The 115,343-nt window shown below is 54.7% G+C and carries 98 protein-coding genes, 3 pseudogenes and 1 riboswitch (2 of these 102 only partly in view); of the genes and pseudogenes, 65 read left to right on the top strand and 36 right to left on the bottom strand.

Going from position 1 to position 115,343, the window contains the following annotated elements:
* Positions 1–277 carry the 3' portion of a winged helix-turn-helix transcriptional regulator gene (locus tag ACP26L_RS27905; RefSeq protein WP_426448341.1) on the top strand. It extends 74 nt beyond the left edge of the window, so only the last 277 of its 351 coding nucleotides appear in the window; its start codon lies beyond the left edge, outside the window; the stop codon is at positions 275–277.
* Positions 278–2,261: 1,984 nt separating this feature from the next.
* Here ACP26L_RS27905 and ACP26L_RS27900 read toward each other — a convergent pair.
* The 3 genes from ACP26L_RS27900 to ACP26L_RS27890 form a co-directional block, all read right to left on the bottom strand.
* Positions 2,262–2,696 carry a PCYCGC motif-containing (lipo)protein gene (locus tag ACP26L_RS27900; RefSeq protein ID WP_426448339.1) on the bottom strand — a complete coding sequence of 145 codons (435 nt, stop codon included), beginning with the start codon at positions 2,694–2,696 and terminating at the stop codon, positions 2,262–2,264.
* 67 nt (positions 2,697–2,763) lie between these two features.
* On the bottom strand, positions 2,764–3,846 hold the full coding sequence (locus ACP26L_RS27895) for a copper resistance D family protein (RefSeq protein ID WP_426448337.1): 1,083 nt from the start codon (positions 3,844–3,846) through the stop codon (positions 2,764–2,766).
* Positions 3,843–4,382, bottom strand: a complete 540-nt coding sequence (locus tag ACP26L_RS27890) for a copper resistance CopC family protein (RefSeq protein ID WP_426448336.1) — start codon at positions 4,380–4,382, stop codon at positions 3,843–3,845. Before ACP26L_RS27890 ends, ACP26L_RS27895 begins: the two co-directional genes overlap by 4 nt.
* A 115-nt stretch (positions 4,383–4,497) precedes the next feature.
* Between ACP26L_RS27890 and ACP26L_RS27885 the strand changes: the two genes are divergently transcribed.
* The 3 genes from ACP26L_RS27885 (at position 4,498) to ACP26L_RS27875 (ending at position 8,084) form a co-directional block, all read left to right on the top strand.
* Positions 4,498–4,842: an ArsR/SmtB family transcription factor gene (locus ACP26L_RS27885; protein ID WP_426448334.1), complete on the top strand. Its 345-nt coding sequence runs from the start codon at positions 4,498–4,500 to the stop codon at positions 4,840–4,842.
* A gap of 52 nt (positions 4,843–4,894) precedes the next feature.
* Entirely contained in the window at positions 4,895–7,417 is a 2,523-nt protein-coding gene (locus tag ACP26L_RS27880; RefSeq protein ID WP_426448332.1) for a heavy metal translocating P-type ATPase, read from the top strand.
* 61 nt (positions 7,418–7,478) lie between these two features.
* Positions 7,479–8,084, top strand: coding sequence for a methyltransferase family protein (locus ACP26L_RS27875; RefSeq protein WP_426448330.1), 606 nt, complete (start codon positions 7,479–7,481; stop codon positions 8,082–8,084).
* A 222-nt stretch (positions 8,085–8,306) separates the two neighbouring features.
* Here ACP26L_RS27875 and ACP26L_RS27870 read toward each other — a convergent pair whose 3' ends face one another.
* Positions 8,307–8,795, bottom strand: a complete 489-nt coding sequence (locus ACP26L_RS27870; protein WP_426448328.1) for a GNAT family N-acetyltransferase — start codon at positions 8,793–8,795, stop codon at positions 8,307–8,309.
* A 200-nt stretch (positions 8,796–8,995) separates the two neighbouring features.
* On the opposite strand from ACP26L_RS27870, the gene ACP26L_RS27865 reads away from it, so the two are divergent.
* The 6 genes from ACP26L_RS27865 (at position 8,996) to ACP26L_RS27840 (ending at position 12,319) form a co-directional block, all read left to right on the top strand.
* Positions 8,996–9,928 (top strand): LysR family transcriptional regulator, encoded by a 933-nt coding sequence (locus ACP26L_RS27865; RefSeq protein ID WP_426448326.1) that lies wholly within the window; start codon positions 8,996–8,998, stop codon positions 9,926–9,928.
* Between the two features lie 133 nt (positions 9,929–10,061).
* Positions 10,062–10,361, top strand: a complete 300-nt coding sequence (locus ACP26L_RS27860) for a hypothetical protein (protein WP_426448324.1) — start codon at positions 10,062–10,064, stop codon at positions 10,359–10,361.
* A gap of 122 nt (positions 10,362–10,483) precedes the next feature.
* The gene (locus ACP26L_RS27855; RefSeq protein ID WP_426448322.1) at positions 10,484–11,011 is read left to right on the top strand and encodes a hypothetical protein; all 528 of its coding nucleotides are present in this window, start codon (positions 10,484–10,486) and stop codon (positions 11,009–11,011) included.
* Positions 11,012–11,076: 65 nt separating this feature from the next.
* Positions 11,077–11,301, top strand: a complete 225-nt coding sequence (locus ACP26L_RS27850) for a hypothetical protein (RefSeq protein ID WP_426448321.1) — start codon at positions 11,077–11,079, stop codon at positions 11,299–11,301.
* Between the two features lie 56 nt (positions 11,302–11,357).
* Complete coding sequence (locus tag ACP26L_RS27845) at positions 11,358–11,753, top strand: hypothetical protein (protein WP_426448319.1); 396 nt, start codon at positions 11,358–11,360, stop codon at positions 11,751–11,753.
* A gap of 146 nt (positions 11,754–11,899) precedes the next feature.
* Positions 11,900–12,319, top strand: coding sequence for a hypothetical protein (locus tag ACP26L_RS27840; protein ID WP_426448317.1), 420 nt, complete (start codon positions 11,900–11,902; stop codon positions 12,317–12,319).
* A gap of 98 nt (positions 12,320–12,417) precedes the next feature.
* On the opposite strand, the gene ACP26L_RS27835 is transcribed toward ACP26L_RS27840, so the two are convergent.
* Complete coding sequence (locus ACP26L_RS27835; protein ID WP_426448316.1) at positions 12,418–12,837, bottom strand: hypothetical protein; 420 nt, start codon at positions 12,835–12,837, stop codon at positions 12,418–12,420.
* A gap of 381 nt (positions 12,838–13,218) precedes the next feature.
* Here ACP26L_RS27835 and ACP26L_RS27830 point away from each other — a divergent pair, with 381 nt between their 5' ends.
* The 3 genes from ACP26L_RS27830 (at position 13,219) to ACP26L_RS27820 (ending at position 15,781) form a co-directional block, all read left to right on the top strand.
* Entirely contained in the window at positions 13,219–14,181 is a 963-nt protein-coding gene (locus ACP26L_RS27830) for a helix-turn-helix transcriptional regulator (RefSeq protein WP_426448314.1), read from the top strand.
* 75 nt (positions 14,182–14,256) lie between these two features.
* Positions 14,257–14,889: a type 1 glutamine amidotransferase family protein gene (locus ACP26L_RS27825; RefSeq protein WP_013914528.1), complete on the top strand. Its 633-nt coding sequence runs from the start codon at positions 14,257–14,259 to the stop codon at positions 14,887–14,889.
* A 448-nt stretch (positions 14,890–15,337) separates the two neighbouring features.
* Positions 15,338–15,781 (top strand): DUF4937 domain-containing protein, encoded by a 444-nt coding sequence (locus tag ACP26L_RS27820; RefSeq protein ID WP_426455115.1) that lies wholly within the window; start codon positions 15,338–15,340, stop codon positions 15,779–15,781.
* Between the two features lie 512 nt (positions 15,782–16,293).
* Here ACP26L_RS27820 and ACP26L_RS27815 read toward each other — a convergent pair.
* Complete coding sequence (locus ACP26L_RS27815) at positions 16,294–17,559, bottom strand: IS110 family transposase (RefSeq protein WP_426448311.1); 1,266 nt, start codon at positions 17,557–17,559, stop codon at positions 16,294–16,296.
* Between the two features lie 363 nt (positions 17,560–17,922).
* On the opposite strand from ACP26L_RS27815, the gene ACP26L_RS27810 reads away from it, so the two are divergent.
* The 3 genes and pseudogenes from ACP26L_RS27810 to ACP26L_RS27800 all read left to right on the top strand — a co-directional run.
* Positions 17,923–19,194, top strand: coding sequence for a phytoene desaturase family protein (locus tag ACP26L_RS27810; RefSeq protein WP_426448309.1), 1,272 nt, complete (start codon positions 17,923–17,925; stop codon positions 19,192–19,194).
* Positions 19,195–19,234: 40 nt separating this feature from the next.
* Positions 19,235–19,813, top strand: coding sequence for a TetR/AcrR family transcriptional regulator (locus tag ACP26L_RS27805; protein ID WP_426448307.1), 579 nt, complete (start codon positions 19,235–19,237; stop codon positions 19,811–19,813).
* 196 nt (positions 19,814–20,009) lie between these two features.
* Positions 20,010–20,426 (top strand): annotated as a pseudogene (locus ACP26L_RS27800) (helix-turn-helix transcriptional regulator); the annotation flags it as partial.
* Between the two features lie 144 nt (positions 20,427–20,570).
* Here ACP26L_RS27800 and ACP26L_RS27795 read toward each other — a convergent pair.
* Positions 20,571–21,488 carry a LysR family transcriptional regulator gene (locus ACP26L_RS27795; protein WP_426448305.1) on the bottom strand — a complete coding sequence of 306 codons (918 nt, stop codon included), beginning with the start codon at positions 21,486–21,488 and terminating at the stop codon, positions 20,571–20,573.
* A 100-nt stretch (positions 21,489–21,588) separates the two neighbouring features.
* On the opposite strand from ACP26L_RS27795, the gene ACP26L_RS27790 reads away from it, so the two are divergent.
* The 6 genes from ACP26L_RS27790 (at position 21,589) to ACP26L_RS27765 (ending at position 27,445) form a co-directional block, all read left to right on the top strand.
* The gene (locus ACP26L_RS27790; protein ID WP_426448303.1) at positions 21,589–22,461 is read left to right on the top strand and encodes an NAD(P)-dependent oxidoreductase; all 873 of its coding nucleotides are present in this window, start codon (positions 21,589–21,591) and stop codon (positions 22,459–22,461) included.
* A gap of 629 nt (positions 22,462–23,090) precedes the next feature.
* The gene (locus tag ACP26L_RS27785) at positions 23,091–23,939 is read left to right on the top strand and encodes an alpha/beta fold hydrolase (protein WP_426448301.1); all 849 of its coding nucleotides are present in this window, start codon (positions 23,091–23,093) and stop codon (positions 23,937–23,939) included.
* A gap of 521 nt (positions 23,940–24,460) precedes the next feature.
* Entirely contained in the window at positions 24,461–25,852 is a 1,392-nt protein-coding gene (gene ltrA, locus ACP26L_RS27780; RefSeq protein WP_426445489.1) for a group II intron reverse transcriptase/maturase, read from the top strand.
* A gap of 185 nt (positions 25,853–26,037) precedes the next feature.
* Positions 26,038–26,484, top strand: a complete 447-nt coding sequence (locus ACP26L_RS27775) for a hypothetical protein (protein ID WP_426448299.1) — start codon at positions 26,038–26,040, stop codon at positions 26,482–26,484.
* 1 nt (position 26,485) lies between these two features.
* Positions 26,486–26,710: a helix-turn-helix transcriptional regulator gene (locus ACP26L_RS27770; RefSeq protein WP_426448297.1), complete on the top strand. Its 225-nt coding sequence runs from the start codon at positions 26,486–26,488 to the stop codon at positions 26,708–26,710.
* Positions 26,711–26,737: 27 nt separating this feature from the next.
* On the top strand, positions 26,738–27,445 hold the full coding sequence (locus ACP26L_RS27765; protein WP_426448295.1) for a DUF4386 domain-containing protein: 708 nt from the start codon (positions 26,738–26,740) through the stop codon (positions 27,443–27,445).
* A 129-nt stretch (positions 27,446–27,574) separates the two neighbouring features.
* Here ACP26L_RS27765 and ACP26L_RS27760 read toward each other — a convergent pair whose 3' ends face one another.
* Complete coding sequence (locus ACP26L_RS27760) at positions 27,575–29,020, bottom strand: MFS transporter (protein WP_426448293.1); 1,446 nt, start codon at positions 29,018–29,020, stop codon at positions 27,575–27,577.
* Between the two features lie 225 nt (positions 29,021–29,245).
* Between ACP26L_RS27760 and ACP26L_RS27755 the strand changes: the two genes are divergently transcribed.
* Complete coding sequence (locus ACP26L_RS27755; RefSeq protein ID WP_426448291.1) at positions 29,246–29,602, top strand: winged helix-turn-helix transcriptional regulator; 357 nt, start codon at positions 29,246–29,248, stop codon at positions 29,600–29,602.
* A 106-nt stretch (positions 29,603–29,708) separates the two neighbouring features.
* Here the strand turns inward: ACP26L_RS27755 and ACP26L_RS27750 are convergent, their stop codons facing one another.
* Positions 29,709–30,284, bottom strand: coding sequence for an NAD(P)H oxidoreductase (locus ACP26L_RS27750; RefSeq protein WP_426448290.1), 576 nt, complete (start codon positions 30,282–30,284; stop codon positions 29,709–29,711).
* Positions 30,285–30,449: 165 nt separating this feature from the next.
* Entirely contained in the window at positions 30,450–31,160 is a 711-nt protein-coding gene (locus ACP26L_RS27745; RefSeq protein WP_426448288.1) for a DUF899 domain-containing protein, read from the bottom strand.
* A 234-nt stretch (positions 31,161–31,394) separates the two neighbouring features.
* Between ACP26L_RS27745 and ACP26L_RS27740 the strand changes: the two genes are divergently transcribed.
* The 13 genes from ACP26L_RS27740 to ACP26L_RS27680 all read left to right on the top strand — a co-directional run bounded on the left by ACP26L_RS27740 (position 31,395) and on the right by ACP26L_RS27680 (position 47,593).
* Positions 31,395–32,618, top strand: a complete 1,224-nt coding sequence (locus ACP26L_RS27740) for an ornithine--oxo-acid transaminase (RefSeq protein WP_426448286.1) — start codon at positions 31,395–31,397, stop codon at positions 32,616–32,618.
* A 256-nt stretch (positions 32,619–32,874) separates the two neighbouring features.
* Complete coding sequence (locus ACP26L_RS27735; protein ID WP_426448284.1) at positions 32,875–34,326, top strand: amino acid permease; 1,452 nt, start codon at positions 32,875–32,877, stop codon at positions 34,324–34,326.
* Positions 34,327–34,497: 171 nt separating this feature from the next.
* Positions 34,498–34,758 (top strand): hypothetical protein, encoded by a 261-nt coding sequence (locus ACP26L_RS27730; RefSeq protein ID WP_426448282.1) that lies wholly within the window; start codon positions 34,498–34,500, stop codon positions 34,756–34,758.
* Between the two features lie 13 nt (positions 34,759–34,771).
* Positions 34,772–35,656, top strand: coding sequence for a LysR family transcriptional regulator (locus ACP26L_RS27725; protein WP_426448280.1), 885 nt, complete (start codon positions 34,772–34,774; stop codon positions 35,654–35,656).
* Positions 35,657–35,974: 318 nt separating this feature from the next.
* A complete protein-coding gene (gene rocF / locus ACP26L_RS27720) occupies positions 35,975–36,892 on the top strand; it encodes an arginase (RefSeq protein WP_426448278.1) in 918 nt (305 codons plus the stop codon).
* Between the two features lie 29 nt (positions 36,893–36,921).
* Entirely contained in the window at positions 36,922–37,848 is a 927-nt protein-coding gene (locus ACP26L_RS27715) for an arginase (protein WP_426448276.1), read from the top strand.
* Between the two features lie 365 nt (positions 37,849–38,213).
* The gene (locus tag ACP26L_RS27710; protein WP_013919898.1) at positions 38,214–38,414 is read left to right on the top strand and encodes a copper ion binding protein; all 201 of its coding nucleotides are present in this window, start codon (positions 38,214–38,216) and stop codon (positions 38,412–38,414) included.
* 114 nt (positions 38,415–38,528) lie between these two features.
* Complete coding sequence (locus ACP26L_RS27705) at positions 38,529–40,958, top strand: heavy metal translocating P-type ATPase (protein WP_426448275.1); 2,430 nt, start codon at positions 38,529–38,531, stop codon at positions 40,956–40,958.
* Positions 40,959–41,011: 53 nt separating this feature from the next.
* Positions 41,012–41,884 carry a hypothetical protein gene (locus tag ACP26L_RS27700; protein ID WP_426448273.1) on the top strand — a complete coding sequence of 291 codons (873 nt, stop codon included), beginning with the start codon at positions 41,012–41,014 and terminating at the stop codon, positions 41,882–41,884.
* Between the two features lie 205 nt (positions 41,885–42,089).
* The gene (gene wrbA / locus ACP26L_RS27695) at positions 42,090–42,713 is read left to right on the top strand and encodes an NAD(P)H:quinone oxidoreductase (RefSeq protein ID WP_426448271.1); all 624 of its coding nucleotides are present in this window, start codon (positions 42,090–42,092) and stop codon (positions 42,711–42,713) included.
* Positions 42,714–42,744: 31 nt separating this feature from the next.
* Positions 42,745–43,308: an FAD-dependent oxidoreductase gene (locus ACP26L_RS27690; RefSeq protein ID WP_426448269.1), complete on the top strand. Its 564-nt coding sequence runs from the start codon at positions 42,745–42,747 to the stop codon at positions 43,306–43,308.
* A 207-nt stretch (positions 43,309–43,515) separates the two neighbouring features.
* The gene (gene dapA, locus ACP26L_RS27685) at positions 43,516–44,397 is read left to right on the top strand and encodes a 4-hydroxy-tetrahydrodipicolinate synthase (RefSeq protein ID WP_426448267.1); all 882 of its coding nucleotides are present in this window, start codon (positions 43,516–43,518) and stop codon (positions 44,395–44,397) included.
* Positions 44,398–44,482: 85 nt separating this feature from the next.
* Complete coding sequence (locus tag ACP26L_RS27680; protein ID WP_426448266.1) at positions 44,483–47,593, top strand: efflux RND transporter permease subunit; 3,111 nt, start codon at positions 44,483–44,485, stop codon at positions 47,591–47,593.
* 330 nt (positions 47,594–47,923) lie between these two features.
* Here the strand turns inward: ACP26L_RS27680 and yhfH are convergent, their stop codons facing one another.
* Positions 47,924–48,115 (bottom strand): protein YhfH, encoded by a 192-nt coding sequence (yhfH, locus tag ACP26L_RS27675; RefSeq protein WP_426448264.1) that lies wholly within the window; start codon positions 48,113–48,115, stop codon positions 47,924–47,926.
* Positions 48,116–48,446: 331 nt separating this feature from the next.
* Here yhfH and ACP26L_RS27670 point away from each other — a divergent pair, with 331 nt between their 5' ends.
* On the top strand, positions 48,447–49,370 hold the full coding sequence (locus ACP26L_RS27670; protein ID WP_426448262.1) for a pectinesterase family protein: 924 nt from the start codon (positions 48,447–48,449) through the stop codon (positions 49,368–49,370).
* Positions 49,371–50,155: 785 nt separating this feature from the next.
* Here ACP26L_RS27670 and ACP26L_RS27665 read toward each other — a convergent pair.
* The gene (locus ACP26L_RS27665) at positions 50,156–51,361 is read right to left on the bottom strand and encodes an acyl-CoA dehydrogenase family protein (RefSeq protein ID WP_426448260.1); all 1,206 of its coding nucleotides are present in this window, start codon (positions 51,359–51,361) and stop codon (positions 50,156–50,158) included.
* A 267-nt stretch (positions 51,362–51,628) separates the two neighbouring features.
* On the opposite strand from ACP26L_RS27665, the gene ACP26L_RS27660 reads away from it, so the two are divergent.
* The 5 genes from ACP26L_RS27660 to ACP26L_RS27640 all read left to right on the top strand — a co-directional run bounded on the left by ACP26L_RS27660 (position 51,629) and on the right by ACP26L_RS27640 (position 58,708).
* Positions 51,629–54,160, top strand: a complete 2,532-nt coding sequence (locus tag ACP26L_RS27660) for a transglycosylase domain-containing protein (protein WP_426448258.1) — start codon at positions 51,629–51,631, stop codon at positions 54,158–54,160.
* Positions 54,161–54,587: 427 nt separating this feature from the next.
* Positions 54,588–54,729, top strand: a riboswitch (cyclic di-AMP (ydaO/yuaA leader).
* Positions 54,730–55,620, top strand: a complete 891-nt coding sequence (locus tag ACP26L_RS27655) for an NlpC/P60 family protein (RefSeq protein WP_426448257.1) — start codon at positions 54,730–54,732, stop codon at positions 55,618–55,620.
* 219 nt (positions 55,621–55,839) lie between these two features.
* A complete protein-coding gene (locus ACP26L_RS27650) occupies positions 55,840–56,865 on the top strand; it encodes an ROK family protein (protein WP_426448255.1) in 1,026 nt (341 codons plus the stop codon).
* A 63-nt stretch (positions 56,866–56,928) separates the two neighbouring features.
* The gene (locus ACP26L_RS27645; RefSeq protein WP_426448253.1) at positions 56,929–57,630 is read left to right on the top strand and encodes a gamma-glutamyl-gamma-aminobutyrate hydrolase family protein; all 702 of its coding nucleotides are present in this window, start codon (positions 56,929–56,931) and stop codon (positions 57,628–57,630) included.
* Positions 57,631–57,739: 109 nt separating this feature from the next.
* Positions 57,740–58,708, top strand: a complete 969-nt coding sequence (locus tag ACP26L_RS27640) for an alpha/beta hydrolase (RefSeq protein ID WP_426448251.1) — start codon at positions 57,740–57,742, stop codon at positions 58,706–58,708.
* Positions 58,709–58,842: 134 nt separating this feature from the next.
* Here ACP26L_RS27640 and ACP26L_RS27635 read toward each other — a convergent pair whose 3' ends face one another.
* The 3 genes from ACP26L_RS27635 to ACP26L_RS27625 form a co-directional block, all read right to left on the bottom strand.
* Positions 58,843–59,589 carry an amino acid ABC transporter ATP-binding protein gene (locus tag ACP26L_RS27635; RefSeq protein ID WP_426448249.1) on the bottom strand — a complete coding sequence of 249 codons (747 nt, stop codon included), beginning with the start codon at positions 59,587–59,589 and terminating at the stop codon, positions 58,843–58,845.
* A gap of 14 nt (positions 59,590–59,603) precedes the next feature.
* Positions 59,604–60,263 carry an amino acid ABC transporter permease gene (locus tag ACP26L_RS27630; RefSeq protein WP_426448248.1) on the bottom strand — a complete coding sequence of 220 codons (660 nt, stop codon included), beginning with the start codon at positions 60,261–60,263 and terminating at the stop codon, positions 59,604–59,606.
* An 84-nt stretch (positions 60,264–60,347) separates the two neighbouring features.
* Positions 60,348–61,127: an amino acid ABC transporter substrate-binding protein gene (locus tag ACP26L_RS27625; protein ID WP_426448246.1), complete on the bottom strand. Its 780-nt coding sequence runs from the start codon at positions 61,125–61,127 to the stop codon at positions 60,348–60,350.
* A 404-nt stretch (positions 61,128–61,531) separates the two neighbouring features.
* Here ACP26L_RS27625 and ACP26L_RS27620 point away from each other — a divergent pair, with 404 nt between their 5' ends.
* The gene (locus tag ACP26L_RS27620; RefSeq protein ID WP_426448245.1) at positions 61,532–61,723 is read left to right on the top strand and encodes a hypothetical protein; all 192 of its coding nucleotides are present in this window, start codon (positions 61,532–61,534) and stop codon (positions 61,721–61,723) included.
* 186 nt (positions 61,724–61,909) lie between these two features.
* Here the strand turns inward: ACP26L_RS27620 and ACP26L_RS27615 are convergent, their stop codons facing one another.
* Together ACP26L_RS27615 and ACP26L_RS27610 are read right to left on the bottom strand one after the other, a co-directional pair.
* Entirely contained in the window at positions 61,910–65,749 is a 3,840-nt protein-coding gene (locus ACP26L_RS27615) for a family 43 glycosylhydrolase (RefSeq protein ID WP_426448244.1), read from the bottom strand.
* Positions 65,736–68,528: a family 43 glycosylhydrolase gene (locus ACP26L_RS27610; protein WP_426448242.1), complete on the bottom strand. Its 2,793-nt coding sequence runs from the start codon at positions 68,526–68,528 to the stop codon at positions 65,736–65,738. The genes ACP26L_RS27615 and ACP26L_RS27610 overlap by 14 nt, the downstream gene beginning before the upstream one ends.
* 394 nt (positions 68,529–68,922) lie before the next feature.
* On the opposite strand from ACP26L_RS27610, the gene ACP26L_RS27605 reads away from it, so the two are divergent.
* From ACP26L_RS27605 to ACP26L_RS27575, 7 genes are all read left to right on the top strand, one after another.
* The gene (locus ACP26L_RS27605; RefSeq protein ID WP_426448240.1) at positions 68,923–69,993 is read left to right on the top strand and encodes a GGDEF domain-containing protein; all 1,071 of its coding nucleotides are present in this window, start codon (positions 68,923–68,925) and stop codon (positions 69,991–69,993) included.
* 186 nt (positions 69,994–70,179) lie between these two features.
* Positions 70,180–71,895 carry an ABC transporter ATP-binding protein gene (locus tag ACP26L_RS27600; protein ID WP_426448238.1) on the top strand — a complete coding sequence of 572 codons (1,716 nt, stop codon included), beginning with the start codon at positions 70,180–70,182 and terminating at the stop codon, positions 71,893–71,895.
* A 231-nt stretch (positions 71,896–72,126) separates the two neighbouring features.
* The gene (locus ACP26L_RS27595; protein WP_426448236.1) at positions 72,127–73,383 is read left to right on the top strand and encodes a DUF5068 domain-containing protein; all 1,257 of its coding nucleotides are present in this window, start codon (positions 72,127–72,129) and stop codon (positions 73,381–73,383) included.
* A 111-nt stretch (positions 73,384–73,494) separates the two neighbouring features.
* The gene (locus ACP26L_RS27590; protein ID WP_426448234.1) at positions 73,495–74,454 is read left to right on the top strand and encodes a D-2-hydroxyacid dehydrogenase family protein; all 960 of its coding nucleotides are present in this window, start codon (positions 73,495–73,497) and stop codon (positions 74,452–74,454) included.
* Positions 74,455–74,683: 229 nt separating this feature from the next.
* On the top strand, positions 74,684–75,601 hold the full coding sequence (locus tag ACP26L_RS27585) for a hypothetical protein (protein WP_426448233.1): 918 nt from the start codon (positions 74,684–74,686) through the stop codon (positions 75,599–75,601).
* A 43-nt stretch (positions 75,602–75,644) separates the two neighbouring features.
* Positions 75,645–76,046, top strand: coding sequence for an immunity 22 family protein (locus ACP26L_RS27580; RefSeq protein ID WP_426448231.1), 402 nt, complete (start codon positions 75,645–75,647; stop codon positions 76,044–76,046).
* A 28-nt stretch (positions 76,047–76,074) separates the two neighbouring features.
* Complete coding sequence (locus tag ACP26L_RS27575; protein ID WP_426448229.1) at positions 76,075–76,965, top strand: aminoglycoside 6-adenylyltransferase; 891 nt, start codon at positions 76,075–76,077, stop codon at positions 76,963–76,965.
* Between the two features lie 152 nt (positions 76,966–77,117).
* On the opposite strand, the gene ACP26L_RS27570 is transcribed toward ACP26L_RS27575, so the two are convergent.
* The 16 genes and pseudogenes from ACP26L_RS27570 to ACP26L_RS27495 all read right to left on the bottom strand — a co-directional run bounded on the left by ACP26L_RS27570 (position 77,118) and on the right by ACP26L_RS27495 (position 86,759).
* Complete coding sequence (locus ACP26L_RS27570) at positions 77,118–77,306, bottom strand: YqaE/Pmp3 family membrane protein (RefSeq protein ID WP_426448228.1); 189 nt, start codon at positions 77,304–77,306, stop codon at positions 77,118–77,120.
* Between the two features lie 98 nt (positions 77,307–77,404).
* Positions 77,405–77,905 (bottom strand): regulatory YrvL family protein, encoded by a 501-nt coding sequence (locus ACP26L_RS27565; RefSeq protein WP_426448226.1) that lies wholly within the window; start codon positions 77,903–77,905, stop codon positions 77,405–77,407.
* Positions 77,906–78,068: 163 nt separating this feature from the next.
* Positions 78,069–78,689, bottom strand: a complete 621-nt coding sequence (locus ACP26L_RS27560; protein ID WP_426448224.1) for a flavin reductase family protein — start codon at positions 78,687–78,689, stop codon at positions 78,069–78,071.
* A gap of 247 nt (positions 78,690–78,936) precedes the next feature.
* Entirely contained in the window at positions 78,937–79,383 is a 447-nt protein-coding gene (locus ACP26L_RS27555; protein ID WP_426448222.1) for a GNAT family N-acetyltransferase, read from the bottom strand.
* Positions 79,384–79,515: 132 nt separating this feature from the next.
* Positions 79,516–80,403: an AraC family transcriptional regulator gene (locus ACP26L_RS27550; RefSeq protein WP_426448220.1), complete on the bottom strand. Its 888-nt coding sequence runs from the start codon at positions 80,401–80,403 to the stop codon at positions 79,516–79,518.
* Positions 80,404–80,600: 197 nt separating this feature from the next.
* Complete coding sequence (locus ACP26L_RS27545) at positions 80,601–80,957, bottom strand: YmaF family protein (RefSeq protein ID WP_426448218.1); 357 nt, start codon at positions 80,955–80,957, stop codon at positions 80,601–80,603.
* Positions 80,958–81,126: 169 nt separating this feature from the next.
* A complete protein-coding gene (locus ACP26L_RS27540) occupies positions 81,127–81,555 on the bottom strand; it encodes a DoxX family protein (RefSeq protein WP_426448216.1) in 429 nt (142 codons plus the stop codon).
* Positions 81,556–81,572: 17 nt separating this feature from the next.
* Positions 81,573–81,998: an SRPBCC family protein gene (locus tag ACP26L_RS27535; protein WP_426448214.1), complete on the bottom strand. Its 426-nt coding sequence runs from the start codon at positions 81,996–81,998 to the stop codon at positions 81,573–81,575.
* Positions 81,999–82,059: 61 nt separating this feature from the next.
* Positions 82,060–83,016 (bottom strand): sigma-70 family RNA polymerase sigma factor, encoded by a 957-nt coding sequence (locus ACP26L_RS27530; protein WP_426448212.1) that lies wholly within the window; start codon positions 83,014–83,016, stop codon positions 82,060–82,062.
* Between the two features lie 125 nt (positions 83,017–83,141).
* Positions 83,142–83,559, bottom strand: a pseudogene (locus tag ACP26L_RS27525) (VOC family protein).
* Positions 83,560–83,753: 194 nt separating this feature from the next.
* On the bottom strand, positions 83,754–83,981 hold the full coding sequence (locus ACP26L_RS27520; RefSeq protein ID WP_426448210.1) for a hypothetical protein: 228 nt from the start codon (positions 83,979–83,981) through the stop codon (positions 83,754–83,756).
* Between the two features lie 266 nt (positions 83,982–84,247).
* On the bottom strand, positions 84,248–84,715 hold the full coding sequence (locus tag ACP26L_RS27515) for a hypothetical protein (protein ID WP_426448209.1): 468 nt from the start codon (positions 84,713–84,715) through the stop codon (positions 84,248–84,250).
* Between the two features lie 303 nt (positions 84,716–85,018).
* Positions 85,019–85,333, bottom strand: coding sequence for a DMT family transporter (locus ACP26L_RS27510; protein ID WP_426448207.1), 315 nt, complete (start codon positions 85,331–85,333; stop codon positions 85,019–85,021).
* A complete protein-coding gene (locus ACP26L_RS27505) occupies positions 85,333–85,674 on the bottom strand; it encodes a DMT family transporter (RefSeq protein ID WP_426448206.1) in 342 nt (113 codons plus the stop codon). Before ACP26L_RS27505 ends, ACP26L_RS27510 begins: the two co-directional genes overlap by 1 nt.
* A gap of 13 nt (positions 85,675–85,687) precedes the next feature.
* Positions 85,688–86,272: a TetR/AcrR family transcriptional regulator gene (locus ACP26L_RS27500; RefSeq protein ID WP_426448205.1), complete on the bottom strand. Its 585-nt coding sequence runs from the start codon at positions 86,270–86,272 to the stop codon at positions 85,688–85,690.
* A 238-nt stretch (positions 86,273–86,510) separates the two neighbouring features.
* On the bottom strand, positions 86,511–86,759 hold the full coding sequence (locus ACP26L_RS27495; protein ID WP_426448203.1) for a hypothetical protein: 249 nt from the start codon (positions 86,757–86,759) through the stop codon (positions 86,511–86,513).
* Positions 86,760–87,094: 335 nt separating this feature from the next.
* Between ACP26L_RS27495 and ACP26L_RS27490 the strand changes: the two genes are divergently transcribed.
* Positions 87,095–87,796 (top strand): rhamnogalacturonan acetylesterase, encoded by a 702-nt coding sequence (locus tag ACP26L_RS27490; protein ID WP_426448202.1) that lies wholly within the window; start codon positions 87,095–87,097, stop codon positions 87,794–87,796.
* A gap of 137 nt (positions 87,797–87,933) precedes the next feature.
* Here ACP26L_RS27490 and ACP26L_RS27485 read toward each other — a convergent pair whose 3' ends face one another.
* On the bottom strand, positions 87,934–89,106 hold the full coding sequence (locus ACP26L_RS27485) for a MalY/PatB family protein (RefSeq protein WP_426448200.1): 1,173 nt from the start codon (positions 89,104–89,106) through the stop codon (positions 87,934–87,936).
* A 200-nt stretch (positions 89,107–89,306) separates the two neighbouring features.
* Here ACP26L_RS27485 and ACP26L_RS27480 point away from each other — a divergent pair, with 200 nt between their 5' ends.
* The 3 genes from ACP26L_RS27480 (at position 89,307) to ACP26L_RS27470 (ending at position 93,467) form a co-directional block, all read left to right on the top strand.
* Positions 89,307–90,809 carry an alpha-N-arabinofuranosidase gene (locus tag ACP26L_RS27480; RefSeq protein WP_426448198.1) on the top strand — a complete coding sequence of 501 codons (1,503 nt, stop codon included), beginning with the start codon at positions 89,307–89,309 and terminating at the stop codon, positions 90,807–90,809.
* Positions 90,806–91,093 carry a DUF6171 family protein gene (locus tag ACP26L_RS27475; RefSeq protein ID WP_426448196.1) on the top strand — a complete coding sequence of 96 codons (288 nt, stop codon included), beginning with the start codon at positions 90,806–90,808 and terminating at the stop codon, positions 91,091–91,093. Before ACP26L_RS27480 ends, ACP26L_RS27475 begins: the two co-directional genes overlap by 4 nt.
* A gap of 754 nt (positions 91,094–91,847) precedes the next feature.
* The gene (locus tag ACP26L_RS27470; protein ID WP_426448194.1) at positions 91,848–93,467 is read left to right on the top strand and encodes a response regulator transcription factor; all 1,620 of its coding nucleotides are present in this window, start codon (positions 91,848–91,850) and stop codon (positions 93,465–93,467) included.
* Between the two features lie 1,589 nt (positions 93,468–95,056).
* On the opposite strand, the gene ACP26L_RS27465 is transcribed toward ACP26L_RS27470, so the two are convergent.
* Positions 95,057–98,308, bottom strand: a complete 3,252-nt coding sequence (locus ACP26L_RS27465; RefSeq protein WP_426448193.1) for a glycoside hydrolase family 48 protein — start codon at positions 98,306–98,308, stop codon at positions 95,057–95,059.
* A 287-nt stretch (positions 98,309–98,595) separates the two neighbouring features.
* Between ACP26L_RS27465 and ACP26L_RS27460 the strand changes: the two genes are divergently transcribed.
* From ACP26L_RS27460 to ACP26L_RS27445, 4 genes and pseudogenes are all read left to right on the top strand, one after another.
* A complete protein-coding gene (locus ACP26L_RS27460) occupies positions 98,596–100,125 on the top strand; it encodes a DHA2 family efflux MFS transporter permease subunit (RefSeq protein WP_426448191.1) in 1,530 nt (509 codons plus the stop codon).
* A gap of 62 nt (positions 100,126–100,187) precedes the next feature.
* Positions 100,188–100,730: a TetR family transcriptional regulator gene (locus ACP26L_RS27455; RefSeq protein WP_426455113.1), complete on the top strand. Its 543-nt coding sequence runs from the start codon at positions 100,188–100,190 to the stop codon at positions 100,728–100,730.
* A 323-nt stretch (positions 100,731–101,053) separates the two neighbouring features.
* Positions 101,054–101,626: an antiterminator LoaP gene (loaP, locus tag ACP26L_RS27450; RefSeq protein ID WP_426448189.1), complete on the top strand. Its 573-nt coding sequence runs from the start codon at positions 101,054–101,056 to the stop codon at positions 101,624–101,626.
* 251 nt (positions 101,627–101,877) lie between these two features.
* Positions 101,878–102,990 (top strand): annotated as a pseudogene (locus ACP26L_RS27445) (polyketide synthase); the annotation flags it as partial.
* A 47-nt stretch (positions 102,991–103,037) separates the two neighbouring features.
* On the opposite strand, the gene ACP26L_RS27440 reads toward ACP26L_RS27445, so the two are convergent.
* Positions 103,038–103,214 (bottom strand): hypothetical protein, encoded by a 177-nt coding sequence (locus ACP26L_RS27440; protein WP_426455244.1) that lies wholly within the window; start codon positions 103,212–103,214, stop codon positions 103,038–103,040.
* Between ACP26L_RS27440 and ACP26L_RS27435 the strand changes: the two genes are divergently transcribed.
* The 7 genes from ACP26L_RS27435 to ACP26L_RS27405 all read left to right on the top strand — a co-directional run.
* Positions 103,147–105,327, top strand: coding sequence for a condensation domain-containing protein (locus tag ACP26L_RS27435; protein WP_426455111.1), 2,181 nt, complete (start codon positions 103,147–103,149; stop codon positions 105,325–105,327). The two genes, ACP26L_RS27440 and ACP26L_RS27435, sit on opposite strands and share 68 nt — an antisense overlap.
* Before the next feature lie 46 nt (positions 105,328–105,373).
* Positions 105,374–109,165, top strand: coding sequence for an amino acid adenylation domain-containing protein (locus tag ACP26L_RS27430; RefSeq protein ID WP_426448187.1), 3,792 nt, complete (start codon positions 105,374–105,376; stop codon positions 109,163–109,165).
* A gap of 99 nt (positions 109,166–109,264) precedes the next feature.
* Positions 109,265–109,999: an aspartate/glutamate racemase family protein gene (locus ACP26L_RS27425; RefSeq protein ID WP_426448185.1), complete on the top strand. Its 735-nt coding sequence runs from the start codon at positions 109,265–109,267 to the stop codon at positions 109,997–109,999.
* 57 nt (positions 110,000–110,056) lie between these two features.
* Positions 110,057–111,106, top strand: a complete 1,050-nt coding sequence (locus ACP26L_RS27420) for a methyltransferase (protein WP_426448184.1) — start codon at positions 110,057–110,059, stop codon at positions 111,104–111,106.
* A 211-nt stretch (positions 111,107–111,317) separates the two neighbouring features.
* Positions 111,318–112,295, top strand: a complete 978-nt coding sequence (locus ACP26L_RS27415) for an acyltransferase domain-containing protein (protein ID WP_426448182.1) — start codon at positions 111,318–111,320, stop codon at positions 112,293–112,295.
* Positions 112,296–112,312: 17 nt separating this feature from the next.
* Complete coding sequence (gene fabD / locus ACP26L_RS27410; protein WP_426448180.1) at positions 112,313–114,667, top strand: ACP S-malonyltransferase; 2,355 nt, start codon at positions 112,313–112,315, stop codon at positions 114,665–114,667.
* A gap of 23 nt (positions 114,668–114,690) precedes the next feature.
* On the top strand, positions 114,691–115,343 hold the start of the coding sequence (locus ACP26L_RS27405; protein ID WP_426448178.1) for a type I polyketide synthase. It continues 2,314 nt past the right edge of the window; 653 of the gene's 2,967 nt are visible here — the first part of the coding sequence; its start codon is at positions 114,691–114,693; its stop codon lies beyond the right edge, outside the window.

The raw sequence follows: 115,343 nt of genomic DNA, 5'->3' as shown, positions 1-115,343 counted from the left end.
AAGAATCATATACGAATTGTCCCAGCAAACCAGACGGTTCGGTGAACTTCAGCGCTTGATTCCACAAGTCTCTAGGCATGTGCTGACCACCCAGCTCCGGGAGTTGGAAGAATGCGGGATCGTTCTACGTACCGTTTATGCCGTCATTCCTTCGAAGGTGGAGTACAATCTGACGGAGTTCGGGAGGGGGTTGCAACCCCTTATGGAGCAGTTGGTCAAGGTGGGAGAACATTACATTGCACAGCATACAGGGGAATCTAGGAAGACGGACACGTAATCAACTATGATAACTGGAGGAAAAGAGCATATACTTCAAGCGTTAGTCCAAAGCCATCCAGGAGCTTGCCACCGCGGCGGCTATAAGCTTCCCTGGTGCTATATGCTATGATTTGAAATAAGTATGAATCTTGGGGGGGTGATAGTATGATGAGGATTAAATTTATGTATAAACAATTCTTAAGGGAGCCTCTTTGGTTTAAGTTACTTACCTCTTCAACGCTGCTGGTTGCCATAGTATTTAGCAATTCATACTTTTCGCATAATGGATATTACCAGAGCGCCGCGAAGTTTGCTGTTGCAATTTTCTTCACTTTATATGGCATCAAGTTCCGAAGAAACACTCGTGTCTCGGTTATCTTTTTTACATTAACCATTCTATGTATATACCTGTCTTGGAGCAATTTTGACCAAGCCCACACGTCTTAACGGGAGACATAGCTTCACATAATACAACGGCTGCAATCGGCTGCCGAGTTACACGTGTCATGGGGTGAACATTTTGAAGTATTTTACTCCTAAAAAGGTGGGTGTACTCACACATTTTGAACTTCTTATCGACGCATACTTGGGACTTCAAAAGATCCAATATATAACATTAAAGTATATTGAAAATTCTTGGACTTGGCTAGAGTTTGTTAGAAGGGATAATGAACTAATCGTTAGTAAGTTGAGCATTGATCTCCGAGGATATTATCAATGAGACGATATTATGGAATGACTTTGAAACAGAATTAACTACCAAAGCAAAGGAAGTTCTAACTAAAATAAGATCGATCAATTGTCATATTCTTGAGGCAAAGTGTTTTGACCAGATTCATCTTTTTACCATGACTCGTTAAGCTGCGGGGGGAAGTTAGTTCCTTCAAGCAAATCAGGACAAACCTGCCGGCACGATCGGCAGCTTTTCACGCTCAGTTTCTATGATGTAGATTGAGATGGGATATGTCACAGTTCCAAGTTACGCAAACGTTGAGGACAGAAAAACTTTTATCATCAAAGGTATTCTGCTGGAGAGACAAATAAGTAAGGGAATGCATATTCATGGAATCTCTTAAGTGATTAACAACGTAAGCGTAATAATCCAGCATGAGAATGAAGCCTGGGTGTTATTTCAAACTAATTTCAGGGCTAGTAAGGAAGGAGGTTTGTATGGGATTAGACTTCTTGGTATATGACGTTAGCTATCGGCTCCTTTCAGTGTATGAAATGAATGAGGAGTTACATAAAGATATATTTTCATCCGGTCAACGATGGGCGAGTTACTCATATCTCAGAAATCTACACGACTATTACTGTACTAATGTGGAGTTTAGTGGGAAAACACTTGATGGTTTGATTAATGATTTGAATAACTATAAGCCATTGTTATCCGAAAAACACCATATAGCTGTTCAGTTGTTGTTGGATGCTGTATCGGATAAAAAGGTTCATAAAGTCCGGATTAATGGTGATTAGCATTAAGCTACCGGAAGACTATAGTGCAATAATCAGGAGCGGACCGCGCGGCAGCTGCTCCCTTCTTCATTGAAGTAACGGGCAGGATAGTGGAGAAATATGTTAAAATTGGGTCTAAGTTGACAACGGCCGGGGTGGGGATATCGTGGAATTTATATTTATTTATCTGCCAGCATTTTTATTTATGGTGTGCTTTCTAAACGCAATACGTGCTTTCATAAACAAAGATACTGGACTAGGTTGGATATTAACCTTCGTTACTTCAGGGATTTTTGGTTTTTTGTTTTGGCTTTGTATTAGAAGTAATGGAGGCTAGCCAATCGAAGGACAGAGACAGATCGCCGTGTGGCAGCTGCCCTCTGGGTATTAAAGCATATGAGAACGTTAGTTCAGATCCAACCAGGAGCAGTTTGCCACCGCGGCTGCTGCTCCTTTGTTCGTTAAAGTAACGGGGGCAGGTTAACGTAGTCTACCCTCGGAAAAATATGTACACAAAAAAGGCACCTCAAGAGGGGTGCCTTTTTGTGTTACAGGGGCATAGGAGTTTCCGTTGGCTTGGCGTAGCCCTTGCTGTATTGGGAATCAATGATATTCCGAATCTCTTTGATCAACTTCCCATCCTTACTCAATTGGGCGGTGGTGACTGCAATCTCCATACAAACTCCGCACCTTGTTCCGTGATCATCCCAGACTACACTTCCATCATCATTTACTTCTTTGACAAAACAATTTTTATTACTTTGATGTCCGGCCTCATCACCACATCCACAGTAACATGGAATCCATTGGAGTTTATCGAGGGTTTGTCCGGCGATCTTATAGATCAATTGAGTTTGTTCGGGCTGAGTTTTCAAAAATGTAGGAAGTACATCCACCGATGCTGTTTTCTCCTGCAAATCTCCATGATGGGCCCCCGCGTGTGCCGCGGGTTCAGGACTGCTTTTACTTCCACAGGCAGCCATACTGACAACAGCAAATAATGAAAACGAAAGGATACAATGCTTTGAATTTCATGTCTTCATGAGCCTCCTAACGAATAGAGAACATAACTGAAAAATAGGTTGAAACCGTAAAAAGCAAACTGTAGATAAGTGTAAAACTGCTTTTACCTTTGGAGCGAACAATCAAAAGCAGCAATATCATCGAACAAGCAGCCAAGATTATACCGGTAACGTGCATTCCAAGGGAAATGGTCATATCAGGCGAGAACTGACCGGGATATATGGAAGTAAATAACGACGATGGGGGAGCCTCCTTCAGGAATAAACGTACATCATGTGGTGGATCCTGCTGTCCCATAATCGCAGTTATTATAAAGGTGCCGAACGCTATCATACTCTCCGCCTTCAGCCAGGGGATGGGATTAAAGCTGTTGTTTCCCTTCATCCTCCGCGGCAGAACAAAGCCATTAACAAAAGCCAGGGCTAACAATGGAATGATGAGGATATGTTTGATCAGTAGAGCTTGTCCATACGGAACCATCCAGGAATTCATATACTCCGGTGCCAGATACGCAGAAAGGATAAACCCGGCTGCAATGGCTGCACCCACACAAGCTATTGAAAGTGGGCTGAACCATTTTAAAAATCTCGGCCAATTTGAAGTGCTGCTTGAGAACCAGGCCGTAACCATCAAGAGCCCAATCCATACAATCACAGTTAAAAAGTGAACGGTATGTGTAAGAAACCCAGGCCACTCATATAAGGACTTGGTATGACTTCCCCAGCCAAACCAACCAATAAGAATTAGCATGAGCAGCAGCCCTACGTAAGGCGTGGCTTTATCTTCCCTGAATACGGGAAGTCCAAGAATCATAAGGAGGGCCGCCGAGAATCCAAGCACCCAAAGCCAAGCAGTACCAACACTCACGTCGAAAAGTACATCGTAAAAGATGGTCCAAAAATCCGTTTGGAATGCTTCTTGGTAGAACAAGGTGATCTTATATACAGGAACAAACGAAAGGATGGGTATCCCTAATACGGCAGCTAGGAGGACAGGCCAAGGTACGGTTATCGTGGGCCTTTGCGTTTCAGGGATAACCTTCATCATAAGGGTACCTACGATAACGGCATAACACAAATACAAAAGGGCTTCAGTTATATAAGCAATCATGAATTTCTCCTCTTCATGAGGACAGCACCCAGAATGATGAGGAACAGTACGCCAACCACGGCAGCTATGCCTGAAGGACTGACCGACTCTTGGGGGGCTTGTTTGGATTGCGCAGCATCTGGAGCTGCAGCAGCAGCTGCTGGAGTTTCCTTAGGTGCTGGCTGCCCATGAGTTGTTGTCTCCGGAATCTTTGCATCCACACGGAAGGAATAACTCTTCTCAACGATATGGCCGTCCTCGCCGAGGATCTTCCAATTGACCGTATAGGTACCTTTGGTGAGCGGTTCCTTTAATATCCCTTTTAACGTTGCTCCGGATACCGTCACCTTATCGATCGGCACTTTGTCACTGCCATTAACGGTCACATCAAAGGTGCTCAGCGGCTGGAGTTCTGTATTAAATTTCATTGTTATTTCCGTAACCGGATTTTGAAGTGTTTCATCTGTGGAAGGAGAGGAACTTTCCAACCCAGTATGAGCCAATACACTTTGAGGAAAGACAAGCAGAAGCAATAAAATCACAAGTAACTTTTTCAACGTCGCACTCCCTGTTCGTAAAATATTCATTCGCCTAATTGACCATCATATTAATCAATGCTAATATGATAAAACAAAAACGTATTAAAATCAATGAATATGAGGAGAAGTCATTATGGAGCACCTTGAAGTAACAGCAAAATTCATCCGCGGTTTTGCCGATAAGACGAGACTTCAAATTCTTCATTCGCTTATACAAGAGGAAAAAACCGTGTCACAAATTGTTGAAGAGATAGGTGTTACCCAATCCAGGGCATCTCAGCATCTCGCCTGTCTTCGGGATTGTGGGATTGTGGAGGGGAGGCAGGAGGGGAAGTTTGTCTTCTACTCCATCAAAAGCGAAGACATCATCAGCCTTCTTCACATGTTCGAAGCAGCTTTGAAGCCGGTTGAATCCCTGGTTGCTTGCTGCGAGACAGTCGAGAAACTAACGTGTACATCAACAGAAAGTAAGGACTGAGCTCCGGCAGATCATCAGCGAAAACTTGATTAAAGGAAAGTGGTGAGTTCCTATGAAAGACAATGAGACGTCCAAGGAGAATGATAAAGCGCCGAGGTCACTACCGGTTTTTAAAAAAACGTTAGACTTCACGGTTACTACTTCCTCACAGCCAAAGGTTTCTGATCCTTGCTGCTCTAGCAACGGTGAAGGGACAGCATCTTGCTGTGATGATACCCATAGTTCCCTTATCACTGAAGAACATACCGCTGAGCGGGCAGCTGAAGGGATCAGTAAAACTTATCGTGTCCATGGGATGGACTGTCCTGCTTGTGCTGTCACCATTGAGAAAAGTCTGAGCAGGCTCGATCATGTTCTCCGTGCCAAAGTGAACTACAGCACCACACAGATGCAGGTTGCTGCAGCGGATCCGGCTGTATTTGAACAAATTCCCCACGAACTTCAAAAGCTTGGATATCAGGCTGAAGCGATGGAAACGAACGGGAGCATCCGTAATTATCGAATCGAAGGCATGGACTGCAGCTCAAGTGCCCTGACTATTGAGAATCATCTTAAGGAAAAGCCGTATGTGAAGTCCGTAAGTATTAATTTCTCTAGCGCAACCATGAAAATCGAGCATGCGAATGAGGTATCGGAGATCGTCAGTGAGGTCAATAAGCTCGGCTACAAAGCCTCTTTGGTTTCAAAGCGCCGCGGCCAAGTTGAAGCACTTCCTGCAAAAGGAGTCTCATCGCTGACCATCCTCTCCGGTGCACTGCTTGCTCTAGGGTACTTGGGATCTTTAACGGGAGTTACAGGCTGGCTTATCACTGTCCTGTACGCAGTTTCGATGGCCATCGCAGGCTATAAACCGGCAAAAAGTGCTTTCTATGCCATAAAAAGCAAGTCATTAGATATGAATGTGCTCATGACCGCAGCTGCACTTGGTGCGGCCTTCATAGGCGAATGGCTTGAAGGAGCCACTGTCGTATGGTTGTTTGCCGTTGGGAACATGCTGCAAACAAGGTCCATCGATAAAACAAGAAATACACTTAGAAGCCTGATGGACCTGACTCCCGAAGATGCTTGGTTGAAGACCAATTCCGGCATGACCCGAAAACCAGTTGAAGATATTTCCGTGGGTGATCGGATCGTAGTTAAACCGGGGGAGAAAATTCCCTTGGACGGCGAAGTGATTGAGGGGCTGTCGATGGTCAACCAGGCTCCCATTACAGGTGAATCCGTTCCTGTAGATAAGGAGCCCGGTAGTATGGTGTATGCCGGCTCGTTCAACGAAAATGGTTCCCTTGAGATTAGAGTAACGAAGCTAGCCGAGGATTCGGCCGTGGCGAGAATCATCCATATGGTGGAGGAAGCCCAAGATAAAAAAGCACCGACACAAACATTTGTGGATCAGTTTGCCCGGATTTACACGCCGGTTGTGTTTATACTGGCTCTGATCATCATGATACTGCCTCCGTTATTTGCCGGTGGGTCCTGGTCTGATTGGTTTTATAAAGGGCTAGAGCTGCTCGTCGTTGCTTGCCCTTGTGCGCTGGTGATTTCCACCCCGGTTGCTATTGTTTCGGCTATCGGCAACGCTGCAAAACAAGGCGTTTTGATTAAGGGCGGTTCCTCGCTCGAGATGGCCGGAAAGATCGATGCTGTTGCATTTGATAAGACAGGAACCTTAACCGAAGGTAAACCAAAGGTCTCTTTTGTAAAGGGGTTCGGCATTCCAGAGGATGAGCTGATCTCAATAGCCAGAACAATTGAGGAACATTCCAAACATCCGATTGCCGGTGCGATTATTGAATTTGCAGATGAACAACAAATAGGCTCGCACGCTGGTGAATCCTATCAAGCGATTGTAGGAAAAGGGGCACGGGCATCCATCAAAGGGAAGAATTATTTCGCGGGGAATGCAAGGCTTTTTCAAGAAGATTTGCATTTGTCATTGGATTCTCTTGATAGAACCCTGCTGGAACTACAAGGATCAGGCAATACCATCGTAATTGTTGGTACCGATCAAAACCTTCTAGGAGTTATTGCAGTTTCTGATACCATTCGACCGGTTTCCAGGGATGCGATTAAAAAATTGAAAGCATTGGGAATCCGGCAAACGGTGATGCTTACCGGCGATAATAAGGGAACGGCAGCTAAAATCTCGGAACAAGCTGGCGTGGGTCGAACCTTTGCGGAACTGCTTCCTGAGAATAAGGTGGAAGGGATACGCCAATTACAGCAGGAAGGCTATAAAATAGCCATGGTGGGAGACGGAATTAATGATGCTCCTGCACTGGCAGCTGCTCATGTAGGTATTGCCATGGGGGGAGCCGGTACAGATACGGCAATGGAAACAGCAGATATTGTGTTAATGGCTGATAATCTGGAGAGACTCCCTTACACGGTTAAGTTAAGCAGGCAGGCCTTAACAATCATTAAGCAAAATATCTGGTTCTCTCTGATTATAAAGGCGATAGCCTTGCTGCTTATCTTCCCTGGTTGGCTTACGCTATGGATCGCTGTTCTCAGTGATACGGGCGCAGCTATCCTTGTCATATTAAACAGCATGCGACTCCTGCTTATGAAGTGATGTAACGAGCTCCCTACATGAGGGGGCTCGATTAAACTTTATCAGGGAAGGGGCAGAAAGAATGGCCATTAATATTATCTCACTCATCGTATTCTTTATATTTTTATCCGCCTATCTTTTGAAACTGGTACTTATGAATAAACGAGCTGGGATAAAAGCACTGGTATTAGCGAAGGGAAACAAAGGGAGAGCTGTAGACAGCTCTGAATTCTGGGTTAAGACATCAACTTTTTTATGGGGTGCAGTGTGGATTTTGGAATCCCTATTTAGTGAGTGGTTTGCCGAATATGTACCGTACCTTTTTCAGAACAAAACCGTTAGTTATACCGGTTTGCTTGTGATTACAATGGGTCTTGTTTTCTTCATATTATCGATGATTACAATGAAAAACTCTTGGAGAGTCGGGATAGACCAACATACAAAAACACAGCTTATTACTGACGGACTTTATAAATACAGCAGGAACCCGGCATTCGTAGGATTCAATCTCATGTTCATCGGATTACTTTTTACATATCCAAACTTAGTCACTTTGATTGTCTGCTTAATGAATCTGATTTCGATTCACCGACTTATCCTTCAGGAAGAAAAGCATTTGGAGAATATGTTTCAACGACAATACACTGAGTATAAAAACAAGACACCGAGATATTTTCTTGTATTTTAATCGCCCATCGGTGGCTCCTGGTCGTTCAACAAACTGGAGACGTTAGCGAATAACCAGGGAGCAGTTCGCCACGCGGCAGCTGCTCCCTTCTTCATTGAAGTAATGGGCAGGTTACTTGAATAACCCCTCCTTAGTTTACTCCTTAAAATTAAAGGCAAAATCCTCACCCTAATGAATGAAGGGTTGAGGATTTTCTACCGTTTTTACACCAATTGTCCGATCTTAATTCTTAGATAAGTCTAATTGGAAAATAAGTGAATCTCTATCAGGGTAATCATATTTAATCGGCAAATTCTCTTTTACAATCTCCTTAAATCCTACCTTTTTGTAAAAACCATGTGACCGAGTAGCTTTAGACGGAGTGTCCAAAATTACCTTAGAAAACCCCTGTTTTTTCGCAAAATCAAGCAAAGCTTCGTAAAGCCTAGTTCCTATCCCAAACTCTTTACCACGGTAATCTTTATAAACGAAAAATTTCTTTAAAACGACAACCTCGTTCGTTTTCTTTTGCAAACCGATAGAGCCTACAACTTCACCGTTATCGTTTAACGCTACCCAAAAATTCCCTCCATCGTTTATATAGTTTGATTGAATATCCAAAATGTCTGGTTGTTCTTCTACACTAATCCCTACGCCATATTCAACGTTCTGAATGTGCAGTATTAAATTAATGACTTCTTCTTTATATTTATCATCATAAATCTTAATCATTTATTAACTCCTCCTCCAAGTGTGTTTATAAAGGTTGCTGTTTAACGATATCAAATTCAAGTGCATCCGCATCCAATATCGTCTTTCATCAGTATCCTCTTTTTTCTGATTCCTTCTTAACCTTAACTCGCAACATATTATTAGTAAAATTGAATTTTATGAAGTTATCCATTGATTTTTTTGATACTATGAGGATATATATGAAAATTAAAGTAGGTGAAGGAATGGAAATACGTCATTTTGTTACGTTTAAAAAGGTCATTGAATTCGGTAGCTTTACACAAGCGGCAGAGCATTTAGGATATACTCAATCGACAGTTACTTCCCATATTCAGGCACTTGAGCAACAAATAGGTGCACCTTTGTTTGAAAGAATGGGGCGTAAGGTAATGCTTACTGATGTTGGAAAAAAGATGGTGCCGTACACACAAGAAATTTTAGACACCTATAGCAAGATTGAAAGCATTGCAAGTGAAGAAAAGGATGTTCGTGGAGAGTTAAAAATAGCTGCTCCTGAGTCATTAACTGTATATCGCTTAGAACCAATATTACGTGAATATAGAAAGAAGTTTCCTCATGTAAGCATCAGTCTAAGTAACGCTACCTGTGGAGATAACAAAAAGGCACTATTAAATGGTAGTGCAGATATTGCATTTTTCATGATGCCACAGTTACAGGATTTGGATTTAATCACCCATTCGTTATTGGACGAACCAATAGTCCTTGTTGGAAGTCCTGATTGTTCTCTGGGTATTTTAGATAAAAGCTGCGAAAATCAAAAGATAAGCGAGTGTTTCATTACCAATGAGAAAGAATGCAGTTATCGAACCATGTTTGAAGAATATCTTCGAGACAGGGGAATTGTACCTTCATACACAATGGAACTTTGGAGTATTGAAGCGATGAAACGTTGTGTAATGAGTGGGCTTGGTATTGCTTGTTTACCATTAATAACTGTAAAAGATGAAATCAAGGAGGGGAGGTTAAAGATTATTTCCTGCGAAGGTGGTTTTAAACAAATTTTCTCCCAAGTTGCTTATCATAAAAATAAGTGGATTTCCCCAGCTCTATCCATGTTTATCGATATTACTATGAAACATGCAAAAGATTGGTCATGTGAGATTACTCGTTAAGCTATCTGGGAAAGTTAGCGCAATAACCAGGAAGCAGATCGCCGCGCGGCAGCTGCTCCCTTCTTCAGCAGCCGGCCAAAATTCCATTGAAGTAATGGGCAGGATACCATAGTAGACAGGCGGTGAGCTGTCATTGGATGAGAAACAGGTTTTACTTCTTGAGAATCTAAAGTTAATTAAAGAAACTTGTGTTGCAATATCACTTTCTAAGCTTGATAAGTCTTCAGGAATAGACACAGAACTACAAGAAAAGATTGAAACGTCTCATGAAGAACTGGCAGAAGAGGTAATCTACCGTATATTGGAGTTAATTGATGGTTATAGTGACCTGGCTTTCGAGGTCGATTTGATCGTAAAGGAAACCAAATCTTCACTTCGAGATGGCATTGAATTGCACGATAAGTTTATAGACTTCTTAGCAATGAATGCATAAATAAATTCAACTAACGGGGAACGTTAGTTGTACAACCAGAGAGCAAACCGGCGGTAGCTGACCCCGAGTTTAAGTGCTAATAATTCATACAATCTGTTAAGAATATTAGGGAGCAGACTTGAATGGACAACACTATCGAATCAATAAGTGAAATTGGAATACGCATCTGTCTTGATTTAAGACCATACTCAATAATCGATAAAAAGAAATTCAATGAGCTTTACGAGAAATTAGATGAGTTAAACACAAAAATTAATATTACAACTCCTTCACTCATTCCAAAAGAATTAATAAAAATGCTTTTGTATATTAGTGATGGAATTATTGTTCAATGTAACTTTTCAGAAAAGAAGGATCATTTAATTAATGAATGGATCATTCTAAATAGCCGCTTATCGAAGATATTCAATGTCCGGAATGATAAGACAGTGGAAGTCAATATTGAGCAAGAACTAGACTCACACACAAATCATGTAAAAATACATACGGCTGGCATAATATTTAAACAGTTACATCAATTGATTTACAATTCTGATTTAATATTAACGCCAAGTAGATATAAAGAGGTTGGTTCATTATATGATACAAAGGATGAAAATCTCATGGCATACTGGAGATTCTTAAGTATTATTGAAAGTAAGTTGAATTGAACTAAACGGGAGACATTGGTTGATTGCCTCATTCATAAAAACAAATATCGAGAAGAGGTCATTATTTGCATACCAACGAAAGACTGCCGATCATCAATTTAAGGTTGAACGTGAATCAAGAAGACGAAGGCCTGGTAATTGTAAGTATTATGGGGAGTAATCTTCTCCTTACTGTATCTGAATGCAAGGCCGGAGATGCAGAAGTATCAATGAATATACGCGAAGCAAGAGCTCTTTTAAATGCCCTTTCTGAAGCAATCGGGAAATTGGATGTAGAACGAGTTGACTGAACTATCGGAGGACGTTAGTTGATCGATACTGCGAATTCAAAATAGGTGCTGAGGATATGAAGAAAAAGACAAGGGAAATCAATATTGAAGAGAAAAAATACGTTTATGTAATTAACCAAAAGTATCAACAAGGTGTAAGCGAAATTTCTCTTTCTATATCGCTAAAGGGACTTAAAAACATGACATGTACATTCAACTTTTGTACATGGGATGACCCAATTTCGGGAAGCCCGCTATTAGTTGGTGTTCACTTAAAGAACGTGTTATCGGGTGATACTGAGAGTTTTAATTTACATTACCCAAGAACGGTTAAGCGGTTTATTTTGTATGGTTTGGGAAATGGGTGGAATGAAAAAAGCAGAATTGAGTTCAATGATGGGCTAGAGATACTAAGTAATATGGGATATGAGGTTTTATGGCTTAAGCCTGGACGCGATTCATGCGTCAATTAGTCGAGGGCATCATTCAACTAACTGGGAACGATAGCTGAATAAGACACCGCGGCAGCTAAGATGATCGGTCGCCTTTTTTCTATTAAAGTAACGGGCGGATTTCCGTAAGAAAAATATTTATTACAAAGGATGGCTGACTTTCGTTGTTGAATACAGGGGTCACTCTTATAAAGGTTTGGGAAGATGAACATTTTTTTGAAGTAAGTCTTGAAGTTCGTTCGATCTATTGTGTTTCAGAAATAAGATTCTACACAGACAATATTGAGTTAGATGAATTAAGACGGGGCTTGTCATTGATTTCGTCACTGTCAGAAAATGAGTACGTTTGGTCATCTGGTGAGGATAAAGAAAATACAACCCATTATGTACATACAAGATGGTATGTACAAGATAAACGAGGGCATATCGGGATTGAATTTATACTTGATAATAAAGACAGCCCACCTGATAAAATGCGCTCACACTCATGCGTAGTTACTGAGTTGAATCAACTTGATGATTTTATAAACCAACTCCAGCAATTTATTAAAGGGAAAAATAGCGTAGTAAAGGGGCTATTAAGCTAACGGGGAACGATAGCATCATCATAAACACAAAAGGAGGTTGCCGTATCATTCCGGCAGCCTCTTATCCCTAACGGATTAACCAACAGTCCTCTCTTAATCTAAAGCTTTTTACAGTCGGTAACTACTAAACCTTTTCCATAAATATGGCGGAAAGTCACTAAGAACTTTCTTACTTCTATTCGATCTTTATCCTTTACTGCCACCAAGATATCCAACTCATCAATACCACGCTCATCTTTCCTTATATCCCTAACTTGAAAGGGATCAATTACATAGTATATGTCTTGGCTTGCAATTAGATATTTCTTCTCAAGGAGAGCATCTAATATCCTTCCTTGAAGATCGGCAGTCAGTATTCGCTCAAGTTTCTCTTCCCGATTGTCTGGGTCAGACCCAATTGCGATCCATTGTATATCCTGCCATTTTCCGGGTATTTGTGAAGGCTGGGCTATTGCAATAGCTAAAGGGGCCGTTAGTAAAACAGCGGTTATAAGCATTACCCTAATTACTTTTAACATCCTAACTCCTCCGACAAATAAAAGATACCTGTAACATTCCCCCACCTGACTATTGTTAATACAGTGACATAAGGATATAAGCTTTCCGCACGTTTTACGCTAACTGGGAACGATAGCGGAATAACCAGGGAGCAGATCGCCGCGCGGCAGCTGCTCCCTTCTTCATTGAAGTAACGGGCAGGATACTTCCAATTAGTTGTATGATTAGGAGACGTAATCGAGCTATCTAATCACAGGGAAAGGAACAGCAACCAGACATATTCACAAATGTGTCTAGGGCCTCATTGTATAGAAAGCTATCGGAAGGAACAGTTGATGAGTTATCTACCAAAAATCGGAAATGTATAATAGAAAATAAACTTCATATAGAGGTGGAATTATATGCCTAAAATTGACAATATGTTAGCAATTCTATGGATGCTTCGTTCAGGTGAAAAAATTACTGCAAAACAAATTTCAGAAAAGTTAGAGATGAATATAAGGACTGTGTATCGTTATATTGATACAATTTCAACAAGTGGCGTACCTATAATTTCAGAACCGGGACATAACGGTGGATACACTTTATTGAACAATTTTATTGAGGCTCCTCTTTTTTTTGATTTTGAGGAGCAAACTTCACTATTTCACGCTGCTGTTTTTGCAGAAGAAGCCGGATATTATGGAGGTGAAGCACTAAATAGGGCCATTTCCAAACTAAGTAAATACTCAAATCAAGAGCAGGAAACAAAGATAAACCAACATTTAACTAGTCTTGAAGTAATAAGTCGATTAAGTTCATTCTCTATGGAACCTTTTTTGAAGGAGTTGGAGCAGGCCGTAGCTGACGGGTACTCAGTAAAAATTCTTCACCATAAAAGTGGCGAAAAGCAATTAAATTATAGATTGGTCGATCCGTACAGAATTATCTATTGGAATAATAAGTGGTATGTGATTGGATTTTGTCATCTTAGGAATGATATCCGTAGTTTTAGAGTAGATCGAATTGAAAGTCTAATGCTAACCGAAAATAAGTTTAACCGGCCAGAAAATTTTTCAGCACGTGTCTTTTTTATGAAAAATCTGCTTCCAACTATAGAAGATAAGGAAGGGATTATTTCTTTGGTTATTAATGGGGATAAAAGTGTATTAGCTGATATTTGCCAACATTGGTTTTTAGGACATTATTTACAAGAGTGGACTTCAAATCAAGCAGTATTTCTTCTTGAGAAAGATATGATACATACATATGTACCTTATTTACTTTTAACGTACGGTAAATCTATTCGAGTTATTGAGCCAATCAGCCTTAAGAAAAGAATGATTGAAGTTTTGTCGGAATTAATTAAATTTCATCAAATTTGATTACTTCCCTGACGCTAGGTGTCAGGGAAGTAATGCTATAGTTGGCTATATCAATTGTGATTGGAGTGTTATTGGATGCAAACAAAAAAAGTTTTTTTATATGTATTTAATACAATGTCGGACTGGGAATATGGATATTTAATTGCTGAACTAAACTCAGGAAGATACTTCAAAAAAGATTTAGTACCTTTAAAAGTAATTACAGTAGGGGCTAATAAAGAAATGATTACTACTATGGGAGGACTGAACATAAAACCAGATATTTCCCTTGATGAATGTACTCTTGAGAGTAAAGATCTTTTAATTTTACCAGGAGGGACTACTTGGAATGAAGAAATTCATCAACCTATCTTGGAAAGAATTGGCCAAGCCTTAAAGTTTGGCACTATTGTTGCTGCAATTTGTGGAGCAACTGAGGCCCTTGCGAATATGGGATACTTAGATACTAGAAAGCACACAAGTAATAATTTAGAATACACTAAAATGGTATGTCCTAACTATAAAGGAGAAAAGTTCTATGAGGGGGGAACTGCGGTGTCTGATGCGAATTTAGTTACTGCATCAGGAATAGCTCCTCTGGAATTTGCGATGGAAGTACTGAAAAAATTAGATGTATTTGCACCAGATACATTACATTCATGGTATAACCTAAATAAGACTCATAAACCCGAATACTTCTTCCAGCTAATGAATTCAATAAATAGCTGAGCTAAAAAATCAACTTAGCAGTTCTATATTAGTTCAAATAAAAATAATGAAGTAACTGAAAAGCTCACTTTCTCTATTTTGTTTTGCAGAGAAGTTGGGCTTTTTAATTTGGAATTTCCTTATTGTTGTAAATCCACATTTTCCTGTCGTTATCCCTACCTGAGCATAAGTTTTTCATTGGTACGTTATTTGTTCCTCAGTTAAGTTCTAACGTAGATTACTCACACTGCATCATTGACTTCTTTATTATGTGGTTAAAAGAGAGTTAAGCTAACGGAGAACGATAGCGGAATAACCAGGGAGCAGATCGCCGCGCGCGGCAGATGCTCCCTTCTTCATTGAAGTAACGGGCAGGATACTTCCAATATGTGGTATTATTCCTTTAGGCAATTAATGCGGCACGAAAAGGTTAATACGCCAACAAGCCAATATTTTTCAACATGTGTAAATATCCTGTTACTGCTATGTAATACATAAACAAGGAGGAATAGATACGCTTATTAAGTGCATCAAATGCCGCGTACCTGAAAATGTAAAGCCGCTGTTCCATCAGGCACAGCAACAATGGAACAGGTTGTCGAACGAACAAGGATTCTATCTTCAGGTCGGCGGTTGGAATCTCTCTGACTCATCAGAAGCAATTATTATCGGAATGTGGGTGTCACCCAAAGAATATTACAGACTCATGGATGAATTCCACGACACTGTTTTAACGAATAGCGAGCAGCAAAGGTATTACGAAGAAATAGATGTAAAGCTATGGAATACAGCATGTGTTGAGAAGCTGACTAGCATAGGAGATACAATCGAGCTTTTCGCTACCCGGCCTGAATGCTCAAATGTCAGTGAGTGCACACTTATAGAACTTGAGGCAGTCGGCACTTCAAAGTAGCTAGTGTTCAAGGAAGGTGCATACGGAAGTATCAACAATAAAGCTGAATGGGCAGTTTCATTGCTAGATGATTGGACTGTAAAGGGCAAGCCAATCACAACATGACGGTAGCTGGGCCAGAACGACCGGTTATCATCATTACGCTCCCTCGAAATGATTCAAAAATCTCACTCAAGCTCATGAATTCGCAGGATTACACCTTAGCTAATTGTTCAACAGAATGATACGTGTGGAGCCGGTAGCCTGGAAAGGTCTTAAAAGGGCATGCAGGAACAAAGGTGAAGTAGGTGTCACCCAAATCATTCCATATCCTGCACGTCTCCATGCTGCCCCCAGCGATTTTCACTCCCACGTCTCAATGGGTCAAAGCCCTTTCATTCCTTCGTCACATCTAGCCAAGGGGTAGGAGGTCGGTTTTTCTATCGGAACGGGTCCGAGCCCTTTTGCGCAATGCCTCCCGATACTCCGTGCTTCTTAATCCTGCGAATACATCAACCGGTGAGAAGTGCGATTTAAGCCGCCTGTGGAAATACTTTGGCGGAGCTGTAGGCTTCGCTGCTTTTAGCCAGGCCAACAAGCATTCTTGCTACCTTGCCGCACAATTTCATAATGGATTTCATTTTCTTCAGCTTCTTTTCTCGGACATTGTGTTGGTGCAGGGCCTTCACATCCGGATTGGTCATCACCATACACATCGTCATGAGATAAAGGAAGCGCCGAAGCCGAGGGCGGCCACGTTTACTGAGTACCATTTTCCCTTTCCATTTCCCTGAACTGGCTTCCGCCAGGTTCAGACCTGCATGACGGAGAAGGACATTACCATGAGCAAATCCACTTAGATCGCCGGCTTCACCGAGTACGCCGGCTAAACTGGTTGCATTCACTCCCCGAATCGCAAGCAGCTTATTGGCATAGGGAATTCGTCCAAGTACGAGTCTGAGCTCATTTTCAATTAACTCAAGCTGGCGAGTTGCCAAGTCGTATTCTTCAAGCAGCTGACACAGGTGGAGCTTGTAAGCGTGCAGGGCTTGCACAGCACCAACGCTGCGCTTTGCCAAGGCAATTAGCTGCTCAGCCCGTCGTAAACCTGCATGACGCTTCACATACTGCTTCCAACCGGCAATTACTTGTTCAGGAGTTAGCTTACTAATCTCCTTCGGTAGAGCAAACAGCCTCAAAGTGGCGATGGCACTGATGCAGGTAAGGACTTTGAAGACCTGCCGAAGCTCAGGAAATACGATATCCACCCAGCGATGCAGCTGGTTCACGGCACTGTTCAGTCTTTTCGTGACCGTATCCCGGTTGGCCATGAGGATCCGCAGTTCTTCGTATGCCTCTGAGTTAAACCGTACAGGCGAATAGTAGCCGTTTTTAACCATGTCGGCGATGGCAAGAGCATCCTTGCGGTCGCTTTTGGATGGTGTATTGTCGCGATTTTCCTTGTTCTTTTTGACAAGATGGGGATTGACGAGAACGGCTTCAATACCTTTAGCTTGAAGCCACCGGGCCAGACTCAACCAGTAATGACCTGTTGGTTCCATGCCGATAATGACCTTGTTCAGCTTGTAGGACGTAAGCAGATCTTGAATCCAGCGGCCGAAGAGACGAAAACCTTCGTCGTGATTACCAAAGTCGATTGGAGCTCCAAGTGCAATGCCCCGGTAGCTGACTGCACGAGCTACATGGGTTTCTTGGGCAATATCTACGCCAACAACAAGGTGGGTAGAGGTAATGTTTTCAATGAGTTGATTTTGTTTGTCTTGAGATTTAAACTTCATAGTAGAGCGTCCTCCTGGATGATGGGTTTGAGGCAATGACCTCGTGTGCAACCTCATCGTACCGAGGCGCTTGTTTTTTTGCAAAGACCAAATTATTCGTTTTACAGGAATTCTATCGGGAGACGATACCTCAAAAACAACCAGGACGAAGCTGCCGGCACATGACCGGCAGCTTCATTACGTTAAGGGACAGATTACGCCGTCAGGATCACGCTCGCTCTACCGATGCTGCTTCTGCAGACCAACGCAGGATGAAAAAATCCCAAATCGTTCACGATTACGACACAATTAACATTGCGAAAGGGGGGATTCTAACGATAAAATTATACTAAAAAGTTAGTCTAATTCCAGGAGGCTGAGGGTATGAAAAAAGTGGGTATCGTAGGAGCGGGTCTAGGCGGCTTGGTAACGGCGGCTTTATTAGCGAAACGAGGAAACCGGGTTGTTGTTATGGAACGTTCGCCGATTCCGGGCGGCAGAAGCCATGTCGTTTCAAAGAATGGTTTTACCATGAGTTATGGCGCCCATGCGGTCTTAGCTCCCAAACAGGAACCCATGCGTTCCATCGTTCGTGAGCTGGAACTGCCGATGGAGTATAGGAAGGCAAGCTTGTCCAAATTCAAGCTCTTTATGGAGGGCAAAGTCATCTCAAGTCCACTTGGCTTCGGTGCGCTGACCTCCCCCGCGATTTCGGGTTTATTCAATCATTTGACGTGTTTGAAGCAATTTTACCAGATGGTAAAGCAAGCACCGGTTTTCCCGCAAACCCTGTCCGTAGGCCAATGGATCCGTGACAACGTGAGCAACCCCGAGATTGCCAAAGTTCTTTCCGCTTATGCGGCTTTATCGGTCTACGACGGCGCACTGGACTTGTATTCGATGAATCGTTTCGTTGAATTAACTGCCCGTGAGTATGAAAAAAATGAGCCTTTAAGCTATATGGGGTACGACGTCCTTCTGGGAGAGCTGCAAAAAGCGATTACGAACAATGGAGGCAGTATTTTATTCGGAAAACCGGTCTCGGATCTTATCGTTGAAGGCGACCAAGTGAAAGGCGTCGTATGCGCGGGTGAAGACGTGGAATTCGATGAAGTGGTGCTGAACGTTCCGCCGAAAGAGCTAGGCAAGCTTCTAAGTTATCCATCCCTTGCAGATGAGTTCGGCGGGTATGTCAATCAAACGGCTCATTATGTGTTCGTCTATGACCTTATGCTTTCCAAGAGGCTTCGCGGGGATATCGGCAATTTGCTGGATCTGGATGGAGGCTTCTACATCAATGATTACGGCATAAACAATCCTTCGGCTGCACCCGCCGGCGGACAATTGATCAATGGACTGAAGTTTTTGACCGAAGGGGAGCAGCTGGACGACAGTCACGCGAAGGGGTCTCAAGCGGCATTTGAAGCTTTGCTCCATAAGGTATACCCGGGATGGGAAAAGTACGTGGTTAACAAACGGATTATTAACAGGGCTATGGTGGGCGGAATCGCCAGAAGAACGAATGCCAAGCTGCTGCCGCTGCAAAGCCGCACGGTACGGGGATTATACCTGGTTGGAGATTCTACAGAAGGATCAGGGGCTCTTGGCATGCCTTGCTATGATAGCGCGCGGAAAGTAGCGGATATGTTATCCTAAAGGTAGTAGGAATGATGCTCTTCAACGGAGGAACCACTGCATGAGTCAGGGAAAAGAAAAAATTTTGCAAACCGCACTGCAGGAATTTGCGGAGAAAGGGTACGATGGGGCCAGAATCGATACTATTGCAAAAATGGCCGATGTGAACAAAGCTTTGATTTATTACCACTTTAAAAGTAAAGAAGAGTTATTCACGGCGGTTATTAACGACTTATTCGAAAAGGCGCTTTCCGCTCCCATTGAGCCTACAGGTAAATCCATTCAGGAAAACTTGATTCAAGTCATGGAACATTTCATTGATTTTCTTCATTACAACCCGTATTTCGTGAAGATTATGGACCAAAGCGTCGCACAAGATCGAGACATATTTCATCAGCTTCATCACCAGAATTACTTTTTCGAGACGGTGATGGGGTTGTACCAGCTCGGCGTCCAGACCGGCGAATGCAGGAAGGTCGATCATCCTGAAGATTTCGTTGTAAGCTTGCTGGGTGCGGTATATTTTTATTTCTCTCATCACAAGGCGATTCGGAAGTTTTACGGGGATATCTCCGAAGAGGAAGTCATCTCGCTCCGTAAAAAAACGATGAAGGATATGATCTCGAGGCTGTTAGTTTAGCCGATCCGGGGAGCAGCTGCCGACACATGATCGGCAGTTTTTTTATGGCTGCGCAGCGTTAGCCTCCTGGTGTCATTAAAGTAATGAACCAGAATATTATCCATCTCCCTGTCAAGAAGACGCAACTTATTTGTGCACAAATCGTTGCGATGCGATCGTGATGGCATTTTATACTAGGGTCGAGAGGAGGAATCCGATGGATTGGCTTGAACGGATGAACCGGGCGATGGACTATATCGAATCAAACTTGGCTGGGGAGATTGAACTGAGTGAAATTGCGCGTAGAGCATGTTGTTCGTCTCATCAGTTCCAAAGGATGTTCTCATTCATCACCAATGTAACACTGGCGGAGTATATCCGGCGCCGAAAGCTCACCCTGGCCGCACTCGAATTGCAGAATAGCGCGGCTAGAGTGATCGACATCGCGATGAAATACGGCTACGAGTCCCCGATTTCATTGGCGCGAGCTTTTCAATCGCTTCATGGGGTGACGCCGGCCATAGCTCGCCAAGACGGAATTGCGCTTAAAGCCTATCCGTGCCTATCCTTCCTGATTACGATCAAAGGTGTTGAGGCGATGAATTATCGTATGGAAACGAAGGAATCCTTCGAGGGATGTTAAGAAAATTCAACCCTCCAGGAATGAGCTCCTCAGACAGTTATCACCACGGAGTTGAGGTGACGTCTTTCCAACGGATGCTGTTCATCTCAGGTCAAGTGCCGCGAAGTGATGTTTTATTGCTCCTTACGCCCATTTCTACACCAGTGATTCTCGAATCAACTTGGAAAATGCCGTGAACGCTCTACTGGCATACCTGTCTTTGCGGCGCACAAGACTGGTCTGGGAATATCTGAATTTCTCGGGAATCGAGTAAATACCAAAATCAGTATACTCTCCAGTCAAGACGGAGGCAGGAAGCAAGGTGGCGGCAAGACCGGACCGCACGCAGCTCACAATGGTTTCCAGTGAGCTAATCTCAATCATGTTGACGAGAGAGATCCCCTCACTCCGCAGCCATCCCTCCAAAATCTGTCTGAACGGACACCCATTGGGTGAAACGGCCCATCTTGTATTCGCCAAGTCCGGAAACTCATCGTTAGGCTGCCGAGTGATTAATTTTATTTCTTCACTTTGAATCTCATCGGCGATCAAATGAGGGGACTTCACGTCGCCAAAGACGAATGCGCCATCCAATTGATGATTTAACACCTTGGTGAGGAGATCCGGCGAGTTGCCGGTCCATATCGAGAGCGATACATCAGGATACAGACCTTGATACTCCGCCAAGGAGTTCATGAAGTTAAGACAGGTCACCGTATCCACAACCCCGATCGCCAGCGGGCCGCTTGGATAAGAGGTCTCCTGCACCATCTTCACGGCTTCCGCGGACAAGTTCGTAATGGTATGCGCATATTCGCTGAATATAACTCCTTTATCGGTCAGCGTAACACCCTTCGGATGCCTTTGAAATAACAATACCCCCAGCTCATCTTCCAGCTTGCGTATCCGTGCCGTCACATTCGACTGAACATAACCGAGCCGCTTGGCTGCATTTGAAATATTCCCTTCCTCCATGATGGTCAAAAACACTTTTAAATCGGACAATTCCAAACCGCATTTCACCCCGCTCCAGCTGATATCAAAATAACTGATACATCCATAATTACCAATCATTATACTTTAAGCCCACTCCAAATTACAATGGACCTATCCGGTGGACGTTCGAATCCGGCGGAATAGAAAAAACGTTGTACTTAGAAAGAGGAGGGATCCTATGGATGATGTGTCGGTTATCGGTTTAGGACCAATGGGCGCAGTGCTGGCTCGGACGCTGCTTCAGAAAGGGTTACGCGTTACCGCCTGGAATCGGACCAGCGAAAAAGCCAACCAGCTCGTACAGGAGGGCGCGGTACTCGCCCCCACCATCGCTGCCGCCGTAAGCGCCAGCCCGATTGTCATCGTATGCGTCGCCAACTACGAAATATCACATGCCCTGTTTGGAACCGCAGAGGCGGCTGCAGCCCTGGCAGGCCGGGTTTTGGTGCAGCTTAGCACAGGAACTCCTCAAGATGCGAGAAACAGCGAGACATGGGCACGGGAGCAAGGCGCTGATTATTTGGATGGCGCCATCATGGCGACACCTGCCCAAATCGGGATGCCTGACACTCCCATTTTCGCCTCGGGGTCAGAGGCTGCGTTCCGGCGGAGTGAGCCCATTCTTACCATACTTGCCGGGAACCTGATGTATATGGGTGATTCGGTGGGGGCGGCGTCTGCGTGGGATCTGGCCGCGCTCTCCACGATGTTCGGTGCGATGTTCGGCTTCTTTCACGGCGCTCGCATTATTGAAACAGAGGGTCACTCTGTAGATGCTTTCGGCTCCTTGATCGCCGACATCTCACCGGTCTTCGGTCAAATGATCAAACATGAGGGGACCGTCATTCAAACCGGGAGCTATGACCAGGCCCAAAGTACGATCAAAACTTGTAGGGGATCCGCTGAGTTATGGTTGAAACAAGCACGCGAAGCCGGGATTAACTCCGAGTTTCCAACGTTTGCAATGGGACTCTATACTAAAGCGAAAGCGGCGGGATATGAGAACGAGGAGCTCGCTGCGATCATGAAAGTACTGCGGCAGAGCCCTTAACAACGGTCCCGACTCCTATGCCATTTTGTTAACCTGAGTGAAGTTCAGAGCCATCCAGGAGCAGTTTGCCGCCGTGCAGCTGCTCCTTCCTTCTCCACTTAAATTGATATGGATACGCTATGTAGTTGCCATAACGGCACGGATCATAGTCGGCTTGATAACACGTCAGAATTGGCGAATTCATAAACCCGCGATTGCCCGCAGTTAACATCGGAACATACCTTGGGTGGCTTATTCTAGGAGAGTACATTGGAGTAACGTTCTGGCTTGGATCCAAATTGACACCACAGGTAATGGATGGTAGGATGTGGATATCTCGTTTGGGCGGAGGGTTGCGTGTGGCAAACTAATTTTTCGATCATCGATTGCACAGGCAGTAAAAGAATAGCGCTTATTTGGCCATTTTGTGTGCATAGTAATCGAAGAATGGTATGACTCACGTACCCAATGGAATGATGCTCATTTGCAATCCGTCGATGGATCGATTTCGATCGATTTGCATGTCTCTTTATTTGGGCATGTGTATTCAGGATATTGTGCTTGCGCTCATTCCTTCTTCTATCGATTACGATGAACACAGGCTGCAGGCCTGTGTTTTTTATTTTATTTGCCGAGGGAGGAATCTTGAATTGAGTGAGCAGCTGTTTACAATCGATGGAATTGAGCTCTGCGCTGAAAGCTTTGGAAACCCCGGTCATCCGGCCATCCTGCTGATCATGGGGGCGCAGGCATCTATGGTATGGTGGGAGGACGAATTCTGCCGCCGTCTGGCCGCGGAGGGCCGGTTTGTGATCCGTTATGATCATCGGGATGTCGGACGATCGGTCACTTATGCACTCGGCCATCCGGCCTACACATTCGAAGATATGGCCGACGACGCCATTCGCATTCTGGACCGATTCGGAATCGCGAAGGCCCATGTCGCAGGAATTTCAATGGGCGGTATCATAACGCAAATCCTGGCATTAAGGCATCCGGACAGAGTGCTTACCGTCTCCTTCCTCTCCACCTCGAACTTCGCGCCCGAACTCCCGCCGATGGAAGACAAGGTGATGGCGTACTTCTCCGAAACGGCGGCGACCGATTGGACGAATGAAGAGGCGGTCGTCGCGTTTACGGTAGGGAAATGGAAGATGCTCGCGGGTTCCAAGCATGCGTTCAACGAGAAAAGGATCTACGATCTGGCGGTGGCGGAGGTTAGGAGAAGCCGCGATATGGCGAGTATGAACAATCACGCTATGGTGACGGGCGGGGAATCCTATTTGACACGTACCGGTGACATCGATGTCCCCGCCTTGGTTATTCATGGCACGGAGGATCCCATCATTCCCTATGAACATGGAGTCGCGCTAGCAGGCGCCATTCCCGGAGCCGTGCTGGTCACTTTGGAGGGGACGGGTCACGAATTGCATGTTGACGATTGGAATACCATCATCGGCGCGATCTCCGGCCATACGCAGGGGAGAGAAGAGCACTAATCTGCTCTATGATCTTACTAGAGCCGCACAAGGATCCAGATTGGATCTAGGCCTGCCCTAAGAGGGATAGAAAAATGAAGGAGCGGATGCCCATGGCATTGAGCTCCTTTTCTTGTACGCCCAGCATGGGCGCCATCTCTAGGGTGAGAGTCCCGAACGGGGGCTGGCGAGCGCCTACCGTTAGCCAAGGGCAAGGGTGTCGGCCGTGAGGCGGAATCTGAAGGAAGCCGGAGGCAAATGCACGGGCCAAGGTACACGAACCTAATTTGAGGCAGTGTCAGTCGGATGAGTCTCCAAGACAAGACGAAATCCAAAGCCGCCAAGGGCTGATGCTGTAAACTTAGGTGGTCGCGGGCAGACAGATGGCGTTCTTATCTGGGGAGGCCTGCGGATACGCGAAGTGACTTCGTAACCGCGGCTGAGAAGCCGCGCTGAATCCGCAGGAGTCAGCAGAGGCCATAGTACGCGAGTACGGGACGCCGGAAAGCGGAAGGGCTGAACCGAAAGGAGAGAGGAAACCGGTGCGTTCGCGTGAAGAGCAGAGACAGCAGAATATTCCGCAAGGGAGCTCGCGGCAGAGAGAAGCGGTGAAGCCGCCAGGGTATGCCGGAGCGCCGAGTTCTTCGCCGGCACAAGCCGACCTTTTCTCTCGCAAAGGCCAGAGCAGGCTGCTGGAGAAGATGCTCGAAGGGCACAACCTTCGGCTCGCCTACAAGCGAGTGGTACAGAACGGAGGAGCGCCCGGAGTGGATGGTGTAACGGTAGCCGAGCTACAAGCTTACCTGAAAACCCACTGGGAACAGGTGAAAGCCAACCTCCTGACGGGAAGCTACAGACCCGCGCCAGTCAAACGGGTGGAAATCCCCAAACCCGGAGGCGGTGTACGGCTGCTTGGCATCCCGACCGTAATGGACCGTTTTCTCCAGCAGGCGCTTCTGCAAGTGATGAATCCGATTTTTGATGCACATTTCTCGGGGTACAGCTACGGTTTCCGCCCGGGAAGACGGGCGCATGACGCCGTAAAGCAGGCACAAAGTTATATCCAAAGCGGCCTCAGATGGGTCGTGGATATGGATCTGGAGAAATTCTTTGACCGGGTGAACCATGACATGCTCATGGCGAGAGTAGCACGGAAGGTGGAGGACAAGCGTGTCCTGAAGCTCATCCGCTCCTATTTGAACGCCGGAGTCATGTCGCATGGAGCGTTGGAGCGCACACCGGAAGGCACGCCGCAGGGCGGTCCGCTCAGTCCGCTTCTGGCGAACATCCTGCTGGACGATCTGGACAAGGAACTGACAAGACGGGGACTGCGGTTTGTCCGCTATGCGGACGACTGCAACATCTTTGTCTCCAGCAAGCGAGCCGGGGAGCGCGTGATGGAATCGGTGATTCGCTTTGTGGAAGGAAAGCTGAAACTGAAAGTGAACCGGGATAAAAGTGCAGTGGACCGGCCATGGAACCGCAAATTCCTAGGCTTTAGTTTCCTGTCGAACAAACAGGCGACGATTCGGCTGGCTCCTAAGACAATTTCGCGATTCAAAGAGAAAGTCCGGGAACTGACGAACCGAACCAAGCCTGTACCGATGGAGGAACGCATCCGGCGCCTGAACCAGTACATGCTGGGCTGGCTAGGTTATTTTCGCCTAGCCTCGGCGAAGACGCACTGCCAAGCCTTTGACAAGTGGATTCGGAGAAGACTCCGCATGTGTCTATGGAAACAGTGGAAACGGGTGAAGACACGCATTCGCGAACTACGTGCGCTCGGCGTTCCGAACTGGGCTGCCTATATGTTGGCAAACTCCCGCCGAGGTCCGTGGGAAATGTCCCGTAGCACAAACAATGCCCTCCCGACTTCCTACTGGGAAGCGAAAGGGCTTAAAAGTTTGCTTTCTCGTTACTCGGAACTTTGTTAACCTTTTGGAACCGCCGTATGCGGACCCGCATGTACGGTGGTGTGAGAGGACGGAGGCTAGCCGCCTCCTCCTACTCGATTTGCATTTTTATGTATACTATACTTGACATTGTGATTGGTTTAAATTACATTATGTATATATTACCAGTCACGATGTAAAGGTGAATACACAGGGGGTGTCATTCCTTGACTTACCAGGAGAAGAAAAGCATCGTATCATTGATCAGCGCTGTTCTCATTTTCGTTTGTTACTGTTTGTACATGTATCCGCAATTCCCCGAAGGGGGGCTGGAGTCGGCCGCAACGTTTCGCTACTGGGGTTCCTTCGTCCTCGTCCTGACGTTGGTTTCCATCGTCGCGCACATCATGATCAGCATCGTGTTTAACATCGCCTTCAGAATAACGACCAAAGAAAAGGAACCGTCCTTCGAGGATGAGCTGGATAAGCTGATTAGCTTGAAAGCGACCCGGAATTCATTCTTTGTGTTTGTGACAGGCTTTCTGTTTGCCATGGGATCACTGGTCCTCGCCCAGCCGTCGCAGCTGATGTTCATCGTCCTGATCGCTTCAGGCTTCCTGTCGGATGTGACCGGCTCCATTACCAAGCTTTATCATTACCGGAGAGGAGTATAAGATGGGCAAGAATCTTGTCGGCAATCATATTCGCAGATTACGGTTCAACCATGACGAAATGACCCAGCAGCAGTTGGCTGACAAGGTAGGGGTAACCAGGCAAACGATCGTGGCGCTCGAAAAGGGAAACTACTCCCCTTCGCTGGAGCTGGCTTTTCGGATTGCTATTGCCTTCAACCTGCCGCTCGAAGAGGTGTTTTTTTATGGGGATGGTTCCAATTCGTAAAAACTTTATACAGAGGGAGACCAACAAATGAACTCCAACCAAAGAGCCGCAAAGCTGGTGGGCGTCCTGTTTATCCTTGCAGCCGTTACGGCGGTCATAGGACTTGTGTTGTACAATCCGATCCTGCAAGGTCCCGATTACCTCATTCAAGGCTCGAGACACGAGGGCCAGGTGATCCTTGGAGCGGTGATGGAGTTAATTCTTGTCGTATCGGCGGTGGGTACGGCAACCACCATGTTCCCCATCCTAAGAAAGCATAATGAAACGATAGCGCTCTGGCATGTCTGCTTCCGGTTTCTTGAAGCGGTTGTCATTACGGTAGGGATCATCAGCGTGCTGTCCCTATTGACCTTAAGCCGGGAGTTTGCAGCAGCGGGAGCGCCTGATGCCGTCTCTTTTCAAGCCTCAGGTACAGTACTGAAAGCGATACATGACTGGACCTTCTTGCTGGGCCCGAACTTCATGCTGGGGATCAATACGATGATGTACAGTTATATTTTTTATAAATCCAGGCTCGTCCCGAGGTTTATCCCTATCCTGGGCATGACCGGGGCGGCTCTTATCTTTAGCTGCTCCCTGCTGGTCATGTTCGGTGTCATTGAGCAGCTGTCGGTGTGGGGCGCTGTTCTTGCGCTGCCTGTAGCAGCAAATGAAATGATTCTGGCGGTATGGCTTCTGGTTCGAGGCTTCAATGGATCGGCCCCGGCCCCCTCCGTGCGGCTAACGGATGGATAGAGATGAAACCAGTCCTTCCCGGCCGCAGCAGGCAGAGGGAAGGGCTGGTGCAGCAATGCGTTGGCGTTCGGAATAAAAGCAGCGGTCACCGAAATGCCGGTGACCGCTGTTTCCGATTAAGCCCCAAGGTTACATACGCTCTGTCTGAGGGGCAGGAGGGGAAAGGTCGGCTGCACTGCGCCTGCGGAGGCCGATGGAAGTAATCGCTGCACCTAGCAGGGCGGCGGTCACCGGAACCCAGAGTGCTGTACGGAAGCCGTCCAGCGCTGCCTGGGGCGATCCGTCGGTTCCGGCCGCGGCCAGGTCGATGACGGCGGTCACTACCGAGAGACCGAGCGCTGCGCCGAACTGCATCGACGTGCTGAGCAGTCCGCCGGCCAGCCCTTGCTCTTCTTCCGCGATCCCGTCTGTAGCGGCGATGGTGAGCGGTCCATAGGTCAGCGCAAACGCGATGCCGGTAAGAATCATGGTCGGAAACATGGCGGCGTAGCTCCAGTCGAGATCAACCGGCAGGAACAGGGCATAGGACACGGCAGCAAGGCTTAAACCTCCGCAGATGACCCTTACGCTGCCAAAACGGTTCACAAGCCGCGGGGTGAGCGTTGGTGCCAGGATGGCGTCCACGCCTACAGCTAGCAGCGCCAGCCCGGTCTCGAGCGCCGACCAGCCGCGAAGCTCCTGCAGGTACAGGACGGCGATGAACTGAAAGCCGAAGAAGGAGCCGGTTAGCAGGATCGCTCCAAGATTGGCGCGAAGCAGCGCGCCCGAGCGGAGGATGCCGAGTCTCATCAGAGGGGAGGCCGACCGCCGCTCGATCACGACGAAAGCAGCCAGAAACAGGAGTCCGGCGGCAAGCGTGCCGAGGGTCCATATCCATTCGGCCTCAGTCACATGGACCACGGCGGATACCAGGAGCAGCATCGCTCCGGTGATGCTGACCGCTCCACCGAAATCGAAGCCGTGAGGCGAGCGTTCCGGGCGGTCCGAGCGGGGGATCAGACGGATGGCGGCAAGGAGAATAACCAAGGCCAGGATGACCGGGGCGTAGAACACCCAGCGCCAGTCGAGCCCTGTTAACAAGCCTCCAACGACAAGACCCAGCGAGAATCCTGCAGCGGCCGTCCCGGCGTAGACCAAGAGTGCCTTATTGCGCTGCGGCCCCTCGGGGAAGCTCGTTGTGATGATCGACAGACCGGCAGGTGTCATGAATGCGGCTGCCACGCCCGTCACGAACCGGGCGGCAATGAGCATCCACCCCTCGGATGCGAATCCGCCTATGCCCGAGAAAACGAGGAAGATGCTGAGCCAGGTGAGGAACATCCGCCGCCGCCCCAGCAGATCTGCGGCCCGCCCGCCCAGCAGCATGAAGCCGCCGTATCCGAGTACGTAGGCGCTCACCACCCAGCTCAGCGCGCCGGTGGACATCCCAAGCTCCATGCGGATGGACGGGAGGGCTACCCCCATCATGGATACGTCGATCCCTTCAAGGAAGATGGCTCCACACAGCACGATAAGCAGCCCCCATGACATGGTACCGTTCCTATTGCCCTGCAGATCCGTGTCCGTTGCTTTCATTTCGATACTCCTCTCCCCGACCGGCATGCATCGGGCCCAAGCCCCTTGCACATGACTCAGCAGCCTTTTTACATATCCGGTCACATGTAATGTTGGTACAGGGAAATTATGTATCGTATAATAAGAAATGGGAAGAACGCACTTTATTGTGCCATTCACACCAATAAGTGATATAGGTACCGAAAAGTACCTTAGATCACATTGATCTAGTGGAGGTGACGATCCATGGAGCCGCAGCGGAAACGAAGGTACATCATCCCGGCGGAGGCCACGATCGAAGTGATCGGGGGGAAGTGGAAGACCTTGATTTTGTGCCACTTGTCCTACGGCCCCAAACGAACGAGCGAGCTGAAGAAAGCTATGCCGGAAATCACGCAGAAAATGTTAACCCAGCAGCTGAGGGAGCTCGAGGAGGACGGAATCATCTTCAGAACGGTCTATAATCAGGTGCCGCCCAAAGTGGTCTATGAAATGACCGCAACCGGTAAGTCGCTGCAGTCCATATTGGATCTCATGTGTGAATGGGGAGAGAAGTATATTCAGGGACAATTTGACCGAAGCGAAACAGCTCATACCGAATGAATTCATCACAAATGAGCCGGCCCCCATTCAGGGACCGAGCTCATTTGTTTGTTCCAACTGGAACAATTTATATCTCACAGATGGAGCTGATCGCGCTGCCTGCCCCTTACTCCTGCCCAAAATTCAACCCCAGGGTATAGGCCTGCTGAAGCAGCTTCTCGGCGTGTCCGGGCCGCTGATCCAATGTTTCGTATAGAAATTCGACCTTGGAATTCCTAATTCCCGCATAGTTAGCCAGCCCTACATTGAGGAAATGAGAGATCATTTGGTCGTACTGGCGTTTGGCCAGATCTCCGGGAGAAGCGGCTGCGAGACTCAGCCAGAGAACATGCTGGTGGGGAAGCCGGCTGGAGCCGTAGGCGAAGCCGTTGTTCCATACGCGGTCAATATACCCCTTCAGCATGGCGGGCATGGAGTACCACCACAGCGGAAAAATGTAAGCCAGCGCATCGTGCTTCTTCATTCGCTCGATCTCCGTCTCCACCTCGGGCGAGTACCGCTTCACGGCGCCCGTCCAGTCGGGCTCATCGGCTTCCCATAGGACCGGATCAAAGCCGCTGCGGTGCAAATCGAGCACCTCTGTCTCATGTCCTGCGTCTGTAAGGCCCTGAACGAACCGCTCTGCTGCTGCGAAAGTCAAGGAGTTCACTCGGGGATGCGAGACAACCGTCAATACTTTCAAAGGTCACACCTTCCTTCTCCAAAGTAAGTGCTTCAGGTTCCATTATGGTAGAAGAACGGCGATTTAACCATTACGCACTTTTTGGTTCTATAGGTACCGGAAGGTGCCTGGAAAGCTTGCTTTTGCGCGCCGGGCGGGTACTACGGTTAACGCAGGGTCATCCTCCTAGTGACAGCAGGAATCGGAACCTTGGGCAGGACCGTACCGGTCGTGGTAGCGCCACCAAATATAGGGCCGGGTCTGCGGCCATCCTCCAGGGGAATCCTCCCACTCTTCCTGCCTGCCGAACGGTGTCAGGTCGAGAAGATTGAAATTGGCGTTCAGTCTGTCCGTTCCGCGGGCTGTGGTATAGTAGGTACGGAAGACGCTGTCCCCATCGCGGAGAAAAACGCTGAGACCGGGGATTTCACCTTGAGCGGTCGTCGCTCCGAAATCATCATTAAAATAGCTGTCGAACGAGGAGAACCACGGGATCGTCCAGCCCATGCGCTTCTGGAACGGCTCGATTCTCTCCAGGGGCGCGCGGGACACGAGGACCAGCGAAGTATCGCGGGCGTGCAAATGAGCGGTATGGCCAAGGTTGTCGACCAGCATCGAGCATCCGACACAGCCCTCCTGCCAGCTTGGATCGAACATAAAGTGGTACATGATGAGCTGCCGCCGTCCGTCGAACAGTTCAAGCAGGCTCGCCGGACCGTTCTTCCCCGCAAACCTGTAATCCTTGTCGATCCGGACCATCGGCAGCCTGCGGCGCTCTGCGGCAAGGGCGTCGAGCGCGCGGGTAGACTCCTTTTCCTTCTCCAGCAATTCTTGGCGGGCGGCGAGCCATTCTTCTTGGGACACGATGTTCGGAAGTGCTGCACTGCTCTGAGTCAAATGAATTCTCCTCCTCATGTGTGCTTCTTCGGATACACCAAAAGAATAGCATCCACTGTGCAGGCCCGTTTCTTCCCGATTGCTAATCGCGCCGAGGATCGCCCCGTCCTCCAAGATCGGATAGGTGATTTTGATGGCCGGAGATCTTTTGGCACGATTCTTGCTATATAGATAAGCGAAGGCATTATCACATGCGAATCCTTACAAATCCATCCGGTCCAGGAGGTCATTCCCATGAAGCAGACCCAACATATTATTGAACAAACCGAGAAATACGGCGCGCACAATTACCGTCCGCTGCCGATCGTCATCTCCCACGCCGAAGGGGTGTGGGTTCACGATCCCGAAGGGAACGCCTATATGGATATGCTCAGCGCCTATTCGGCGCTGAACCATGGGCACCGGCACCCGAAGATTATCGCGGCGCTGAAGGAGCAGGCGGACAAGGTGACGCTCACCTCGCGCGCCTTCTACAACGACCAGCTAGGCGTGTTCTATGAGAAGCTGTCCCGCCTGACGGGGAAGGACATGATCCTGCCGATGAACACCGGGGCGGAGGCCGTTGAGACTGCACTTAAGGCGGTGCGCCGCTGGGCGTATGACGTCAAGGGCGTACCCGCAGACCAGGCGGAGATCATCGTCTGCGGAGGGAACTTCCACGGGCGTACGGTGACGATCACCTCATTCTCCTCCGATCCGGAGTACCGGCGGGGCTTCGGGCCGTTCACGCCGGGCTTCAAGCTCGTGCCGTACGGCGACCTGGAAGCGCTGCGTGCGGCAATCACCCCGAATACGGCGGCTTTCCTGGTGGAGCCGATCCAGGGCGAGGCGGGCATCATCATTCCGCAGGAGGGGTTCCTGCGGTTCGCCCGGGAGCTATGCCGGGCGAACCGGGTGCTCTTCGTCGCCGACGAGATTCAGACGGGCTTCGGGCGTACGGGCCGGCTCTTCGCCTGCGGCTGGGAGGATGTGGTGCCGGATGTCTACATCATGGGCAAGGCGCTGGGGGGCGGCGTATTCCCGATCTCGGCCGTGGCCGGCGATGCGGAGATCCTCGGCGTATTTGGCCCGGGCTCGCACGGCTCGACGTTCGGCGGCAATCCGCTCGGCTGCGCCGTAGCAATCGCTGCCCTGGAAGTGCTCGAAGAGGAGGACCTCGTCACCCGGTCCGCGGAGCTCGGCGCCTACTTCCTTGGCGAGCTCAAGAAGATCGCGAGCCCCAGCATCAAGGAAATCCGCGGGCGCGGCCTGTTCATCGGGGTGGAGCTCACCGGGCCGGCTCGTGCCTACTGTGAGCGGCTGAAGGGGCTGGGGCTGCTCTGCAAGGAGACGCACGAGACGACGATCCGCTTCGCTCCGCCGCTGACGATCACGCGGGAGAACCTGGACTGGGCGCTGGAGCGGATCCGGCAGGTGTTCGCCGGAGAGGCGGATACCGAAGCGGAAGCCGGGGTGTAGCGGAAGGGTGCACGGCGCAGGGAAGAAGCGCCGGCAGGGCGGAGGCCGTGCTGCAGGGGAGGGACCTGGCAGGAGGAGCCGGGTTGAAAATCCCCTGTCCTTTTGATACATTTTTATTTTGCATTTATCATTCCATGGTTAATGAAGAGCAGGCGGGAGGCGGTTCCGTTCTCCCAGCCCGATCTTCCTAACCTGCGCCCGGTGTTCTGCAGCAGGATGCCGGGCAGCGTGTCATCACCTGTGAGGAGTTGGATTCATGACCAAACAAGATCATCAGCAGCAAACGCACCACCAGACGGGACTGCGGCGGACCATGAAGAGCAGGCACCTGTACATGATCTCTCTCGGGGGTGTCATTGGGACAGGCCTGTTCATCTCGTCCGGCTATACGATCAACCAAGCCGGGCCCGGCGGCGCGCTTCTTGCCTATCTGGTCGGCGGCTTCATCATGTACCTGGTCATGATGTGTCTTGGCGAGCTCTCCGTAGCGATGCCGGTCACCGGCTCGTTCCAGACCTATGCCTCCCGTTACATCGGCCCGGCGACGGGCTTCACGATCGGCTGGCTGTATTGGCTCGGCTGGGTGGTAACGCTCGGCTCCGAATTCACCGCCGCGGGGCTGATGATGAAGCGCTGGTTCCCGGACGTCCCGGTGTGGCTCTGGTGCGTCTTCTTCGTCGTCCTTCTGTTCGTGCTCAACGCCATGTCCGCCAAGGCGTATGCCGAGACGGAATACTGGCTGGCGAGCATTAAGCTCGTGACGATTATCCTGTTCATCGGTCTTGGCGGAGCGGCCATGTTCGGCCTGATCGGGCCGCAGGGCGGCACGGCGCCGATGCTCTCGAACTTCACCGGCGAAGGCGGGCTCTTCCCGAACGGACTCGGCGCCATACTGCTCACGATGATTGCCGTGAACTTCTCTTACCAGGGCAGCGAGCTTGTAGGCATTGCCGCGGGGGAGAGCGAGGAGCCCGAGAAGACGATCCCGCGGTCGATCAAGAACACCGTCTGGCGGGTCATTTTCTTCTTCGTCGCCTCCATCTTCGTCGTGGCGGGGCTCATCCCGTGGAGGGAAGCGGGCGTGGAGGAAAGCCCCTTCGTGATGGTCTTTGACTCCATCGGGATTCCTTATGCGGCCGATATCATGAACTTCGTCATTCTGTCGGCACTGCTGTCGGTGGCGAACTCCGGGCTGTATGCCGCCTCTCGGATGCTGTGGGCACTGTCGATGGAAAATATGGCCCCGGGCTTCCTCGGCCGGCTGTCCAGGCGGGGCGTGCCGCTGAACGCTCTGATCGTGAGCATCGGCGTGGCCTGCCTGTCGCTCCTCTCAAGCGTGTTCGCCCCCGATACCGTGTACCTCTGGCTTGTATCGATTGCGGGCTTGACCGCCATGCTGGTATGGATGGGCATCGCCGCTTCGCAGTACATGTTCAGACGGCGCTTCGTGCAGGAGGGCGGGGATCCCGGCAGCCTGAAATACCGGGTGCCGCTGTATCCGCTGGTCCCTGTGCTGGCCTTCATCCTCTGCACCACGGCCTGCGTCGGACTGGCCTTCGATCCGGAGCAGCGGATGGCGCTGTACTGCGGCATCCCGTTCATCCAGATCTGTTATGCGGTCTACTTCCTCAAATACAGGAAAGCCGCTGCGTCCGGAGGGGCTCCCGGCAGGGAGAAAGCGCCGCTGGATACGCTGCCCGAGTCCTGACGCGCAGCACGGCAGACAATACGAATAAGGCAGCAGCCTGCTTTCCGGCCGGCTGCCTTTTTTGTATGGATCGCTGCAGGGATGCACAAGTCCTGACGCGCAGCTGCGGCAGGCCAGCTGCCCGCGGACGGCAGCCTTCCTCGGGGGCAAACGGGTCAGGCGCAGAGCCTGGTGTATGGTCTGCAGCAGCGCAGGGTTACCCTGCTGCGGGTTATCCGTGCTATATTTGAAGAGCAGGAGGCTTTGCTGGAGAAGGGATGGGCCGCGCTTCCGGGCATGGATCGCCGGGGAAGACGAGAAGCGGCCGCATTCCGACCGGAAGCTGGCGGAGCTGCTGGCCTCCGAGGGCTCACGCACTCGCGGAGGACGGTGGCCCAATACCGCAAAGAGCTGCACCTTCTCTCCTTCACGCTCCGCAAAACTATCAGGTAAGGACGGCATAGGCATGGATCTCAAGCGACTGAAAACGTTCCAGGTGGCGGCCGAGAGTCTCAACCTGACCAAGGCCGCCGCCCAGCTCGGGTATACGCAGCCTACCATCACGATACAGCTTCAGACGCTCGAGAATGAATTAGGGTATGTCCTCCTCGGCCGGGTGGGCAAGCAGACGTATCTGACGCCCCACGGCCGGATCGTGAAGCAGTATGCCGACCAGGTCTTCTCCACGCTGCAGGAGATGGACGACGAGCTCCGCAAGCTGGACCAGCCGGGCGGGAGCTTGACGGTGGCGGCGCCCGAATTTTACTGCACGCATTATCTCTCGTTAATCATGCACTCCTATATCTCGGCTTATCCCGAGGTCAAGCTGCAGCTCTCTTCCTATGACAGCAACGATGCGATGAAAAAAGTACACTCCCGCGAAGCGGACCTCGGGATTATTGCAGGTCCCTGCAGCCTGCCGGGCATCGAATGCGTCCGGCTGAGTAAGGAAGACCTTGTCCTGGTCACCACGAAGGAACGATTCAAGGCCATGGGGAGGGAGGAGCTGCTGCTCTCCGGCCCCTTGATCTCGTACAAGACCGGCTCCAACCTGCAGAGCCTGGTGAACGAGTGCCTGGGCGAGATCGGCTTCCGGCCGTCCGCCTCGATCGAATGTGTCAGCGACGAAACGATCAAGCGGGCTGTGCTTCACCAGACGGGGATCGGGCTGCTGGGCGCCGGCCTGGTCCAGTCCGAGCTCAAGAAAGGGACACTGGTGGAGCTGCACCGGTTCCCGGACAAGATCGAGACGTCGATGATTGTGCTGCGCAGCCGGCTGGATGAGATCAACATCCGTTCCTTCGCGGGGATGCTCCAGGAATCCTGGGCTGCGCTGGAGACGGAAGGATAGATAAGGGCGGTCGTTTGGGCCGTCTGCTAGGAGCTCCCCTGATGAATGCCCTTTTCGGTTCATGTGCGGAAAAGGGCTTTTTGCCATGCCATAGGCCGCGTCTTGAGATTTCCCGTAGGTATGTTGAAGGCACCAGCACCTCCATTAAGTTTTTCAATGGTAACCATTGTCACATTCAATTTTTCGGCTTCGGTCTGTTATGGTACAGTCAAAGTAACCGATAAGGCGGAAGCGAGAAGCCCAAGCCGGTGCTCTTGATCCATCAGAGGATGTAATCGCTTTCGCAATGACTTCATACTGCGGATAGGGGGGCTTGCTATGTTGATGAAGCTTGCCACAGACCAACGGGACATTTCACTGATCGGCGTGCCGCTTCAGCTCGGGGCGGACCGGGCGGGTGTCGAGCTTGGCCCCCATGCCATAAGGACTTCGAACCTCCAGCAGCGGCTGGAGTACCTCGGCCACCATGTGCATGATACCGGGGATATCCACGTGAACCGGCTTGCCCCCTGTGCGCCCGGCGAGAAGCTGAAGTACCTGGCCGAGATTGCCCGCGTGAACGCGGAGCTGACGCAGCGGGTGGCCTCTGAGATGGGCCGCGGTCACTTCCCGCTTGTCATCGGCGGCGACCACAGTGTGGCGATCGGCACGATCAAGGGGGTGCTGCAGCATGTGAGCCGGCTGGGGGTGGTCTGGTTCGACGCCCACCCGGATGTGAATACGGAAGAGACGACAGGCTCCGGCAACATCCACGGTATGTCCCTGGCCGTGATGCTGGGGTATGGGCACAAGAGCCTGATCTCGATCGGCGGGGAGCAGGCCAAGATCAACCCGCGCAACGTGGTCATTATCGGTGCGAGATCGATCGATCCGGGCGAGCGGATCTTCCTCCGGGAGCAGGGCATCCGTGTCTTCACGATGCACGAGATCGACAAGTACGGCATGCGGGCCGTGATGGACGAGGCGATGGAGCGGGTGACGGACGGGACGGACGGCGTCCACCTGAGCCTCGACCTGGACGGCATGGACCCGCAGGAGGCGCCGGGCGTCGGCACGCCGGTCAGCGGGGGCATCACCTACCGGGAGAGCCACTATGCGATGGAGACGCTGTATGAGAGCGGAGCACTCGTCTCCGCGGAGATCGTCGAAGTGAACCCGATGCTCGATATCGGCAACAAGACGGCGCGGGCGGCAGTGGAGCTTGCCGGATCAGTGTTCGGGGAACGCATATTATAAGCGGGGGACCGCGGAGGAGGAGCTCGCACATGAGGGAAACGAGTGAGGCACGGGAGCGCTTGACGACAGGACGGTCGAAGGTTCATTTGATCCAGGTGCCGTTCGGCCTGGGAGCCGGCCGCCCCGGGGAGGAGCAGGGGGCCGAGAGCATCGTGAAGGCGGGTCTCAGCCGGATGATCCGGGCGCTCGGGCGGGAGCTGTCCGAAGAGCAGACCGGCGGCCTGTGGCTGAGGGAAACCTCCGGACAGCCGTTCACTTCGGCCAAGAACCTGCCGGCCGTCCTGGAGATGATCGGTCTTGTGGCCCGCAGGGTGGAGCAGGCCGTGGAAGCGGGGGCGTTCCCCCTGGTGCTGGGCGGAGACCGCAGCGTATCGATCGGGGCGGCGGCCGGGCTGGCCAAGGGCTTCGAAGACCCGGGTCTGATCTGGTTCGACGCCCACCCGGGCCTGCTGACGGAGGAGACGAGTGCGACGGGCTGCGTGAACGAGCTGCCGCTCTCCGCCATCCTCGGGAGAATCCCGTGGGAGATCCCGGGCCTTGGCCGCATCCGCAAGGAGAAGGTCGTCCTGATCGGCACCCGCGAGGTGCAGGCCGAAGAGCGGGAGTGGATTCGCGAGCAGGGCATTACCTGCTTCACTATGCATGAGATCGACCGGATGGGGATCCAGCGGGTGATTGAGCAGGCGGTGGAGAGGGCAGGCGCGGGCGGCGGCGGACTGCACGTCAGCTTCGCCGCGGATGCGCTCGACCCGTTGGAAGCGCCGGGCGTCGGCTCCCCGGTGCCGGGCGGGCTCTTCTACCGCGAAGCCCACTTTGCGATGGAGCTGCTCGCGGAGACCGGAGCGGTCACCTCGATGGACGTGACCGGGCTGAACCCGCTGCTGGACGATCAGCGGCGGACAGGCCGGCTGCTGGCGGGCCTCATCGCTTCGCTGCTTGGCAAGCGGATCCTATAAGTGTACGGGCGAAGAGCCGCAGATGGTCCGCGACGGACCCTGCGGCTCTTGTGTCTTCCGGTCCGGCGGAAGGGGAGCTTGTCTGCAGCTTGCGACGCAGCTGCGGCAGGCAGCAGCGTAGGAGCGCCGCTCCCTACGCTGAATCACACAGGCTGCCGGTCCCAAGGAAAATTGGGGCGTTAAGCGATCTCGGCCAGTTCCGCCGGGCCGACAAAAAAGAACTTGAAATACCCACCGGGGGTATGGTACTATAAAACTGTGGAAAACAGGAAAACCTGACAGGGTAGTTCCTGTGAGGGTGCGGCAAGTGATATGAACCTTTTATTATAATCCAAACCGAACAACATTCTAGGAGGCTGATTCTCATGCAAAACGTTCAACTGAAAGTGGAAGGCATGTCCTGCGATCACTGTGTCCGCGCCGTTGAGGGCGCATTGAAGGAAGTGGGCGCGACCGGCAAGGTGGATCTGGCGTCCGGCTCGGTATCCGTTCAATACGATGAGGGCAAACTGAAGCTGGAGCAGATTAAGGAAGCAATTGAAGATCAAGGCTACGATGTAGTGTAAGCATGGGAGGGGGACTGTGCGGCAGAGGCAGCTCGAGCGTTAGTCCCCTTGGAAGCCCTTTTTTTTGAACTTTTATATACCCTATGGGGGTATTTATGGACGGAGGAATGACACATGGCTAATGAGCAGCTGCTCGAACAGGAGCAGACCACGCTGAAGATATCGGGAATGACCTGCGCCGCCTGCGCAGTCCGGATCGAGAAGGGGCTGAACAAGCTGGAGGGCGTATCGAACGCCACCGTCAATTTTGCGATGGAGCAGGCCTCGGTTGCTTATGATCCGGCCAAAGTGGGAACGGAGGCGATCGAGCAGAAGATCCGGGCGCTCGGCTACGATACGGTCAAAGAGAAGCTGGAGCTGAGCATTAGCGGGATGACCTGCGCCGCGTGTGCGGCCCGCATCGAGAAGGGCCTGAACAAGCTGGGCGGGGTGACGAAGGCGACCGTGAACTTTGCCCTCGAGACCGCGCAGGTGGAATATATCGCGGGCCGGGTGAGCCCGGCCGAGCTGATGAAGAAGGTGGAGGCGCTCGGCTACAAGGCCGCTCCGAAGCAGGAGCTGAAGGAAGCGGGAGATCACCGTCAGAAGGAGATCCGCCATCAGAAGGGAAAGCTGCTGGTGTCCGCCGTCCTGTCGTTTCCGCTGCTGTGGGCGATGGTGAGCCACTTCTCCTTCACCTCCTTCATCTGGCTTCCCGAGATCTTCATGAATCCGTGGTTCCAGCTGGCTCTGGCCACTCCGGTGCAGTTCATCATCGGCAGGCAGTTCTACGTCGGAGCCTACAAGGCCCTTCGCAATGGCAGTGCGAACATGGATGTACTGGTAGCGCTCGGTACGTCGGCGGCTTACTTCTACAGCTTGTACCTGACGGTTCAGTCGCTCGGCGGGCACGGTCACCACGAGGTTCAGCTCTATTACGAAACGAGCTCCGTGCTCATCACCTTGATCCTGCTCGGCAAGCTGTTCGAGATGCTGGCGAAAGGCCGCTCCTCCGAAGCGATCAAGTCGCTGATGGGGCTGCAGGCGAAGACAGCGCTGGTGATCCGCGGCGGGCAGGAGATGAGCATTCCGGTCGAGGACGTGCTCACGGGCGAGATCCTTATCGTGAAGCCGGGGGAAAAAGTGCCGGTGGACGGTGTTGTCGTGGAAGGCGTATCCTCCGTGGACGAATCGATGCTGACCGGGGAGAGTCTTCCGGTGGGCAAACAAGCGGGCGACGCCGTCATCGGGGCGACGATCAACAAGAACGGCATGCTCAAGATTCAGGCGACGAAGGTCGGACGGGAAACCGCCCTGGCCCAGATCATCAAGGTTGTGGAAGAAGCACAGGGCTCCAAGGCGCCGATCCAGCGGGTGGCCGATGTGATCTCCGGTATTTTCGTCCCAATCGTTGTCAGCATTGCCCTCGTTACCTTCCTGGTCTGGTACTTCATCGTCGAGCCCGGCGACTTTGCAAGCGGCCTCGAGAAGGCCATCGCGGTACTCGTCATTGCGTGCCCTTGCGCCCTGGGCCTGGCGACACCGACGTCGATCATGGCGGGCTCGGGCCGGGCGGCTGAGCTCGGCATCCTCTTCAAGGGGGGCGAGCACCTCGAGGCCACGCACCGGATCGACGCCATCGTGCTCGACAAGACGGGCACGGTAACCAAAGGCAAGCCGGAGCTGACGGATGTGCTGGCGGCCGATGGGATGGATGAAGCGGCGTTCCTCCGCGGCATCGGGGCGGCCGAGCGCAGCTCGGAGCACCCGCTGGCGGAAGCGATTGTGGCCGGGATCAAGGAGAAGGGGATCGCGCTTCCGGAAGCGTCGGAGTTCGAAGCGATTCCGGGCTTCGGCATCCGGGCCGTCGTCGAGGGGCGGGAGTGGCTCGTCGGCACGAGGAAGCTGATGGTGCATTACGGCGTGAAGGCCGAGACGGCGCTGCCGGTGATGAGTGAGCTCGAATCGGCAGGCAAAACCGCTATGCTGGCGGCCGTGGACGGCCGGTATGCCGGGATGGTGGCGGTGGCCGACACGATCAAGGAGACGTCGAAGGAAGCGGTCAGCCGGCTGAAGGCGCTCGGCATCGAGGTCATCATGATCACGGGAGACAACGAGCGGACGGCGAAGGCGATCGCGGCTCAGGCGGGCATCGACCGTGTGCTGGCGGAAGTGCTGCCCGAAGGCAAGGCCGCCGAGGTGAAGAAGCTGCAGCAGGCGGGCCGGAAGGTGGCGATGGTCGGCGACGGCATTAACGATGCCCCGGCGCTCGCTGCGGCCGACATCGGGATGGCGGTCGGCACCGGGACGGATGTCGCGATGGAAGCCGCGGACGTAACCCTGATGCGCGGCGACCTGAACAGCATTCCGGACGCGATTGCGATGAGCCGGAAGACGATGGCGAACATCAGGCAGAATCTGTTCTGGGCGCTGGCCTACAACGTCATCGGCATTCCGGTGGCTGCGGCGGGCTTCCTGGCTCCCTGGCTGGCCGGAGCGGCGATGGCGCTCAGCTCCGTATCGGTGGTGCTCAACGCGCTGAGACTGCAGCGTGTGAAGTTATAAATAGCTTGAGATGCGGTAATCATTGGCGTGAATTTCGGAAGGAGAAGGTTGAGATGAAAAAATGGATCGTTACCCTGGCCGTGCTGTCCCTGCTGCTGGCGGGCTGCGGCGCGAACAAAAGTGCGGGTACAAGCGGGGCGGCCGGACACGCTGGGCACAGCGGGCATCAGGAGACGCCGGCCGCGGGGCCGAAGCAGGAGGAGCATGCCGGCCACGGCGCCGAAGCGAAGACGGAGCTGTCCACGAAGGCTGTCTGGAAGCTGAACCCGGCTCAGACGCAGGCGGGCCGGGAGACGGCGGTGTCGATCCAGATTCAGGACGACAAAGGCCAGCCCGTGGAGAAGTTCGACCTGAACCATGAGAAGCAGCTTCATCTCATCGCCGTGAGCAAGGACCTGTCGTACTTCGATCACATCCACCCGGAGTACAAGGGCAAGGGCGTCTTCGAGATCACGACGAAGCTGCCGGCGGGCGGGGCGTATAAGCTGTTCGCCGATTACGTTCCGACCGGCGGCGCCGCAACAACCAAGAGCGAGTGGATTCAGGTGGAAGGCGACGCGCCGGCCGCCAAGGCACCCGAGCCGGAGAGCAAGCTGACGAAGGTAGTGGACGGCAAAGAGGTCTCCCTTCAGATCGACGGACTGGCCGCGGGCAAGGAAGTCATGCTGACGTACCGCCTCTCCGATGCCGCGACGAAGCGGCCGATCGACAATCTGGAGCCCTACCTCGGGGCGGTAGGCCATGTGGTCATCCTCGACGAAGCCGCCGAGCAGTATCTGCACGTACATCCGATGGATGAGAAGGCTAAGGGGCCGGAGGCCGAGTTCATGACTACGTTCCCGAAGAGCGGAGTCTACAAGATCTGGGGGCAATTCCAGCAGGCGGGCAAGACGTTTATTGTGCCTTTTGTGGTGAAGGTGCCGTAAGAATTGAATAGAGCCTGGGGGATTGGATGCCTCGACGGACCGTACCGCAAGTCATTGCGACTGGGAACGGTCCCTTCTACCGTTTTCGCGAACATCATTCGGGACTATGGGTAGAATACAATTCCAACTGAAGGGGAAAACATAGAGAGGTTCCGTTCATTGGAAAGGGACACCGCAGTGCTATGATGAAAGGATGGGAATGACCGTGTCAAAGGTGAAGCTAGCGATTGTTTATTACAGCTCCACGGGTACGAATTACCAGCTGGCGCAGTGGGCTGCGGAGGGCGGCAGAGAAACGGGAGCCGACGTGCAGATCTACAAGGTGGAAGAACTGATCCCGGACAGTGTGATTGGGCAAAATCCGGCCATGAAGGCTCACGCGGAAGCGGCCAAGGATGTCCCCGTGGTGAAGCCGGAAGATATTGTTGCGGCCGATGCGATCATCTTCAGCACCCCGACCCGGTTCGGCAATGTAGCCTCCCAGATGAAACAGTTCCTGGATACGACGGGCGGCATCTGGTTCCACGGTAAAACGGTGAATAAGGTCGTCAGCGCCATGACTTCCGCCCAGAACAACCATGGCGGCCAGGAAGCGACTATCCTGAGCTTATATACGACGATGTATCATTGGGGGGCGATTGTTGTTGCGCCTGGGTATACCGACCCTGTCTTATACGCAGCCGGCGGCAACCCTTACGGAACCAGCGTCAGTGTGGATCAGAACAACAAAATCCGCGACGATGAAGCGGCCATCCGTGCGGCGGCCGTTCATCAGGCCAAGCGGGTCGTAACGGTAGCCGGCTGGGTGAAGAACGGGCTTCAAGGTTAGATCGATCACGGCTTAGAGGAGGATGTAAGGGATGTATGACATCGCCATCGTCGGTGCGGGACCGGCGGGAGCCAGTGCCGCGCTGTTTGCGGCGAAAGCCGGGAAGAAGACGCTGCTCCTCGATCATGACAAGAGCATGACCAAGCGGGCCTGGGTGGAGAACCACCTTGGCGTCGAGGAGATCTCAGGCCCGGACCTCGTTGACATCGGCCGCAAGCAGGCGGCCAAATTCGGTGCCGAACTGGTCACCGGTGCGGTTCAGGGCATCTCGAAGACGGATCAGGGCTTCCGGCTTGAAGCGGAAGGAGCCTCCTATGAGGCGAGCCAAGTGATCCTGGCTACCGGGATTTCCGTGGAGCTTGCCGAGAACGCAGGCCTCAAGACCAAGGAGGGCACGGAGCCGCGGATCAAGCAGGTGTTTGACGTGGACTCCCAGGGCAGAACGAACATCGAGGGGATTTGGGCCGCCGGTACGGCCGCCGGAGTCAGTGTACATACGATCATTACAGCTGGAGACGGAGCGCAGGTAGCCGTCAATGTCATCAGTCAGCTGAACGGAGAACGGTATGTTGACCATGATGTGCTCAAATCTTAATGGTGCAGTGCGGAAGGGGGATGCACGTTTCCCTCTTATGTAATGAGGCATGAACTTGAAGAAGGCTGCCGGATCTCCAATCCGGCAGCCTTCTTCAAGTTCCAACAGATCAATATTATCGATACAGTTCATCATTTATTATAGATAACGCTGATTCCTGGTGCCATGTTAACATAAAGTCACTTAAGAGCACGGGGAGGAAATGTGATGCTGAATGAAAGGGATCTGAAGGGGATTTTCGTGCCGGTTGTGACGCCCTTCTTACCGAATGCGGAGCTCGATATGGATTCGTACCGGAACTACTTAGGGAAGCTGGTAGAGCAGGAGATTCAAGGATTGGTCATTAACGGCACCACGGGAGAAGCGCCTACCGTTTCTTGGGAAGAAGTAGCCGCGCTTGTACACACGACAAGAGAATGTATGGCGGGGAGACCGAATGCGATTCCCATTGTCATAGGTACCGGCACGAATGACACCGTTTCCACCGTGAAGCGGACGGAAATGGCAGGACAATTAGGTGCGGACGCGGTCCTTGTCGTGACACCTTATTACAGCCGTCCGTCACAAGAGGGCATTCTTGAACATTTTCGGAGGGTGGCGCAGGTTGGGGTGCCTGTGATTGCATACGAGGTGCCTTCCCGTACCGGTGTCCGGATAACTGCAGACTCTATGAAACGCATTATGGATTTGAATGGGGTGATTGGGTTAAAGGACAGCTCCGGCGGAACGGGTCTCCTCTCGGAGCTGACACGCCTCGGTACCAAACCTGTTCTTTGCGGGGAGGACCTATATTTTCATGCCATGTTAAGCCAGGGAGCTTCCGGCGGAATCCTTGCATCGGCCAATGTCAATACGTCCGCCTTTATCCAAGTCTATCGTCTTGCAAGCGAAGGTGACTTGAATGGAGCCAGAACGCATTTTGATCTCCTGGTTCCTTTGATCCAAAGGCTGTTCCAGGAATCCAACCCTTCCCCTCTCAAATGGCTGCTTGCCCGGCAGGGGATCCTCTCATCCGATACCCTCCGTTTGCCCATGGGACCCATTACCAAAGCATTGCAATTGGAATTGGAGCGAACGCTGCCGCTGTAGGATACAGAAAATTCCATGGAAAATGAAGGGGGACCCCTTTGGGTGGCGTCTAACTCTTTAGCACACCCATTAAAGGAGCGTAGCAATGAACTCTTTAACCCATTTTTCCATGAAGAACGTAGCGGCGGTACTGATCATCATTGTGCTGCTGTTCGGCGGGGGCACATATGCGGCAACCATGCTGAAGGCGGAGCTCTACCCGGAGGTATCGATCCCGTACGTCGTCATTACGACCCAGTATAATGCGCCGCCGAAAGACATTCTCGACAGCATCACGAAGCCGCTGGAGAAAGCGGTGGCCGGCCTTGAGAAGATCAAGTCGCTGAAGTCCGTCTCTGCGGACGGATACTCCTCTCTGGAGATCGAGCTGGAGCATGGCAGCGACACGGATGACGCGAAGCGGGACGTCGAGGGGCTGATCGCGAACGTGAAGCTTCCGAAGGGCGTGGAGAAGCCCAAGGTCTCGACCTTCGGCATGTCGGCGATTCCCGAATACACCTTGTCCGTGTATGGACAGGGCGGCATGAACCAGCAGGAGCTCGATAAAATCTACAAGGACGTCATCCTGCCGGGGTTTAACTCCATCCAGGGGATCGATCACATCGATTCCATCGGGAATCAGGAGGCGGTGCTGGACCTGAAGCTGAACGGCAGCGCGATCAATGCGTACGGTCTGACCTCCTCCGAAGTATCCCAGCGCATTCAATCGGCCATCCTGACGAGCCCGGTCGGTTCGGCGGATATCCAGGGCATCGACCAGATGGTTCGGGTGAAGAGCGACCTGAACTCGATTTACAGCCTGGAGAATATGAAAATCAAGACGTCGACCGGGGAGTCCCTGCTGCTGAAGAACCTGGTGAAGGTCGAGGCGGTTACGGAGTCCAAGTTCTTCTCCCGGATGAACGGCCAGCCGGCGATCGGCGTCATTCTGTATAAGACGACGGGCACGAACTCGGTGGAGTTCACGGCGGAGGCGGATGCTCTGATCGCTTCCTGGAAGGCAAAGTATCCGAATATCGAATTCGCTTCGGTCGAGAAAAACTCGGATACTGTCAAGGAGTCCATCAACGGTATGGTGAAGGAAGGCGGGCTGGGTGCCATCCTCGCGTCCGTCATGATTCTGATTTTCCTGCGCAATGTCCGTATGACGATCATCGTTCTCGTCTCGATCCCGCTGTCGATCCTGGTGACCCTGCTGATCATGGCCCCGCTGGATATCTCGCTGAATATCATGACCCTCGGCGGCATGGCGATCGCGGTCGGCCGGGTGGTCGACGACAGCATCGTTGTCATCGAGAACATCTACAGCGAGCTGGTCAAAACACACGAGCGTGGCGAGTCGGTCATTCGGACCGCAACCGCCCAGGTAGCCTCGGCCATTACTTCGTCAACGCTGACGACGGTAGGGGTATTTGCGCCCATCGCCTTTGTCGGCGGTCAGCTTGGGGATATGTTCCGCCCGTTCGCGATTACACTGTCCGCTGCGCTGCTCTCATCGCTGCTTGTAGCGGTTACTGTCATTCCGATGCTGGCGAAGCTGCTTGTGCTGCGTTCCAAGAACCTCAAGATCCATGATGAGAATCATGTCGGCCCCATGGAAGGAGCTTACCTGCGGATGCTCCGCTGGTCGCTGAAGCACCGGGTCAAAACGATGCTTCTGGCCCTGCTCGTCTTCGTCGTGGTGATGGGCGGCACAGTTCCTTTCGTTCCCTTCGAGTTCATGCCGGCGAGCGATTCGGACAAGAAAATCTCGCTGTGGCTCAAGATGCCGAGGGAAACCTCGATCGGCTCCAACGATCTGAAAATGCAGGAGATCGAGGCGATGATGAAGGAGACGAAGAATGCGTCCGGGGAGCCGGCCTTTACTTATGTCCAGTCGCTGGTCGGCTATGGCGGTGGCAATGACAGGGTGGCTTACCGCAGCCAGATCAACGCCGAAGCCTCCGGGGGCACGAATGCCAAGGCGCTGCTCGAAGACATGAAAGGCAAAGTAACGGAGATGCTGCCGCAGGGCTCCGAGGTGGGCGGGAGCATTGTCAGCGTAGGCGGCGGAGGTGGAGGAAGCGGCACGGACTTCTCTTATGTGCTCCGCGGGGATGACGTGAACAACCTGATTCAAGGGGCGGAGATGGTCAAGGCGAAGATGAAGGAGATTCCCGAATTCCAGGATGTGAAGGACAGCCTGGAAGAATCCAAGAAGGAAGTGGAGATCGCCGTCGACCAGAACAAGGCCCGGATGTATGACCTCTCCTCGGGCGAGATCATCGAGACTCTGTATTCCTGGCTGGGCGAGGAGGAGATCGGGGATCTCAAGTTCGATAATATTACGCTGACCACCAAAATCTCGCTCGACAACGAGTTCAAGGATTCGGTCGACAAGATCGGCTCCCTGCTGATCCCGACGCCGTCCGGGCAGAAGATCCGGCTGAACGAAGTCGCGAAGCTCCGGCAGACCGAAGGGCCGGCTTCGATCCCCCGCGATAACCAGGAGCAGTACGTGCGGGTGACGGCGAAGATCGAATCGAAGGATAAGGCGGGGGTGACGGCCCAAGCGACGGAAGTGCTTGGGGCCCTGGAGCTTCCTCCGGGCGTGAATCCGGAGGTGAAGGGTGTTGCCGAAGATATCGACCGGGAATTCAAAAATATGTTCATGGCCATGGGCGCGTCGGTCTTCATCGTCTACCTGGTCATGGTCCTGGCCTTCGGGAACGCCAGCGCTCCGTTCGCCATCCTCTTCTCGCTGCCGTTAGCCGCGATCGGCGGGATGCTTGGGCTGCTGGTGACGGGCGAGTCGCTGAACCTGACGTCGTTGATCGGCTTCATGATGCTGATCGGGGTCGTCGTCACCAATGCGATCGTGCTGATCGACCGGGTGCAGCAGCTGCGGGAGACGGGAATGTCTGTACACGAAGCGCTCATCAAGGCAGCCCATACCCGCCTGCGTCCGATCATCATGACGGCGGGGGCGACGATCATCGCGCTGATGCCCTTGGCCCTCGGGCTGTCCAAGGGCACGATCATCTCCAAAGGCCTTGCGGTCGTCGTCATCGGCGGCCTCACGACCTCGACGCTGCTTACGCTGCTGGTCGTGCCGGTCGTGTATGAGATCATCGAGCGGATCAAAGCGCGGCTGTTCCGGAAGAAGACGGCCGACACCGCTGCGGCCGCCAAGTTGGCTCACGCACCGCAGCCCTAAGATGAGGCTGCCGGCTTCGCTGCGGTACGGGGATTCATGGCGGCACTGGCTGCTTTAAGGGACACCGAAGGAGATCATGGAGGCTGCGAGCCTCCTGATGGCAGGGTGAACATGCGGAACAGCATGCGTACGAAGGCGATTGCCCTTCAAGACGCATGCTGTTCTTTTTTGTACACAGGATGGATGCTCGTTCGTCTGCAGTACGATCGTAGAGTTTTCTGCGGCGTCCTCCTGCTGAAATCCCGTCCCCCCTCAGCATCCAGCCGGTCGTGTTCGTGTTCACGGCCGTGAGAGCCTTGGGCGGACAGGCCGCTGCTTCCGCCCGCAGTCTTAGGAGGAGACCGGCGGCTTCAGGGGAGCGAACCTGGACGGCTTGATGTCATAGAAGGTATACCCCCGGCACGAAGAGCACGTGCTGATATGACAGTCGAACAGCTCCTCCATCACTTCGCCGCATTGAGTACAGGATTTGGAGGTGCTCAGGGTACCGGAAGGTTGATGTTCTTGGATACGTGGCTGCATAGGGAAGGCCTCCTTGGATTCTTTTAATATAGTGATACAGTTGATGTGTTAGATGAATTGTATTATATATTATAATAAAATACAACAATAAAATAATTGATTAATGTTAATATTATAATACAGTGTCAGCTGACAACCAGATGCAATTCCGGCCGAACGGGACAAGAAATGGGGGAGAGGCTTGAGGGGGTGTGGGTTTATAATGGATAGCAGAAGGCGCTGCGGACGGGACCGGAACTCCTGCCGGTAAGCCGGCAATGTCCAATAGACCAGAGATATTCATGCGGGCTTGCCCGGTCAGGCGCGGTGCAAGGGAAAGGAAGAGTGGGATATGAGGTACATAACCGTGTCGCAAGATGGACAGGGAGATTACATCAGTATTGGTGACGCCATCGAAGCGGTCCGCGTGCTTCCGCTGGAACCGGTAACGATCTATGTGAAGAATGGGGTCTACCGCGAGAAGCTGGTTGTGCCCGATAACAAGCCGAATCTTACGCTTGTCGGGGAAAGCGCAGAGGGGACGGTTATCGCTTGGGGCGACTATGCGAAGATGACGGACGATCGCGGCCGGGAGATTGCGACCTTCCGTACGGCAGCGCTCAAAGTGGAGGCGGACGACTTCCGTATGGAAAACCTGACTGTACAGAATACGGCAGGGTACGGTCCGGAGATCGGTCAGGCGGTTGCCTTGTACACGGCGGGAGACAGACAGGTGTACCGGGGGGTCCGGCTGCTCGGCTGGCAGGATACGCTTTATACGAGCCGGGGGCGCCAATATTTTGAGGACTGTTATATTGAGGGGCATGTCGATTATATATTCGGATCGGCGACCGTGTTCTTCGAATCATGCAAGATTCACAGCCTGCGCGGAGGCTATATTACCGCCGCTTCTACAGCGGAGCACACGGAGCTCGGCTATGTGTTCCGCGGCTGCCGTCTGACCGGTACGGCGGAGGAAGCATCGGTCTACCTGGGCCGGCCTTGGCGCCCTGCTGCGCATACGGTCTTTATCGACACCTGGATGGGACTGCACATTCATCCGGCCGGCTGGGATAACTGGAGCAATCCGGACAATGAGCGGACCTCCCGCTATGGGGAGTACGGCAGCACGGGACCGGGCGCGGCACCGGCGGCGCGGGTGTCTTGGGCCGCAGCTCTGACGGAGTCGGAGGCCAAGGCGCTGGATGTACAGCGCGTGCTGGGCGGCCATGACGAGTGGAACCCGGATGCCGCAGAGGCGGAGGCGCAGAGGTAGGCGGAGGGTGCAGTGGTTACGATGGCCCTTGGCAGCAGCGGCGATAGGGCGGCAATGATGAAATAGAGGAACTCAGATAAACTCAGATTCGCTATTTGCGGGAATCTGTGGAAATTACGCTCAGTGCGAGGTGATAAGATACCTGAGTTCCGTTATTGCGTGGGAAATGACGGGAAATAATCAAAAAAAGCATTATAGTTCCTTTATCGGATCCGGCGGGAGGCAAGCTGTCCTGAAGGCACGTAGTTCAGGAGTATCTTTTCCGCGTGAGCCCATCGTCATAAAAAGAAACCCCTCGTACCCGATCATTGGGTAGAGGGGTTTCTGGTGCGTACAGCGCTGCGCCGGGCGAGGCGCCCGCGAGCTGGCGCGCCCGAGCGTCGGCCCCGCGACGCAGCGTTCGCCCGGCGAGGTCCCGCGAGCTGGCGCGCCCGAGCGTCGGTCCCGCGACGCAGCACTGCGCCGGGCGAGGCGCCCGCGAGCAGAGCGCGCCCAGGCGTCGCCCCCGCGCCGCAGCGCTGCGCCGGGCGAGGCGCCCGCGTGCAGAGCGTGCCCGTGCGTCGCCCCCGCGACGAAGCGCTGCGCCCGGCGAGGCGCCCGCGGGCAGAGCGCGCCCGAGCGTCGCCCCCGCGCCGCAGGACTGCGCCCGGCGAGGCGCCCGCGAGCAGAGCGCGCCCAGGCGTCGCCCCCACGCTGCAGCACAGCGCCGGGCGAGGGCCCGCGAGCTGCCCGCGCCCGGTCGCCCCCGCGCCGCAGCGAGGCGCCCGGCCGTCGCACCCCCGCGGCTACTCGCCGCCGGGGTGCTGCACGCGCTTCTCGCGCTCGGCGAGCGCCCGGGCAGCCAACCCCGCGATGACGATATCGTCCATCGGCGGGTTGTGCAGCCCTGCGCGGACATCGCGGTAGAGCCGCTCAAGCGGGCAGCGGCGCGAGAGGCTGGCTCCGCCGACGATCCGCATGGCCAGGTCGACGATCCGCTGCGCGCTGTTCACGGCCGTATACTTGGCGAGAGCGATCTCGCTCTTCATCGAGAGGCGGCCCTGCGGGTCGGCATCCCAGCGGTCGGCGGCCGTGTAGAGGAGCGTGCGCGCCGTCATCCATTCCGCCTCCATCTCCCCGATCTGGCGGCGGATATGCGGCAGCTCCGAGATCGGGGCGCTCAGGCTGTTCGGGGTATAGGTCAGCGCATAGTCCAGCGCCCAATCCCTGGCCGCCCAGGCAATCCCGAGGTAGCACGCCGGAATATGGAGCAGCCATCCGGTGTCCTCTTCCGCCGGATGCTTCACCTCGGATGTGAGGCGGATGACTTCGGCGTCCGGGACGAAAGCCCCGTCCAGAACGACATCATGACTGCCGGTAGCCCTCATGCCGAGCGTGTTCCATGTCTCTTCCACCCGCACCGCGTCCGTCCGGCGTACAAAAAATTCACCGATATCCTCCGTTCCCGCTATCGCGGCCGTCACGGTAAACTGCCGGAGGATGGGGCTTAGCGTGCTGAACGTTTTGCGCCCGTGAAGGAGCCAGCCGCCATCGGTCCGCCGGGCCGTGGTAGCCGGTCTGCCTCCGCGGCTCGGCGACCCGGTCGCCGGCTCCGTCGCCAGCAGGTTGGTGAGCGCGCCGTGCTCCACCACCTCCCGGCAGAAGGAAGCGTACAGCGCTTCAGGCCAGGACCTCGTGTAGCGCAGATGGAACATCTGCACGAGATGCCAGCCCACTGCAAGCGCCGTGGAGCCGTCTCCGCGGGCCAGCCGCTCTTGAGCGAGCACGAGCTCATATAAGGAGGCTTCTTCGCCTCCGAGTTCCCTTGGCACCGTAAGCGCAAGGTAGCCGTCCGCCCGGAGGTCGGCAAAGTTGTCGAAGGGGAAGCTTCCCTCCTCGTCATGCTTCGGCGCCCGCTCCGCGAACACAGCCGCCAAGCGCTCCGCCCGGGAGGCGAGGGCCGCCTCCCGTTCGCTGCGGACCCACCTGTCCGCTATCCCTTGCTGGATCATCTGCTGCAATCCCCCCTGCGCATAAGATCGGCATCCGTCAGATGCCGGCTCCTTTTTTTGAAATGGACTCGCGGTTCTGCTCTATGTACTCCAGATTAACGCGCAACATACCTAATGGATGATGGGACTATCCCTGCCTGCCTTCCATTGTAGCATAGCCATGAAGAGGAGGGGGAGCGACAAGGAAGGCGTTGATCCGCCTGCTTGTTTACCTTGGCCGCTCTTCGGGTAATAATCCTGAAAAAAGGTAAGGGCGGGGATTAAGGTATGGAGCCTTCTCAGGAAACACAGCAGCAGCCCAAGAAAAAAGCGTCTCCCTTCAAAATCATCCTGCTTCTGCTCGGGTCCGTGCTTGCGGTTGTCGGACTTGGCGGTCTCGGCTGGGGGTATCAGACGTACCGGCAGATGTACACCGCTATGGACATTTCGCTGCTGGACAAGGAGCCGGCCCGTTCGACCTTTTTCTATGACCGCACCGGCGCCGTGATTACCGAGCTGACGAACGCAAGGATGGAATATATGCCGCTGAGCCATTTTCCGAAGATCATGCTGGATGCGGTTACGGCTGTGGAGGATTCGCGGTTCTACGAGCATCAGGGGCTGGATTACCAGGGGATTGCACGCGCGTTATACCAGAACCTGAAGTCGGGGTATACGGTAGAGGGCGGCAGCACGATCACCCAGCAGCTGGCCAAAACGATGCTGCTCACCCCGGAGCAGACGTATCAGCGGAAGCTGAAGGAGGCCGTGGCTTCGCTGAAGATTGAAGATACATACAGCAAGGATCAGATTCTCGAAAAATACCTCAACTACATTTATTTCGGGGAAGGGGCGTGGGGACTGCAGCGCGCTTCCGAGACTTATTTTGGCAAGGATGCTTCCCAGCTTACGCTGGCGGAAAGTGCCCTGCTCGCCGGGATTCCCAAGTCTCCGACGAATTATTCGCCCGTGAAGAAGCCTGAGGACGCCAAGGAACGGCGGAACCTCGTGCTGTCCCTCATGGCCGATCAGGGGAAAATCACGCCGGCGCAGCGGGACGAGGCGATGAAGGAAGAGATCAAGCTTGCCGCACCGGCTGCCCAGCAGACCGCTAAGATCTATCCCTCCTATATCGACCATGTCATCAACGAAGCCTCCCAGAAGTATGGACTGACGGAGCAGCAGATTTTGTCCTCCGGCCTGCATATTCACACGAACCTCGATCCCAAGGTGCAAAAGGCGGCGGAAGAGGTATACCGGAATCCCGACTTTTTCCCCGAGGATAAAGGGGGGCTGCAGAGCGGGATCGTCCTGATGGAGCCGCAGACGGGGGCGGTGCTGGGGATCGTAGGCTCCCGCAATCCGGACCCGAAGTTCCGGGAGTTCAATTACGCGACTCAGAATGAACGCCAGCCCGGATCGGCGATCAAGCCGCTGCTCGTCTATGCGCCCGCCTTGGCAGCCGGTTACGGGCCCAGGGACCAGATTTACGATACGGAGACGGATTTCGGCGGCGGATACACACCCATGAACTACCGGAGGCAGTTCCACGGGTGGGTCACGCTGGAGGAAGCGCTGATCGAATCGTACAACATTCCGGCCGTCGCCCTCCTGAAGGAGATCGGGATCGACCGGGGGCTCGAGTTCGGCCGCAAGGCCGGGCTGCCGCTGCAGGAAGCGGATCGTACCCTTGGGATTGCGCTGGGCGGTATGAGCAAGGGCACCTCCCCGCTGCAGATGGCGCAGGCCTATACAATGTTTGCCAATAAAGGTAATCTCGCCAAGGCGTATGCGATCCGCAAGATCACGGATGCGCAGGGCAATCTGGTCGGCCAGGAAGCGCAGCCGGTGCTTGAGCCGATGCTCGACCCGGGTGCGGCTTATACGATGACGAGGATGCTGGAGAAGGTCGTCACGGAAGGGACCGGCCTCAGTGCGAGGATGGACAGGCCGGTGGCCGGCAAGACAGGGACGACCCAGCTGCCGGACACGCCGGAATTCAAGGACCGCCGGGGCAGCCAGATCGACGGGTCCAAGGATGCCTGGTTCGTCGGCTATACGCCCGAGATTGTGGCGGCCGTGTGGCTCGGCTATGAGAAGACGAACAAGGATCACTATCTGACGACAACCGGAGGCAAATACCCGGCCGCCTTGTTCAAGGAGGTGGTCAGCCGGGCGCTCAAGGATGTGCCGGTGACGGCTTTTGCCAAGCCGGAAAAATACCGCGCCTATGCCGGGGGCCGCAAGCGGGTTAACGGCGAGAACGCGCCGAAGTATGCGGAACGGTCCGGGGAAAGCGAGACCGCCGCAGCAGAAGCGCCGGCCGCTCCCGCTGCGGCAGCGGCACCTCAGGATTCCCCGGGAAATACGGGGAATCCTGAGGGAGCCCAGGCCCAGGCGTCTACGGCGACGGCTGCCAAAGGCGAGGTACGGCCGGCGGAGGCCGGTGCCGCGAAGGAGCAGACCGGCGGCCAGCCTGCGGCTGAGGGCGGCACGCCGAGCGGCGGCGCCGCGCCGGCAGCGGGCGGAGACGCCGGCACGGGTGGAGCTGCCGGCTCAGGCGGAGCGGCGGGCGGCACCGCGCCGGCAGCAGGCGGAGACGCCGGCACGGGCGGAGCGGCGGACGGCACTGCGCCGGCAGCGGGCGGAGACGCCGGCACGGGTGCAGCGGCCGGCGCAGGCGGAGCGGCGGACGGCACCGCGAAGCCGGCCGGAAGCGAGCCCGCGCCGCAGACGGCGGGCGGCGGAGAAGCGGAGGCGCCGGCACCGGAGGCGGCGGTAGGCGAGGCGGTGGATACCGGCACAGGCACGACGCCGTAGCGGAGGCGGGATCAGCCCGCAACGCATGCCGCGTGCACGGGGCCCCAAGCGCCCTGCGCCATTGATGCCGAGGCAGCCTGCACACTCTACGGCGGAACCCTGTCTGTCAGGGTGAAGACTGGCTTCTATGTAGCTCCATCCCGTCCGGGAACGACAGCTTGGTCTTTTGCCCATACTTAGCCGGACAACCGCTCGACAGCGGATGTGATGCTAATTTATCCAACCTCTACTTAGGTTCTATGACCATTATCTATGGTTTGACCATCACTATGATAGATCGCCTGCTCACCAAGCGGCGGTCTATTTTATTTTGAATAATTTGTTAAAGTTGTGTCGAAAATCGTAAACCTCGCCGATATAAGGAAGATATTAGGAAATCCACTGTTTCATGGTTTGAACATCACAAAAAGGCTGTGCTAGTCTAATAAAAAAATACAGGCCGAATCCAGTTCAGCAAAAGATCTGGTACGGGGGATTCTTCACATGGGGTGAATGTTCGGTTTATCGAACTAGGGAGCAGCCTCTTCCGAATCCGTCAACTAACCTCGGAGGCCGCAGGAGGAATCAGGTTGAATCTTCGTTTTTACCGAAAGCTTGTTTTGTCGTGCGCATTTTCTGCCGTAGGCGTGCTTGGGATGCTTCATGCCCAGGGCGCGGAAGCGGCCACCAATGTTAAAATTCAAATCAACGACAGTCTCGTTCCATTTCCGGAGGCCCAGCCCTTCATCGATAACGCCAATCAAATGCAGATTCCGCTGCGTGCTCTGACCGAAGAGCTTGGCTATCGGATCGGGTGGGAGAAGGACGGGGACGTTGTTAAAGTCACTTTAAAGAACAGCAGCCAGACCATCGCCCTTCAGACGGGCAGCCGTAAGGCGGAAGTGGACGGAAAGTCCGTCCAACTGGACTCTGCGGTTCAATTCTTGAACGGCAGCGTGTATCTTCCTCTGCGGTTCGTCTCCGAAACCTTCGGTTACCGCATCCAGTGGGATGCCGACAACCGCATCGCGATCATCAACCAAGACGGCCGGTATCATGCGCCGGCCTGGTACAAGCCGCAGATTGCGGCCGGGGCCGTGCAGCAGCCGGCGCAGGCAACGCAGACCCTGCAATCGTCGATCCTCCAGACGGCGTCCAAGTACATGGGGACGCCTTATGTCTGGGGCGGCAGTTCTCCCGGCGGATTTGACTGCTCGGGGTTTGTCGGTTACGTATTCGCCCAGTGGGGGACCAAGCTTCCCCGTACCTCGGTTGAGATGTACCAGTCGGCAGGCACCGCGGTTACGGATCTGCAGGCAGGGGATCTGGTCTTCTTCGCCGAAGGCGGCCGTGTCTCCCACGTAGGGATCTATACCGGGAACGGCCAGTTCATCTCGGCGGCCAGCTCCACGGGTGTCTCGGTAGCCAGCATCACGACAGGTTACTGGGGCAAAAAGTACGTGGGAGCCAGACGCGTGTAAGGACTTATATCATTCTTTCATTAGAAGTGCAGCCAAGCAAAGGACTCGCCGTGGGCGGGTCCTTTTCCTTTTGTACGTAGAAGTCCGGATAAACCACGCAAGCAGCTCCACCTTTTTAATCTAACAAAATTCCATGTTTTCAACCCATAATTCCATTAATGGCAGAGGGCCTGAGGAGTACACTACTATGCAGAAAATGATACAAGGGGGACCCTGAGGATGGAGAACTATATCATTGGGATTGACTTGGGCGGCACGAATATCAAATCGGCTGTTTTCACTTCGGCGTTCAAGCCGGTTATCGAACGAAGCGATCTTACGGAGGCCGCTTTGGGGCCGGCGCATGTGCTGAACAAAATCAAATCGATCCTAAAGATGATGCTTGTGGAGGCAGCAATCGATCTAAACTCGGTGCTGGGCATGGGGATGGGGATTCCGGGGCTGCTGGATCCGCAGGAGGGAATTTCCATTTTTTCTCCCAACTTTCCACAGTGGGAGAATATCCACGTGGTGAAGGAGATGCAGCGAGAGTTCCCGTTTCCAGTATTTATCGATAATGATGTTCGCGTGAATTTGTATGGGGAATGGTTGTTTGGCGCAGGGGTGGGGGGCCGGAACATGGTCCTGCTCACACTGGGGACGGGATTGGGTTCGGGCATTCTGGCTGAAGGGAGAGTACTGTATGGCCATACCGCTTCGGCCGGAGAAATCGGCCATATGAACATCGTCCGGGGAGGAAGGCCGTGCCGCTGCGGAAGCTCGGGCTGTCTTGGCAGGTATGTCTCTGCCACAGGCATGGTCAGGACGTTCACAGAGGAGCTTGAAAAAGGCAGGGAGAGCCTCATCCGCAGCTGGGTGAAGGACGATCCCGGGCAAATCACCGCGAAGATGATCTCCGATGCTTACGATCGGGGAGATGCTCTGGCGATCGAAGTGATGCAGGAGACGGGGGAACTGCTCGGCTTTGGTCTTGCTGCCGTCATCAACCTGTTCAATCCCGAGCTCATCATGATCGGCGGGGGCATGTCGGCTGCGGGGGACCGATTGCTGAATCCGGTCCGGGCTGTCATTCGGAAGACCGCGTTGAAGCTTTCGTCTGAAGCGTGTCAAGTGGTTCAGGCGGCGTTAGGCAGCAGATCCGGTGTGCTGGGGGCCGCCGCTTATGCTTCCATGCGAATGGAGCCACCCGGCGCACCGTCATTATTTCATAACAATCCATCCCTATCATCCGGAGATCGGATATAATGGGATTTACATTTCACTAGAAAACACCGCTGTCCGGGGGAGGAACTCAGAATGATAAGGCCCATGATCGGAGTATTGCCGCTATACGATAAGGAAAAAGAGAGCTACTGGATGCTGCCGGGCTACATGAAAGGGATTGAGGCTGCAGGGGGGATTCCTGTCATGCTCCCGTTAACCACGGATCCGGAAGTCATTGTCACGATGGCTCAGCGGTTCGACGGCTTTCTTTTTACAGGGGGGCATGATGTGCATCCGGAGCTCTATGGGGAGAGCGTCGAGCCGGTGTGCGGCGAGCCGTGCAGGGAGCGGGACGAGATGGAGAGGATCCTGTTCCGGGAAGTGACGGCCATAGACAAGCCCGCTTTCGGCATCTGCAGGGGACTGCAGTTGTTCAATGCCCTGCTCGGCGGCACGCTCTATCAGGATATTCCAACGCAGCTGGGATCCCATAGTAAGGTCCTGCATCAACAGCAGCCCCCCTATGATAAACCGGTTCACAAGGTATACATAGAGAAGGGAAATCCGCTTCACGAGATGCTCCAAACGGAGTCCATGGAGGTCAACAGCTACCACCATCAGGGCATCAAGCAGTTGTCCGCCCAATTGGTGGCCGTAGCCAAAGCGGAGGACGGCATGATCGAAGCGGTGAGGATGCCGGACAAGAAGTTTGTCCTGGCTGTGCAGTGGCACCCGGAATTCAGCTATACCTCTGACCCATATAACTTCAGGTTGTTCGAGGAATTCGTGGGCAGCTGTCAGAGGTAAGAGAGGCCTTGCCTTGTTCGCGGCTGATTAGAGCCTGTCTGCTTGCGGGTAATGTCATTACGTCCAAGCAAAAATGGCAGGGGAACCCAACCGTGAAGGAGAGATAACCATGGCAAAGCACGTTCGGCTGGAACCAAAAGCGCAGAAGTTCGCGGAGGATACGGCGAAGCCTCCGTATCTGTTTGATCTCGGGCCCGAGAAGGGACGGGCCAAGGTGGATGAAGTGCAGTCCGGCGAAGTCACGAAGCTGCCGGTCGATATCGAGGAGCGGACGATCGAGGGCGGACCCGGAGGCACGGTGTCCGTGAACATCCTGAGACCGGTGAACGCTTCCGAGCAGCTGCCGGTCATCGTCTACATTCACGGGGCCGGCTGGGTGTTCGGCAATGCCCATACGCATGACCGGCTGGTCCGGGAGCTGGCGGTCGGCGCTCAGGCCGCCGTCGTGTTCCCGAACTACAGCCTGTCGCCGGAAGCGAAGTACCCGGCCGCGATCGAGGAGGTCTATGCCGTCGTCGACTGGGTGGCGAAGAACGGACGCGATCTGGGCCTGGACCCGAACCGGCTGGCGGTGGCGGGCGACAGCGTGGGGGGCAACATGACGGCCGCCGTCACCCTGATGGCCAAGGAACGCGGAGGCCCGGCGATTCGCCAGCAGCTGCTGTTCTACCCCGTAACCGACGCTTCGTTCGATACGGAGTCGTACCGCGAATTCGCCGAGGGCTACTTCCTCCGCCGCGATGCAATGCAGTGGTTCTGGGACCAGTACACGAAGAGCGAAGCGCAGCGCGCTGAGATCACGGCGTCTCCGCTGCGCGCAACCACCGAGCAGCTGGAGGGCCTGCCTCCGGCGCTGGTGATCACCGCCGAGGCCGATGTGCTGCGCGACGAAGGCGAAGCCTACGCGAACAAGCTGCGCGAAGCCGGTGTGCGCGTCACGGCCGCCCGCTTCCAGGGCACGATCCATGACTTCGTCATGCTGAACGCCCTGGCGGACACCGCGGCTGCCCGCGGAGCGATCGCTCTTGCGACGGCCTGGCTGCGCGAAGGGCTGGGGGAGAAGATGGGCGAGCAGTGAGACACGGCAGAGCCCTTCTCCGGAAGCAGCCGCGCACCAACCGGATAGACGACAAAACCGCAGCCTCTCTCGGAAGAGAAAGGGCTGCGGTTTTGTGGTTTAAAGGACGGCGAAGCCGTTGATCCGGTTTCGTGTTACTGGTAGCTGCGGCTCAGGAAAGCCTTCGTCCGCTCGTGCTGCGGGGAGCCGAAGAGCTGCTCGGGCGGACCGGACTCGATGATCTCGCCGTTATCCATGAAGAGGACGCGGCTGGCGACTTCACGGGCGAAGCCCATCTCGTGCGTGACGACGATCATCGTCATGTGCTCCTCCGCGAGGCTCTTCATGACCTGCAGCACTTCGCCGGTGAGCTCGGGGTCGAGGGCCGAGGTCGGCTCGTCGAAGAGCAGAATCTCCGGGTTCATCATCAGCGCGCGGGCGATGGCGACCCGCTGCTTCTGGCCGCCGGAGAGCTTGGCCGGGTAGGCCTCGGCGCGGCCGGTGAGGCCCACCTTCTCGAGCATCTCGCTGCTGCGGCGGCGCAGGGTCCCGGCGGACTCGCCCTTCACGAGGCGGGGAGCAAGCTCCAGGTTCTCCTGCACGGTCAGGTGCGGGAAGAGGTTGAAGTGCTGGAACACCATGCCCATCTTGGCGGTGATCCGCTTGATCTCTTGCGGCTTCGAGTAGACGCCGTCCCGGACGAGATCCTCGCCGGCTGCACGGATCGTGCCGCCATTGATCTGCTCCAGGTGCACAAGTGAGCGGAGCATCGTGCTTTTGCCGGAGCCGGAGGGGCCGATGACCGCCACGACATCGTTCTTGTTGACATCGAAGGTGATGCTCTTCAGCACATCGAGCGTGCCGTATGATTTTTTGAGGCCGGATACTTCAATGATAGCCACGTGCGCCATTCCTTTTATTCAAATTTGAAACGCCGCTCCAGCCACTTGAAGAGCGCGGTCAGGGCGAGCGTCATGATCAGGTAGATTACGCCGGCGAAGAAGAACGGAACGATCGTAAAATCGCGGTTGACCACCGTCTGGGCATAGTGCAGCAGCTCCGGTACGGCCACGGCGTAGAGCAGGGCGGTATCCTTGACGAGCGTGATCGATTCGTTGGACACCGACGGCAGCGCGACACGGAACATCTGCGGCAGAATGATGCGGGTGGTGGTCTGCCACTTGCTCAGACCCAGCACCTGCGAGGCTTCATACTGCCCCTTGTCGATGGCGAGCAGGCCGCCGCGGAAGATCTCGGCGAAGTATGCCGCGTAGTTCAGGATGAAGCCGAGGCATGCCGCGGTGAAGCGGTCGAGCACCAGGTATTCGCCGATGACCGGGATCATCGGGAGACCGAAGCAGATGAAGAGCAGCTGCAGCAGCAGCGGGGTGCCGCGCATAACATAGATGTAGCTGTGGGCAAGCCAGGACAGGGGCTTGATGCTGCTTTTGACAGCAAGTGTAAGTGCGAAGCCGAGCGGAATGGAAGCGGCGATGGCGATGAGGAAGAGCAGCACCGTCATCTGCGCTCCTTCGAGCATCGGCTTGATCATCGAGATATAATCTCCTGCGGACATGAAAGAATTCCCCCAAAAAGCAAAACCGGATTTCCGGGAAGAAATCCGTTCTGCTGATCTTGTTTCAGTTGTTTGACACTTGTGCTACTTCAGAACCTTGTCTTCGCCGAACCACTTCTGCGAAATTTTGGCGGCCGTGCCGTCCTGGTTCAGCTCATCGAGCGCCTTCTGCAGCTTCTGGAGCAGGGCGTCGTTGCCTTTCTTGACGCCAACGCCGTACTCTTCGGGAGCGAGGGATTCGCCCATGAGCTTGAACGTATCCTTCTCTTTGGCCATGTAATACTTCACGACCACTTCGTCAATGACAACCGCATCCACACGGCCGATCTTGAGGTCGCTGAGCGCAAGAACGTTGTCCGCGTATTCGGTGACCGTCTTGATCTTGGCTTTGACCGGATTCTCATTCAGCGCATCCGCTGCCGAAGAGAGGGACTGCAGGCCGACCGTCTTGCCTTCAAGCTCATCCAGCTTCGTCAGGTTCGACTTGGCCAGCGTCACCACAACCTGTGCGTTCTTCAGGTAAGGCTTCGTGAAAAGAACCTTGCCCTTCCGCTCTTCGTTGATCGTATAGCCGTTCCAGATCAGGTCGATCCGTCCGCTGTTCAGCTCGGACTCCTTCGTCTTCCAGTCGATCGGCTGGAATTCCACCTCGGTGCCCATCTTCTCGGCTGCCGCCTTCGCGTAGTCGATATCGAAGCCGACAATCTCGTTCTTCTCGTCACGGAAGCCCATCGGGGCGAACTTGTCGTCGATCCCGATCACAAGCTTCTTGTTCCCGCCTGCGGCGCCGTTGTCGCCGGAGCATCCGGTCAAAATGGAGAATGCGGCTGTTAATACAAGACCCATGGCTGCCAAACGTTTCATCACAACAAAAACCACCTTTTATGAAGTATGCCTGTTGAACTTTGCTTTAGTGCGTTACCACTTTATCAAGAATCCCATAATATCATAATCTAGCAAATCGTGTCGAGGCTCCTGCAAAAAGAAAAATAATTCCAAATAGAATGTCACTGGCGGAGCCTTGCATGCGGATGGATAAGGGACGGTTGGTTCATAGGGTGCGGCGGTGAAAGTACGGCGGTTAATTGCAGAAACCGCGGCGGATGCTTCCGGGGAATGTTCATAAATGGAAGAAAAGAAAGCGCATCCGTGCCCCCACAAACATGCAGGGCGCTGCGTATCCTCTAGTACCAGATCAACTTGGAGAGAAGACCGGCTGTAACTTAACTAAACAAACCAAGACATCGTGCAAAGGGGGAAAAAGGGACATGACCGTCCATGATTTGCGGCAGAGAATTCAGTACATGCAGTATCTCGGCTTCGACGAAGCGAAGAAAATGTGGGTGTATACCTACCGGGAGAAGTATAAGCACAGAGGCGTGTTCGGGCTCGTGTCCGGCAAGCAGAAGGTTGTTGTGCTGCCTTCGCTGCACGGCTTGAATCTCAAGAAGGCATTTTAGGGGTGCGGGTACGCAAAAAAAGGAAAGCCTGATCTACACGGCGGTGCCGGTGGATCAGGCTTATTTGGTATAGGTTCGAGCGGGAACCAAGACAGGTCCCAATGGGAATGGCTCCTTGAACCTGTCTTGTCCGCTGAACGCTGAACTTATGATTCGTTCACCCGGACGGGCCGCCCCCTGCGGCTGCTATTCAAAAACCGCCGGGGGTGCAGCCGGCTTCAAGCTGGAGGAGGAGGGACTCTCCCCCTCCCAGACGAACACCTTCACCTTGTGTCCCGCCGCTGCGGCCGGGAACGTCAGGCTGAGCTTGGCCGTTTGCTTCTCTTGGCCGGTCATGTCCACGGACACGTACTGCGAGTCGGCCATGGTGCCCGCGCTGTCATAGCGCGCCATCATCACCACAAGACGGCCTGCAGCCTGCTTGCGGCTGCTGATCGTGACGGCTGCCTCCAGCTTGCCGCCCGCGCCGGGGCGCTCCGGACTGAACACGGTCTCCGCCGTATAGTCGGCATCCGGCGTAACCGTAACCGCTGCCGTGACGGAAGCCGCAGGACCCGCCTGCTTGCCGGAGACGAGCGGGCCGAAGTTCGGCGTACCGTCCGCATTCCAGGTCAGCCGCTTCACGCGCGTATGGCGGTTCGGATCGTAGAGCGGGTCGCCCTCGATATCCTTGTACGGACGGGCGTGGTAGACGAGTAGATCCGTCGTTCCGTCTTCGGCGACCGTGAAGGAGTTATGGCCCGGACCGTACTGGCCCGCCTCTTCACTGCTGACCAGCACCGGCTCCGGTGACTTCGTCCAGGACTTCGGATCGAGGAGGTCCGCCGAATCGGATGCCGTCAGTAGCCCCAGCGCATACCGGTCGTTGGTGGCGCTGGCCGAGAAGGAGATGAAGATTCGGCCGCCCCGCTGGAGCACGCTCGGTGCCTCATTCACCCAGTACTTCTGGCGCTCCCAGGCATAATCCGGGGTGGAGATCAGTACCTGATCGCCTGAGATCGTCCACGGGCTGCTCATCGGGGCGATGTACAGGTTGGAGATCCCGTTCTCCTTCTGGGCCCAGACGAAGTAGCGCTTGCCGTTATGCTCGAATGTCGTGGCATCGAGGGAGAAGTCGGAGAAGGATACCGTGTTCGACGCAGGCTTCCCCATCATGCCTTTCTCGGTCCATGTTCCGGTTAGCGGGTTCGCATCCGCGCATTCCAGGACATAAGGGCGGATCTTCCAGATATCCTCCTTGCTTCCCGCGGCGAAGTAGATGTACCACTTGCCGTCGATGAAGTGAATCTCCGGCGCCCAGATATGCGCGCCCATCTCGCCGGACGCATGCTTCTGCCAGACGGTGACTTCCTCCGCTTCGGCGAGGCCCTGAATGGATTTCGCGCGGCGCAGGATAATGCGGTCATACTCCGGAACGGAGGCGGTGAAATAATAGTAGCCGTCCTCCGCTTTCAGGATGTGCGGGTCGGCCCGCTGTTCAATCAGCGGATTGGTGTAGGATTCCGCCGCGGCCGAACCCTGCACCGCGAAGGTGCCGGGCTTGTCATAAGCGGAGACCGGCACATCGGACCAGGTGACCGGAAGCGCCTTGACCGTGCCGTCGCTGTAGCGGGCGCTCACCGTATCCGGGAGCTCCGGCGCCTGCCCGGCCGCGGTCTCTGCCTTCACTTCGTCGATGCTGACGAGCTCCGCCACGCTGATCCGCGCGGAGGCCGGCAGCGCCGTGCTGAAGACGGTCCCGTTCAGCGTGAACGTGCCGAGTGCGGACAGCTTCTCGATCGGGAGGCGTTCCCACGTAACCGGAACCTCGGCCGTATGGCCGTCATAGTGGCGGACGGTGACCTTGTCCGGCAGGGTCGGCGGGAAGTCCTTGGTGGTCGTCACCCGCACCTCATCTACAGAGACAATACTGTCTGCGAGGACGGTGACCTGGAAAGCCCGGGTTTCCTTGTACTCCCCGCGGCTCAGTTCAGCCGTCAGGGTAACGGATGCATCCCGCTCTTCCTTCGCCGGACGGGTAACCCGGCCTGTGGAGGAGACCACCGCCGGCTTGTCGGAGGTCCAGGAGATGCTGACACCGTTCCCGCCTTGACCCGGCAGTTCCAGGTCGGAGACGACCCCCGTCGTATCGCCGAGCGTTAGGACTTCCTTCGCTGCAGCGACCGCTTCCCGGTCGGAGTACGAGCTCGTGACGATCCCTGCGACTTCCTGCTGCGGGAGGGCCTTGTTGTAGATCCGGAAATCCCTAAGCTTGCCGTCCAGATAAGGATCGGCGGTCCAGTTCGATTTGGCGATATAGTTGTAGGCCGTCTCGCCGTAATCCGACGGCTTCTTGGTGGAGGTGCCGGCCGCAGCCGTCTTGCCGTTGACATAGATCGTGTAGACGGTGCCCGACTTGGTCACGGCCACGTGCGTCCACTGCCCGACCTTCGGGGCGCTTGATGTGGCGTCGGCGATGCTGCCCTCCATGTCGTAGCGGAGGTTCGTCGTCAGGAACATCTTGCCGGCGCTGACGCCGGTGCCGAAGTCGAAGATCCGCGTCCAGTCGCCGGTCTTGGAGTCGATATAGACCCAGGTGGCGAGTGTAAAATCATCCAGCGAGCTCATGATCCCGGCCGGCAGCTGCACATACTGCTTCTTCGCGTTGTCGAAGTCGATGGCCGTCTTCTCTTGCACGCTCGTGAGGACCGGGCCGTTCACGGCGGTCGCGTTCCGCCCATGGCCGGAAGCATCCGGAACCGTCGTGCCGTTCAGCGCGTCGAACCTGTACCAGGTGACCAGTCCTTCCGGGATGCCGCCGGACACCGTGACCACGGCTTCGGCCTGGGCAGCCGTACCTGCGAGGCTGCCCTTCACCGTGAACCGGCTGTCCGGCTCCGCATACTGGGATGGGTCGATCTCAGCCCACGTGACAGGCACCTCGGCCTTCGTGCCGTTGTTATAGACGGCGGTGACCACCGAAGGGAGCGAAGGCGCCGAGCCGGCGGCCGTGATGACCCGGGCGGGCTCGGCCGAGACGATCTGCAGCTCCGCCAGTACCGTAACGTTAGCCGCCGCGGGGAGCGGGGAGCCTTCGGCGGTGCCGTTCACGGTGAACGTGCCTTCGGCGGCATAGGCCCCGGAGGGGATGCTGTCCCATGTGACGGATACCGGCTCGGTGGTGCCGTCGCCGAACCTCAGGTTCACTGTGGAGGGAAGATCAGGGGCGACCCCCGCGGTCGTGCGGACCTCGGCCGCTTCGACGGACACGACCTCCGCCTGGGCTCCGGCCAGCGTCCGGATCTCCTGCCATCCGAGCGCGCGGCTGTAGAGACGGAAGTCCGCCACCCTGCCGTCCAGGCCCTTGCCGGCGCCCTGTTCCCAAGGGAACTGGGTGTACCCGATGTAGTTATACGTGCTTGCGATGTCGCCGGGCAGCGCCTTCATCCCGGCCAGCGTGCCCTGGAGTACGCCGTCCACGTAGAGCGAGTTCGTCTTCCGGGTGCCCGAGATGACGGTCGTGACGTGCTTCCACGACTTGGCCGGCACCGGGTCCATGTTCAGGAACTGGTTGCTGCCGAAGCCGGTTTGGAACAGCTCCAGAGAGCTCTTCGATGCGTCGTTGACCGGGGCGAAGTTCAGTCCGGAGAACGCCTCATTCGTACTGTCCTTGTAGTTGCCAAAGCTGTACAGGGAGGCCCAGGGCTTAGCCGTATCCATGTACACCCAGGCGGAGACCGTAAGGTCGGTCAGCCCGTCCAGGATGCCGGCCGGCATCTTGACGTAAGCCCCGGAGCCGCTGAGATCGACGGCTCCGCCTTTGTCCGTGGCGGTAATCTTCGCATCGCCGACGAGTTCGCCGTTATGTCCGCCGCCCGAGGAGTCCGCCGCCGTACGGGAGTCCGTCCCGTCTTCGAAGGCATAGCGGAGCAGCAGCCCGTCGTCTGCGGACGCAGCGGATGCCCGCTGGATCGACAGGGAGGTGAACGGGGCGGCCAGCAGCGTGAACGCCGTGATGCACGAGACGATTCGGTTAGCGAGTCTCATGGGAGGGTCCCCCTTCCTTCAGGAATGTGTTCCAGATCCGGTGCAGCATAACGGCCGTCTCGGCCCGGGTGGCGCTGCTGCGCGGGTGGAGTGCGCCGCCGTCGCCTTGGACCACGCCGGCCCGGATCAGCGCCGCGGTGCTCTCGGCGGCATAATCCGCGACGTCCGCCGCGTCGGCGAACGCCTTCAAGTCGTTCGGGCTTCCGCCAAGCTCCGCTTGGTTCGTCAGCTTCAGGGCGCAGGCGATCAGGACCATCATGTCCTGGCGCGAGATCTCGGCCTGCGGATCGAAGCGGCTGCCGTCTACACCGTCCGTGAGGCCCAGCGACTTGGCTAGGCTTACCGCTTCATAGTAGTAGTCGCCCGGCTGTACGTCCTCGAAGCCGCCCCCCTGCGGGGTTCCCTTCAGCCCGAAAGCCCTCACGAGCAGCAGGATGAAATCCGCACGGGAAACCGGCCGTCCGGGCTCGAAGGTCGTTTCGGAGGTGCCTTGGACGATCCCTTGGGCGGCCAGGGCTTCAATGGCTTCCCCGGCCCAGGAAAAGCCTTCTTGCACATCGCTGAAGATAGGAACGGCAGGCTTGGCGGGGCCGGGCTTCGTGCCGGGGGCGCTGCTGCCGCCATTGGCGGAGCCGCTGCCCTGCCCTGGGCTTGCCGTCCCGCTTCCGGCCGCCGGAGCGGAACCGCCGCCCGCACCGCTGCCGGAGTCGCTGTCCTCATCATCGTCGTCACGGCTGTCGCTGCCGCCCTCTGTACCGCCTCCTGTTCCGTTCCCGGAGTCACTGCCTCCGCCATTATTGCCCCCGGTGGACACAGGCGTGTATTCGAACTTCGCCGTATAGGGCTCGGCCACATCGGCCGCCCCGACGCTGACCTGGTATTCGCCCTTCACCGGATTTGCCAGGGGAATGCCGAACGTGAAGCCGCCGCCCTCGCCGCTCGTCGTCTGGTCGAGGAAGTCTACCGTCCCGTCAGGCTTCTTCACACGGACCGCAATCTCATTGCCCGCCCCGTAGGTGGAGTGGCCTTCGACCGAGACTCTCTTCGCTTCGGCGCTCACGCCGATCTTCACGTTCGTAATGGCTCCGGCCGTGCCGGCCGCTTCGACCGTAACATCCGCGGACGCCGCATAGTGGCCCTCCTCGGTCAGCGCCGTGATGGTCGCGGTACCCGGTGAGTTGGCCTGCATGGTGACGGTGACCGTACCGCTCTCCCCGTGAAGCACAGGCGTGCCGACCACTGCGATCTTCGGGTCGCTGGAGGTGAACGTCACCTTCGGATTCAGTGCGGAAGCCGGCTGTACGGATGCCGTCAGCACCGACTGGGCGCCCTTCTGGAGCAGAAGCGACTGCCCATCAAGCGTGATGCCGCGGACATCCGCTTCGGCAGTGCGGAAGGTGGCATCCGCTTCGGCCGCCCCACCGCTCAGGGCCTCTACCAACAGCTTGGAGCCGGTGTGCCTCAGGTAATTGCCGGGAAGGGAGTAGGCCTCGAAGGAGGACAGGGAGGCATCCGCGAGTCCCGGGGCTGCCTTGAAGGTAGCGCTTTGGGCAAAGGCCGCGGTGCCGTCATGCTTCGCAAGCATCACGGCGGAGCCGTCATGCCTCAGGTAATAGCCGGGCTTGTCCACTGACTGCAGGGACACATAGCCTGCGCCCGAATCGGCCAGACCCGGCACCGGATACCACTTGGAATCGAGGATGGAGCTGTCGACCGGATCGAGCCTTACGCCGCCGTCCAGATGCCGTACGTACTTATTCGGCTCGTTATAGGACTGAAGCTTGTACGCCGTTCCATCCAGTCCCGTCGACGTCGGAGCCACCCTGCGGATCGTGCCGTCCGCATTGTAATACAGGCGGTCGATGGCCACCGAACGCCGGTACTGCCCGCCTGTCGGCAGAGAGCTGTTGTGGTACACAAGGTAGGATTGGCCCTTGAAGTCAATGATTGCCTGGTGGCTCGTATTGCTCGCCGAAGCATCGCTGCCGTCCTTTGTCAGCGCGTCCAGCAGCAGGCCCTGGTACTCCCATGGACCGGTGGGGGAGCTGCTCGTTGCATACGCGAGCTCTTCCGGGTAATTATGGGCAAAGGAGAGATAATACGTGCCGTTATGCTTATGTATCCATGGCGCTTCCGTATAAGTGCCTTCCATGTTGTTGATCGTAACGCGGTGGATCTCCCCGTCAAGCTCGGTCATATTCGGTTTGAGCTTGGCGTAGTAGCAGTGGGTGTTTCCCCAGTACAGATAGGCCTGTCCGTCATCATCGATGAACACGGTCGGGTCGATATCGTCCCACGGGGCACTGCCCATGCTCTCGGGAGCCTGGGTCATCGGGCTGCTCACGAGCGGCTTGCCGAGGGCGTCCTTGAAGTCTGAGGTCGGATTGTCCGAGGTGGCGACACCGATCGAATAGCCGGTGCCGTCCTGGTTCAGCACGGTGACATACCAGTAGAACCGGCCGTCCCGCTCGGTCAATTGGCTGGCCCAGGCGGAATTCGGCTGGGCCCACGCGAACGTGCTCAGGTCAAGCGAGCCTTCCTTGGTCCAGTGGACCATATCGGTCGAGGAGTAGATCAGCCAGTCTTTCATCACAAAAAAATTGCCGTTCGCCGCAGCTTCGTCATGCCCGGTATAGAGATAGACCTTGTCGCCATGAACGAATGCGGCCGGGTCGCCGGTGAACGCGTCCTTAATGACGGGATTGTCCGCATAAGCGGCTGGAGCGCAGACGGACGTGAGCAGCGCGGCGAGTACGAGCGTTGAAGCCCATTTTTTCATACGCGGCCTCCTGGAATTGGAATGGTAGTGCCTTTATGGAAGCGAGCTTAGAAGGTTGGTGTCCGGTTCCCCCCTTACCTGATGACAGACCATAGTCGTCAGTATATTGGCTTTTTATTTTAACATCACTTAATTATAAAACGCTTTCTTTTAAGGTTATATATAAAATAATTCGGGTTTGTTGTTGATTTTATAGACAGATCTCCCGGATCCCGGGCGGTTGTTGGATTTTTTTTGAAAAAAGTTTGAAATTTATGGACGGTCTGGGCAAGCTAGGGGGGGTTATGCCAAAGAGAAGAGTGCAGAAAAGGAAGGAATTTGACGAATAATGTCGAATAAGTAGTGAACAACATAGAAGCTTCTACATGGTGGTGACTTGGCTGTGCTGCAGGACGTGTTTCTGAACCTGTCTATGAATTTCTTGACGATGTTCGTTTTTTTTCAGCTGTATTTCCGGTATCAGGAGCACCTCCGTTCGGCATTGGCCCGGAACATCCTGCTGGGTATCGGGTTCGGTCTGGCCCAGTTTTTGTACCGCAGCTTTCCGATCTTCATGGAAGGATACCGGGAACCGATCATGATCGGGGGAGCGACCTTCATTACGGCGGCCGTCTTCGGCGGAGGCATCGCCGCGTTCATAGCCGGAGGGGTTCCGGATCTGATCGGACTGGCGGTCCGGTTCTTCAGTCAAGACGGCCGTCTATTTATGCCGGGGCACCTGGCCTATATCTGGGGCACCGTGGCTGTGGTGATGCTGGCCTTCCACTTCCTGAAGTGGCGCCGCTGGAAGATTTGGCTCCTCCTCAATTTGTGCTTTTACGTTATGCTGCATTTCACGACGCCGACCCCGGTTTTGACCTCCTTCGCGCTGTACCGGATGGCCGTCGAGCTGGGCTGCGGGGCTCTGATCTATTATTTTGTCTCCTACATGCACCAGGCCCATGATACCCAGAAGCATCTCGAGCGCTACGCGCTGACGGACGGGCTGACGGGCATCTCCAACGTCCGCTTCTTCCAGGAAGTGTTCCCGAAGCTCTTCAGTGCCGCGCAGCGGGGGAAGATCGGGCTGAGCCTGCTCGTGACGGATATCGATTTTTTCAAAAAGATCAACGATACGCTCGGCCACCCGGCCGGGGACCAGGTGCTGGTCGAATATGCGGGCCTGCTCCGGGACAACTTCAGGGGTACGGAGATCATCACGCGCAACGGGGGAGAGGAATTTTCGGTCATGTTCCCCAATGTCAACAGGGAGCAGGCACTCGAAGCCTCCAAGCGGTTTCATGAGCTGGTCCGGGAGCATGTGTTCCTCGAGGGGCACGAGAAGGGACCTCTGCGGCTGACAATCTCGGCCGGGCTTGCCGCTTACTCCGGAGCGTACGCCGAACCCCGGGAGCTGTATGCCGCGGCGGATGAGCTGCTCTACAAAGCGAAGCGGGAAGGAAGGGACCGGCTGTATTCGGGATGAGAGCGGGAAGCAGGCGGGGGGATCGGTATGCGGGGAACGGGTTTTCCGTCATGGCGGAAGCCCGTTTTTTTATAGGAAAAAAATCCGCCTGCCGCACCCCTCGCCCCGATTGCCAAATTGGGGCTGCGCATGTACGATGAAGGCAATGGGCCATACATACAACGCAAAGGAAATGAGGGATCTGCCTTGCTTCGCCGTTTTTTCTCTTACTACCGGCCTTACCGGGGGTTGTTCCTGCTCGATTTCGGCTGCGCGGTGGTGGCGGGTCTGCTCGAGCTCGGCTTTCCGCTGGCCGTCAACCAGTTCGTGGATAAGCTGCTGCCTGGCCAGAACTGGCCGCTGATCCTGTGGGCGTGCGCAGCCCTGCTCTTCATCTATGTGCTGAATACCGTTCTGCAGTATGTGGTCACGTATTGGGGGCATATGCTCGGCATCAATATCGAGACGGACATGCGCAGGAAGCTCTTCGACCATATCCAGAAGCTGTCCTTCCGCTTCTTCGACAACAACAAAACCGGGCACCTCATGACCCGGATTACGAACGATCTCAATGAGATCGGGGAGATTGCGCATCACGGCCCGGAGGATGTTTTTATCGCCGTCATGACTCTTCTTGGGGCTTTCGGTCTCATGCTCACCATCAACTGGAAGCTGGCTGTGCTTACGTTCATCGTCATTCCGCTTATGGCCTGGTTCGCACTTCACTTCAGCTCCCGGATGACGCGCACCTATGAGCGGCTGTTCGGTGACGTGGGCGAATTCAACACGCGCGTCGAGAACAACATCGGCGGGATCCGCGTGGTCCAGGCGTTCGCGAACGAAGAGTACGAGAAGGAGCTCTTCAAGGTCAACAACCAGCAGTACCGGCTGACGAAGCTGCTCGCCTACAAGCTCATGGCCAAGAGCATGTCGATCACCTACATGATGATGCGGCTCGTCTCCGTATTCGTCATGATCGCCGGCACCTGGTTCGTCATCCGCGGGGAGCTGACCTACGGGGAGTTCGTCGGGTTCCTGCTCCTCTCGAACGTCTTCTTCCGGCCGATCGAGAAGATCAATGCCGTGATCGAGAGCTACCCGAAGGGCATCGCCGGGTTCAAACGCTACTGCGCCATCCTCGATACCGAGCCGGATGTGGCCGATGCCCCGGATGCGGCGGACGCCGGCCCTCTGATCGGGGATATCCGGTTCCGCAGCGTATCGTTCGGCTACGACGGGAGCAAGAAGATCCTGAACGGGCTGAACCTGTCCATCCGTGCAGGAGAGACCGTGGCCTTCGTCGGACCGTCGGGAGCGGGCAAAACGACCATCTGCTCCCTGCTGCCGCGCTTCTACGAGTGCAGCGAGGGCAGCATCACGATCGACGGCATGGACATCCGCCGCATGACCCTGCAGTCGCTGCGCAGCCAGATCGGCATCGTGCAGCAGGAGGTGTACCTCTTCGAGGGCACGATCCGCCAGAACATTGCCTACGGCAAGCTAGACGCCAGCGATGCGGAGATCTGGGAGGCGGCACGCCGGGCCCAGCTCGAGGAGTTCATCAGCAAGCAGCCGGAGGGCATGCAGACGCAGATCGGCGAGCGCGGCGTGAAGCTGTCGGGCGGACAAAAGCAGCGGCTGGCCATCGCGCGCATGTTCCTGAAGAATCCGCCGATTCTGATCCTCGACGAAGCGACCTCGGCGCTCGACACCGCCACGGAGCTGGCGATTCAGCAGTCTCTGGCCGAGCTGTCGGCCGGCCGCACCACGCTGGTCATCGCCCACCGCCTCGCCACGATCAAGAACGCCGACCGGATCATCGTCGTGACGGAGGAGGGCGTCGCCGAGGAGGGAGCGCACCAGGAGCTCGTCGCGGCCGGCGGCATGTACAGCCGGCTGCACCAGGCGCAGTTCGGCACGTAGGACAGACGATGCCTGGGTGCGCATAGAACAAGCCCGCTTTTCCCCTTGGAGGGAAGGCGGGCTTGTTTGCTGCTCACGCAGCAAAAATTCTCCATAATTCGAGCTGTTTCAACACGATTTACTATTATATTCCAGTTTGTTGGACGTTAGTACCTATTTCATTTTGCGGCAATGTGAGGGAAAATATGGAATTGAACAACGATCAAATACATAACAAAGGTTGGGACATCATTGAACAAGACAGTCGTATCCATCGCACTCCTTCTGGCCGCCCTGCTATCCGCCTGCGGCACCAACAAGCAAGCGGAGGGGCAGCCGGAGCCCGTACAGACACAATCCAAGACAGCAGAGGCGGTGCCGTCCAAGGAAGCTTCTCCCGCTTCGGACACCTCCAAGCCTGCTCCAGCAGCGGCCGCCAGCGGAGAGGTACTGAATCCGAACATCGCCGTGGAATCCGAGGGGGACGTCGAGGTGGTCTATACGAATCCGTCGCCGGGCTACTCGCATGATATGAACGGGTTTAAGGTTTCCGTCGATGCCTATCAGATCGTGAAGGTAACCGGCATGAACAAAAGGGTGGCTTCCATCCCGTTCGAAGACCAGACGGAAGGGTACGTGGTTACGGCGAAGGTAACCCTGGATAACGGTACGGGCAAAGCCATGTACTATAATAACAATTATCGAATCCAAGTCAGCAAGTCGTCCGATTATATCCCGAATGACGGCAACCGTACGTTTATCCGCAAGGAGGACCAGCCGAAGTCCAAGCAGGAAACCGAAATTTCGAAATACGCTGCCGGCGAGAAGGTAACGGGACTCGTCTCGTTTACATTGACCAATGAGGAATTCGAATCGCTGAAGAGCGTCAAGCCCAAGTTCATTATCGAAGGAGGGGCCGCAGACAATAAAGAGGCGAAGGACAGCTTCAAGGGGAATGCGGTATTCGATTTTCTCTACAGTGAAGAGCAGAAGCAGCAGCTGGCAAGCGAGCCCAAATTCTATCCCGACCGTCTGACGACCGATAATATGGCCGACAAGAAGATGATCTTCGAGAAGACCGGGATCGGGGAAACGAAACAGATCGGCGGCTTAAAGGTAACGCTGGATGGGGTTCAGTATGCGGAGATCGTGCCGACGGCAGCCAATCAGGCGAGGTTCAAAAACTTCGGTGAGAACGGCATTGTGGCGGTAACCGTGAAGCTCCTGCTGGATAACCAGTCCGACAAGACGCTGAGCCTGTTTTTGACGAGCTCCAAGCTCCACATTGACGAGAACCGCGGAACGGCCCTGTCCGAGGGGATGGTAGAACCGAGCAACCCTCAGGAGCTTGCTCCGGGCAGCCAAGGTGAGAAGTATCATGTGTTCTTATTCCGCAAGGATGAATTCCAGCTCTACAAAACTTTCCGTATGGAATTCGGTCCGGCTGTGGATGCGGACGGCAAGAGACAGTTCAAGGAAGAGACGGCGGAGTTTACGCTGCCGAGATAACGATCTACGGGATGAGCCTGCCCCGCCCCAGGAGGAAAAGAACGGATGACCGGCGAACCCTTCTAAGAGGCATGTGGTTGCATTCGATCCACTAGGAAGGGGATGTTCGATATGAAGCTTCGCTGCGCTGTATTGGATGATTACCAGGGGGCTGCAGCCTCGCTGGCGGATTGGTCTGCCTTGGAGGACCGAGTGGACGTGGAGATGTTCCATGAACACGCGGACGATGAGGAGAAGCTTGCCTCCGCCCTCGAAAGCTTCGAGATCATCGTGATCATGCGGGAGCGCACCCCGTTCCGCGCTTCACTGCTTGAACGCCTGCCCCGGCTGAAGCTGCTCGTGACGACGGGCATGCGCAATGCCTCCGTCGATCTGGCGGCGGCTGCTGCCCAGGGAATCACCGTCTGCGGGACCCGGGGCAATCCCGAGCCGACGCCGGAGCTGACCTGGGCGCTCATCCTCGGGCTGGCCCGGCATCTGGTGCCCGAGCACCAGGCCCTGCGCTCGAACGGCCCGTGGCAGAGCACGCTGGGCGTCGACCTGTTCGGCCGGAGGCTCGGCCTCCTCGGGCTCGGCACCGTGGGCTCGCGTGTCGCACGCGTCGGGCTGGCCTTCGGCATGGAGGTCGCGGCCTGGAGCCCGAACCTCACCGCCGAGCGGGCCGGAGAGGCCGGCGTACAGCTCGCCGCCTCCATGGAAGAACTGCTCGAGAGCAGCGATTTCGTCTCGGTCCACCTCGTGCTCGGCGACCGTTCGAGAGGGCTACTCGGCCGGGAGGAGCTCAAGCGGATGAAGCCGACCGCTTATCTCATCAACACCTCCCGGGCGCCGATCGTGGACCGCGAGGCTCTTGTCGAGGCGCTGCAGGAGGGCTGGATTGCCGGCGCCGGAATCGACGTATACGAGAAGGAGCCTCTTCCGGCCGACGATGTGTTCCGTACGCTGCCGAATGTGCTGACGACTCCGCATCTCGGGTATGTCACCGAGCGCAATTACCGGACGTTCTACGGGGACGCGGTGGAGGACATCCGCGCGTTTCTGGCCGGGGAACCGGTCCGGAAGCTGAATTAATGCCGGCGTGGTACAGGGGTAGGCAGATAGGAATCCTATTTTCGGCTGATTTCACAGCCCGGCAGCTTCGGCTTCCGGGCTGTTCCTGCAGGTCCGGGCCTGAGCTCAGGGTGATCGGGTGGGCGCCGCCAGGAACCCTCGGGCATAGAGGATGGAGTAAGAGCATGCAGCCGTTGGGCGCAGAGATGATCATGCGCGCAACTTTCCCCGGTAAGCCGCCGTCTGATCCATGGAAGAAGCATATGACAAGAATGGGGAGAACGCTGTGCATCGAACAGGTGGGGTTGTGCTTCTCGGGATCGCTGCCGCAGCCGCTTTGCTCGGGTTAGGAAAATCGCTCGAAGCTCCTGCCCGCTCCGCTTCTCCGGATCTGGCGGCGGGTACGTCACCGGCTCATGGTCAGACCGCTGTTCCTGGAGAAGGGACCGCGTTATGGGAACCTGCTGCGACCGGTCATAAGGCCGTACCACTGGCGCCGGCCGTCTCCGGACAAGAGGCCGCCTCTTCGGATGCGGCTGCGTCCGGGCCGGAGGCTCCGGTTAGCGGGCGGGCAGATACGCCGGCGGCCGCCGGAACCATCGTCGGTGAAGGCCGCGCAGATGCGGATGGGGACGGCAGGATGGACACCATCCGCATCCAGGTGACCGCAGCTGTGGAGCAGACGGACTTGAATCCCGGTCCTTTCGAGGGGACGTACCTGTACGGCACCTTCGAGGCGGTGGCCGCGGGTGCCGATGGCCGGGAGCTTGGCAGGTTCCCTCTGAACGGGGCTTTTGACGGCGGGGAGATGAGCTTCCGCAAGGAAGAGCCGTTCCGGCTGCTCTTCGACGATTACAATGCGGACCGGCAGCCTGACTTCACGGTGGGGCAGTGGGGCGGAAGCAATGGGAATTTCTATTCGCTGCTGACCGTAGGCCGGGAGGGCTTCGGGGTGCTGGCGGAGGATATTTATTCGGCGGATCACGACGAGTCGATCCGGTATCCCAAGGCAGGGGAGACGGCTTTCCTGAACGTCTATTATGATCAGGCGGAGGGAGCCTATATGGAGGTCACCCGGAGATGGAAGGACGGGGCGTTTGCCGCCGGGCCGCCTGTGCCAACCAAGGACAGCGGATCGGCAGGCGTGGAGGCGCAAGCACATCCATAGAAGCGCAAGCACATCCATAGAAGCGGAGGAGGAAGGCGCAGGGATGGAAAAGGACTTGACGGACGAGAGCCGCGTCTCGCTCTGGCTGGGCTCCTGGAGCTTGGAGGAGGCGGTGCAGGCGTACGTGGAAGGAAGCTATACGGAAGAGGGGGACTATGTGCCCTCACCGTTTGAGAACGATTTTGCCTTGCGGTACGATCCGGATTTCATAGAGCTGCAATACCGGGAGGCACCGGCTGCCGAATGGGCGAGCCTGCTCGGTGGCCATTCCTACGATGAGGAGCTCATTTCCGCTTTTGCGGAGGAGATCGGTCCCTTGGACAGGGCATTCAATACGGTGATCCTGGTGTACAACCTGGCTTATGATGGGGAGCATACCCTCAGCAGGACCGGGGCGGGTGAACTGGTGTATATCGGCCAGGTGGAATACAGAGGCGCTTTCTAATATCGATGACTCTGGGGGGAGAACCGGAATGCGCGGTGAACGGGAAATGATGGAAGCCATCCTCGCCTTCGCGAATGAAGAGGAGGGCATCCGGGCTGTCGTTATGAACGGCTCACGGGTGAATCCGAATGTACGGCGGGATCCTTTTCAGGACTATGACATCGTTTTCTTCGTCCGGAAGGTCGCTCCCTTTGTCCGGGACCGCGACTGGATCCGGCGCTTCGGTAAGATGATGATCATGCAGACACCCGACGAGCTGGAGACGGAGCAGGATGCGGAGGGCGAATACAGCCGGTTTGCGTTCCTGATGCAGTTCGCGGACGGGAACCGGATTGATCTGACTTTGCTTCCCTGGGAGCAAAAGGACCAGCAGCCGCGGGACAGCCTGAGCGTCCTGCTGCTCGACAAGGACGGGGAGATGGAGCCGTATCCGCCGCCCAGTGACCGGGATTATGTGACGAGGCCGCCCGGCCAGGCGGAGTTCGCCGCCTGCTGCAACGAATTCTGGTGGGTGAGCACCTACATTGCCAAGGGTCTGTGGCGCCGCGAGCTTCCCTACGCCAAGGCGATGATGGAGGAGCCGGTCCGGCACATGCTCGTGCGTATGCTGGAGTGGCATGCGGGTATGCGCAGCGGCTATACGGCAGCGACCGGCAAGGCCGGCAAGCATCTCCAGAAGCACCTGGAGCCGCGTCTGTGGGAGGCCTATGCCGCGACTTACGCAGACGGGGAGTACGAACGGACCTGGGAGGCCCTCCTTGGGATGGGACGCCTGTTCCGGGAGGTCGCGCGGGAGGTGGCGGAGCATGCCGGTTTCGACTATCCGGAGGAGGACGACCGCCGCGTTACGGCCCATCTCCACTATGTAAGAGCGCTGCCGGCGAACGCGGAGAATCTGTATGAGGATGCCGCAGAGTAGGCGGAAGAAGCCAAAAAGGCCGGACTGCGCTGCAGCCGGCCTTTTTGGCAAAGGGCAGAGAAGGAAACGCGGGTTACCGGCTGCCTTCATGTCCTGTTACATCAACATGCGCTAGTCCTTCCAAAGGGCGGGAGAGCCGCTGAGCCGATAGGTTATTTATACATTTGACGCTGCAGACGTTCCATGCGCCGGTCTTCTTTTTTCTCGTGAACCACCATGCAGGCATGGATGGCCCCCGGCAGCCAGAAGCAGAGCGTAAGAATGAGATTCAGGAAAGCCTGGAACGGCTTGCCGGACAGGAGGACGGCGACGGGAGGAAGCAGAATGGCCAGAAGATACATTGTTGAACACCTCGCTTCGTTGGATACAAGACTTTACGCGGCGCGGGATCCTGCGTTTCAGCCGCACCCTGGAAAAGGGCGCCTCCCCGCACCGAGTGCTATCTGACCCTGTCCTGCGGAGGTCCTTCGTTCAGCGTCCTCTTCTTCCTGCTGTCCGGGATCAGCGTGTCAATGGCAATCATGATGAGGACAAACCCCACTTCAGCGCCACCGCCGATCGTTACCCCATCCATCCACTCGTCGATATAATGCACGGAAAGAAGATCAAAGGTAAATTGGAGCAGGAGGTGGAACAGAAGCAGCTGCCACCGGGGGCTGTGGCGGAACACCATCGCGCAGAGGACCTTCGGAAACAGGAGGAGACCTCCCAGCACAAGATCCGAGACCATGCTCATCCCGATAAAAGAAAGGATCGACTGCCATGAATCGTACGTAATGCCGAGGATCGCAAAGGTGCCCGTAATCAGGAAGAACACGGCGGCGAACACGAAGATCACCACGAATGCGATAAAAAGGACAAACAACGAGACGGCCAGCGATTTATCTTTGAACGACATGGGCCCCGGTGGAGTGCCCGGCGGCTGGCCGGATTCGGACATGGGGATCACCTCCAGGAGGATGAAACAGACGTTTTCCTCTTGAGTATACGCGGTATAGTAGGGAATTACAAATATTGGATTTTGGGTGGTTCGTTGTCCGCTGCCCGCACTCTATCAAATGCGAATACTGCTTTGAGGAGGTAGGGCCCAAGTCGTAAGTTACTCAAGTCTCTGCACGGAACGTCCGGCCCAGCTCGGTGCCCAGCCCAAAATAATGGCGGAAGTTATAGATCAGCGGGTTCCACTTGGCCGGATCGATATGCCGGCCCTCCCGGAGAATGCCGGGGTGAGCATGAACCCGCAATGCTTGTGTCTCTACGATAGCAAAATGGGGGCTCCCCTCGGGAATGCGGATATGGCATACGGCGGCCTCGATCTGCAGCGGACACTCGGCGATCCGTGCCGGCTTCACAAGCTCTGAGGGAGCGGCGGAGAGTCCGCATCGGCCGAATTTATCCGGCTCATAGACGAATCCGAGCAGCCGCTTCGACTCGGGAACCGGGTCCTTGCCCGTCGTGGGGGCAAGCTGTTCCACCTGCTGCCATAGACCGGCATCAGGCAGATTCAGCACGCATTGACGCTCCCTTGTCAGATTCTCATATCCTTTGCCTGCCGTTCCGATCCCGAGCACGATCCGGTCGCCAAGCGCCCAGGAGGAGGACAGTGGACTGATATTGTCACAGCCGCACTCGTTCCGGGTGGTCATGAGAAGGACAGGAGTGCCGTAATACAGGATACTCGGGGTAATGACTTCGGATGCCGGCAGGGGGTTGATTATGTTCATGCCGTGTTCTCCTCTCTCCAACTAGGTGGTTCCCTCATTGTACCGCCGGGATCGTTCGATGAGCATCGAAGTGTGATTGTATGAAGGAATAGGCCGGCATGAGTAGGAGCTGCAGTGTAGGGGGACGTGATGACAGGGAGAGAGGGGGGCGGGGACTCAACGGTCCGGCAGAGAAGGGTGATTGTCCGAAGGGGGATGGATTGGCGTCGGCTGGGAGGCCCCATGCGAGCGGATGGATCGCTTCACTCTACACGATCGAATAGTTCACCCAGCTGCCCCGGACGGCGCCTGTCCCGTCGAAGAAACGCTGGGCCCTCTCGTTCCCGGTCCCCGTGATCCACGACATATAGGAGAACCCGTTGTCGGCGGAGTAGGTGCGGCAGTGGGCAAACAGCCGGGATTCCGCTTCGGTTCCCCGGTACGGCTCCAGGAGAAATAAATCGTTCATGATGCTGATGGGACTAGCCTTCATCGTACTCATCGTAAAGTACAAGGTGGCGAAGCCGATCAGTGCTCCGTCCTGCTCGGCCACGAACTGAACGCCGCGCTGCTTCTGGAGCAGCATGTGAATCAGATCATGGATATGGCTCTCGCCCGGCCACGGGTTGCCGTAGAAGCCTGCGATATAATCGTTCATTAACCCGGTCAGCGGGATGAGATCCCGGGGTTCGGCGCTGCGGATGAGAAGTGACATGAGATGGCCTCCTTGAATAGGTTTTGTATAATAATACAAAATAATGGATTAATATTCAACGTATGCGCAGAACAAAAAGCTGTATGCAGGACTCGCCCCATACAGCTCTGCCCCTATGCAGCAGCCAAATGCTCACCTAGGCAGGGGGTGCTTCTTTCGGTGAGGCTCCTGCTGCTGCTTGCGGTACTGGAGGGGAGGGAGGCCGACGATTTTCTTGAAGGTCGTATTGAAGTGGGAGATGTGCCGGAAGCCTGTCTGTTCCGCAATGGTGATCGTTTTGTCGCGCGTATCCCTCAGCCGACGCTGGGCTTCCTTGACCCGGACCTGCAGGAGATATTCACGGAAATGGTATCCCGTGATCTTCTTGAAGATCCGGCTCAGGTAGGACGGACTGATGAAGAACCGGGCGGCAACCCCCTCCAGGGTAAGCTCCTCGTGGTAATGCCGGGTGAGGTAGGCGGCGACCTCCGAGATTTTCTCATGCATCGGATGTGTATATTCGGTAGGTGAAGGACAGCGGCTCTCCCGCAGGAATTCACGGTGAATTCGGACGAGCAGCTGGGCCAGCGCGGCCTTCACGCAGGTCTCGTAGCCCGGCTGTGCTTCGGCGCATTCCGCATACATCTGCCGGATGAGCCCCTCGGCAGCCGCCTGCTCCTTCAGCGGCAGCCGCAGCAGCTTCGAGCCTTGGGCGAAGGGCAGCGGCTCGGACGACGACCCGGCGAACAGCGGAAGGGCGAACTCGGGCGTAAAGTTAACCAGCATCCGTTCAAAGCCCGGTACGTCGGAGGAAGAGGTGTGATGCAGGTCGTATGGATTGACGATGACGAGATCGCCCTGCTGCGCCGTATAGACCGTGTCGTTGATAAAATAAACCCGCTCGCCTTCGAGCAGATAAAAAATCTCATAGTAGGAGTGCAGGTGGTCGCGGGGCATTTTGAAGTACCCCTTGTAGTTCATATATTGGATTGCGAACGCCTCGTTCTCCAGCGTGTACTTCTGTGAGTAGACATCGTTCACGGGGACGGCCTCCTTGGATGGGGACATAGAATTAGGACAAATAAAAGAAATATTTCTCGAAAAAAGGCAGAAAATCAAATTAATTTTCGGATATATGTACTGCAATTATAAGGGAAAACAAGAAACCCCGTCATCTAAAAAGATTGACGGGGTGTTTGCAAAGAAATGGCAGGGCTCTTTTCGTTCATTCTTGATGGTTATACAAGAGGTTTTTGAATTAGTGTTGCAAAGTTGAAGTTATGCCTGTGACCATCATTTAACGTTGTCATTCCAGTAACAAAGTGAACGTGTTTTCCATTTCCAACCGGAATTGCTGGACCTGTTCTAATTTTTTTCAGATTATGAAAGTGGTTAAAGAAATCCGTGTGCGTAAGGTCAATTTCATGAACATGACTTTTTCCAAATGGGATGACTTGCCCTGTAACCCCTGCAAAACGATGATTGTGACGATCAGCGCCTTGTTCGGCTAATTTCGTGCTGCCTTCAAATTCATGTACGTGTGTTTGTACTTTTCTGATTTTCTTAATGCCGTTCAGCTTCAGTTTCCGATTCATTGGATAGACAGTCCCTTCGTAACAAAATAGGCCGTGCTTTGTGGTGCGGTTAACAAATCCAGTATAAATAGCATGGCCGTTGTCCAGTAAGGGATGATAACCCATTTGTATTGCGCAAATTCAGCGACACAGCAAAAAAGCCGCCGTTTCCCCGGCGGCCGTATCTATGTTATTCGCGTTCCCAGCGAAGATTGCGCAATCTCCGATCGATCAGCCACAGCGCCCCCCAAGCAAGAATGGCGACATAGACGGGAAACATCATATGAGACCACAACGGATGATCTACCCTGAGATGTGCAGCCACCGCGCCGCCTAAGTAGCCCGTGAGCAGCAGCGCCCCCAAGAACCGCGTTCGCGGTAAGGCATACAGGATGGTGCAGAGCAAACTTAGAACTCCCATCGCCACGAGGTGGTTCTCGGTGAATCCAAGTGCGAGCGTGCTTTCTACCACCGGCGCGGGCTTGGCGATTTTTCCTATCCCATCGAACAGCATGAACAGGACGACGATTCCGCTCATGATACGCGCCGTCCAGAGCCGCGCCTTAGAGATGTCGTTTGCGATCGTTATTCCCGTGTTCGTCTTCATCTCGATCTTCAAGACCGCCACCCCCTATTCTAGGATTCCTCCGTATATTTCTTGAAGTTATCCAGGATTGCCTGCCAGCCCGCCTGCTGCATTTCGGTGGAATGGGTGCTTTCCGCGTCAAACGTTTCAATCACCTTGGTTTCGTTCCCTTGATTCGTGAAGGTGATCTCAACCTTTCTCCCGTCTTCCATGGTGTATGAAATCTGCTCATGCGACTTCACGACGTCGTATGTTCCAAAGAAGTCAAACCCCATGCTGCCGTCTTTCGCTTCCATCCGGGTGAGAAACTTGCCTCCAACCCGCAGATCATTCTCCGCCCTCGGTGCGTGCCACGACTCCGAAGCTTGATTCCACTTCGTGATGTGTTCCGGCTCGGTCCAGTACCTCCATGTCTTTTCTATCGGCGCTTGAATGACCGCCTGCACGGTAACTTTCGTCGGTTGACTCGTTTTCATTGTAAAAACACCCTCTCTTGTTTTTGTTTTCACTTCTGTAGACGAAACCAACCGGCGAAATTCATCGGTCCAATCGATCCGGAAGCCCGAATCGGGCAAATAATTTTCGATTGATGAAATTCTGGACATGGAATACTTTGTTGTCTTTCACTTCTAAGAGGTGAATCCCCCAAGGGATCAAGCCGTCATCTTCCCTGCTCGGCATATACTGCGCTAACGCAGGGAAACCGCCATTCGCCGTAACCGGTACAAACCGGGATCCCTCGCAATGCCAGCGTGTAAGCGTGAAAAATTGGAACAAATCGTCCTTGCCGCGCACCCACATAGGGAAAGGCGGCATCGACATCCGGCCTTCTTCATGAAACAAGGCGACCAGGGCGTTGATATCGAATTGCTCGAAGGCTTCCACATAACGCGTCAGCAATTCCTGATCCGGTGCTTCTTCGCTCCTGTGAAATTCATCGGAACGGAGCTGTTCCCGCGTAAGCGTATCTCTGGCCCTCTGCAGGGCGCTGTTCACCGCTGCCGGCGACATGCCTAACGTCTCTGCGATCTGCTTGGAGGGCCACTCGAATACATCCTTCAAAATCATCACCGCCCGTTGACGGGGAGGCAAGAGCTGTAAAAGTGTAATAAAACAGATATGCAGCGTATCTTTGCGGATGAAAATATCTTCCGGATTATTCGAAAAGTCAGGGGCCGGCCAGATCCAAGACGAGTCAGGCAGCGTCTCGCGAGGTTCGACAATCGATTCCGCAGGGCCGGAGAAGTCTACGGGGCGAATGCGGCGTTTCGCTTGTCTTAGCTTGTCCAGGCATATATTGGATGCGATCCGATAGACCCACGTTTTAAATGAGGATTCCTGTCGGAAGGAGTTCCAGCTTTGCCAGACGCGAATGAAGGTTTCCTGCACGGCATCGTCTGCATCATCGATAGACCCCAGCATCCTATAGCAGAACGAGGTTAACCCCGGCTTCAAGTCGTCAAATAACTGAAGTTCTGATGCGGTTACATTCATGGCGGTGTCCACCTTTTTATGGAAGAATTCTTCAATACTATAATACCTACTGAGGAATTCGTTTGTATATAAAAAAAGAGCAGCGCCACCAGATGGTGGGCCACTCTTTCTTCGCGGGGTATGGTTTATATCTCCGTGTAGATCTGGAACGTCACGCCGAACTTGTCCGTGACGTCGCCAAATCCGGGGCTGAACGATTCCTCCTGAAACGGTATATTGACATGGCCGTCCTGCCGCAAAGCATCGAAGAACCGCTTTGACTTCTCTACGTCGTTCGTCGTAATGCAGATCGTCACCCGTTTCCCGGTTTCGATAGGCGGTACCCCCGGGCGCATCCGAAAACATCAGCTCCGATTCGCCCACTCTCAGCTTCGCATGCGCCACAAGGCTCTTCAGTTCGTCGCTAAACGTATCGGGCATGTCCGGCATGTCTCCGTAAGTCGCAAGGGAAAGAATCTCGGCACCAATGGTTTGCTCGTAGAACTGAATGGCTTCCTTCGTGCGCCCCTCCAAATTAATGTAAGGGGTAAGTTTGACCGTCATCGTTGGTTCCTCCCAGAGATTGGATTGGTTGCGTTTTGCGATTCATACCTATAGACGTTCGAGTCGCCGTAAATTCATCGGTGCGTCGTAAACTTCGGAAGCAACAAATAAGGGAGCAGCTGCCCGCGGCGATCTGCTCCCTGGTTGTTGTGCTGTTGTTTTCAGTTAGTGTAATAACGTTAGCCTATAAGTGCTTAATGCTTGCTCGATAATTTTTGCAGTAACAGTTCTCCAGCTGATTTAAATGACTTATTCCTGTTTATGAACTCTTCCACTTCTGATAATTTTGCTGGCCGATAACCTGGACCACCGCATCCGCAGGAATGATATGTGAACCCGTTCTTATACAATTGTTCAACTTTCATCCATTGCTTCTTATCATCTTGTTTTGGTGCCTTGAAATCATGCCCCATGTCATTCATAATCTCGCCGCACTGGGGACATTTGTATTGTCTATTTGAGATTCCCGATGCACCAAGTACAAGATCAGATGTTTGTTTAAAAACCTTTCTACAATTAAAGCATGCATAAATGTCTTTATACGGCCCATACATCGCATACCGACACATCAAAGATCGCTCTCCTTCACCTTTTAGTCACTTAACTATCGTTAGCGTTCCCCGATACTTCCATATTCTGGAATTGTACGGTTGACAAGCAATGGGCGCATAAAGGTACAAATGCAAATCTAGTTTTCGATTGAAATAAAGGCCTTCCCGATTTCTACTTCAGTTACATTATTTGAATGTAATACTGAATTGAGCATAGAGCTAATTATTTTATCTAAAGTCCCGGAGACATGCTCATTATCCGTTGAAATGAAACAAAACCTATTCTTATGATATTGGATTTTAGCAACCTGAAAATCAAGTGGAATAGGAATATACGTCCATGAAATTAGAACATCCTGAGGACCTACAGCGTTTTCTTTACAACGGTATATTTCAGCACGGTACCTTGATAGGCACAAGTTATTCCCAAAATCCTCTACATGATTTTCGACCGATCTATCTCTTATGACAACGACTAAAGATGAAAAATCGGTCGAAACGGAAAATGGCTCTTTTATTGAGTGGATCATTTTTTGAGATGTGGTGTCACCATGAAAAGCTAAACCTAATATCTTTTTTAGATATAAGTGGTTATATGGATTCAACTTGTACCTCCTAGAATGTTAACACACGATAATCTCAGCCCTAACTTTAACATGTTTATCCATTGTGCTGCCCGTTACCTTAATGGCAAAAGGCAGCCGATCATCTTAGCCGTCTGCCGAAGTGTCTTTCCCGATCGTTCAATGATACGTGCAAACCAAAACAGCGACCACCCTTTGAAGAGTACCGCTGCTAAATGGGGTTTCACAGCCTACAACCATAGCTCCATGTATCATTCGCCCAAAATTATAAATAGTTATGATCGCAGTATTAAGTTCTAGTCCAGCAGATAAATCAAAAAATGGTCAGGAGATGAGTTTCAGCCCGACAGCCGCAGCTAGGACCATGGCAATAAACAGGAGGCGGCGCCACTCTCTGGATTCACCAAAGAAAAACATACCAACGAATGCTCCACCAACCGTACCGATTCCTGTCCATATCGCATATGCCGTACCCATAGGCAGACTTCTCATGGCATAACTCAAAAAGGCAAAGCTCAGAATGATGCCGATACAGAAGAGAAGATAAGCTTTTACATTATGATCTCGCTTGATTCGGTTCATCCCAAGCACACCTACGACTTCGAACATACCGGCTAAAATTAACGAGATCCAAGCCATTAGTGAGCCACCTCCTTGGAATCGGAAGAGCCTCCGACCAACTTCAATCCCAGTACGCCTGCCAACAGCAATGCAATCAGCAGGAGCTTCGCCAACCTAACAGGTTCATCGAACAAAAACATTTCGACAAGCACGGTACCGCCTGTCCCGAGTCCCGTAAATACGGCATAAACCGTACCTACTGGCAATTTGGTAGATGCAATAATAATGAGCGTAAACGAAATGAAAAGGGAAATCACGGTTCCCAGCCATGTAACCCAATCGTCTGCATGCTTGAAGCCGATAACCCAAAACACTTCGAACAACGCGCCAACCATAATGTATATCCAACTGCGGTTCACGTCTAATCCTCCTCTAGCTGTTCTTCTTTACCCCTCGCCAGTATACGAACCAGGATGCATCGAGTCTCTTAAGAGAACGCTCCAAGCCGCCATACAGCATCTCGACAAACATGCCATCCAATACGGCGGAGAAGGCTGCGGAAGCTCGCTCACTGGAAACATCGGGATGCATCTCGCCTTTAGTGACCGCCAAGGTGAAGACCGGTTCGAGCAGTTGCTCCATTCGATCAAGGTGGCGATTGCAAAAATCTACAATCTCCTTATGAAGGTGACCGGGCGGGAAGAAGGCCATACGCAGAAAGAACTTGGTATCCTCATCCCGCTCGTATCGCTTTCTGTACTCATTCAGGAAGCCGTATAGCGTATCTTCCAGCGACAGCAGACTGCTTTGCTTCAAATAATCTTCAATAAAAAGCATCTCCCTCACGGCTACGTCTTGAAAGACAGCGAGGAACAAATCATCCTTGCCTTTAAAGTGATTATAGATCGACTGTTTTTTAATCCCTACTTCAGCGGAAATATCGGCAAGAGACGCCCCTTCATACCCATTTCGCGCGAAATGAGTCAGTGCAATTTCCTTAATATGGTCTGCCGTCATCGAATGCCTCCCGACTAACGAACGTTCGTCAGTAAATTAAAACATAGAAGAAAACAGAATGCAACCATTTATTGCATACCAAGTTTGTCCAGACCATTATTCGATTATCCTGCGCGTTACTTTAAATGAAAAAGGCAGCCGATCATCTTGGCCGGCCGCCGCGGTGTCTTTATCCAGCTATCGTTCACTTTTAGCTCAATCGACAAAGCTGCCGATGATGGGCTAATTGTCCGAATATCTAGTTCACATAAACGATTCCGCCATTCTCTTTCTTTGCACGTATGGTTATTTTTCCATGACATAGCTCTGGATTGGCATATTCGCTTTCAACCTCTTCAAATAGCTTAGTTAATAATGACTCCAATTCACCTAAGGTTGTTTCTTTTGGAAGTTTGAGTACACGAACTAGCTCTGTGCTTTTAAAAGCATCTTCTGTTCCTTGAACTTCTACTTTGCCGTAGGCTTTCACTTCGATTTCTATCTTCAAGGTCCTTCACCTCCATAAACGATTTTACTTTTACTTATCTTACACAAGAAAGAGCCCTTGGCGCAGGGGCTTTTTTGTCGTTTCATCATAAAAATAAGTTGGGGGTGTTGATAGAAGGAGCGGCAGGGTGGGAATGCTGTGTAATTGATCAACGATCAATAATGATATGGAATAGAGCAAGTAGGCGAAAAAAACCAAATAAAACAGACATGATAGAGTAAATACAGGATTACAGGACTTGTTCTACAATGAAAAGAGTCTCCGGAATCAGAATACAGCACTTTAACTTTAAATGGGACAGGCTTTGTCAGCCGGAAGAGGGGAGCTGCATACAGATGAGAGAAAATAAATGGGTCACGGTATATATAGCCGGCGATTCGACCGCCGCGAATTACCCGGAGGACAAGCGGCCGATGTCCGGTTGGGGCGAGTGGATCGCTTCTTACCTGACGGATGAGGTGCGGGTAAGCAACAGGGCGCGCAACGGGCGCAGCTCGAAGAGCTTCATCGCCGAAGGGCACTTCGAGCGGATCGCTTCTTCGATCGGGGAAGGGGACTACCTCCTTGTCCAGTTCGGGCATAACGACGAGAAGCCGGACGAGGAGCGGCATACGGATCCCGGCTCCACCTACGAGGAGCATTTGACCCGATACATTGAGATGGCGTGGAGCAAAGGAGCGTACCCGCTCCTGCTCACTTCCGTGGAGCGGCGGAAGTTCAATGAGGCGGGCGAGCTCGTCCCGTCCCATGGGGACTACCCGGCTGCCGTGCAGCGGCTGGCGCAGAAGCTGGAGGTGCCGCTGCTCGATCTGTGCAGCCGGACGCAGGAGGCGTACCGGAAGCTGGGCGCAGAGGCGTCCAAGGCCTGGTTCGTCTGGCTGGAGCCGGGCGAGCATCCGAACTACCCCGAAGGGGAGCGGGACGATACGCACTTCAACGAGCACGGCGCGAAGAAGGTCGCGGGGCTGGTGGCGGAGGCGCTCGCCGCCTCGAACAGCCCGCTTGCCGGGTATGTGAAGGCGGGAGCAGTAGGCTGAGGGGAGCGAAGCTGCTCGTCGGGCGGAACTTAGGCGCACAAAGCCGCTTCGCCAAACACAAACAAGCCGTAAGGAAGCAGAATCGCTCTGCTTTCTTACGGCTTTTGGTTGTATCGTCTACCGGTCGGCAGCCCCGCTTACTGCGGTACAGCCGCTCCGCAGAAGCGCTGCAGCGCCTCTACGAGGATGGTGCGCGGGCAGGCCAGGTTGATGCGCAGCCAGCCTTCGCCCTCCGTACCGAACACCGAGCCTTCGCTGAAGGCCACCTTGGCCCGGTTGAACATCAGGTCCTTGAGGCCCTTGATGTCGAGGTCCAGACCACGGCAGTCGACCCACAGCAGGTACGTGCCGTCCGGGCGCAGCGGATTCACTTCCGGCAGGTGCTCGGCCAGGTAGCCGATCGCGTACTCGAGGTTGCCCTCGACGTAAGCAAGCATCTCGTCGAGCCACTGCTCGCCTTCGTTGTAAGCCGCTTCCACGGCGTCCTGGGCGAAATGGCTCGCCATGTGGATGCTGAGCGTCTTGATGCGGTGTTCGAGCCGGCGGCGGATGGATGCGTTCGAGGTCACGACGTAGGATGTGTGCAGGCCCGGCAGGTTGAACGTCTTCGTTGCCGCCAGACAAGTCATCGTAATGTCCGCAAGCTCGGGCGAGAGGGAGGCGAACGGGATATGCTTGTGGCCGGTGAGGGCCAGATCGCAGTGGATCTCGTCGGAGACGACGGTCACGCCGTATCTCAGGCACAGCTCGCCGAGGCGCAGCAGCTCCTCGCGTTCCCAGACGCGGCCGCCGGGATTATGCGGGGAGCACAGCAGCAGGAGCTTGGCTCCCCCCTGGAACAGGGACTCGAGATGCTCGTAGTCCATCTCGAACCGGTTGTTCCGGACCACGAGCGGGTTCTTGGCGACCTTGCGGCCGTTGCCCAGGATGACGTCATAGAACGGATAGTAGACCGGCGACTGCAGGACAACCTCGCCTTCGGGCTCCGTGAACAGCTCGACGGCCAGGCTCAGGGAAGTCACGATGCTAGGAGAATCCGTGATCCATCCGGGCTCGATCGTCCAGCCGTGGCGCCGGCGGTACCAGTTCACGATGCTGCCCAGATAGCCTTCCGTCCGGACGGCATACCCGTAGACGCCGAGCGCGGCGCGCTTCTCGAGCACTTCGCGTACCGCGGGCGGGGCAAGGAAGTCCATGTCCGCTACCCACAGCGGAAGAATATCCGGATCGCCGAACAGCTTGGCACCTTGGTCCCATTTGTAAGAACGGGTGTTGCGTCGGTCAATAAGTCGGTCAAAATCGTAAGTCAACGGGAGTCACCTCATCTACTGTTCATCGTATTGCCCAAAACGGGGTAAAGCCTGGCTCGATTATATCACGATTCGGGTGGAAAAGGGTTCCTCTATTCCTTATTGACACTGCCGAGCGGGCTTGATACTATGTTAATGAAAATGTGAATGACTTAATAATTACATTAATCTAATTCCCGCCAGGGACAGGAGGAAACCTTGTGAGCGCTTCAGCCAATCGGGTCATCATCCAGACGGACATCGGCAGAGGGACCATTAACCGCAACATTTACGGGCATTTTGCAGAGCATCTCGGACGCTGTATTTATGAGGGGTTCTGGGTAGGCGAAGATTCTCCGATCCCGAATACGAACGGCATCCGCAATGACGTAGTGGAAGCGCTTCGAAAGCTGAATATCCCCGTGCTCCGCTGGCCGGGCGGCTGTTTTGCCGACGAGTACCACTGGAAGGACGGCATTGGTCCGCGCGGTCAGCGCAAGGAGATGATCAACACCCACTGGGGCGGCGTGGTCGAGAACAATCACTTCGGCACGCACGAATTCCTCATGCTCTGCGAGACGCTCGGCTGTGAGCCGTACATCTCGGGCAATGTGGGGAGCGGCACGGTCCAGGAGATGTCCGAGTGGGTTGAGTATATGACTTTCGAGGGCGTGTCCCCGATGTCGAAGCTGCGTAAGGAGAATGGGCGTGAGGAGCCTTGGGCGCTGAAATATTTTGGCGTGGGGAACGAGAACTGGGGCTGCGGCGGGAACATGCGTCCGGAATATTATGCGGATCTGTACCGGCAGTACCAGACCTACGTGCGCAATTACGGGGAGAACAAGATCTACAAGATCGCCTGCGGTCCGAACTCGGATGACTACAACTGGATGGAAGTCGTGATGCGGGAAGCGGGCCGGTACATGGACGCGATCTCCGTGCATTACTACACGGTACCGGGCACCTGGCAGGAAAAAGGCTCTGCGACGGAGTTTACGGAAGAAGACTGGTTCGTCACCATGAAGAAGACGCTGCATATGGACGAGCTGCTCACGAAGCACAAGGCGATCATGGACCGCCACGATCCGGACAAGCGGGTGGCGCTCATCGTCGACGAATGGGGCACCTGGTTCGACGTCGAGCCGGGCACGAACCCGGGCTTCCTCTACCAGCAGAATACGATGCGCGATGCGCTGGTGGCGGGTCTGAACCTGCATCTGTTCCACAACCACAACGACCGCGTGCAGATGGCAAACATTGCCCAGACGGTTAACGTACTGCAGTCCGTGATCCTGACCGAGGGCGCCAAGATGGTCCTGACGCCAACCTATCACGTGTTCGATATGTACAAGGTACACCAGGGAGCGGAAAGGCTGGAGACCCACGGTACGTTTGCTTCGTATGCGCAGGGCGGTGAGGAGCTGGAGCAGGTGTCGGTGTCCGCTTCACGTGACGCGCAGGGCCGTATTCACATCTCGCTCTGCAATCTCGACCCGGGCTCGGAGGCGAAGGTCGAGCTTGATCTTCGCGGGCTGGCCGGCGGCTATGCCGTCAGCGGGACCGTGCTTGCTTCCTCCGGGATGCAGGACCATAATTCGTTCGATGAGCCGGACAAAGTCGCTCCGCAGGCCTACCATGGGGCTGAGAAAAGGGAAGGCGGCCTGACGGCCGTGCTGCCTCCGATGTCCCTGGTGGTGCTCGAGCTGAAAGAGGAAGGACTGTGAGTACGCCTCGAGGCTGCCGCAGCTGCTCGGATGCGTACAAGGTGACGCAGGAGGGGATCGCACGGGTGCTCGCCGCACCCGTCTTCCGCTCCGAGGCTGCGGTGCCGGACGACTTGTACGAGCAGCGGCTGGCCGCGTGCGACAGCTGCCCGCAGCTCATCGAGAGCAGCATGACGTGCAAGGTGTGCGGCTGCTTCGTGCAGGTGCGGGCGAAGCTGAGGGCGAACGACTGCCCGAATCCGGCGGGCTCCCGCTGGCAGCAGGCTGTTGCCGAGGCGGGATAGAAGCGGAGCATGGAGCGTCCCGCAGGAGCTGGAAACCGGCGTGGAGCCAGTGAAGGCGGACGGCTGCCGCAGGTGGGGCGATAGCGGGGCGTTAAGTGCTAGGTCGCCAGGGAGTTAAGCACGGAATGGGCGGCCAGCGGCAGGCGAGCGCAAGCTGGCGGCCGTGCAGGACGTCGGGCGTTGGGCGAAAAGCGCAGAATGCCGCCCTGCCGGAGCAGCCGCCCGGGTGTGAAGCCGAGAGCGGCCGGCCCGCCGCTCTGCGGTGATCCGTTTGGCACTGCAAGCGGCCTTGTTGTGGAGGCCGACAGAAAGTTGAGCAGAGGATTATTATCCGGGGGCTAACGATACGGGAGGGACGGCAGCCTTGTAGCCGCGGTCGCAGGCTTTTGAGGTGTAATCATAATATTTATATGGCGGAAGCAGACTTTCCGGATGACGGAGGTCTGCTTCATGCTGTAATTATGACATGATACGTTCACTAACTTTTGGGGTATTTTTCCAATTGTGATCCCTTATAATAAAATATGTAAACGCTTACTAACATCATTTGAACATGCCGTTAAGGCAAAGATAGGCTGTGCCAATAACCTGCTTTACTTATTGAAGTACAATCTATAGTCTAGAGGGTTAACCTTTATTTGCCATAAAAGTTATAATATTCAGTAAAGGAGGGCTGCTCGAAAAAGTGTAAGCGATTTATGGAGTCTGTCTCGGGGTGATCCGGAGGAGTATGTCACGAAGGGAGGCTGGGTGATTGTATAACCTGCTGGTGGTCGATGACGAACATTACGCGGTAGCCGGCATCATCCGAACCATCAAGTCGGCCGATCTGGAGATCGGGGGAATCTACCGGGCGTACGGGGTTCAAGAAGCGAAAGAGGTGCTTCAGGAAACCGGTATCGACCTGCTGATCTGCGATATCGAGATGCCTGGCGACAACGGTCTGGAGCTGCTGCGGTGGGTGAACCGGTCGTCGCCTCATACGCAGACGATCTTTTTGACCGGCCATGCGGAGTTCTCGTATGCTCAGGCGGCCCTGCAGCTTGGCTGTGCCGATTACCTGCTGAAGCCGGTGGGTCACGAGAAGCTGCGCGAGGCGGTGGCCCGGGAACTGGGCAAGATCCGAATGCGCTGCGAGTCCGTCGACAGGGAAGCGGTCGCGGTGAAATACCGGAACCTCTGGGAGTCGCGCAAAGGGCTGCTCGTCGAGCGGTTCTGGTACGACCTGCTCAAGCGCCGCGAGTTCCCGACCTCCGAACGGCTGCAGGAGATCCTGTCGACGTACGGCCTTGCGCTGGAGAGGCCCGGCGGCATTCTGCCCATCCTGCTGAACATCGAGCAGTGGAAGCGTCCCCTGTCCGCCGAGGACGAGGAGATCATGAAGTACGCGCTGCGCAATGCCGCTGCCGAGCTAATCCTGGGGAGCTGGGAAGGCACCGTGCTCCAGAACCCGTCCGGCAGCAATATCGTACTCGTCTACGACGGGAGCGGAGCCTACGCCGACAAGGAGGAGCTGGCGGCCCGGTGTGAACGCTATATTCTCGCCTGCTCGGAATACTTCTACTGCAGGCTGTCCTGCTACATCGGCACGCCCGCACCCATCCGCGACCTTCCGGATGCGCATGCCCGGCTGACGGGAAGTGTCCGCAGCCAGGCTTCGCGCCCGCCTGCCGTAGCCTTCGTAGAAGCGCTCGTTCCCCAGCCCCCGACCGTGCTGGTGCCGCTCTCCTGGTATACGGAGCTGTCCGTTCTATTCGAATCGGGCCAATGCGAAGAGGTCAGGCGGGCACTGGAGGAGCAGTTCTCGGCATTTGAAGCCCAGCCGTTAACACCGGAGTCTCTAGGAGCTTTTTATCACGCCTTCCTGCAGATGATCTACCATACGCTGCACAAGAACGGCCTGTCCGTTCATGATGTCTACGCGGCTTCGGTGCTGCATGACATGCTCTCCGCCACACGTACGCTCGGCGATCTCCGGGCTTGGGCGGACCGTGTCGTCACGGAAGGGATGAGCGGGCTGCAGGCGGCCCGTAAGATCGAAGGCCCGGTGGTCGAGAAGGTACGGCGCTTCATTGATGACCACCTCTCCGAAGAGCTCACGCGTGAGGAACTGGCTGCTTACGTGCACTTTCATCCCTCGTACCTCTCCCGCCTCTTCAAGCGGACGACCGGCTTTTCCCTGACCGGCTACATTCTCGAGCGCCGGATGGACAAGGCAAAGAGGCTGCTGGCCGAATCGACGCTGCGGGTGAGCGATATTGCGCAGACGGTGGGGTACTGCAATTTTTCCCATTTTACAAAGTTGTTCAAGAAGGCGACAGGCCTGACACCGCAGGAGTACAGAAAGGCGAGGAGGGATGAGGGCCGGCTTTAGGCAGGCGGATCTGGACATGAGGGTGCGGATAGAGGAGTGGAAGGATTTTTAGTGAAGAGGAAGTGGATTAGGAGAAAAGGAATCCCTCGGCAGGTGTGGAATGGAGGCAGGGTTGTGAATGAGTTAGAAGCGGGGCAGTGAATGAAGAAGGCAGGGCGGATGAGGGAGTTAGGGGGCCGGGAACGGATATGGGTGGATAGGAGCGAAGTTAGGGGGGAATCAAAACGGAGTTAGACGGAGTGGGAACGAAGATGGCAAGGTGGAGGTGGACTGAGAGGAGGCAGGAACAGAAGCGTAGTTAGGCGGAGTGGGAACAGAGATGTCGGGTAGAGGAGTGAAGGAGTCACAAACGGAGTTAGATGGAAAGGAACGAAGATGGCAAGCTGGAGGTGGAATGAGAGGAGGCAGGAACAGTAGCCTAGTTAGGCGGAGTGGAAAGGGAGATGTCGGGTAGAGGAGTGAAGGAGTCACAAACGGAGTTAGACGGAAAGGAACTAAGATTGCAAGGTGGAGGTGGAATGAGAGGAGGCAGGAACAGGAGCGTAGTTTGATAGAGTGGGAACGTAGATGTCGGAAGCTGAGGAGTGAATGAAAGAAGGAATGAAGGAGTAATCACAATGGAGTAAGGCTGGAGGGTAATGGCAAGGTTGGTGAGGAATGCGGGGAGTCACGAACGGAGGTAGTCGAATTGGAGCGAAGTGGAAGGGCGGAGTAGGGTAACCATTAACGGAGGTAGACCATTCGAAGAGAAGATGCCAGGTCAGAGGACAAGAATAGAACGAACGGCGCATGTACCGGAGGCCGGCAGGCGAATACAAGCCCGAAGCCGGGGCTTAGAGCCGAAGGAAGGGCCATAACAGCTTGATCCGTAGTATAGGAGCAGCACTTGGGAGTCGGGCCTAAGAATAACGGAACTCAGATGCGTTATGTGCCTCCTTGAGAGGGTGATATTGTAAATAGAGGAACTGAGGTTCGCTATCTTTATTACAGGCATGCACTTTCCTGGTCTCGAAGGAAAATAAGATACCTGAGTTCCGCTAAGTCTCGGGAAATAGTGGGAAATAATCGAATAAGGCATCTGAGTTCCTTTATTTTGAAATTCGTCCCAAGCCGATCCAGTATGAGAACTTGGACGGATGAAGATCCTGCGGGCTGTTCCTGAGCGGAACAGTCCTCTTTGCGTTGGCTGGGGTGCCAGTATTCACACACCGATCATGCGAAAACACCGGAAACCCGCATGGCGCAGGCTTCCGATGTTGGTGTTGTAAGGCGCGTTACTTTAGGCGAATTGTCTAATATGATGCGTTTTGCAATACGGTGGGAGGCGTAATGTCGGAGTCTCGGTATCGGGCCGCGGAGTAAAGCGTCCATTGGAAGGCAGCCAAACAGGCTATGTTCCGCTAGCCCTCGCAGCACCGCGCCCGGGTGCGCCGTGTCTGCAGCGCCAAGCGTCGCAGCGTCACACCCCGGAGCGTCGTGTCTCGCAGCACCGCGCCCGGGTGCGCAGTGCCTCGCAGTGCCGACTCCCGCGGCGTAGGCATAAGCTTGGCCTTGTTGCTCTGCGGCCACCGGCTGCTCGGCCGTGCCCCTTAAGGCTCCACGCCCCAAACCAGCACGCCGTCCTTGTAGACGGTGACCTTGCTCCAGTCGGCGAAGGCCGTCTTCGTCGGGTCGAACGAGTAGTCGTTGCTCTCGTTGAAGTTCGACCAGTTCGCGCGGTTGATGCGCGTCTGGATCTCGCCGCTGCTGCCGCCGGCGGCAAGGGAGCCGGCGCCGGTGCCGAAGCCGACCTCGAGGTAGCTGTCGGCACCGCTGCGGGCGGCAGGCAGCTTGACGAATTTGCCTGTCACATTGGAGCTGCCGACCACGGCGTAGTCCACATTGAAGTTCAGCGCCTGGTCGCTGTCCGCCGTGTACCAGTAGCGGATCGTGAGGGAGCTCAGCGGCACGGCGGCGGTTCCTTTGTTCACCAGGTTAAAATGCGGCTTGAACTGGTTATCCGCCGGGTTCGTGTCGGCTGCACGATACTGCAGCGACACGGCGCCCGCGCTTGCCGGAGCCTGCGGCTTGGCGCTGACCTGCGCGGAGTTCGCGCTCTCGCCCGCCGCGTTCACGGCACTCACGACATAGTAGTACGTCGTGCCGTTGGCCACCGCCGTATCCGTGAAGCCGGTCGCCGTTACGCCGGTGGCGACCGTCGCGTACGGTCCGCCGGCGGTCGTGGCGCGCTTCACGTTGTACGAAGCGGCTCCGGTAGAGGCGTTCCAGCCCAGCGTGACCTTGGCGTCACCCGCTGCAGCGCTCAGCCCGGCCGGGGCCGCCGGTACCGCTGCTGTGCCGGCCTGCGGCTTGACGCTGACCTGGGCGGAGTTCGGGCTCTCGCCGACGGCGTTCACGGCGCTCACGACGTAGTAGTACGTCGTGCCGTTGGCCACCGCCGTATCCGTGAAGCCGGTCGCCGTTACGCCGGTAACGACCGTGGTGTACGGTCCGCCGGCGGTCGTCGCGCGCTTCACGTTGTAGGACGCTGCGCCGGCGGAGGCGCTCCACGTCAGCGTGGCTTTGGCATCGCCGGCGGCCGCGGCGAGTCCTGCCGGCGCGCCGGGCACCGACGGCGTCGTGCTGCCGCTGCCGAACAGGCGGCTGTACTCGGCGTAAGCCGTCGCCATATCCACCTGCGCCCAGAAGCGGTGGTAGGTGAAGGTCGGTTCGCCGTTGGTCCACTTTTTGGCGACCGGATCGTACGAGCTCTTGTACAGGTTCTCGAGGTAGGACCACTTCGGATCCTGCTTGATCTTCGGCCGCAGCTCGGGGTAGGAGATGTAGACGCCATTGCCTCCCTTGGCGGGATCGGACGCCACCGCACCGGTGCCCGGCAGGGTATTGCCCTGGCCGTACGTGCCGCTCCAGCCGGACGGGAAGTAGATCTCCTTCGTGAAGTAGCGGGAGTAATCGCCGCGCTTCTCGGGAACGGCGATGCCGACGCCGTCGTTGTGGTTCCAGGCGACGTTCAGGAGCTGCTCTGCCGTGGTCTTCGCCTGGGCGCCCGCCGCTGACAAAGTGCCGTTGTTCTCCGCCTGCGTACCGGCCGCATAGAAGGTGAGCAGCTTGATGTAGGAGCCGAGCACGCCGGTATCCTGGGAGGTGCCTTTGGCGATGACATGGTAATTCGGGTTGCCGGTGAAGCTGCCGAAGCCCTTCCAGGAGTCCGGCTGGCCGGTCCATTCCTGCCCGCCCAGAATGTAGAACTGGCCCGGGGCCGGTGTGGTGGCGACCTGCGGGTTCGCGCCGCCGAGAATCTTCTGGCCGCTGCTGTTCAGGAAGTAGCCGTCGGCGTCGGTCGCCGGCTTCTTGTCGACGAACGTGTAGGCGAGGGCCCATTTGACCCACTGGTCCATGACGCGTTTGGCCATCTTGAAGTTCTCGGACGCTGTGTCGCCCTTGGCGGCCATGGCGTAGTAGTATTCCGCGATCCGTTCCACCGGCCAGGCCTGGAAGCCGAACCACGTATTCGACGGCGGATCGTGATACACCGGCGCATCCTCATAAGCCATGCCGTAGAACGTGCTGACGCCGGCGGGGTAAGGCGCATACGTGCCGCCCTTGCTGTTGGTGGCTCCGCCGCCGATCCCGCCTTCGCTGGACTGCAGCCACGTGTAGAATTCGAGCTGGCGTTTCAGCGAGGTTTCCCAGTCCTGCTTGGCTGTAGGCGATTTGGGAGCGAGCCCGCCCTCGGACAGGGCGTACGCGGCCATCGGGTTCTGGTACGCCTGGTGGTTATGGGACGCGCCGATCCGCCAAGCCCAATTCGAGCCGATCCCGCCGCCCCAAGCTGTGTACCAGGCCATGAGGTAATGCGCGGAATCCTTGCCGGAGCCTGGAGACGGCGTGCCGTCCGCCGCGCTGCCGATCTGCTGGAAGTACTTGTCGTACATGCCGTAGCGGAGGTAGTCACCGAGCTTCTTGGCTTTTTCGATGTAGACGGAGTTGTTGTAGCCGAGGCTCTTCGCCCAGTACATGACCTGCACGACCCGGGCATCTGCGTCGGTGGCGTCGGTGTATCTCCACTGCTTCGCAGGCGCGCCGCCGTCCTTCACGAACAGGGTGGCGAAACCCTCACCCGGCTTGCCGAACTGGAACGTCTCCTGGGACGGATGCGGGATCGCCTCCCAGACGGATTCCTGCTCGCCGCGCTGGAACGTATTGATGTAGTTCGCGGTGTGCGAAGGATTCAGCGGATTGCCGAAGCCGTACCAGTTGTCGACGTCGACGAGCCAGTGCATGAGGTAGGTCTGGTTCGTGCCGTAGGTCGACTTGAGCTCGGCGTCGAGCGGATCTTTGCCGGCAGTCACCGAATTGCCGAGCTGCGAAGGATACTTGTCCGGCTGCGGGTGCTCGGGCGCATAAGTGGCGGGGCTGGCCGGGTTATAGCCGCTCATCGTAGGCTGTTCGGCGGCGTTCGGGATGATGTACTGCTCCATGTTGTCCCAAGCCTGCTCGAGCCGCGTCCAGTTGCCTGTATGGTGTCCATAAAGCGCTTCCAGCCACAGCCAGTAGCTGTAGGCCTCGGATGTCGTCATGTGCCCGTGATCCGGAGCCTCGCTGAGCAGCGTTTCGACGGCGTGATACGGGATGCCTTCGGGCGAGAAGTAGCCGTTCGCGGGGTCCTTGATCTGGTTGTACAGGGTGAGAAAACGGGTCTTGTTCGTCGTATCTTCGGCTGCATAAGCGCGGTTCACAGGGGCGGTCACTGCAAGTCCGGAGAACAGAGGCAGGGAAAGGGATGAGGCGAGAAGCAGCTTGCCGAGGCGCTGGTAGAGCCCCGTGTTTTTCTTCGTCATGTCATGTATTCCTCCTGGGTATAGAATGGGAAAACGGAAGAGGCCGGCCCTCCTTTCCGGTGCTCGGATGGAGAGGCGCTGCGCAGGTCTCATGGTCCCCATTGTAAAATATTCCCTGGATGCCGGCTTCCACAGGCGTGACTTTTTGAGTAGCGGTTTCGTGACTTAGAGAACTGGAGAAAGGGCTAATATGACAAAAATAAAATGATTGATTATTTAAATTGACATTGACTATCAAAAGAAATACAATACCAACATGATGTAAATATCGAAAGGTGGTAACTATCATGATTTCTGATGAGAATCGTAAATGGTGGGTGCTGGGCGCTCTTGCCATCAGTCTGCTGACCGTTGGACTAGATTTGACAGTGCTTAATTTGGCTTTGCCCACCCTCGCCACAGAGATGCATGCAACAAACGGTGAGCTTCAATGGTTTGCGGATGCGTATAATTTGGTCATTGCCGCGCTGCTGCTCCCGGCAGGATTGCTGGGCGACAAGTGGGGCCGAAAAAAAATGCTTCTGCTCGCGCTGCTAGTGTTCGGTGGGGCATCGGCCGCATGTGCCTTTGCCGGTACTCCGTCCGCACTCATTGCCGGGCGTGCCGTACTCGGTCTCGGAGCCGCGTTCCTGCTGCCGTTGTCCATGTCGATTATCCCCGTCTTGTTCACTGAAGAGGAGCGCCCCAAAGCCATAGGCATCTGGGTGATGGCCAACTCGCTCGGGATTCCCCTGGGGCCTATCATTGGCGGGTGGCTGCTTAACCATTATTGGTGGGGATCCGTGTTCCTCATGAACGTCCCGATCATCCTCATCGGCCTGATCGCTGTGGCGGTGCTGCTGCCGGAGTCTCGGAGTACGGAACGGACGAAGGTTGATTTCTTCGGCATCGTGCTCTCCAGTCTGGGTTTGGTCAGTTTGACATACGGTGTTATCGAAGCGGGGGAAAAAGGCTGGGGCGATGCCGCGGCACTGGTTCCGGTCATCGGAGGGGCTCTGCTCCTAGTGTTATTCATCCTCTGGGAACGGCGTACCACTCATCCGCTCGTTGACCTCACATTGTTCCGGTCATCAAGCTTCACTTGGGGTTCCGTATTGGCAACCGTGGTTTCCTTCGCCATGTTCGGCTTGTTATTCGTCACGCCGCAGTACTTCCAGGAGGTGGAGGGGGCCGACGCGCTGGGTACGGGCCTGCGGCTGCTTCCTATTGTGGGCGGTCTGCTGGTCGGGGCCAAAGTATCGGATGAGCTTCAGGTCCGCATCGGTGCGAAGACCACGATCGCTTTCGGATTCCTGCTGCTCGCCGCCGGCTTGATGCTTGGAGCGACTACCGCCTTGGGGAACGGCTACGGCTTTGCCTCCATATGGGTTTCAATTGTTGGTCTTGGCATCGGATTTGTACTGCCTGCAGCCATGGATGTATCCATGTCCGCCTTGTCCCCGGAACGCAGCGGGAGCGGGTCCGCTTTGATTATGACGCTGCGCCAAGTCGGAGGGACCATCGGGGTCGCCATCCTGGGAACTATTCTTAGCACCGTATATCGTGATAAACTGAATGTGGAAGGTCTGTCAAGCGATGTCGCGGAAGCGGTGCGGCGAAGCGTATCCGATGGAGCCTCTGCGGCCCGCGGAATCCCATCGCCGGAATTGTTGGAATCGGTGCGTTCCTCCTTCGTTCACGGGATGGACGCTATGCTGTGGGTGTGCGGGGGAGTCGCCGCACTCGGAATTGTAATAACGCTGGCATTCTTGCAGCTTCCACTCAACGAAAAGGCTAAGGCAATCACGAAATTCGAGCCAAATAACGTTAGGGAGTGAACAGGGTGTCGTCAGATGAGGAACGGAGTATTGGATTACGCGAGCGAAAAAAAGCCAAAACCATGGCGGCGGTCCAAAGACATGCGCTGCGGCTTTTTCGCGAGCTGGGCTATAATGCTACGACCGTGGAGCAGATAGCGGAAGCGGCAGAGATTTCCCCGAGTACTTTTTTTCGTTACTTTTCAACGAAGGAGGACGTTTTGATTATGGATAACTACGATCCTCTCCTCATTTCGGCATTCGAACAACAGCCCTCCGAGCTGAGTCCGCTCAGCGCCGTGCGCCAAGCTATGATCTCGACGATGGCGGATATGTCGGCCGACGAGCTGGGCACGATGCGTGAAAGAAATCAGCTTATCATGACCGTTCCGGAGCTGCGGGCTGCCACATTGAACAACTTGACGCAAACCATGCAGATGATCACGGAAATGGTAGCCAAACGTATGGACCGCAAGCCGGATGACCTGGACATCCGCACTTTTGCGGGGGCTGTGATCGGCGTCAACATTTCCGTGATGCTTTATTATGCCGAGCATCCCGAGACCGATTATGCGGCCTTACTGGACGAAGCCTTGTCCAAGTTGGAATCGGGTCTGGCATTATGACCCATTCGGGAGAAGAAGCGTCGTCTGCCGGTTAGTATTTTCGTCCGCGATGGAGGACCTTAAGGCAAGAGAAGAAACAGTCCAACCTCATGAGGAGGGGGGGCTGTTTTTTGCTTTTTAGCTGCACTGGAGGAAGGCGGCGTTAGTAATAAGTTAAAAAATAAACTGTTGATAAAAACGAAGCCATTTGCTATCATCAAATCCAAGACAGGGATCCTAAATATTAGAAAATATACTTTTCATGAACAATTTAACAAATATCAACAATTTAGAACGATATTGCATGATTCTGTTATATCTTCTAAAGGGGATGAGCGGCCAGAATGCGTTGGTATGCACTGTATGTCGAAACGGGCCAAGAGGAAGTGGTTCGAACTCTGATTCGCAAGCAATACGACGAGTCAGCTGTTTATGCCATTGTACCTAAACGAAAGCTGCAGGAACGCAAGCAGGGCAGGACGTATGAGGTTTGCAAGACGATGTTTCCGGGATATGTGCTGCTCAAAACAAAAATGAATCTAAAGACGTACCATTATTTGAATCGTTTGCCAAAATCTTACAGACTTCTCAATACATATAACCCCCGTATGCAGGAAGGCCGTGAGGGCTCCGTGCTGGAATGGGACTTATGCTCGCAGATCGATAATGACGAGATGGAGCTGCTGCTGCAGCTTATGGGAACGGACGGAATCATCGGTTACTCGACTGTATATGTGACCAGCACCAACGTGGTCGTGTGTGAAGGACCGCTCAAAGGCAAGGAAGGTCATATAAAAAAAATCGATATGCGTAAGAAAAGAGCGCGAATCTCGCTCGTATTTAACGGGCATGAACGATGTTTGGATGTAGGAATTGAAATGTTGACGGCACCGGAAGCAGCAGAAAGTTTGGCTTGATAAACTTTACAAACTTAGAGCGAATCCAGTTGATGCTTCGGTACATTGGTGCGGCTCTGAGGTCATAAGCATCCAAGCCGGGGTAGTGTGTATAACATACAGACGAAAGGGCGAAGCTGTGTCCGGGAAGGACGCGGATTTCTCCATTCTATCATCATACTGTTTCTTAAAGGATGCCTGGCATCCTTTATTTTTTTGCGTTTTTTTGCATGAGTGGCGATCATCCTTAAGAACGGGGCGTGCAAAGATTCATGACGATGTTAGAACCATCTCGAACGGACCGTCATCTAGCGGAGAAATATAGCGATCAAGATGTGGCCATTATCGGCATGTCTGGATTGTTTCCTTCCTCTTCTTCCTTAGATGATTTTTGGAATCATCTTGTTCTCGGCAGGGACAGTATCCGCCCTATTCCCCCCAAACGAAAAGAAGATCTGGATCGTTATCTGCGGTTGATCGGTGCTTCGGACCGGCAGACCCTGTACGACATCCCCCATGGCTACCTTGAAGAAATCGATATGTTTGATTATGAATTCTTTCGGTTGACCCGCGAGGAAGGCAGCTTGATGGACCCTGCCCAGCGCCTGTTCCTGCAAGTGGTTTGGAATGCTCTGGAAGATGCCGCATATGGCGGGGACCAACTGCTCGGGACGAACACCGGCGTTTTTCTGGGAGACAGCGATACCGGGGAATATACATACAGACAAATGGCAGCCGAGGTCGATCCTTCTTCCAGTTCTCAGGCCTACTTTGGCAATAGGGCCTCATTGATTTCCAGCCGCATTTCTTATCTTATGGATTGGAGTGGCCCAAGTCTTGTCACCGATACCTCCTGTTCCTCCTCCCTCGTGGCACTGCACCAAGCATGCCAGTCCATCCGGGCAGGAGAGTGCGAACAGGCGATTGTAGGAACAGGCCGGTTGAAGATTTTCCCCACAAGCCATCCCGGAGAGAGCGGGCACGGCGGAGAGGGGGTTATGGCTTTACTGATCAAGCCCTTGCGTAGATCCATAACGGACAGGGATCAGATTCATGCCGTTGTGAAAGGATCTGCTGTCTGCCAGGAAGGCCGCTCTGCGGGAACTACGGGAACCCGCCGTGCTGTTTATAAGAACCTGTATCTGAGAGCATGGAAGAATGCCGGCATCCATCCGAATACATTGTCATTTGTTGAAGCCAACGGCACACCGCTCTCACCCGATTTTACCAATGAACTGGAAGGGTTACTGGAAGCCGCGGCTCCGTATGAAGGCCCCCAACCGTATTGTGCAGTAGGCTCGGTTCAGTCCCATATCGGCTCGTTGTCCCATGCTTCCGGTATGGCCGGGCTTTTCAAATCTATACTGGCCCTGAAGAGCCGAATACTGCCGCCCCTGCCGCCGGGTCAAGGAAACACCGGAAAGCCCTCATCTCAAGAAACCCCGTTCTTTGCTGCGGGTAAGCTCCTCCGGTTCCAAGATACGAACACCGTATTGCGGTGCGGGATCAGTTCCTTCGGCGTCAGCGGTACGAATTGCCACGTGGTCCTGGAAGAAGCGCCGCCTGCCGCCGGCATGGCCAGTCCCCGCAGCTCCATGATGCTCTTCACTCTCTCGGCCCGGACGGAGACCGCATTGAGAAAGTTGGCAGCCGAGTACGCTGACTGGATAGCGGGGAATCCGGACTACCGCCTGCCGGATGTATGCTATTCGGCGAACGTGGGCAGAGGCCAGTACGGCTGCCGATTGGCGATAGTGCTCCACAACCCGGAAGACTTCCGGGATAAATTGAACCGGTTGAAAGAGACGGATTGGCGGACCCTGAATCAGGGGGAGATCTACTATAGTGAGGCCCGGGAGAACGATAGGGGGGACTTCCGCCCATTGGATGAAGTGCTCCATTCGCTGGCCCATCATCCGGAGCATACGCAAGCATGGACCGAGCTCTGCAAAGCTTATGTCCAAGGCGTCGATATAGACTGGAACCGGGTGTATGATCAGCGGGATGCTTATCGTAAGATCAGTCTGCCGGTGTATCCCTTCGAGAAGCACCGCTGCTGGGTAGGCGCTGCGCCGGAGGATGAAGTTCCGAGGGAAGGGGAAGGGGGGCAGCCGGCAGAACACGGTTTGAAGACGAGTGAAGCTGTAGTCATGGAATGCTTCCGGTCGTATTTGGGATTCCCCGCCATCCGCGAAACCGATAACTTCTATGAACTGGGCGGCGATTCCATCACGGCCGTGAAGATTGTTAACGAGATTAACCGATTATTGCATACCACGGCCAAGGATATTGATTTGCTAAAGCATCCCTCCGTCTTGGAGTTCAGCAGCTTCTTGAACGGATCTATGGGAGCGTCGACGGCTATGGTTGAGCCCATCCGCAGAGTGGATAGCCGGGCGCATTATCCCTTGTCCTCCGCTCAGAGCAGAATATTTGTCATGACACAATACGACGCGGAGCTCACCATGTACAACACTCCTGTTGCTCTTATATTTGAAGGGCCTGTCGATACTAAGCGATTGCAGTCTGCATTGGACCAAGTCATCCGCAGGCATGAATCGCTGCGGACCTCCTTTGATCTGATAGATGCCGAGCCCGTACAAATCATTCATCAAGACGTAAGTGCTGTCATAGAGGTTCATAAGCAAGTCGTTGGGATGGAGCATTTGGACGGCGTGCTCAAGGAATTCACAAAACCGTTTGATTTAAGGCAGGCGCCCTTGATACGGTGTGCGCTCTATGAGGTGACCGGCGGCCATCATGCTTTTTTATTCGATATTCATCATATTATTTCCGACGGCACCTCGCTGCTGACTTTCTTTCGTGAGCTGCTGCATTATTATGAGAACGACGACGAGCTTCAGCCTCTCTCCATCCAATATAAAGACTATGCGGTATGGCAAAATGAACTGCGGCTGTCGGACGGCATGGAAGCATTGAAATCGTTCTGGATGACCCGATATTCCGGCACGCTGCCCCAATTGAACCTGCCGACGGATTACAAGAGGCCTTCCGTTAAGACGTTCGAAGGTGATCAAATCACGGGCAAGCTTGATCCGGCATTGACGGATGCGGTATATCGCTTTTCTCAAGATACGGGAGTGACCGTGTTTGTCATACTGCTTGCCGTATACCATTTGCTTTTGGCGAAGCGGACGGGCGAGGAAGATATTATCATCGGATCCGTGGTTCAAGGAAGGCCGGCCGGCGCTTTGGATGCGGTGGTTGGCATGTTTGTGCATACGATTGTTCTGCGCAATCAATCCACGAAGAAGGCTACGTTCCTCGAATTCCTGAAGCAGGTGCAGGAGAATACGCTGCAAACCCTGGAACATCAAGAGTATCCGTTCGAGGATATAGTGGCGGCCCTGAACCTGACGAGAGACCGTTCCCGTAATCCGCTGTTCGACACGGCTTTTATTATGCATAACATGTACAAGACGTCGATCCATGCGAACACGCTAAACGTGCGGCATCATCCGTTTCATAATGGAATCTCGCTGGTCGATCTCGCTCTGGAGGTTCATGAAAGCCCCGATGCTCTTGTATGTCATTGGGAATACAGCACTTCTCTCTTCCGTCAAGAGACCATCGAGTCTCTAAGTCAAGAATTCTCGGATATGCTCGGACAGATTCTGCAGAACCCGGACAGTTCTGTGGAACAGCATACTCGGCTGGACCGAAGGGGCCCTCAAGTGGAGGAAGTGGAGTTTCAGTTCTAGGCGCAGTTTGGCCAAAAATATGAATGGCTGGGTGGAGGAATCAAGGATGGAGCAGACTGTACAAGACGCAGTAGAGCTAGAGTATGCTTACCCGGACATGAACTATTGGAAGCAAAAGTTGGACGGAGAGGCCGTACTGTCCTCATTTCCGTATGACAAAACAAGAAGGAAGGTCTCGGACGGCAAAGAACGAATCCGGCGGACACTGCCCGAACCTCTCTCGGGTAAATTGTATGAAATGACGAACCATTCCCATCTCGGAGTGTTCATGATCCTGCTGTCCGGCGTGAAGTTCTTGCTGTCGAGATACAACAGGCTGGAGGATCTAGTTATTGGTGCCCCTCCCTTGGCACCGGAGAGCGGCTTCATCCCATCCCGTCCTTTATTGCTCCGCAGCCGGCTTCATCCGGAGATGACGCTTCGGGAATGGCTGGGCGCAGTGAAGGGAACGGTTACCGAAGCGTTCCGGCATCAAAATGTACCGTTTCATATCATGGCCGAACAAGTACAGCTTGTCTTCCCGCACAATGATAAGCCGCTGATTCCGACGGTCGTGATGTTCGATCCGATTCAATCCGCAGCCGCACTGGAGAATGTGGAGACGCATTTGATCTTCCGGTTCGAATGCCTCCAGGACCGCCTGGCCTTGGTGCTGGGCTATGAACGAGACTTGTATGATTCGGAAACCATGGAATATCTGATCGATTCGTTGTTCCTTTATTATGAATCGTTGCTCCGGGATTCGACCCGCGCGCTGCAGGATGTGGACATTCTGTCCGATCAGAGCTGTCAACGGATTCTTCATGAGTTTAATGCGCCCGCCGTTGCGCTGGATGCAGGAGAAGCCGCGATACCGGAATTATTCGAACAACGGGTTCGGGCCCACCCGGAGCGCACCGCTCTTATTTTTGAGGGGCAGCGGATGACCTACCGGCAGCTTAACGAAGAGGCGAACACGTTAGCCCGATATTTGGCGCATTCACTGCGATTGAAGAAGGAAGAGGCCGTCATGGTCTGCATGCAGAGGTCCCCGTATACATACGTTGCTATCCTCGGGATTCTCAAAGCGGGCGGAACGTTTATTCCTGTCGATCCGGCCGTGCCCGGAGAGCGGGTGCAGTCAATTGTGGAGGAAGCCGGAGTCCGGCTGGCGGTGACGCTTTCCCCTTGGGCACAGGTATTGAAGGGGCTTCAAGAGAGTGGCCCGTATCTAATGGATATCGTATGTTTGGATGGGGAGGAAGTAGGCGCCTTTGCGGGTGCTGCGGATCTTCCTGACTGCTCTAACTCTCAATTGGCGTATATTATTTTCACTTCGGGATCTACCGGCAAACCCAAAGGGGTGGAAATTGAGCAGAAATCCCTAGTGCAGTTCCTTCATGCGATTGACGAAGTGATCAGCCCGGCATCCCCGAAGGCAGTGTTGAATGCCGCCAGCATCTCCTTTGATTTGTTTATCTCGGAATCGTTCTATGCCCTGTTTAAGGGGATGGAAGTGGTGATCGCCAATGAGGGGGAGCATATGGATGCGGCCGAACTTGCACGGCTGCTGGAAGATCATGGGGTCGAACTGCTGATGATGACTCCCTCCAGGCTGCAGCTGCTGCTTCACCATCCGGCCGGCAGGAAGGCGTTAGCCGGGGTCAAGATGATCCTTGTCGGTGGACAGGAATTGAAATTGACCTTCCTGGAAGAACTTCGCGGATCCACCGGCGCCAGCATCGTCAATGTATACGGGCCTACCGAGGCAACCTGCCTGACGACGGCTTCGCTTCTTGGCGAATCGGCTGACATTACCATTGGACGCCCTCTTCAGAATTATAGCTGTTACATTCTGGATGACCGGCACCGGCTTCAGGTGATCGGGGGTATCGGTGAACTGGTAATCGGCGGCGGCGGGCTTGCCCGCTGTTATATGAATAACCCTGCGCTCACCAGGGAGAAGTTTGTTACCGACACGGAGCATACGAACCAGCGCTGGTACCGGACAGGGGATTTGGCCCGGTGGCTGCCTGACGGGGAGATCCAGTACTTGGGACGCATGGACAATCAGGTGAAGATACGCGGATACCGGATCGAGACCAGCGATATCGAAGCGGCGATTCTGACCCATCCCCAGGTGAATGAAGCTGTAGTGCTTGTGAATAAGGATGCGGAGGGAACCGCTTTCTTAAGTGCTTATTTGGTCTGGGATCAGGCAGGGGAAGCGGCGGGCATTCATGAATACCTGAAGCTCAAGCTGCCCGGGTATATGATCCCGGCCCACTTCGTCCAAGTACCCGAACTGCCGTTAACCGTTAACGGCAAAGTGGATACCAAGGCGCTTCAAGCCATGAATCAACATGGCGTCTTGGGCACGCGTTACCGTGCACCGAGCAATGATATTCAAAGGGTTCTTGCCGACGTATGGCAGCAGCTTTTAGGACGCGATCGGATCGGCATTGATGATCATTTCTTTCAGATCGGCGGAACTTCGTTATCCGGGGTCAAGATGGTTGCTTTGTTAAGCGACCGGTACACCATGTCGATTAACGACGTTTTCTCATACCCTACCATCGCCGAGCTCTCCGCCCATGTGATTGAGAAGCAGGGGTATTTCCTGGATATGATTGAGACCATGAAACATTCGGCCGTCACACCCCAATCGAAAGAGATCAATCGCGGAGCCAATCAGAAGCTGCTGGAGTCTTACCGGAATCGCATAGTGCTGCAGGAGCAGCCGGATCTAACGCAGCAAAAACAGTACGAGCATATCCTGCTCACCGGCGCGACCGGTTTCTTGGGCGCACATCTGGTTCACGAGCTGCTGGGAAGGACGGGGGCGCACCTTACGCTTCTGATACGGGGAGGCTCGGACGGGGAAGCAAGGCAGCATCTGACAGACCGGCTGCAGTATTATTTTGAAGATCTCCAAGGCAGCCTTGGGGATTGGAGCCGAGTAACGGTAGTGGCGGGGGATCTGACGAAGCCTGATTTGGGTCTGAGCAGGGAGTTGTATGACGATTTGGCCCTTGGGGTGGACTGCATCATTCACTGCGCTTCCCTGACAAGACACTATGGGACGGAGGAAGAGTTCCAGTCCATTAATGTGGGTGGCACAAGGGCCGTTCTGGCATTCGCCCATCAGAGCCGCCCCAAAGATGTGCATTATCTCTCTTCCATGAGCATTGCTACTGGAAGCAAAATTAAGATATTGGATGAGTTCACAGCGGATATTGAACTGTTGGATGAGAACATCAACAATCACTTCTTGCGGAGTAAAGCCGAAGCGGAAGAATGGATCCGTAAAGAGATAGGAAATGGATTAAGCTGTACCATCTATCGGTTGAATTCGCTTAATAACAATACCAGAACCGGGAAGTTCATGTTCAACAAAGAAAGCAATGCGTTCTACGCTTTTGTCCAAGGATTGAACGGACTGGGAATATACCCCGATCTCCAAGAACCGGTGCTGGACTTGACGGGAGTCGATCAAGCGGCGAATGCCATTGTTACCTTATTTGACCGGCCGGCCCTGCATAACCAGCATCATCATATCTTCAACCCGAACAGGATCAGCTGGGGACAATTCGGCGAGGAGATCCGCTCCCGCAATTCGGAGGTTCGTCTGATTCCCTTTGCATCCTTCATCGGGATGCTGGAGGAAAAGTTCAAAGACCCCGCAACGCGCCACAGCGTGATGAACGTGGTCCTTAATTTATTCCTGCTGCGAAATACGGAATGGTTAAGTTACTTGCGGGTATGCGAAAGAACAGAGAGGGATTTAAACCGTCTTGGGTTCCGATGGACCCCGATTCATGCCGATCAGATCGATTGTTACACGGAGCCTCTGTCATGAATGTCATTCTACCTTCGGGGAGGTGATGCGATTGTAGATCGGGAACTTATAGCGGTCCCGTCAGGAACCGGAATAAGTCAGTCGGAGGTGAAAAACGTCGTGAAGACCATCGGTTTAATTGGAGGACTCAGCTATGAATCGACCTTGCTGTACTACGAACATATCAATAAATTAATCAATCGCCACTTGGGGAAAACCCACTCCGCCCAGATGATCCTCAATAGCTTGGATAATGAAAAAGTCTTGGCTCTGGTCGAGGCGAATGATATGGATAAGGTAAAACGAATACTGATGGATGCGGCAGCCGTCGTCGAACAAGCAGGGGCGGATTGCCTGCTCATGTGCTGCAATTCGGTTCATAAAGTAGCCGATGCGGTGCAGCAAGCTGTAACGATTCCGCTCATTCACATCAGCGATGTGGTAGTCGACAAAATAAGCGGCATGGGCTTGGAGCGAATCGGTTTAATCGGTACCAACTTTACGATGAGCGATTCGTTCTACAAGAGCAGGCTGGAGGCCAAGTCTGTAGCTGTGTTGCTGCCGGGACAAGAAGACCGGGACTTTATGCATGGTGTCATTTTCAACGAATTGGTTGTGGGCCGAATCACGATGGAGTCCAAGCTTGCTTTTCAGCGAATCATCCGTGACTTGATTGACCGGGGGGCCCAAGGGATTATTCTGGGCTGCACCGAGATCCCCCTGCTCATTCATCCGGATGATGTAAGCGTTCCCGTGTTTGATGCGGCGCTGCTGCATGCCGAGAAGGCAGTTGAGTTTGTGCTGAACCATGGACGGAAGCCCGCTGAAATCAAGGAACTGAATCCTGTTGTATAACTATCACGTTCAATCGCGTTCGGGTGATCATTTCAATCGAAAAGAGGAGATCGGACAATGGAAACTTCAAATGTAAAAGAAGTGGAAAAGAACGAACGGGGGGGCATCCCACCGCAAGCGGTTGTTATGGGGTCGATCAGCGGTTACTTTTTTTCTTTTGTGATCAAAACGGCAGTGGATTTGGGCGTCTTCAAAGCTTTGAAGGAGGGCGTGGCAACAAAGGAGGCCTTAAGCGCCTATCTAGAAGTGGATGCCAAGTCCTTACATAGACTGATGAGGGCCCTCGTGTCGATGGAACTGGTGACCTTGAACGCATCGGGCCAATACGCGGTTACGGTTCTGGGCCAAACCCTGCAGCCGGGCCCTACTCCTCAATCGATTGAGCCTCTTGCAGAATATATGCTGAGCGACTTTATTGTAGAGGCCATGGCGAAGTTAAAGAACAGCATTCGTACAGGACAGCCGTCTTTTGATAATTCCGCTTGGTACCAAGCCGGCAAAGTCGATACCGAACAGCAGCAAATTGTAAACCGGGCTATGGAAGTGTATTCCAAGGTTAGCCTGCCGGCCATTTTAACATCGTATTCCTTCGAGACCTTCCATGTCATCGTGGATGTCGCAGGCGGCTTGGGGCACATCCTGACAGGCATCCTGCGCACCAACCCCCAGGCCAAAGGCGTGCTGTACGATCTTCCTACAACGATCGAACGGGCGCAGAACTATATCGAATCCGTCGGGATGACCGAACGCTGTGAACTGATCCCCGGTGATATGTTCAAGTCGATCCCTGCAGGCGGAGACTTGTATATTATCAGCAAAGCGTTGAACGATTGGGATGACGCTCATGTCCTGCGTACCCTTACCAATATCAGAGAGGCGATGTCCGGGGAATCCAAGCTGATCATTATTGAAATGCTTGTGGATGACACGCACCCGACACAAGAAGAATCGATCCGGGATCTGTTCTTCCTTGCCATTACTCCAGGCGGCGGAGTCCGGACCCGATCGGAATTCACGCAGCTGATCGAGCAGGCGGGCATGAACATCTCCCGGATTATTCCGGCATCCGACCAATTCTGCATCATCGAATGCGAGCCAAAGAACTAGTCTGCTGTTATTGATGCGCACCCTTATCTATTACACCGGAACGTAGGGTTTGAAACCAAGGGTTCGTCAGCTCCCTTGCTGGTTCACCAGGTACCGGCAGGGGCTGCTGACAAAGCCGTCCGGACAACGGGCAACTGGCATTGAGGGCAATCCAAAGTGGACAAGATTATAGCGGAAGAGGTGTTGCAGGGTGGGCCGGCCAGTCATCTTCATGTACTCGGGACAAGGTTCGCAGTATTATGGCATGGGCCAAGCGCTCTTTCAGTCCAATGCCATTTTCCATTCCTGGATGAAGCGCTTGAATGACAAAGTGATCGATCTGATCGGCGAGTCTGTATTGGAGCGGCTGTATGCCCCTGGCAAGAAATATGGCGATCTATTCGACCGGACGCTGTATACGCATATCTCTATTTTTATGGTGGAATGCGCTGCCACTGAACTGTTGATGTACCATGGACTCTACCCTAAAGCCGTCGTAGGATCGAGCCTGGGTGAATTTGCGGCTGCTGTCGCAGCCGGCGTATGGGACATGGACACGGCTTTGCAGGCCGTGATCAAACAAGCTCAGCTTCTTGAATCCCGCTGCAGCGAAGGCGGGATGCTGGCCGTCTTAAGCGACATCTCCTTGTATGAATCCTCCCCTATCTTATACGAGAATTGCGATCTGGTTTCCGTCAACGGCCCTGCTCATTATATCGTCTCGGGGAGCATGGCAGGGATCGCCAAGGCAGAGAGCTTCCTGAAGACCCAAGGCGCTGCGGCGCTAAGGCTGCCGGTATTGCAGGGCTTCCACTCCCCGCTCATGGATCCGGCAGCCGAAGAATACCGGGCATTCTTACTGCGGTATCCCATGCGTCAGCCCGCAATTACCTATGTGTCGAGTTTGTATGGCGCCCCGGTAGATCGGCTCGAGGGGGATTACTTCTGGCAGATCATCCGCAAGCCGATCCGGCTTACTGAGGCCCTGTCTGATTTGAGGGAACAGGAGGGCGGGGCGGTCTACTTCGATCTTGGGCCTTTCGGGACCATGGCGAATATGTTGAAGAAGCTCGTTCCGCCCCCCGATCAACAGGTTATTCTTCCCTTGATTACGCCGTTCCACCAGGAGCTTAGAGTCTTGGAGAATATCCTGGGAGCGTATGCTAATCCCGCGCAGCCTCTTTCTCGCCTAAGCACGTTTACTACGTAACAAAGGGGGAAATCCACATGTTAGCCTTTGTGTTTCCGGGCCAAGGCTCTCAAAGAAAAGGGATGGGCGGGGAGTTATTCGATGAATTCCCCGAGATCACGAGGCAAGCAGACCAGGTATTAGGCTATTCGATAAAAGAATTATGCTTGTTCGATGCCGAACAACGGTTGAATAAGACCCAGTATACCCAGCCGGCCCTATATACCGTCAACGCTTTGATGTATCTGAAGACGATTCGGGATACCGGAATGAAGCCGGATCTGCTTGCAGGGCACAGTCTTGGAGAATACAGCGCCTTGTTTGCTGCGGGGGCGTTTGACTTCGCGACGGGGCTGCAGCTGGTGAAAAAAAGAGGAGAGCTGATGAGCCTTGCGGCAGGCGGCGCAATGGCGGCTGTGATTGGTCTGGACCCGGCGGGTGTCCGGGGCCTGTTGGAGCAGCACAGGCTGCAGGCTATCGATATTGCCAATTATAACTCGCCGAAGCAGCTGGTAATCTCCGGATTAAAAGAAGACGTGGACCGGGCCAAGCCCCTGTTCGAGTCGGAAGAGGGTGTCACTTATGTGCCTTTAACGGTCAGCGGGGCTTTTCACTCCCGGTATATGCGACAGGCGATGGAGCGCTTCGAAGTTTATTTGGAATCGTTCGAATTCGCCGGGCTTGCCATTCCCGTGCTCTCGAATGTCAGCGCAAGACCGTATCGGTTCAGTGAGATCCCATCGAATTTGACCAAGCAGATCACGCATTCGGTCCAATGGTGTGAAACCGTACAGGTGATGCTGGGACTGGATGGCATAGAAATGAAGGAGATTGGTCCGGGCCATGTGCTGACAGGGCTGGTCAAGCGCATTGGCCAGGAAGCGGCTCCGATCCGCCTGTCTCCCGAAGAATGGCGTCATCCTGCGAGAGAAGAAGGATCTCAGAACTCCGATGGTCACAGCAGAGCTAAGGCGCCTCCGGTATCCTTCGTACAGCCCCTGCCCGCAAGCAGGGCCGAGATGCTGGGCTGCAGTCAATTCAAACAAGACTATGGTTTGAAGTATGCCTATTTGGCAGGCGCGATGTATAAAGGCATCGCCTCCAAGGACTTGGTGGTGAGAATGGGCCGTGCCGGGATGATGGGATTCCTGGGTACCGGCGGACTCGGTCTCCGCCAGATCGAGGAAGCCATTCAATCCATCCAACGCGAGCTGCGTGACGGTCAAGCCTACGGTATGAACCTGCTGCATCAAGCAAACAAACCGGAGAGAGAAGAAGAGCAGGCCCGGCTCTTCATACAATACGGTATCCGCAACATCGAAGCTGCGGCGTATATTACGATGACGCCCGCACTCGTTCTCTTCCGCGCCCATGGCTTATCGATGAACCCGGACGGAAGTGTCGGGGCGAACAACCGGATCATCGGGAAGGTTTCGCGGCCCGAGGTGGCCGAAATGTTCCTCAGTCCCGCCCCGGAACCCCTGGTGGACAAAATGCTGCGGCAAAACCGGATCACCAGAGAGCAGGCCCGAATGTTACAGCAGGTTCCCATGGCCGATGATCTGTGTTTGGAAGCAGACTCGGGGGGACATACGGACGGCGGGGTCGCTTATGTTCTGATGCCGGCCATCACCAGGCTCCGGGATGAGATGATGCGAAAGTATGGGTACCGCAAGAGGGTGAGAATTGGCGCAGCAGGGGGAATTGGCACCCCAGAGGCCGCTGCGGCCGCCTTCATGCTGGGGGCGGATTTTATTGTAACGGGATCGATTAACCAATGTACGGTTGAAGCGGGAACCAGCGACGCGGTGAAGGATTTGCTGCAGCAGATGAATATTCAGGATACGACCTATGCCCCGGCAGGGGATATGTTCGAGATCGGAGCCCGGGTGCAGGTGTTGAGGAAAGGGGTATTCTTTCCGGCCAGGGCCAACAAGCTGTATGAGTTGTACGTCCAGCACAATTCCATCGACGAGATCGAGGAGAAAGTAAAAAAACAACTTCAAGAACGATATTTCAAACGCAGCTTCCAGGAAGTATACGATGAAGTGAAGCGGCATTACTCCGAAGAGGAGATGGAGAAGGCGGAGAGCAATCCGAAGCGCAAGATGGCGATGATCTTCAAATGGTACTTCGCCAATTCATCCCGGATGGCGATAGCCGGTACGCCGGACTGCCAGGTCGATTACCAGATTCACTGCGGACCGGCCCTAGGCGCATTCAACCAATGGGTGAAAGGGACCGAATGGGAGTCCTGGAACCGGCGTCATGTCGACGAACTTGGGATTAAAATCATGACGGACACAGCTGAACTGTTATACCGCAGAACTCAGTGGGAGCCGGAGGCCGTCAGGATGGACGTACAGCGCGAGACGGCATCTGTCCCATCATAGACCGATCGAGAAGAGTGAGACCAATGAGAAGGAAAAAAACGGATATCGCGGTGATAGGCATGTCCTGCCGGTTTCCAGGGGCTGAAGGGTACGAACAATTTTGGTCCAACCTGGAGAATGGCGTAAATTCCATAAGGGAGATTACGCCGGATCGCTGGAACCTGGATACATATTATTCTCCGGACTCGGATGAACCGGGGAAGAGTGTCAGCAAATGGTGCGGACTGCTCGACGGCATTTTTGACTTCGACAACCAATTCTTCAATATCTCCCCCCGCGAGGCGGCCAACATGGATCCGCAGCAGCGATTAGTAATGGAAGAAACTTGGCGCTGCATCGAGGATTCGGGCATCCCGCTTCGAACGCTTCAACAAACAACAACGGCGGTCTATGTTGGCGTAATGACGACGGATTATCGGCAGAATATGCTGAGTCCGGAACTTGCGCCGGACAGCTACGCCTGTTTGGGCAGCTATGAGAGCATCCTCGCTAACCGGATCTCCCATCTGTTTGATTTACAGGGGGCAAGCATGCCGGTGAACGCAGCGTGCGCTTCATCTCTGGTGGCCATCCATGAAGCGAAGCGGGCGTTGATGCTGGGGGAGTGCGATTATGCGATCGTGGCCTGCGTAAACGCCAATACCCATCCTTGGAAGTACGTTTCGTTCTCCAAATC

Source organism: Paenibacillus sp. S-38 (assembly GCF_049942825.1).
In the GTDB taxonomy this organism is placed as follows: Bacteria; Bacillota; Bacilli; order Paenibacillales; family NBRC-103111; genus Paenibacillus_G.
Note: the sequence above shows the minus strand (reverse complement) of the source record. Positions and strands in the feature narration are given on the sequence as shown.

Coding starts and splice junctions, on each gene's coding strand:
- ACP26L_RS27900 (WP_426448339.1), bottom strand. CDS start 2,696: ATGGCTGCCTGTGGAAGTAAAAGCAGTCCTGAACCCGCGGCACACGCG.
- ACP26L_RS27895 (WP_426448337.1), bottom strand. CDS start 3,846: ATGATTGCTTATATAACTGAAGCCCTTTTGTATTTGTGTTATGCCGTT.
- ACP26L_RS27885 (WP_426448334.1), top strand. CDS start 4,498: ATGGAGCACCTTGAAGTAACAGCAAAATTCATCCGCGGTTTTGCCGAT.
- ACP26L_RS27880 (WP_426448332.1), top strand. CDS start 4,895: ATGAAAGACAATGAGACGTCCAAGGAGAATGATAAAGCGCCGAGGTCA.
- ACP26L_RS27875 (WP_426448330.1), top strand. CDS start 7,479: ATGGCCATTAATATTATCTCACTCATCGTATTCTTTATATTTTTATCC.
- ACP26L_RS27870 (WP_426448328.1), bottom strand. CDS start 8,795: ATGATTAAGATTTATGATGATAAATATAAAGAAGAAGTCATTAATTTA.
- ACP26L_RS27865 (WP_426448326.1), top strand. CDS start 8,996: ATGAAAATTAAAGTAGGTGAAGGAATGGAAATACGTCATTTTGTTACG.
- ACP26L_RS27855 (WP_426448322.1), top strand. CDS start 10,484: ATGGACAACACTATCGAATCAATAAGTGAAATTGGAATACGCATCTGT.
- ACP26L_RS27845 (WP_426448319.1), top strand. CDS start 11,358: ATGAAGAAAAAGACAAGGGAAATCAATATTGAAGAGAAAAAATACGTT.
- ACP26L_RS27835 (WP_426448316.1), bottom strand. CDS start 12,837: ATGTTAAAAGTAATTAGGGTAATGCTTATAACCGCTGTTTTACTAACG.
- ACP26L_RS27830 (WP_426448314.1), top strand. CDS start 13,219: ATGCCTAAAATTGACAATATGTTAGCAATTCTATGGATGCTTCGTTCA.
- ACP26L_RS27825 (WP_013914528.1), top strand. CDS start 14,257: ATGCAAACAAAAAAAGTTTTTTTATATGTATTTAATACAATGTCGGAC.
- ACP26L_RS27815 (WP_426448311.1), bottom strand. CDS start 17,559: ATGAAGTTTAAATCTCAAGACAAACAAAATCAACTCATTGAAAACATT.
- ACP26L_RS27810 (WP_426448309.1), top strand. CDS start 17,923: ATGAAAAAAGTGGGTATCGTAGGAGCGGGTCTAGGCGGCTTGGTAACG.
- ACP26L_RS27805 (WP_426448307.1), top strand. CDS start 19,235: ATGAGTCAGGGAAAAGAAAAAATTTTGCAAACCGCACTGCAGGAATTT.
- ACP26L_RS27795 (WP_426448305.1), bottom strand. CDS start 21,488: ATGATTGGTAATTATGGATGTATCAGTTATTTTGATATCAGCTGGAGC.
- ACP26L_RS27790 (WP_426448303.1), top strand. CDS start 21,589: ATGGATGATGTGTCGGTTATCGGTTTAGGACCAATGGGCGCAGTGCTG.
- ACP26L_RS27770 (WP_426448297.1), top strand. CDS start 26,486: ATGGGCAAGAATCTTGTCGGCAATCATATTCGCAGATTACGGTTCAAC.
- ACP26L_RS27765 (WP_426448295.1), top strand. CDS start 26,738: ATGAACTCCAACCAAAGAGCCGCAAAGCTGGTGGGCGTCCTGTTTATC.
- ACP26L_RS27760 (WP_426448293.1), bottom strand. CDS start 29,020: ATGAAAGCAACGGACACGGATCTGCAGGGCAATAGGAACGGTACCATG.
- ACP26L_RS27755 (WP_426448291.1), top strand. CDS start 29,246: ATGGAGCCGCAGCGGAAACGAAGGTACATCATCCCGGCGGAGGCCACG.
- ACP26L_RS27740 (WP_426448286.1), top strand. CDS start 31,395: ATGAAGCAGACCCAACATATTATTGAACAAACCGAGAAATACGGCGCG.
- ACP26L_RS27735 (WP_426448284.1), top strand. CDS start 32,875: ATGACCAAACAAGATCATCAGCAGCAAACGCACCACCAGACGGGACTG.
- ACP26L_RS27725 (WP_426448280.1), top strand. CDS start 34,772: ATGGATCTCAAGCGACTGAAAACGTTCCAGGTGGCGGCCGAGAGTCTC.
- rocF (WP_426448278.1), top strand. CDS start 35,975: ATGTTGATGAAGCTTGCCACAGACCAACGGGACATTTCACTGATCGGC.
- ACP26L_RS27715 (WP_426448276.1), top strand. CDS start 36,922: ATGAGGGAAACGAGTGAGGCACGGGAGCGCTTGACGACAGGACGGTCG.
- ACP26L_RS27710 (WP_013919898.1), top strand. CDS start 38,214: ATGCAAAACGTTCAACTGAAAGTGGAAGGCATGTCCTGCGATCACTGT.
- ACP26L_RS27705 (WP_426448275.1), top strand. CDS start 38,529: ATGGCTAATGAGCAGCTGCTCGAACAGGAGCAGACCACGCTGAAGATA.
- ACP26L_RS27700 (WP_426448273.1), top strand. CDS start 41,012: ATGAAAAAATGGATCGTTACCCTGGCCGTGCTGTCCCTGCTGCTGGCG.
- ACP26L_RS27690 (WP_426448269.1), top strand. CDS start 42,745: ATGTATGACATCGCCATCGTCGGTGCGGGACCGGCGGGAGCCAGTGCC.
- dapA (WP_426448267.1), top strand. CDS start 43,516: ATGCTGAATGAAAGGGATCTGAAGGGGATTTTCGTGCCGGTTGTGACG.
- ACP26L_RS27680 (WP_426448266.1), top strand. CDS start 44,483: ATGAACTCTTTAACCCATTTTTCCATGAAGAACGTAGCGGCGGTACTG.
- yhfH (WP_426448264.1), bottom strand. CDS start 48,115: ATGCAGCCACGTATCCAAGAACATCAACCTTCCGGTACCCTGAGCACC.
- ACP26L_RS27670 (WP_426448262.1), top strand. CDS start 48,447: ATGAGGTACATAACCGTGTCGCAAGATGGACAGGGAGATTACATCAGT.
- ACP26L_RS27665 (WP_426448260.1), bottom strand. CDS start 51,361: ATGATCCAGCAAGGGATAGCGGACAGGTGGGTCCGCAGCGAACGGGAG.
- ACP26L_RS27660 (WP_426448258.1), top strand. CDS start 51,629: ATGGAGCCTTCTCAGGAAACACAGCAGCAGCCCAAGAAAAAAGCGTCT.
- ACP26L_RS27650 (WP_426448255.1), top strand. CDS start 55,840: ATGGAGAACTATATCATTGGGATTGACTTGGGCGGCACGAATATCAAA.
- ACP26L_RS27645 (WP_426448253.1), top strand. CDS start 56,929: ATGATCGGAGTATTGCCGCTATACGATAAGGAAAAAGAGAGCTACTGG.
- ACP26L_RS27640 (WP_426448251.1), top strand. CDS start 57,740: ATGGCAAAGCACGTTCGGCTGGAACCAAAAGCGCAGAAGTTCGCGGAG.
- ACP26L_RS27630 (WP_426448248.1), bottom strand. CDS start 60,263: ATGTCCGCAGGAGATTATATCTCGATGATCAAGCCGATGCTCGAAGGA.
- ACP26L_RS27625 (WP_426448246.1), bottom strand. CDS start 61,127: ATGAAACGTTTGGCAGCCATGGGTCTTGTATTAACAGCCGCATTCTCC.
- ACP26L_RS27620 (WP_426448245.1), top strand. CDS start 61,532: ATGACCGTCCATGATTTGCGGCAGAGAATTCAGTACATGCAGTATCTC.
- ACP26L_RS27615 (WP_426448244.1), bottom strand. CDS start 65,749: ATGAGACTCGCTAACCGAATCGTCTCGTGCATCACGGCGTTCACGCTG.
- ACP26L_RS27610 (WP_426448242.1), bottom strand. CDS start 68,528: ATGAAAAAATGGGCTTCAACGCTCGTACTCGCCGCGCTGCTCACGTCC.
- ACP26L_RS27590 (WP_426448234.1), top strand. CDS start 73,495: ATGAAGCTTCGCTGCGCTGTATTGGATGATTACCAGGGGGCTGCAGCC.
- ACP26L_RS27585 (WP_426448233.1), top strand. CDS start 74,684: ATGGAAGAAGCATATGACAAGAATGGGGAGAACGCTGTGCATCGAACA.
- ACP26L_RS27580 (WP_426448231.1), top strand. CDS start 75,645: ATGGAAAAGGACTTGACGGACGAGAGCCGCGTCTCGCTCTGGCTGGGC.
- ACP26L_RS27575 (WP_426448229.1), top strand. CDS start 76,075: ATGCGCGGTGAACGGGAAATGATGGAAGCCATCCTCGCCTTCGCGAAT.
- ACP26L_RS27570 (WP_426448228.1), bottom strand. CDS start 77,306: ATGTATCTTCTGGCCATTCTGCTTCCTCCCGTCGCCGTCCTCCTGTCC.
- ACP26L_RS27565 (WP_426448226.1), bottom strand. CDS start 77,905: ATGTCCGAATCCGGCCAGCCGCCGGGCACTCCACCGGGGCCCATGTCG.
- ACP26L_RS27560 (WP_426448224.1), bottom strand. CDS start 78,689: ATGAACATAATCAACCCCCTGCCGGCATCCGAAGTCATTACCCCGAGT.
- ACP26L_RS27555 (WP_426448222.1), bottom strand. CDS start 79,383: ATGTCACTTCTCATCCGCAGCGCCGAACCCCGGGATCTCATCCCGCTG.
- ACP26L_RS27545 (WP_426448218.1), bottom strand. CDS start 80,957: ATGAATCGGAAACTGAAGCTGAACGGCATTAAGAAAATCAGAAAAGTA.
- ACP26L_RS27535 (WP_426448214.1), bottom strand. CDS start 81,998: ATGAAAACGAGTCAACCGACGAAAGTTACCGTGCAGGCGGTCATTCAA.
- ACP26L_RS27530 (WP_426448212.1), bottom strand. CDS start 83,016: ATGAATGTAACCGCATCAGAACTTCAGTTATTTGACGACTTGAAGCCG.
- ACP26L_RS27520 (WP_426448210.1), bottom strand. CDS start 83,981: ATGAATGACATGGGGCATGATTTCAAGGCACCAAAACAAGATGATAAG.
- ACP26L_RS27510 (WP_426448207.1), bottom strand. CDS start 85,333: ATGGCTTGGATCTCGTTAATTTTAGCCGGTATGTTCGAAGTCGTAGGT.
- ACP26L_RS27500 (WP_426448205.1), bottom strand. CDS start 86,272: ATGACGGCAGACCATATTAAGGAAATTGCACTGACTCATTTCGCGCGA.
- ACP26L_RS27490 (WP_426448202.1), top strand. CDS start 87,095: ATGAGAGAAAATAAATGGGTCACGGTATATATAGCCGGCGATTCGACC.
- ACP26L_RS27465 (WP_426448193.1), bottom strand. CDS start 98,308: ATGACGAAGAAAAACACGGGGCTCTACCAGCGCCTCGGCAAGCTGCTT.
- ACP26L_RS27460 (WP_426448191.1), top strand. CDS start 98,596: ATGATTTCTGATGAGAATCGTAAATGGTGGGTGCTGGGCGCTCTTGCC.
- ACP26L_RS27455 (WP_426455113.1), top strand. CDS start 100,188: ATGGCGGCGGTCCAAAGACATGCGCTGCGGCTTTTTCGCGAGCTGGGC.
- loaP (WP_426448189.1), top strand. CDS start 101,054: ATGCGTTGGTATGCACTGTATGTCGAAACGGGCCAAGAGGAAGTGGTT.
- ACP26L_RS27430 (WP_426448187.1), top strand. CDS start 105,374: ATGGAGCAGACTGTACAAGACGCAGTAGAGCTAGAGTATGCTTACCCG.
- ACP26L_RS27420 (WP_426448184.1), top strand. CDS start 110,057: ATGGAAACTTCAAATGTAAAAGAAGTGGAAAAGAACGAACGGGGGGGC.
- ACP26L_RS27415 (WP_426448182.1), top strand. CDS start 111,318: ATGTACTCGGGACAAGGTTCGCAGTATTATGGCATGGGCCAAGCGCTC.
- fabD (WP_426448180.1), top strand. CDS start 112,313: ATGTTAGCCTTTGTGTTTCCGGGCCAAGGCTCTCAAAGAAAAGGGATG.